The sequence below is a fragment of the Actinosynnema sp. NPDC004786 genome, from assembly GCF_053601135.1.
In genome coordinates, this window is the sequence record NZ_JBSGBG010000015.1 from 1 (window position 1) to 115,343 (window position 115,343).

Here is a 115,343-nt window from a genome sequence, read left to right on the forward strand (position 1 = left end):
CGCCGGCCAGGGCCGCGGCCAGGCGTCGTCGCGCGCCACGGGTCACCGGCCTGCCGGCGACGGTGACAGCAGTTCTGGACATCACTTCCTCCAAGAGGTCGAGCCGAGTCCGAAACTTGCGATACCTTGATTTGACGCTTTCGCAAACTAGGATGCGTGATTGTGGGCGTCAAGGGGTTGAATAACGCCTATAGAGACGCAAGACAGCAGGTAGAGCCGCCGGTAGGGCTAACCAGACCACCGATGCGACTGCCGAAAATTTCGGCCTGCGAGGCTCAACGGCGTCACGCGGAACGCTCGCCGGAGGCCGGTGACGCCGCCCGGAACGCCCGCCGGTAGGCGCCCGGTGTCGTCCCCACCAGCGCGCGGAACCGGCGGCGCAGGGCGAGGGCCGACCCGAGACCGACCCGGGCCGCGATCGCCTCCACCGGCAGGTTCGTCTCCTCCAGCAGGGTGCGCGCCTCGGCCACCCGGCGGGCCAGCAGCCACGCGCCCGGACTCGTGCCGAGCTGGTCGGCGAAGCGGCGGGCCAGGGTGCGGGGCGAGACGCGGGCGTGCGCCGCGAGGTCGCCCACGGACAGCGGCGTCCCGAGGCGGGCGGCGGCCCAGTCGAGGAGGCCGTCCAGCGCCTCCGCGGGCGGTGCGGGCGGCGGTGGGGGCGGCTGGTCGCCCTCGCGGTGCGGCGGCATCACCATGTGCCGGGCGAGCCGGGCGGCGTAGGCCGCGCCGTGGTCCCGGCGGACCAGGTGCAGGCACAGGTCCAGCCCCGCGCCCGCCCCGGCGCTCGTGGCCACGTCGCCGTGGTCCACGTAGAGCACGCCCGTCTCCACGCGCACCGCGGGGAACTCGCGGCGCAGCTGCTCGGCCCGCGCCCAGTGCGTGGTGGCCGAACGCCCGTCCAGCAGCCCCGTGCGGGCCAGTGCGAACACCCCGGAGCAGATCGTCACGAGCCGCGCGCCGCGGGCGTGCGCGGCCAGCAGCGCGTCGCGCACCGGCGCGGACAGCGGCGCCTCCACCGGGGCCCAGCCCGGGATGAGCACGGTGTCGGCGGACGCGAGCGCGGACAGGTCCCGCCGCACGACCATCGAGTACCCGGCCGTCGTGGGCACCGGACCGGGCGTCTCCGCGCACACGTCGAACTCGTAGTGCCGCGGTAACCCGGCCCGCTCGGTGCCGAAGACCTCGACGGCGCACCCCAGCTCGAACGTCGACTGCACCGGACGCACCAAGGCCACCACTCGATGCATGGCAGGAAAATACCCAAGGGCGTCCGGGCCGGCACTGTCCCGGCACGCGGCGCGGGCGGCACCGTGGTGGGCATGCACCCGGAGATCCTGGACCAGGAGGGCTACACCTCCGCCACCGTCGCCGAATCCCCCGTCCGCGAGCTGTTCCCCGGCGTCCGCGTCCGTCCCCTGTGGACCGGGCCGACCGGCGCGCACGCCAACGTGCTGGAGATGGACCCGGGCGCGTCCTGGCCGCACCGCGACGTGCACGAACCGGGGCCGGAGGAGGTCTACGTGCTCACCGGCACGTTCCACGACGGCGCGCGCGACTACCCGGCCGGGACGTTCCTGCACGCCCCGGCGGGCACGTGGCACGTCCCCGCGACCGCCACCGGCTGCACGCTGTTCCTCTTCTACCCGGAGGGTTGACCCGGCGGCACGGCGTGGTCTCCGCGCCGGGCCGCCGGCGGCGTCACCCCTTGAACGGGTTGACGTCACCGATCAGGTCGGCCAGCGGCCGCAGCAGGTCGAAGACGACCTCCCGCACCGGCGGCACCAGGATGACCACCGCCACCAGCAGCGCCACGTACGGGGCCAGACCGCCCTTGCGCTTCGACGCCATGCACACCCCCGGATGCGTTGCCCGTCACAGCATGGCACGGCGGCGACCGGCTCCGTGACCGGTGTCGAACGGCGGAACCCGGTGGCGTCCGGACGCGTCCGACGCGTCATGGCAATCGGCCGATCGGCGACCAGGTCCGCGGTGGTGCTCGCGCTCGCCCTGACCACCGTGGTGCTCGACCCCGCGACGTCCGGGGCGTGCGCGTGCGGGGCGTTCGTGGCGAACGACAAGCTGCGCGCCCAGCAGGAGACCGCGCTGGTCGAGCTGACCGGCCGCACCGAATCGATCACCCTGTCCGTGCGGGCGCGGTCGGAGGCGACGCAGGCGGCGTTCCTGATGCCGGTGCCCGCCCGCGCCCGGTTCGAGGTGGCCGACGGCGAGCTGTTCGGCGAGCTGGACCGGATCAGCCGCCCGGACGTCGAGGTGCGGCGCGTGGTGGTGGACGGCGACGGCGTGGGCGGCGCGCCGCGGTCGGACCAGGGCGCGACCGTCGTGGACCACGTCGAGGTCGGGCCGTACGAGGTCGCCCAGCTCGCCGGCACGGACGCGACCGCCGTGGCGGACTGGCTCGGCGCCCACGACTTCACCCTGCCCACCGCGCTCGGGACCGCGCTCGGGCCGTACCTGGCGGAGGGGTGGCTCGTCGTCGCGGTGCGGTTGGCCCCGGCGTCGGGCAGCCTGGCCGACGGCCTGCCGCCGATGCGGCTGGCGTTCGAGACCGACACCCCGGTCTACCCGATGCGGCTGTCCGCCACCGCCGAGGTCGTCCAGCCGCTGCGCCTGTACGTGCTGGCCGACCACCGGGTGGACGTCGGCAACCCGGCCCCGGGCGGCCGCCCGCCGGACCTGACGTTCGCGGGCCCGGTGGAACCGCACCCGGACCACCCGGCGCTGTCCGCGATGCTGCCCGGCCGCCGCTTCCTGACCCGCTACGACGGCGAGTTCAACCCGACCCGCATCACCGACGACATCCTCATCACCCGCTCCGCGACCGACGAACCACACCGCGCCGTCGTCACCGTCACCGAGTACGTCCGCTCCTCGTGGCCGCTGCCGGGCGCGCCGCTCACCCTCCTGGGCCTGGCCGTGCTCGGCGGGGGCGTGTTCGCCGTGCGGCGCCTCGTCACCCGGCGGCGGGCGGGCCGGTCCGCGTGAAGCGGGCGCGCCGTCACCTCGCCGGGGTGTAGCGCCACAGCGTGTCGGCCTCGCCGTCGGCGATCCACAGGGTGCCGTCCCGTGCCGCGGTGATGCCGATCAACTGCTCCGCTCCCTCGATCGGGTGGAGGGTCATCTCACCGGACGTGGTGAGCCGGCCGATGCTCCGCTCGTCGGTGGTGAACCACAACGCGCCGTCCGCGCCCGCGGTGAGGTCGAACGGCTCCGCGCCGGGCGGCGTGGGGAACTCGGTGATCGCGCCGTCCACGGTGATCCGGCCGAGGCCGCGAGCGGTGGTGAACCACAGCGCGCCGTCGGGACCGGCCACGATCCGGCGCGGGTTCGCCGAGGTGGCGGGCAGGACCCAGCGGCGGTACTCGCCGTCCGTGGTCATCCGGCCGATGCCGTGCGGCCCGTCGACGATCATGAAGTTCTCGGTGAACCACAGCGCGCCGTCCGGCCCCGCGGCGATGCCCGACAGGTACGGGTTCTCACCCCCGGGGTCGAAGCGGTGGTGCGTGAGCGCGCCGGCCGCGCTGATCCGGCTGATCGCGGGAGGGTTCGTCTCGTTGGTGAACCAGATCGCGCCGTCCGGTCCCGCGGTCGGCGCCGCCGGGTACCCGAGCGGACCGCCGCTCCAGCCTGAGGGTCGGAGGTCCGTGGTGATCCGGCCGACCACCTGGTGCGCGGTGTACCACATCAGGCCGTCCGGACCGCGCACCACACCGTCCGGGCCGCCGGTGCCGCCCGGGAGGCGCACGTGGGTGACCGTGCCGTCCGCGCCGACCCGCGCCATCGCCTCACCGGAGGATTCCGTGCACCACACCGCGCCGTCCGGCCCCACGGCCGGGTAGCGCGGGAACGCGCCCTCGGGCAGCCGCACCGCGCGCACCTCTCCCCCTGGCCGGGACGCCGACGCCGAACCGGTCGAACCGATCGAACCGGTCACGGGACCGGGCGGGGCGAACGGGGCGGGAGCGACCGAGCAGGCGGCCAGCAGCACACCCACCGCAACGGCCGGCACCGACCGCGCGGACCTCCGGATCATGCGCGCCTCCCGCCGCGACCGACGCCGGCCGTGTCGCACCGGCCCGGCGATGCCCAACCCGAGTATGGTATCCACGCCGTCGCCCTCGCGGCGGCAGGTCACGGGGACCGGTGCGGATGACCAGCCGAACTCGGGGTTACGACGCGTTCATCTCCTACAGCCACCAGGCCGACGACGGCACCGCGGCACGCCTGCAACGCCTGGTCCGCCGGGTCGGCCGGCCGTGGTACCAGCGCAGTGGGCTGCGGATCTTCCGCGACCAGACCAACCTGGTGATGTCGGAGAGCCTCTGGGAGTCGATCGCCCGGGAACTGCGGCGCTCCCACCACTTCGTCCTCATCGCCTCGCCGCAGGCGGCGAAGTCGACCTGGGTGCGCCGCGAGGTCCGGTTCTGGCGCGACAACCGGGATCGCGCGACGTTCTCCGTGGTGCGCGTCGCCGGCACGATCGCCTGGGACGAGGAGGCGGGCGACTTCGACTGGGCCGCCACCGACGCGCTGCCGCCCGACCTGGCCGGCTGGTTCACCTCCGAACCGCACTGGGGCGACGTCGTCGCGGCGGACGAGCGGGAGCGGAGCGCACGACTGCGCGACGTGGCCGTGGCGATCGCCGCCCGCCTGTACGGCGTCGACAAGGACGAGCTGCACGACGAGGACGAACGCGAGTGGCGCCGGACCCGGCGCGTGCGGCGCGGCGCGGTCACCGCGCTCGCCCTCCTGTCCGCCCTGGCCCTGGTCCTGGGTGTCACGGCGGTCGTGCAGGGCGGCCGGGCGGACGACGAGGCGCGCGTCGCGCTGTCGCACCGGCTCGCCTCGGTGGCCGAGAGCCAGTTCGCCACGAACCTCGACGTGGGGAACCTGCTGGCGGTGCGGGCGTTCCGGACCGACGCCAACGCGCGAACGCGGGCCACGCTGTTCCGCGCCGTCACCGAGAACGGCACGCTGGTGCGCACGCTGCCCTTCGACCAGGACGTCGTCGAAGTGGCCACGAGCGCGGACGGTGGCGCGGTCGCCGTCGTCCTGCGCGACGGCGCGGTCCTGCGGTGGCGCCTGGACCAGCGCGAACCCGAGCGCCTGTTCCGGCTCACCGGCGAGCCGCGCGGCGTGTCGATGAGCGCCGACGGCGACGTCGTGGTGGCCGCGAGCCGGGACGGCGCGAGCCTCGCCCGTCCCGGGCGGCCGGTGGAACCCCTCGCCGTCCGCGCGGGGTGGCGCGTCCACGGCGCGGCGGTGTCACCGTCGGGGCGCACCGCCCTGCTCTCGGTCGCCGAGGACGTGTGGCAGGGCCGGATGGCGGTCACCGCGTTCCCGGTCGGCGACGGCCCGCTCACCGGCACCGACCACGAGCAGGGCGCGGAGCGGGCGACGGCCGCCGACCTGGTCGAGACCTCGGACGACGAGGTGTTCCTCCTCGACAGCGGGTACGGGTTCTGGGAGCGGCGGCGGCTGTCCGACTGGGCGGTGGTGGCGGCTTCGCGGGCCTCGTTCGGCACGGTGAACGACGGCGTCGCCGTCGCGGCGGACCGCGGCGCGTTCGGCTACACCAACGGATCGCCCACGATCCCGGTGTGGCGCACCGACCGCGAGACCGACATCGAACGGCCCCACCTGACCGCCCACGCGCCGATCGGCGATCCCGACGCGCTCGCGCTCAGCCCGGACGCCTCCCGGTTGGCCGTCGCCGAGGACCACACCGTCCACGTCGTCCCGGTGGGTGAGGTCGGCGCGCCGCCGACCGAGCCCGTCCGGCTGGTCGGCACCGGTCGGATCACGCCCGACACGCTGCGGTTCCTCGGCGCGGACGGCACCGCGCTGGTGGCGGCGTCGGGCAACCGGGTGGCGGTGTGGGACACGACGCGGGCCGACCGGATCAGCCGCACGTTCCCGGTCGACGTGGGCAGCGGGTGCTCCGCGTGCGGTCCGCCGCGGGTCGCCCCGTCGCCCGACGGCTCGCACCTGATCGCGTTCGACGGCGCGGGGTTCGCGGGCGTCGCCGGACCGACCGACCGGCCGGGGGCGGTCCGGCCTCTCCCCGACCTGGGCGCGAACCTGTACGCCGAGTACGGCCCGGCCGTCTGGGACCGCGAGGGCGACCGCGCGACGGTGCTCGTCGAGCCGCCCAGCGGCGGCAGCGCCGCGGCGGTGCCGGCCGGGTTGCCGGACTTCGTGCGCGGCGTGGCGGCGGGCGAACGGGCCGGTGGTGTGCTCGCCGCGGGCCTCACGTCGGACGGCCGCCAGGTGGTCGTGGTGGGCGTGGACGGCGGCATCGACCTGGTCGACCCCGCGACCGGCGCGACCCGCACCGTGGTGCCCGACCCGGGTGCGCCGGTCGGCCCGAAGCCGCCGAGGCTCCGCGCCGGCGCGGTCAGCGCCACCGGCGACCTCGCGGCCGTGCACGACGGGGACTCGGTGGTCGTGCGGGCGGTGCGCACCGGCGACGTGGTGGGCGACATCCCGGTGCCGGACCGGCAACCGCACCTGGTGTTCGTGCGCGACCGACTCCTGGTCCAGCGCGACTCCGGGGAGCTGGAGATCTGGGACGAGCGGGGCGGGCGGCGGCTCAGCGCCATCGCGGGCGACGGCGGGTTCTTCAACCCGCCGGCCTCGAACGGCGCGCTGGTGGCACGGGTCCGCGACGACGGGTCCACCTCCTTGGCCGACCTGGACAGCGGCGCGGTGGTCGGCACGATCCCGGCGGGTCCGCCCGGACGCCGGGTCGGGGTGGGCTTCTCCGGCGACGGGACCGAGCTGGTGGCCGTGACCGAGGGCAACGACCTGGGCCGCGGCTCGGCGACCGTGCGGGACGTGTCCGACGAAGCCCTGGTGCGGACGGCGTGCGCCACGGCCGGCCGCGACCTGACCACCGCCGAGTGGGACGCCCTGCTGGACGTGCCGGCGCCGGCGGACCTCACCTGCCGTTGACCCGCGCCCCGAACCTCGGGCGCAGCCGACCGGCGGACGGCGATCGGGGCCGCGCGCCCACGTCGGCCGCCGACGGGCCGCTCAGGGCGACGGCACGACCTTGAGGACCGAGACCGGCATCGCGTGGACGTGCGTGATCGAGCGCAGGGTCAGGTCCGCGGCCCGGAAGAGGTCGCGGAACTGGGCCTCGGTCCGCTCGTGGCCGGGCAGGACGGTCATCATCAACAGGTCCAGCGCCTTGGCCTGCTGCGGCTCGTCGCCCTCGGCCAGGACCGCGTCGAACACCAGGAGGTGGCCGCCGGGGCGCAGCGCGTCGCGGCAGTTCCGCAGGATCCGCACGCACGTCGCGTCGTCCCAGTCGTGCAGGATCCGCTTGAGCAGCAGGACGTCGCCCACCGGGACGCCGGTCAGGAAGTCGCCCGCCACCGACCGCAGGCGTTCCGCCGGACCGGCCTCCGGGGCGGGGCGGCCGCCCTCCAGGACGTGGGCCAGGTCGAACAGGATGCCCCGGGCCGAGGGGTTGCGCCGCAGCACCTCCAGCAGCAGCCCGCCCTGGCCGCCGCCCACGTCGACGACGGTCGCGTCCTCCGGGATCTCGCACGCCGCCGCCACCGGCGCGTTCTCCACGCGGGAGAACGCGGCCATGCCGTCGTTGAAGCCGGCGGCCGCCTCCGGGTCCCGGGCGTAGTACTCGAACAGCGACATGCCGAAGATGCGGTCGAACGACGGCGTGGCGTCGCGCGCGCTGTCCACCACCTCGCCCGCCGAGCGCCACATCGCGGGCTCGGTCATCATCAACACGGCCTCGCGGACGGACACCGGCGAGGTCGTGCACAGCGCGGCGGCGGGCGGCGTCAGCCGGAACCGGCCCGGCTCCTGCTCGCTGAACAGGCCCCTGGTGGCCAGCAGGCGCAGCACCCGGTGGATCGCGGGCGCCGCGCACCCGGTCAGCTCGGCCAACTCCCCCACCGTCCGCGGCCCGTCCCGCAGGTGGTCGGCGAGGTTGAGCGCGGCCGCCGCCCGCAACGCGGCCGAGTGCAGGTAGCCGAAGATCTCGTCCAGGACGAAGGCCGCGGCTTCGTGCTCGCCGCCGAAGCCGCCGTCCGCACCGGTGCCGGCCATGGCGCCTCCCACTCGTGGTCGGTCCCAGGGTAGGGCGGTCGGCGGTGTCCGCCTGACGGCCGAACGCCTGGCCTGCCCGACCGGATCAGCCACGATCGGGTGAACCTGGGCCGTCCGGCGTATCACCGTCCGCGACCAGCGCACCAATGGACAGAGCCGAACCGCCGAACGGAGGTCGCCCGATGTCCGACTCCCTGGTGCTGACCGTCGACTGCGGACCCGACGGCGCGCCCGACGAAGTGGGCGAGGCCGCCGCCGGGCTGCGGCGCGACCTGCTCGAACTCGACCTCGACGTCGAACCGCTGACCGGCGGCGCCGCGCCGGCGGGCGCGAAGGGCGACCCGGTCACCGTGGGCGCGCTCGTCGTCACGCTCGCCACGTCCGGCACGCTCACCGCGCTCCTCGCGACCGTCCGTGCCTGGATCGACCGCGACGACTCGCGCTCGGTGAAGCTGCGGGTCGGCGACCGGACCCTGGACGCCCGCGGGCTGCGCCCGGACGAGCTGCGGGTGGTGCTCGATGAGTGGTCGCGGCACGAGTCCGCCGGGTGACGCGCTCCGCCGGCCGGCCGGCGGGTACCGCGGCTTGGAGGCCATCGCCGGCCCGGTGGCCGACCCGGGCGGCGCCGAGGTCGCGGTGCGGTTCCGGCCGGTCGTCACCGGGCCGCGACGGCGGTTGCTGTGCCTGCTGGTGTCGGTCGACGCGGTCGCGGTCGCGGCGTTCCTGGGCTGGCTCCTGCCCGTCACGACGTCCGGCGGGCCGTGGCCCGGCCGCGCGTGCGCGGTGCTCGTCCTCGTCGTGGAGTCGGTCCGGGCGGTGCAGGCGGCGGCGATGTGGGTGTTCTGCCTGGCCGCCCGCGATCCCGTGCCGATGAGCCCCCCGCCGGGGCTGCGGGTCGCCGTGCTCACGACGATCGTGCCCGCCAGCGAGCCGCTGGACACCGTGGTGCCGACACTGCGCGCGATGCGCCGGCTCGCCTACGCGGGCCGCGTGGACGTGTGGGTGCTGGACGAGGGCGACGACCCGGACGTGCGCGCCGCGGCCGCCCGCCTCGGCGTCCGGCACTTCTCCCGCGCCGGCAGGCCGGAGTACAACCGGCCGTCCGGCCCCTACCGCCGGCGCACCAAGGCGGGCAACCACAACGCCTGGCGGGCCGAGCACGAGTCGGACTACGACGTCGTCGCCCAGGTCGACCCCGACCACGTGCCGGTGCGGGACTTCCTGGCCCGCTCGCTCGGGTACTTCCGCGACCCCGACGTGGCCTACGTGGTGGCGCCGCAGGTCTACGGCAACACCGCGCACGGCTTCGTGCCGCACGCGGCGGCCGCCCAGTCCTACCTGTTCAACGGCGTCGTGCAGCGCGGCGGCAACGGGCTCGGCGCGCCGCTGCTCATCGGCACCAACCACCTGTACCGGGTCCGCGCGTGGCGGCAGATCGGCGGCTACCAGGACTCGCTCACCGAGGACCACCTGACCGGCATGACGGTGGTGGCGACGACGAACCCGGCCACGGGCCGACGGTGGAAGGGCGTCTACACGCCGGACGTGCTGGCCGTCGGCGAAGGGCCGGTGAGCTGGGCCGACTACTTCAACCAGCAGCGCCGCTGGGCCTACGGGGTGTGGGACATCGCGCTGCACCACAGCCCGCGGCTGATGCCCCGGCTGGCGCCGCGGCAACGCCTGGCGTACGCGCTGATGCAGTCGTTCTACCCCGGCGCGGCCGCGTGCTGGTTGTGCGGCAACGCGGCGACCTGGCTGTGCCTGCTGCCGGGGCCGCCGCGCGGGGCCGGCGGTGGCGTGTGGCCGGTGCTGTGGGGCGGCACCGTGCTCGCCTGGCTCGCGTTGTTCCGGTGGCTGCGCCGGTTCAACCTGGCCGAGCACGAGCGGCGCGAGTCCGGCCTGTCCGGGTTGGCGATCTCCGCGATGTCCGGGCCGGTGTACGTCGCGGCGGCGGCCGCCGCGGTCGCCAACCGGGCGTTGCGCTACCAGGTGACCGGCAAGGGCGACCTGGTCAGCCGGGACCGGCCGCGCACCTTCGTCCCGCACCTGGCCTGGGCCGCGTCGGCGCTGGTCGCGCTGGCCGGCGGTCTGGTGACGGCCGGCGCCGACCGCGCCGCGCCGGCGTGTTGGCTGTCGGTCACGCTCGCCGCGAGCGCCGCCCCGCCGCTGATCGCCCTGTGGTCGCGGCGCCGTCACGGGCGGAAGGCGAAGACGTGCCCGGAACCGTGCTCGCCGTCGTTGTAGCCGCCGACCACGTACACCACGCCGTCCAGCACCGCCGCGCCGACGCCGGCCCGCGCCTCGGGCAGCCGCGGCAGGTCCGGCTTCGCCGCGCCGCGCCAGCACGCCGTCCGGTCGCTGAACCCGTCGGGCGCGTACCCCGCGACGACGCACGGCCCGACCCCCGGCCACCACACGCCACCGGGCGCCTCCACCGCCGGGACCGGGTAGCCCAGCGACCGGGTGCGGCCGCCGGCAACCTCGTCCACCGCGCCGTAGAGCGATCCCGCGTCGCGATCGCGCCCGCCGACGAACCAGACCGTGCCGTTCGAGTCCGTCACGGCGGCCAGCTTCTCCCGGGCCACCTGCAACGGGGGCAGGTCGTGCCACGCGTCCTGCTGCAACGCCCACACGGTCGCGGTCGCCTGCTGGTCCGGGGCCACACCCCCGGCGAACACCACCCGGGCCCCGTCCCACGCCGCCGCGCCGGCCGTGCGCGGACCGGGCAGCGGCCGGTCGGGCGTCCACTGGCCGTCCGGCCGGTCCAGGCGCCACACCTCGGCCACCGCGCCGACCTGCGCCCAGCCGCCGAGCAGGAAGAGCCGCGACCCGTCGCTGACCAGCGCCGCGTGGCTCAGCGGCACGGGCAGGCGGGGACCGGAGGACCACGTGCCCGAGCGCGGGTCGTACACCTGCACCGCGTCGAGCTTGTGCCGGTCCTCGTCCGGGGAGATCCCGCCGGCCACCCAGATCCCGCCCAGGTGGGCGGTCACCGCGGCGGCCTCCACCGGGGCGGGCAGGTCCGCCACCCGGGTCCACTGCGGCGTGGGCGACGGCCGTGACACCACCACCCCGAGGACGAGCAGCAGCACGAGCGCCGCCGCGCCGGCCGCCCACCGCCACCTCGACCGGGCCCACCGCCGCCACCGCCCGGTCCGGCCGCCCGGCGGCTCGACCGGGACGAGCGCGGGTCCGGGCCGGGGCGTTCCGGGGTCGGGGTCCAGGCTCGTGCCGGCCCCGGCGCGGGGGTCGCGGGCGAGGTAGATGCTGCCGTGCAGGCTCGCGAACATGCCCGGCGTCTGCGTGCCGGTCGTGTGCTCCTGGACCGAGTCGTAGACGTACTCGTAGAGGTCGTGGACCGACACCCGGCCGTCGCCGTCGCGGTCGGCCGCGCCGGTGCGCAGGCCGCGCACCACCGCGGCGGTGAACACGGACGGCGCGGCGGCGTCCAGGGAGAGCTGTTCGCCCTCGAACGCGTACTCCATCGCGTTCGACGCGGTGAGCACGGCCCGGCCGTGCCCGTCGAAGCGCTCGCGGACGTGCACGTCGTAGGTGGACTTGCTGCCGAGCCGGGTGAACGCGCCGCTGTAGCAGCAGTCCAGCAGCAGGACGATCCGGCGGGACCGGCTGCGGTTCATCTGCTCGTTCACGAACTGCGCCGACACGCCCGTGGCGGCCAGCCGGTGCAGCTTCGTGTTGCGCACGGCGAAGTACAACCGCCCGTCGGGGTCCTTCACCCCGTGGCAGGACAGGTAGAGCAGCAGCAGGTCGTCCCGGCGGCGGTCGGCGAAGAAGCCCTCGACCTCCTCGGCCACCACGGCGGCCGGCTCGTCGAACAGCGTGCTCACCTGGAAGTCGCCGATCCGCTCGTCGCGCAGCACGGAGGCCAGCAGCTCCGCGTCCGCCGCCGGGGCGCGCAGCGCGCGCAACTTCGCGTCCTCGTACGCGCCGTTGGCCACCACGAGCGCGAGCCTCGCGCCCGGCACCGCCGTCACCCCGCCCCGGCACGGCCGCCGGTGACCGCGCTCGACTCGCCGGGGACGTCGTTCGGCCCACCGGGGACTTCGCTCGGCCTGCCGGGGACTTCGCTCGGCCTGCCGGGGACCGCGCTCGACCCATCGGTGACGTCGCTCGGCCCGTCGGGGACCGCGCTCGGCCCGCCGGTGGCGTCGTTCGGCGGCGGGTCGGCCGAGCGGCGCGCCCGGAGTCGCAGCAGCGCCACGGCCATCCCGGCTCCCGCTGGTTCGCGCCGCGCTACGGAGAGCGGTCCACGGGTGCGGACACCGCACACGATAGGACGAGCCGGCCACCCCAGGCGGCGGTTATCACCCGATGGTGTGACCTGCGGGACCTGCGGACGGACGCCTCCGGCCAACGCCGGTCACACGTCGCCACGCCAGGCCGTACTGCGGGCGGCCTCTCCCGAATGCCGGCGCGGGTCAAACGATGGGCTCTGGCGGCGGTCGCGACCCTGCTCGCGGTGCTCGCCCCGCTTCCGGGCGCGCCGGCGGTTTCGGCCGCGAGAGGCGTCCACGTCGGCAACGGGCGGTTGTACGACGCCAACGGCAACGTTCCACCTCGCCCCGAGCGGGTGACAGCACCGACAATGCGCTACTGAACCGCTTCAGCGGACACCGGAGCGCTTGACCGCCCGCCGGGAACCGCGTCGGAGCCGGTAATCGCGGCACGACGGCTTTTCGTCGCAATCGCGGAATCCGGTGGGAGCACTGCGGAAGAACGCGATTACCGCACCGTTCCCGACCGGTTCACGACCCCGGTTAGCCTCGCGTGGTCCGCACGAATCCCATTCCGCGTTGCCCACCGGAAGTGACGAGGGACAGCCCATGACCACACCCCCGATCGAATTGGCCGAACCGACGATGCTCGGCTGGTTGACCGATTACCACCTGGACGCCGAATACGTCCGGTCGAGCGGCAACACGCTGTTCGCGAGGCAGGCAGACGGCACGGAGCGGCCGGTGCTCGACTTCGCGGGCGGGTACGGCTCGGTGTTGCTGGGGCACAACCACCCGGAACTGGTCGCGCTCGCCCGCGAGTTGTTCGAACAGGGCACGCCGATCCACGCCCAGTTCTCCCGCCACCCCTACGCGAACGACCTGGCGCACCGGCTGAACGCGATCCTGCACCGCGAGTTCGGGGTCACGGAGCCGTACTACGCGGTATTCGCCAACAGCGGCGCGGAGGCGATCGAAGCCGCCGTGAAGCACGCCGAGTTGGACCGCGTCCTCAAGGTGAAAGCCGCCGTGGAGGCGGTCGAGTCGGCGCTGGACCGGGCCCGCACCGCGGTCGCCGGCGGCACGGCGGTCGCCGAGGACGCCTACCGCGCGCTCGGGGTGCCGCAGGGCGACGTCGAGGCCCTGTTCGCGGAGGTGAGCCGGGTCAACGGCGAGCTGGCGGCGCGGCAGCCGGTGTTCCTGAGCCTGGAGAGCGGGTTCCACGGCAAGCTGGTCGGCAGCGTGCAGCTCACGCACAACCCGGGCTACCGCACGCCGTTCGGCGCGCTGGCCCGGCCGTCCCGGTTCGTGCCGTTCAACGAGCCCGGCGCGGTGCGCAAGATCCTCGACCAGGAGCGGGTGCACCTGCACGAGCTGGTCGTCGCGGACGGCGAGGTGGGGCTGGCCGGGCGCGAGCTGCCGGTGGTGACGGCGTTCCTGCTGGAGCCCATCCAGGGCGAGGGCGGCATCCAGGAGGTGAGCGCCGAGTTCGCCGCGGAGATCGCGGCCGCGTGCGCCGAGGCGGGCGTGCCGGTGGTGGTGGACGAGGTCCAGAGCGGCATGGGCCGGACCGGGTCGTTCTTCGCCAGCGCGCAGATCGGGCTGCGCGGCGACTACTACGCGTTGTCCAAGAGCCTGGGCGGCGGCGTGGCCAAGGCGGCGGTGATGCTGGTCCGGGAGGAGTTCTACCGGGGCGAGTTCGAGCTGGTGCACAGCTCCACGTTCGCCAAGGACAGCTTCTCGACCACGATCGCGGGCAAGGTGCTCGACCTGCTGGAGGCCGACGGCGGCCGCGCGTACCGCCTGGCGGCCGAGCTGGGCGGCAAGCTGACCGCGATGCTGGAGTCGATCCGGGCGGACCACCCGGACCTCGTCAAGGAGGTCCGCGGCCGGGGCCTGATGCTGGGCCTGGAGTTCTACGACCAGAGCGCGTCGCCCTCGCCCGCGGTCGCCGGGCAGGCCGCCGCCGGGATGCTCGGCTACGCCATCGCCGGCTACCTGCTGCGGGAGCACGCGATCCGCACGTTCCCCACCGCGAGCGCCACGAACACGCTGCGGTTCGAGCCGTCGCTCCAGCTCACCGACGAGGAGATCACGCGGTTGGAGACCGGCCTGCGGGCCGCGGTGGAGGTTCTGCGCGACCCGTCCGGTCGTCTGGTCTGAGGGGGGTTCACCGATGGATGCCGAGGAAGCGCTGGGGTTGGTGCGGGAGTTCGTCCGCGACGAGCTGCTGGGCGAGCGCCCCGAGCTGGACGTGCTGGGCGACATGCCGTTGCCCCTGTACGAGAGGTTCGCCAAGACCGGGCTGATGAACTGGTGGCTGTCGCCGGAGCTGGGCGGCCACGGGATCGGCCTGGAGCACGGCGTCGACATCGTGTCCGAGCTGGCCTACGGCGACGCCGGCGTGGCGTTCACGCTGTTCATCTCCATCATGGCGACGAACATGGTGTGGCTGTACGGGTCGGACGAGCTGAAGAAGCGCTACCTGGAGCCGCTGGCGGCGGCCGGCGGGTTCGGCGCGACGCTGGGCAGCGAGGAGGCCGCGGGCAGTGAGCTGGGCCGCACGGCCACGGTCGCCGTCCGCGAGGGCGCGGAACTCGTGCTCAACGGCGAGAAGTACTTCTCCACCAACACCGCGTTCGCGGACTTCCTGGTGGTGGTGGCGAAGTCGGCGGACAACCCGTCCGGCCACGCCGCGATCGTCGTGCCGAGGGACGCCCCCGGGGTGCGGATCGTGAAGCGGTGGGACGTGCTCGGGCTGCGGGCGTCGGGCACCTACCAGGTCGCGCTGGACGGCGTGCGGGTGCCGGTGTCGCACGCGCTCACCGGGCCGGGCCTGCGGATCCTGGAGGTGGGGCTGAACGCGAGCCGCGTGCTCATCGCCACGACCGCGGTCGGCGTGGCGCGGCGGATCCGCGACCTGGCCGTCGACTACGCCCGGACCAAGGAGCTGCGCGGCTCGACGTTGCTGAACAACGCCGTGTTCGCGGCCAAGGCGGGGCAGATGGAGATGGCGATCGGCGTCATGCGCAACCAGTGCGCGGCGGCCGGGCGCGACTTCGACGCCATCGCGGCGCTGCCCTCGCCCGGCGCGGAGTTCCTGCGCCAGGGCGCGTTGAAGTCGGCCCTGACGGCGAAGATGTTCACCGGCCAGGCCGGGTGGCAGGTGGCGACGGTGGGGTCGGAGCTGTTCGGCGGGCTCGGGTACACCGGCGACTCGCCGATCGGCAAGCTGGTGCGCGACATGCGTTACGTGTCGATCGTGGAGGGCGGCGACGACGTCCTGCGCGAGCTGATGTTCAACCGGTACGTGCTGCCCGAGGGCAAGCGGATCTGACGCCGCGCCGGGGCCGTCGCGCGACGGCCCCGGCCGGGGCCGCACCTGCCGCGCGAACGGACACCCCGCACCGCCTCCACGGCGGTGCGGGGTGTTCTCCCGTCGGCGCCCGGGGGTGTGGTCGCTACCGGCGGGGGCTGTCGGCGTCCGCGCGCGGGAAGTAGCCGGCGCCGGCGAAGAACTCGACGTACTTGGCGAACAGGTCGGCGCCCATCGGCGGGCACTCGATGCCGCTGCCCCGCAGCGCCGCCTCGATGTCGGAGACGTCGAAGTCGGGGTACGCGCCCTCCCCCGCCGCCGCGATCGCCTCGAACGCGTCGAGCAGCGGTTGCAGGGCGTTGTCCCGGTCGGCCCGCACCCGGTCGCGCCACTGCGGCCAGTCCAGCTCCCGCAGGTCGTACCCGGCGTCCCGCAGGTGGGCGATCATCTCCCGGTAGCGGATCGGGTTCGGGTTGGACACGTGGAACGTGCGGCCGGCCGCCTCGGGCCGGGTGGCGAGGTGCGTGACGGCGGCGCTGGCGTAGTCGACCGGCACCAGGTGGAACCGCCCGGCCAGGCCCGCCGGCACCGCGCGGCCCTGGAGGATCCCCTTGAGGCTGAGCCACAGGAAGTCCTTGGTCTGGCAGGCGCCGTTGACCTGGTCGCCGGACACCACGTCCACGCGGTAGACCGACACCGGCAGACCGCGGTCGCGGGCCAGGTCGATCATCTTCTCGGCCACCCACTTGGTCTGCCGGTAGCCGTTGGACAGCAGCTCCGGCGGGCCGGGGACGTCGTCGACCCTCAGCGGCACGCCCGGCTCCACCGGCTGGTCGAACACGCCGGTGGAGGACAGGAAGTGCACCGGCACCGTCCGGTGGGCGGCGGCCAGGCGCAGCACCTCCTCGGTGCCCGTCACGTTGGCCGCCTTGAGCGCCGCGTACGGCTGGAGCCAGTTCACCGTCGCGCCCGCGTGGTACACCACGTCCACCGACCGGGACAGCGCGTCGAAGACCTCCTCGGCCAGGCCGAGCCGGGGCCGGGCGAGGTCGCCCGCGTGGACGACGACGCGGGACAGGTCCACCTCGCCGTCCAGCCGGTACCAGCGCAGGTTGTCGGCGATCCGCGCCAGGCCGTCGGCCGGGTCGGCGGCACGCACGACGCAGTGCACCCGGGCCGCGGTGGTGCGCAGCACGTCGCGCAGCAGGAACGCGCCGAGGAAGCCGGTCGCCCCGGTCAGCAGCACCTCGCGCGGGTCGGCGGCGTGGGTCAGCACCTCGGCGGCCGGCCGGACGTCGTCGGCGAGGCGCACCTCGGCGGCGAAGTCGACCTCGGCCCGGACCGGCGCCTCGGCCGACGGCGCCAGCAGGTCGCTCAGGTGCTCGGCCACGGCGTGCGGCGAGGGGTGGTCGAACACGAGCGTGGCGGGCAGCGGCGTGCCGATCGCGGCGATGAGCCGGTTGCGCAGCTCCACCGAGGTCAGCGAGTCGAAGCCCAGCTCGGTGAACGGCCGGGTCGGCTCGGGCGGCGACGACGTGCCGAGGACGGCGGCGACTTCGGCGCCGACGCGGTCCAGCAGCAGGTCGTACCGCTCGTCCGGGGCCAGTGCGGCGAGCTGCTCGGCGGGCGGCACGGCCGGGGTGGCGTTGTTGCCCGCCCGGCGCCGCGCCGGCGTGCGGACGAGGTCGGCGAACAGGGCGGGCACCCGGCCGGAGGCGCGGATCGCCGCGACGTCGAGCGGTGTCGCGACCACGGCGGGCAGCCCGGTGGCCAGCGCGGCGTCGAGCAGGTGCGGGCCGTCGGCCGCGGTGATGGCGCGGAAGCCGCTGCGCGCGATGCGCGCCAGGTCCACCTCGGACAGACCGCTGCCCATGCCCGTGGGCATCGACCACAGGCCCCACGCGATCGACGTGGACGGGTGGCCGTTGGCGACGCGGAAGTGCGCGACGGCGTCGAGGAACGTGTTGGCCGCGGCGTAGTTCGCCTGACCCGGCCCGCCGACGGTGGCCGCGATGGACGAGAAGTGGACGTGGTGCGCGTCGGGGACCAGGCGGTGCAGGTGCCACGCCGTGGTGACCTTCGGCCGCAGCACGGCGTCGAGCCGCTCGGGGGTCAGCGTGGGGAACGCGGTGTCGTCCAGCACGCCCGCGGTGTGCAGGACCACCGACACCGGCGCGGCGGCCCGGGCCAGGATGCCCGCCAGGACGGCCTCGTCGGTCACGTCGCCGCCGACGATGTCCACGCTCGCGCCCGCGGCGACCAGGTCCGCGCGCAGCTCCTCCGCGCCGGGCGCGGCCGCGCCGCGGCGGCTGACCAGCAGCAGCCGGCGCGCGCCGCGGTCGACCAGGTGCCGGGCGAACAACCCGCCCAGGGTGCCCGTGCCGCCGGTGACGAGCACCGTGCCGTCGAGGTCGGCGAGGTCGCCGCCCAGGGGTCCGCGCCACGTCGTCGCGCCCGGCGGCACCGGTTTGGCGACGCGCGCCAGGCGCGGCACGCGCGCGTCCAGCCCCAGGGCGACCTGCGGTTCGCCGGACGCGAGGGCGGCGGCCACCCCGGCCGGGTTCGGGTGGGCGGGGTCGAGGTCCACCAGGGTGATCCGGTCGGGGTTCTCCGACTGCGCGGAGCGCAGCAGGCCCCACACCGCCGCGGCGTGCGGCGCGGTCCGGCCGTGGGCCGGGGTGGCGCCCGAGGTCAGCACCACCAGGCGGGCGCCGGACAGGCGCTGGTCGTCCAACCACCGCTGGGTCAGCTCCAGCGCGGCCCGGGTGTCGGCGAACACGCGGTCGACCACCTCGTCGTCCGCCGCGCCGGTCAGGAACGGCACCACGACCGCGTCCGCGCCGACGGCGTCGGACAGGTCCGCCGCCCGCCGCGCGCCGGGCAGCTCGGGCGTGCCGCGCCCGACGTCGAGCACGGCGAGCGAGGTGGGCGGCGGTTCGGGCAGGTCGACCCGCTCCCACACCACGTCGAACAACGCGCCCGCCGAGCGGTCCAGCACGCCCCGCTCCGGCTCCCGCAGCACCACCTCGTCCGCGGTCGCCACGACGTTGCCGGACAGGTCGGCCAACCGCAGCGCGAGCACGTCGCCCGCCCGGGCGGCGCGCGCGACGACCGCCGTCGCGCCCACCGCGTGCAGCCGGAAGCCCTTCCAGCCCGACGCCACCAGGCCGCCCGACACCGCCCGCACGGCGGCGTCCAGCAACTGCGGGTGCAGCCCGTAGGAGGCGGCCGTCGACGGGTCGGGCAGCTCGACGGTGACCTCCGGCCCGTCGACCTCGACCGCGGCCGGCCACCGCTCGGGGCTCACCGCGCCGCGCGCCACCAGCTCCCAGGGCGCGCCGGAGCCGTGCGGCCGGGTGTGCACCTCCAGCGCCCGCGCGCCGTCGGCGCCCGCCGCGCCCAGCGCCAGCTGGACGACCACCGCGCCGTCGGCGGGCCACACCACCGGCGCGAGGGCGGTCAGGGAGTCGAGCCGGGCGCAGCCGACCTCGTCGCCGGCCCGCACGGCGAGTTCGACCAGGACCGAGCCGGGCAGCTCGGCCACCCCGTCCACCACGTGGTCGGCGAGCCACGGGTGGTCGCGCACCGCCACCCGGCCCGTGACCAGCACCCCGTCGGACCCGGCGAGCGGGACCGCCGCGCCGACCAGCGGGTGCTCCGCCGGCGTGAGCCCGGCGGCGGCCAGGTCGGGTCCGGCGGCGGCGTCGCGGGTCAGCCAGAACCGCTCGCGCTGGAACGCGTAGGTCGGCAGGTCGACCAGCGGCGCGGCGCCGCCGAGGAACGCGGCCCAGTCCACCCCGACGCCGCGGGTGTGCAGGCGGCCCACCGCGGCGACGACGGTGTGCGCCTCGTCCCGGTCGCGGCGCATCGTCGGCACGGCCGCCGACGCGTCCACCACGGTCCCGACCAGGCCGCTGAGCACGGCGTCCGGCCCGAGTTCCAGGTACGTCGTCACGTCGAGGTCGCGCAGCGCGCGCACGCCGTCGGCGAACCGCACGGTCCGCGACACGTGCGCGACCCAGTAGTCCGGGTCCCGCAGCTCGCGGCCGGCCAGCGCGCCGGTCACCGTGGACACGATCGGGATCGTCGCCTCCCGGTACTCCAGCGTGGCGGCGACGCGCGCGAACTCCTCCGCCATCGGTGCCATCAGCGGCGAGTGGAACGCGTGGCTCACCGACAGCCGCTTGGTCTTCAGCCCGCGCCCGGCCAGCACGGCCGCGATCCCGTCGACCGCCTCGGCCGCGCCGGACAGCACCACCGACGACGGCCCGTTGACCGCCGCGATGCCCACCTCGGGGACCAGCAGCGGGAGGACGTCCTCCTCCCCCGCCTCGACCGCCACCATCGCGCCGCCCCCGGGCAACGCCTGCATCAGCCGCGCCCGCGCGCCGACCAGGGCGGCGGCGTCGGCCAGCGACAGCACGCCGGCCACGTGCGCGGCGGCGATCTCGCCGATCGAGTGGCCGGCCAGGAAGTCCGGTCGGACGCCCCAGGACTCCAGCAGCCGGAACAACGCGACCTCGACCGCGAACAACGCCGGCTGCGCGTACCCGGTGCGCCGCAGCAGGTCGGCGTCGGAGCCCGACACCACGTCGCGGATCGGCACGTCCAGGTGCGGCCGCAGGTGCGCCTCCACGTCGGCCAGGGCCGAGGCGAAGACCGGGAACGCGGCGGCGGCCCGCACGCCCATGCCGAGGCGCTGCGCGCCCTGGCCGGTGAACAGGAACGCCGTCTTCCCGCCGACCGGCGACCCGTGCAGGACCGACGGGTGGGACGTGCCGTCGGCGATCGCGCGCAGGCCGTCCTCCGGGTCGCCGAGCACGACCGCGCGGTGCGACAGGGCCGCCCGGGTCAGGGCCGCGGACCGGGCCACCGACGCCGGCTCGACCGACGGGTGCTCCGCCAGCCACTCCAGCAGCCGGGTCGCCTGGGCCCGCAGCGCCTGCGGGGACCGCGCCGACAGCGGCAGGGGCAGCGGGGACGGCAGCGCCGGCGGCGGCTCGGCGGCGGGCTCCGCCGCGACCTCGGGCGCCTGCTCCAGGATGACGTGCGCGTTGGTGCCGCTGACCCCGAACGCGGACACCGCCGCGCGGCGCGGCTGGTCGCCGGTGGACGGCCACGGCCGCTGCTCGGTCAGCAGCGACACCGAACCCGCCGACCAGTCGACGGCGGGCGTCGGCCCGTCCACGTGCAGGGTCTTCGGCAGCACGCCGTGCCGGATCGCGAGCACCGCCTTCATCACCCCGGCGATGCCCGCCGCCGCCACGGTGTGCCCGATGTTGGACTTCAGCGACCCCAGCCACGCGGGCCGGTCGGCGGGCCGGTTCTGCCCGTAGGTGGCCAACAGGGCCTGCGCCTCGATCGGGTCGCCGAGCCGGGTGCCGGTGCCGTGCGCCTCGATCAGGTCGACGTCGGTGGCCGCGAGCCGGGCGTTCGCCAGGGCGGCCCGGATCACCCGCTGCTGCGACGGCCCGTTCGGCGCGGTCAGCCCGTTGGACGCGCCGTCCTGGTTCACCGCGCTGCCCCGCACGACCGCGAGCACCCGGTGGCCGTTCTTGCGCGCCTCGGACAGCAGCTCCAGCACCACCACGCCGACGCCCTCGGACCAGGTGGTCCCGTCGGCCGCCGCGGCGAACGACTTGCACCGGCCGTCCGCGGCCAGGCCGCGCTGGCGGGAGAAGTCCACGAACGCGGACGGGTTGCCGTAGACCGTGCTGCCGCCGACCAGCGCCAGCGTGGACTCGCCCTGCCGCAGCGACTGCATCGCCAGGTGCAGCGCGACCAGCGACGACGAGCACGCCGTGTCCACGCTCACCGCGGGCCCCTCCAGCCCGAGCGCGTACGCGAGCCGGCCGGAGGCGACGCTGGTCAGGCCGCCGGTGGTCAGGTAGCCCTCCAGCTCCCGCGGTCCCCACAGGTCCAGGTAGCTCTGCGCCACGACCCCGGCGAACACGCCGGTCTTGCTGCCCTTCAGGGCCGTGGGGTCGATGTGCGCGCGTTCCAGCGCCTCCCACGCGACCTCCAGCAGGACCCGCTGCTGCGGGTCCATCGCGGTCGCCTCGCGCGGGCTGATGCCGAAGAACTCGGCGTCGAAGCGGGTCGCGTCGTCGATGAACCCGCTGTGCTTGGAGTACGACTTGCCGGGCAGCCCCGGTTCCGGGTCGTAGATGCCCTCGACGTCCCAGCCGCGGTCCTCGGGGAACGGCGTGATGGCGTCGTGCCCGCCGGACACCAGCCGCCACAGGTCCTCCGGCGAGGACACCCCGCCGGGCAGCCGGCAGGCCATCGCGACGATCGCGACCGGCTCGTCGCGGCCGGACTCCAGCTCCGCGAGCCGTCGCCGCGCCTTGTGCAGGTCGGCCGTGACCCACTTCAGGTAGTCGACCAGCTTCTGTTCCTTGGACATGGGGGGTGCACCCTCCTCGGGCAGCTCGGGACGGGCCGGTCAGTCAGCGGTGCGGCCGAGCTCGTCGTCGATGAAGGCGAACAGCTCGTCCGCGGACGCCTCCGTGAGCCGGTCCTCGGCGTCCGGCGCGTCGGGTGCGGCGGACGTCTCGGTCCAGCGGGCGAGCATCGTGCGCAACCGGTTCGCGACGTCGTCGGCGTCGCCGTCGCGCGGCACGGTCGCCAGCAACGCCTCCAGGCGGTCCAGCTCGGCGTGCAGGGGCGCCTCCGCGGACGCGACCAGGAGGCCGAGCAGGTGGTCGGTGAGCGCGCCCAGCGTCGGGTGGTCGAACACCACGGTCGCCGAGAGCTGCTCGCCCACCACCGCGCCGAGCCGGTTGCGCAGGTCCACGGCGGTCAGCGAGTCGAACCCGAGCGCCTGGAACGCGCGGTCCTCCTCGATGCCCGACGCGTCGTCGCGTTGCAGCACCGCGGCCACCTCGGCGCGGACCGCGGCCAGCACCGCGGGCCGCCGCCCGGCGGCCGGGGTCGCGGCCAGCTCCGCCCGCAGCGCCGAGCGGTCGGGCTGCTCGGCGGCGGCCGGCGCGTCCTGGCGCGGCGGGGTCAGGACCGAGCCGTCGCGCACGGCGGCCAGCCGGAGCCCCGCGGCGGCCGCGGCGGCGGCCACCCCGACGTCCGCGCGTTCGGTGTCGAAGTCGACCAGCACGACCCGCTCGGGGTTCTGCCCCTGGGCGGCCTGCAGGAGGCTCCAGGCGAGCCGGGTGCCCTCGGTGGCCGAGTCGGACGGCCGCGCGGGGGCCGCCGAGGTGGTCGTGACGACCAGCTTCGCGTCGCCGTGCGCCCAGTCGCGGATCAGGTCCAGCGTCTCGCGGGTCCGGTCGTAGCGGCTGTCGACGCCCTCCTCGGCCGCGGGGGTGACGTGCACGGCCAGCGGCAGCAGGACGACGTCGAACTCCCGTCCGGCGAGCGCTTCCACCCGGTCGACCACCTCCGCGCCGGGCAGGTCGGCCACGCCGTGGCCCACGTCGAGCACGGCGACCCGCGGCTGCGCCGGCGCCTCGGGCACCTCGACCGGCTGCCAGGAGGCCCCGGTCCGGGCGGTGGCGGAGCTGTCGACCACCAGCGCGTACCGCTGCCGCTGGAACGCGTAGGTCGGCAGGTCCACCGCCCGCGCGCCGGTGCCGGCGAAGAACGCCCGCCAGTCCACCGCGACGCCCCGGGTGTGCAGGCCCGCGAGGCTCGCCACCAGGGTCTCCGGCTCCGGCCGGTCCCGGCGCACCGACGTGAACACGGCCCGGTCCCGGTTGTCGGGCAGCCCGTCCAGCACGGCGTCGGCCATCGCGGTGAGCACGCCGTCCGGGCCGACCTCCAGGAACGTGGCCACGCCCTGGGCGGCCAGCGTGGTGACGGCCTGCGCGAACCGGACCGTGCCGCGCAGCTGGCGGACCCAGTAGCCCGGCGTGGTCAGGTCCTCGGCGACCGCGCCGGTGACCGTGGAGACGATCGGGATGCGCGGCGCGCGGTAGTCGACGGTGGCCGCGACGTCCGCGAACTCGCCGAGCATGGGCTCCATCGCGGGCGAGTGGAACGCGTGGCTCACGGTGAGCCGGCGGGTGCGCCGCCCCTGGTTCTCCCACTGCTCGGCGGCCAGGAGCGTGGCCTTCTCGTCACCGGAGAGGACCACCGCGCGCGGTCCGTTGACCGCGGCGACGTCCACCACGCCGACGAACGGGTCCAGCTCGGCGCGGACCTCTTCCTCGGTGGCCTCGACCGCCACCATCACGCCCGTGCGCGGCAACGCCTGCATCAGCCGGCCGCGCGCGGCCACCAGCCGTGCCGCGTCGGAGAGCGAGAACACGCCTGCGACGTGGGCGGCGGCCAGCTCGCCGATCGAGTGCCCGGCCAGGAAGTCCGGTCGGACGCCCCAGGACTCCAGCAGCCGGAACAACGCCACCTCGACGGCGAACAGCGCCGGTTGCGTGTAGCCGGTCTCGTCCAGGTCCACCCCGTCCGCGATGACGTCGCGCAGCGGGCGGTCCAGCATCGGGTCCAGCTCGGCGCACACCGCGTCGAACGCCTCCGCGTACGCGGGGAACTCGTCCGCCAGGGCCAGGCCCATCCCGACCCGCTGCGCGCCCTGCCCGGTGAACAGGAAGCCGAGCCGGCCGCCCACCGCCGTGTGGCCGGCGCGCACCGGGTCGACCGCGGCCAGCCGGTCGGCGAAGTCCGCCGGGTCGGAGCCGACGAGCACGGTGTGCCGCTCCAGCGTGGTCCGCCGGGTGAGCAGGGTGTACGCCACGTCGACCGGCGCCACGTCCGGCCGGTCGGCCAGGAACGCGCCGATGGCGTCGGCCTGGGCCTTGAGGCCCGCCGGCGTCTTGGCCGACAGCAGCCACGGCACGACCGGCCGCGCCGCAGGCGCCTCCGGCGCGGCCTCGTCCGGCGCCTGCTCGATGATGACGTGCGCGTTGGTGCCGCTGATGCCGAACGACGACACCCCGGCCCGGCGCGGGCGACCCACCTCGGGCCACGGCGTGGCCTCGGTCAGCAGCGACACCGCACCGGCGTCCCAGTAGACGTGCAACGACGGCTCGGTGACGTGGAGCGTCTTCGGCATCACCCCGTGGCGCATGGCCTGGACGGTCTTGATGATGCCCGCCACGCCGGCCGCCGCCTGGGTGTGCCCGATGTTGGACTTCAGGCTGCCCAGCCACAGCGGGCGCTCGCGGTCCTGGCCGTAGGTGGCCAGCAACGCCTGCGCCTCGATCGGGTCGCCGAGCGCCGTGCCGGTGCCGTGCGCCTCCACCACGTCGACGTCCGCGGGCGACAGCCCGGCCTTGCCGAGGGCCTGGCGGATCACGCGTTCCTGCGACGGGCCGTTCGGCGCGGTCAGCCCGTTCGACGCGCCGTCCTGGTTCACCGCGCTGCCCCGCACGATCGCGAGCACCGGGTGACCGTTGCGCCGCGCGTCCGACAACCGCTCCAGCACCAGCAGCCCGACGCCCTCCGACCAGCCCGTGCCGTCCGCGTCCGCCGAGAACGCCTTGCACCGACCGTCCGGCGACAACCCCCGCTGCCGCGAGAACTCGATGAACGGGTTGGGCGTGGACATGACCGTCACGCCGCCGGCCAGCGCCAGGTCGGCCTCGCCGGACCGCAGCGCCTGCCCGGCCAGGTGCACCGCGACCAACGACGACGAGCACGCCGTGTCGATCGTCAGCGCGGGACCCTCCAGGCCGAACGTGTACGCCACCCGGCCCGACGCCACGCTGCCCGCGGTGCCGCTGGCCAGGTAGCCCTCCAGCTCGGCGGGCAGCTGGCCGGACTGCTCGGTGTAGTCGGTGTACATCACCCCGGCGAAGACCCCGGTGTTGCTGCCGCGCAACGACTTCGGGTCGATGCCCGCCCGCTCGAACGCCTCCCACGCCACCTCCAGCAGCAACCGCTGCTGCGGGTCGGTGGCCAGCGCCTCGCGCGGCGACATGCCGAAGAACTCGGGTTCGAAGTCGTAGGCGTCGTGCAGGAAGCCGCCGTTCTTGGTGTAGGTCTTGCCCGCCCGGTCCGGGTCCGGGTCGAACAGCGCCGCGATGTCCCAGCCGCGGTCGGTGGGGAACTCGCCGACCGCGTCCACCTCGTCGCGCACCAGCGCCCAGAGGTCTTCCGGCGACCGCACGCCGCCGGGGAACCGGCACGCCATGCCCACCACCGCGATCAGGTCCTCCTCGGTGGCGACGGCGGCGGTGGTCTGCTCGACCGCCGCCGAGCGCGGCGACACCTGGCGGGCCAGGTAGTCCGCCACGCCGGCGGGCGACGGGTAGTCGAAGACCAGCGTGCTGGGCAGGCGCAGCCCGGTCGCGCCGGTCAGGTGGTTGCGCAGCTCGACCGCCGTGAGCGAGTCGAAGCCCAGCTCCTTGAACGCGGCCGACATGTCCACGCCCGAGTCGTCGGCGTGGCCGAGGACCTGGGCGACCGCGGTGCGCACGAGGTCCTGCACGGCCGTCTCGCGCTCGACCGCGCCGAGGCCGGTCAGGCGGTCCGCCCACGGCGACCCGGTGTCGGCGGTCGCGTCGTCGGCGGCGGCGCGGCGGGTCGGCGCGGCGGTGACCAGCCCGCGCAGCACGGCGGGCAGGTGCTCGCCCTGCTCGCGCAGCGCGGCGTGGTCGAGCAGGGCGGCCGTCACCACGGGCTCGGCCGCGGCGGTCGCGGCGTCGAACAGGGCCAGGCCCTCCTCCGTCGGCAGCGGCCGGACGCCATTGCGGGCCAGGCGTTGCCGGTCGGTGTCGCTCAACGTGCCGGTGATGCCGCTGTCCTGCTCCCACAGGCCCCACGCGATGGAGGTGGCGGCCTGCCCGCGCGCCCGGCGGTGCCGCGCCAGCGCGTCGAGGAACGCGTTGCCGGCGGCGTAGTTGCCCTGGCCGGGCGTGCCGAACGTGCCCGCGACCGACGAGTACAGGACGAACGCGGACAGCTCGCCGGCCAGCTCGTGCAGGTGCCAGGCGCCGTCGACCTTGGGGCCGAGCACGGCGTCCAGCCGGCGGCGGTCCAACGAGGTGACGACGCCGTCGTCGACCACGCCCGCGGTGTGCACGACCGCGCGCACCGGGTGCTCGGCCAGCAGGTCCGCCACCGCGGTGCGGTCCTCCACGGCCAGCGCCCGGACGGCGACCTCGGCCCCGGCCGCGGTCAGCTCGGCGACCAGCTCCGCCGCGCCGGGCGCGTCCGGCCCGCGCCTGCTGACCAGCAGCAGGCTGCGCGCGCCGTGCCCGGTCACGAGGTGCCGGGCGACCGAGGCGCCCAACGCGCCCGTGCCGCCGGTGATCAACACGGTGCCCTCGGACCAGTCCACCGCGCCGTCGCCGGCCGGCGCGCGCACCAGGCGCGGCACCAGGACCGCGCCCTCGCGCAGCGCCACCTGCGGCTCGCCGCTGCCCAGCGCGCCGGGCAGCGCCGCCCACGAGTCGGCGTGGCCGTCGTGCTCGACCAGCACGAACCGGCCGGGGTGCTCGGACTGGGCGGACCGCACCAGGCCCCACACGGCCGCGTGGTGCACGGGGTCGCGGGTGACGACGACCAGCTTCGCGTCGGTCAGCCGGTCGTCGGCCAGCCACACCCGGATCAGGTCGAGCGCGGCGCCGCTCGCGTGGCGCGCCGTCGTCGCGGGCGACCCGTCCGGGACGGGCAGCAGGGCCACGACGTGGTTCGGCACGTCGTCGCCGCCCGACGCCTGCGCCAGGTCGGGCACGTCGATGTAGGTGCGGTCCGGCCGCACCTCGGCGGGCAGCGCGAACACGTCCTCGAACCCGTCCGCGCCGACCACCGCCCACGGCGCCGGCTCGCCCGCCCGGCCGGCGGTCCAGTCCAGGCGCAGGAGCTTGCCCGGCTCGCGCAACGCCTCCCGCGACACCGGGCGCAGCACCAGCGACTGCGCGGCGAGCACCGGGGTGCCGTTGCCGTCGGTGGCCTCGACCGACACCACGGTGGTGTCCGCGTCGCGCCGGGTGACGCGGTGCCGCACGCGCAGGGTCCGCGCGCCCGCCGCCCGGACGCTCACGCCCGACCAGGCGAACGGCAGGAGCGTGCCCGAGCCGTCCTCGACGACGCCGGGGAGCAGGGGGTGCAGCGCCGCGTCCAGCAGGGCGGGGTGCAGTACGTAGTCGCCGGCCGCCGCACGCTGCTCCTCCGGCAGCGCCACCTCGGCGAACAGCTCGCCGTCACCGCGCCACAACCGCGTGAGGCCCTGGAACGCGGGCCCGTAGCCGTAGCCGTGGCCGGTCAGGCGCGGGTAGACGTCGGTGAGGTCGACCTCGGTCGCGTCGGGCGGCCAGGCGCCCACGTCGGCCCCGCCCACGTCGTCCGCGGCCAGCACGCCGGCGGCGTGCTCGGTCCACTCCGCGCCGTCCTCGTCGCGCCGGGCGTAGACGCGCAGCGCCCGGTGGCCCGAACCGTCCGGCTCGTCCACCACGACCTGGACGTGCACGCCGCCGTGGTCGGGCAGCACCAGCGGCGCGGCCAGGGTCAGCTCCACCACCCGCCCGGCGCCGACCCGCTCGCCGGCGGACAGCGCCAGCTCCAGGTAGGCGGTGCCGGGCAGCACGACCGAGCCCTCGACGGCGTGGTCGGCGAGCCACCCGTGCGCGCCCAGCGCCAGCCGCCCGGTCAGCACCAGCCGGTCGCCGCCCGCGAGGTCCACCGCCGCGCCGAGCAGCGGGTGCCCGGCCGCGGCGAGCCCGGCCTCGGTGACGTCGCCGCCGGTCGGGGCGACGAGCCAGAACCGCTTGGGCTGGAAGGCGTACGTCGGCAGCTCGACCCGCCGCGCGCCCGTGCCCTCGTAGAGCCGGGTCCACCGCACGTCCACGCCCGTGACGAACGCGCGGGCCAGGGCCGAGAGCAGCGATCCGGGCTCGTCCCGGTCGGCGCGCAGCAGCGGCACGGCGACGACGTCCTCGGCCACGATGGCGGGGACCATCGCCGACAGCACGCCGGCGGGTCCCAGCTCGACCAGCGCCGTGACGCCCTCGGCGACCAGGGTGCGCACCGCGTCCGCGAACCGGACGGCCTGGCGCGCCTGCCGCACCCAGTAGCCGGGCGTGGTCAGGTCGGCGTCGGCGAGCCGGCCGGTCACCGTGGACACGATCGGCACGCGCGGCGCGCCGTACACCACGCCCTCGGCCACCGCCGCGAACTCCTCCAGCATCGGCTCGATCAGCGGCGAGTGGAACGCGTGGCTGACCTCCAGCCGCTTGGTGCGCCGGCCGCGCGCGGCCAGGGTGGCGGCGACGGCCAGCGCGGCGTCGGTCTCCCCCGCGATCACGACGGCGGTGGGCCCGTTGACCCCGGCGATGTCCACGCCGTCCACCAGTTCGGCGCGGACCTCCTCCTCGGTGGCCTCGACCGCCACCATCACGCCCGTGCGCGGCAACGCCTGCATCAGCCGGCCGCGCGCCGCGACCAGCCGTGCCGCGTCGACCAACGAGAACACGCCCGCGACGTGGGCGGCGGCCAGCTCGCCGATCGAGTGCCCGGCCAGGAAGTCGGGACGCACGCCCCAGGACTCCAGCAGCCGGAACAACGCCACCTCGACCGCGAACAACGCGGGCTGGGTGTAGCCGGTCTCGTCCAGGTCCACCCCGTCCGCGATCACCTCGCGCAACGGGCGGTCCAGCATCGGGTCCAGCTCCGCGCACACCGCGTCGAACGCCTCCGCGTACGCCGGGAAGGCGTCCGCCAGCGCCAGGCCCATCCCGACCCGCTGCGCGCCCTGCCCGGTGAACAGGAACGCCGCGCGGATGGAGCCCGCGACGCCGGTCACGGCGGTCGGGCCGCTCCGACCCTCGGCGACCGCGTCCAGCGCGGCCGCCAACGCCTCGTGGTCCTCGCCCCACACCACCGCGCGGTGCTCCAGCGCGCCGCGGGTGGACGCCAGCGACCAGCCGACGTCCAGCGGGTCCGGCGAGGTCTCCGCCAGGAACGCGCGCAGCCGGGCGGCCTGCGCGGCCACCGAGCCGGGGCCGCGACCGGAGATCACCCACGGCAGGGGCGTCGTCGGCGCGGCGGAGGGGGTGTCGTCGGCCGGAACCGGGACCTCGGGGGCCTGTTCGAGGATGACGTGCGCGTTGGTGCCGCTGATGCCGAACGACGACACCCCGGCCCGGCGCGGACGGCCGACCTCCGGCCACGGCGCGGTCTCCGTCGCCAGCGCCACCGCGCCGCTCGTCCAGTCGACGTGCGGCGTCGGCTCGTCGGCGTGCAGCGTCCGGGGCACGGCGCCGTGCCGGATCGCCTCGACGGTCTTGATGATGCCCGCCACGCCGGCCGCCGCCTGGGTGTGCCCGATGTTGGACTTCAGGCTGCCCAACCGCAGCGGCTCGGCCCGGTCCTGGCCGTAGGTGGCCAGCAACGCCTGCGCCTCGATCGGGTCGCCCAGCGTGGTGCCGGTGCCGTGCGCCTCCACCACGTCCACATCGGACGGGGCGAGCCCCGCGTTCGCGAGCGCCTGGCGGATCACGCGTTCCTGCGACGGGCCGTTCGGCGCGGTCAACCCGTTCGACGCGCCGTCCTGGTTCACCGCGCTGCCCCGGACCACCGCCAACACCGGGTGTCCGTTGCGCCGGGCGTCCGACAAGCGCTCCAGCACGAGCAGACCCACACCCTCCGACCAGCCCGTGCCGTCCGCGTCCGCCGAGAACGCCTTGCACCGACCGTCCGGCGACAACCCCCGCTGCCGCGAGAACTCCACGAAGATGCCCGGCGTGGACATGACCGTGACGCCGCCGGCCAGCGCGATCGACGTCTCGCCCCGGTTGAGCGCCTGCGCGGCCAGGTGCACCGCGACCAACGACGACGAGCACGCTGTGTCGATCGTCAGCGCGGGACCCTCCAGGCCGAACGTGTACGCCACCCGGCCCGACGCCACGCTGACCTGGTTGCCCGTCAGCAGGAAGCCGTCGTAGCCGTTGGAGCCCTGGTGCAGGCGCGGGCCGTAGTCCTGGCTCATCGCGCCCACGAACACGCCGGCGTTGCTGCCGCGCAACGACTTCGGGTCGATGCCCGCCCGCTCGAACGCCTCCCACGCCACCTCCAGCAGCAACCGCTGCTGCGGGTCCATCGCGGTCGCCTCGCGCGGGCTGATGCCGAAGAACGCGGCGTCGAACTCGTCCGCGTCGTGCAGGAACCCGCCGTAGCGGGCGTTGGTCGAGCCGGGCTTGTCCGGGTCCGGGTCGTACAGCGAGCCGGTGTCCCAGCCGCGGTTGACCGGGAAGCCGGAGATCGCGTCCACGCCGTCGCGGACCAGGTCCCACAGCTGTTCCGGCGACCGCACCCCGCCCGGGAACCGGCACGCCATGCCCACCACGGCGATCGGCTCGTCCGAGAGCGCCACCGGCCGGGTGGTCACCGGCGCGGCGGCGGTGGCGCCCGCCAGCTCGGCGTCGAGGTACTTCGCCAGCGCCTGCGGCGTCGGCTGGTCGAACGTCACCGCGGCGGGCAGCCTCAGCCCGGTGGCCACGGCCAGCCGGTTGCGGAACTCGACCGACGTGACGGAGTCCAGGCCCAGGTCCTTGAACGTGCGGGTGCCCTGCACCGCCGACGCGCCGTCGAAGCCGAGCACCGGCGCGACCTGCGTGCGGACCAGGTCCTCCAGCACCCGCAGCCGCTCCCGGTCCGGCTGACCCGCCAGCCGCGCCCGCAACGCGCTCGTCGCGTCGTCGGCGTCGGCCTCGGAGGGTTCCTCGACCGGACGCGCGCCGGGCGCGGTCTTCGGCGTGAAGTCGCCGCCCGCGAACCAGTGGTGGCGGCGCTGGAACGCGTAGGTGGGCAGGTCCACCACCCGCGCGTCCGCGCCGTCCAGCAGCGACGCCCAGTCCAGCGCGACGCCGTGCGCGTGCACCGCGCCCAGCGCCAGCAGCAGCCGACGCGGGCCGCCGTCGTCGCGCCGCAACGTGCCGAACGCCGCCGCGCCGTCGACCTGCTCGGCGTCGATGGTGTCGGAGATCGCGTGGGTGAGCACCGGGTGCGGGCTCACCTCGATGAACGTCCGGTGACCGCTCGCCAGCAGCCCGAGCACGGTCTCGTGGAACCGGACCTGGTGGCGCAGGTTGCGGAACCAGTAGTCGTGGTCCATCCCGGTGGTGTCGAGCAACCCGCCGGTCAGCGTCGAGTGGAACGGGATCTCCGACGCCTGCGGGGCGACGGCCGCCAGCACGTCCAGCAGCTCGGTCTTCAGGCTCTCCACGTCCGCGGAGTGGGACGCGTAGTCCACCGCGATGACCGAGGCGCGCACGTCCTGCGCCTGGTAGCCGGCCACGATCTCGGCCAGCGCCTGCGGGTCGCCCGCGATGATCGTGTTGGTCGGGCCGTTCACCGCGGCGACGCTGACCCGGCCGCCGTGCTCGGCGAGCCGTTCGGCCACCCGGGCGGCGGGCGCGGACACCGCGGCCATGCCGCCGGTGCCCGCCAGCGCCAGGATCGCCTTGCTGCGCAACGCGACCACGCGTGCCGCGTCGGCCAGCGTCAGCGCGCCGGCGACGTGGGCCGCGGCGATCTCGCCCTGCGAGTGGCCGATGACCGCGTCCACCCGCAGGCCGTGGTGCTGCCACAGCCGGGCCAGCGACACCATGACCGCGAACAGCGCGGGCTGCACCACGTCCACCCGGTCCAGGCCGGGCGCGCCCTCGACACCGCGCAGCACGTCCAGCAGCGACCAGTCCGTGTGCTCGGCCAGCGCCTCGGCGCACGCCTCCAGGTGGCGGGCGAAGACCGGGGACGCGTCCAGCAGCTCCACCGCCATGCCCGCCCACTGCGAGCCCTGGCCGGGGAACACCAGCACGGTGCGGCCGGGGTCGCCGGCGGTGCCCTGCACGACGTTGGCCGACGCGCCGCCGCTCGCCAGCGCCTCGACGCCCGCGTCCAGCTCCTCGCGGGTGGCGCCGACGACGACCGCGCGGTGCTCGAACGCGGCGCGGGTGGTGGCCAGCGAGAGCGCCACGTCCACCGGCCGCTCGTCGGCGAGGCGGTCGCGCAGCGCCCGCGCCTGGCCCGCGAGCGCGGCCTGGCCGCGGCCGGACAGCAGCCACGGCACCACCCGGTCCGCCGCCGGGGCGGGCGGCTCGGTCCGCGGCCGCGGTCCTTCGGCGAGCACGACGTGCGCGTTCGTGCCGCCCATGCCCCACGCGCTGACGCCCGCGATCAGCGGCTCGTCCGGGCGCGGCCACGGCGACAGGTCGGTCTGCACGCGCAGGTTCAGCTCGTCGAGCGGGATGTCGGGGTGCGGCGTGGCGAAGTTCAGGCTCGCGGGCAGCAGCCGGTGCCGGATGCTCAGCGCGGCCTTGGCGAAGCCGACGATGCCCGCCGCGCCCTCCAGGTGGCCGACGTTGGTCTTGGCCGACCCGACCGGCAGCGGCTCGTCGCGGTGCGCGCCCACCGCCGCGCCCAGCGCGCGGGCCTCGATCGGGTCGCCGACCGGCGTGCCGGTGCCGTGCAGCTCCACGTACTGCGCCCGCGCCGGGTCCACGCCCGCGTCGGCGAACGCGGCGCGGATGACCTCGGTCTGCGCGCGTTCGCTGGGCACGGTGAGGCCCTCGGTCGCGCCGTCGCTGTTGACCGCGCTGCCGAGCACCACCGCGTAGATCCGGTCGTGGTCGGCGATCGCCCGGTCGAGCCGCTTGAGCACGACCACCGCGCCGCCCTCGCCGCGCACGTAGCCGTTGGCGCGGGCGTCGAAGGTGAAGCTGCGCCCGTCCGGCGACAGCGCGCCGAACCGCTCCAGGCTGACCGTGCCCTCGCCGAGCAGGTTGAGGTTCACGCCGCCGGCCAGGGCGAGGTCGGCCGAGCCGTCCCGCAGGCTCTGCGCCGCCAGGTGCACGGCGACCAACGACGACGACTGCGCGGCGTCCACCGTGAGGCTCGGCCCGTGCAGGTCGAAGGCGTAGGAGACGCGGTTGGCGATGATGCCGCGGTGGGTGCCGGTGACCGTGTGCTGCGTGACCGCGGTGTCGCCGTGCTGGTAGAGGAGGGAGGCGTAGTCGTCGCGGATGCTGCCGACGAACACCGCCGTGCGGCTGCCGCGCAGGTCGGCCGGCACGATCCGGGCGTCCTCGACCGCCTCCCACGCCAGCTCCAGCACCAGGCGCTGCTGCGGGTCCATCGCGCCGGCCTCGCGCGGCGAGATGCCGAAGAAGCCGGCGTCGAAATCCCCTACCGCGTCGAGGAAGCCGCCCCGGTTGACGCCGCCGAGGCCCCATCGGCCCTCCGGGGCGTCGGTGATCGCGTCGCGCCCGTCGCGCAGCAGGTCCCAGAACGCGGTCGGCCCGTCCGCCTTCGGCAACCTCACCGCCATGCCGATGACGGCGACCGCGTCCTGATCACCGCCCGCCGGCGGCAGCCCCGAACCGGGGTTCTCCGACGAAGAATGGCTGACAGTGGGGTGATCCATGCGGCCGACCGCCTCTCGTGACCGACTTGCGCGAAGAAACTCCGGCACGTTCCCGGGTGCTCTTGCCCGCAAGCGTTGTCGCGCCCGGTAATCGCGCGTCCAACACAACGTCATGACGGGTGCGTTACCCGGCGATGGTGGGCGAGTAGGGGTCCGCGACTACGTTCGGAGCATCCGGCTTGCGCCGACGTCCTTTGCGGACAGTGGTGGGCGCTCCGCGGTTACCACACCGAGACGAGGGGACAGCACGAGGATGCCCGACAAGGTGCACGTCTTTCCCAAGGACACGGACCACGCGGACGCCGCGCAGGCCCCGCCGGGCCCCGTCGCCGCCGCAGACCTGCGCTCGGTCATGGGCCGCTTCGCCACCGGCGTGGTGGTCATCACCGTGGGCGACGAGCACGTCCACGGCATGACGGCCAACGCGTTCGGCTCGGTGTCGCTCGACCCGCCGCTCGTGCACTGCTGCATCGCGCACACCGCGGTCATGCACGAGGCGCTGGCCGGCTCCGGCCGGTTCGGGGTGTCCGTGATGAGCGCCGACCAGGAGTCGGTGGCCCGCTACTTCGCCGACCGGTCCCGGCCGCTGGGCGCGGCCCAGTTCGACGTCGTGGACTGGACCCCGGGCCGCCGCACCGGCGCGCCGCTGCTCACCGGAGCGCTGGCCTGGCTGGAGTGCGAGGTCGTGGACGTGCACGCGGCGGGCGACCACTCGCTGTTCCTCGGCCGCGTGCTGTCGTGCGAGCCGGGTGACGGCGACCGCGCCCTGCTGTTCTACCAAGGGTTGTTCCACCGCGTGGTGCCCGGGTGAGCGACCCCGGGTCGACCCGGGTCGACGCGTTCGCCGAGCTGCAGGGCGCGTTCATGTCGTACGTGCAGCGAATCGCCTACGCCACCATGACGACCGTCGACCGGCGCAACCGGCCCAGGGGCAGGGTGTTGCTGCCGGTCTGGCAGGTGCGCGGCGGGCGGCCGGTCGGGTGGATCGCGGCGAACCGGACGCCGGTGAAGGTGGCGCACCTGGCGCGCAACCCGCACGCCACCATTTCGTACTGGGACCGCTCGCAGGACGCGGTGTTCGCCGACTGCACGGCGCGGTGGGTCGAGGACCGGGAGACCCGCGCGGAGGTCTGGGACGTGTACCGGGCGGGCAGCCCGCCCGGTGTCGGCTACGACCCGATCCGCTTCTGGCCCGGAGGGCCGGCGGATCCGGGGTTCGCCGTGATCCGGCTCGACCCGTGGCGCGTGCAGGTGGTGGACGGGCGGGACCTCACCAGCCGGATCTGGACCGCGCCCGAGCCGGGCGACGCCGCCCCGTCGCCCTGAGCGCATCCGCCACGCCGTGCCCGGACCGCCGGATGCGCCGCCCTCTCCTGCCTTGGGGTACAGGGTGAGGGCGGCGCACGGCGCCTGCGGAGCGGCAGGCGGCCGGCGCGGGAGGCCGTCCGCGCTGGGGTGCGGAGGGCCTGCGGCGCCGGGTCTGTGGGGCGCGTCCCGTGGTCACCGGGCCACGGGCGGACGCCGGTCCGCGGTTGCCGCGACGCCACCGTCCGGCAGCGTCGTGGCGACCGCGGAAGAGGTGCGGGGCGTGGGCCCGGCTCGCTCCCGCCCGGTGTCGAAGCGCGGTGCCGCCGGACCTCCCCGCCTCACCGGGACGAGCACCGGGCGCGGTGTCACGCGGCACCGCCCCGGCCTCGCCCGCCGCTGCCGCCCGGTGAGCACGCGGTCGCCCGGCCGCCGGGCGGCCTGCCCGCCGCGATCGGCGGCAGCGGTCACGTGTCACGGACTGGTCGGCGACAGCGGTCCCGGATCCGGTCCGCAGTGGTCGCGGACCCGGTCCGTGATGGTCGCGGACCGGTCGGCGGCAGCGGTCCCCGGCCCGGTCCGCGATGGTCCCGGACCCGGTCGGCGGCAGCGGTCCCGAACCCGGTCCGCGGTGGTCGCGGACCGGTCCGGGCCCGGTGGGACGCCCGCGCGTCACGCGGGCGGACCGCCTCAGGCGGGCGGGGTGCCGCCGTACGCGTCGTCCACGGCGTACAGCCAGCTGCCGTCCGGGCCCTTGCGGACGACGTCGACGCCGACGCCCTCCAGGTGCTCGGGCTCGCCGTCGACGCCGGTCATGTCGATGGTCCAGTCGACGATGAACAGGATGGTGTCACCGGTGACGTACCGCTCCCGCTCCACCGCCACCATCGTGGGGTTGCGGGACAGGAACTCGCGGGCGGCCTCGCGGCGCGCCTCGCCGGACAGCGGCTTGCCGGGCTCCCACACCGCGACGGCGTCCTCGGTGTAGAACCGCTCGAGCACGTCGGGGTCGTTGGAGTTGAACGCCTGGACGTAGTGCTCCAGGTGCTTGTCCAGGTCTGTGGTCGGTTTGATCGTGCTGGTGGCGGTCATGACGGCTGGCTCCTTCGCGCGTGGCGGTCGCCGGGTCCGGCGAGTGGTCAGAGGAAGAACGTGTTCGGATCGAGGCCGAGCACCACCCGGCCGTGGACTTCGAGGTTCGTGACCGGCGTCATCAGGCCGTGCAGGGCCAGGCCGACGGTGTCGCGGTAGACGCGCTGCAGCGCCACCGACTTCTGGATCACCGACGCGCCGGAGAGCGTGTAGAGGATCTCCACCGCTTCCTTGGCGAGCTGGATGCCGTAGCCGACGTGGCCGCGGATGGCGGCCTTCTCCGCGGTGGTGACCTCGACCGCGCGGTCGGCGCGGTCCTGCATCAGCGTCGTGATGCGGTCCAGCAGGCCCTCGGCCGCGGCGATCTTGTTGGTCGCCGCGCCCACCTGGATCTGCACGTGCGGGTGCTCGGCCTGCTCGGTCCAGGCGGTGTAGGCGATGCCGCGGCCGGGGGCGCGCTCCACGAACAGCTCCAACGCCTGCTGGGCCAGGCCGATGTACACCGCCAACGAGGGCGCCATGACGTACGGGATCAGGCCGTAGTCGCGGCCGTGCAGGCCGGCGTTCCAGCGGTCGCCGGTGGTGCCCTCCAGGATGGCCACGCCGTCCACCACCCGGTGGGACGGCACGAAGAGGTCCTTCGCGGTGGACGTGGAGCTGCCGGTGCCGGCGGCGGACGAGGTGTGCCAGTCGTCGGCGACGCTGAAGTCCGACGCGGGGGCCACGGCGTAGAACTCCTCGGGCTGGTCGTGGCCCGGCAGCTCGACCATGGCCGCGGCGATGTTCCAGTCCGCGCCGCGGATGCCGGTGTTGAACCGCCAGCTGCCGTTGAGCAGGTACCCGCCCTCGACCGCGGTCAGCGTGCCGGTCGGGGTGAACCCGCCCGAGACGCGCGCCCAGCCGCCCTCGTACACCTCTTCCTGCGCCCGGTCCGGGAAGGCCGAGATGAGACCCGTGCTGGACATCCACGCGTTCACGGTCCAGCCGGTCGAGCCGCAGCCGCGGGCGACCTGCGACACGATCGCCACCTGGTCGGCCACGCCGAGGTCCAGCCCGCCGAACTTGCGCGGCACCGGCGCGCGGAAGACGCCCGCCTCCTCCAGCAGCTTGATGTTCTCGTCCGGCAGCCACCGCCGGTCCTCGGCCTCCTGACCGTTCGCCCGCAACCGCGGCACGAGGTCGCGGACGGCCTCGATCACCGCGCGACCGTCCTTCTCGGTCTCCTGCATCAGCGCTGAACCTCTCGTCTGGTCCGCTGTGGACTGTTCGATGTCGGACCGGACGCCTGTCGCCAACCGCCCCAGGCACCCGTTCCGAACTGTAGGGGCGGGTGGAAAACGGACTCCCATCGAGCAGTAACGACGGGTGCACGACCGGTGATTACCGGCTCGTTGACCGACCGTGAAAGCCGGCGCTTACGTTCGCCGGGTAGGGCCCGTGATGCTCGCGAGCAGGGTCCGCGGACCCGGTCCACCGACAGGAAGCAGGACGGAAAGATGTCCACCGCACTTCGGATCGACCCCGACTTCCCCGACCTCACCGACGACATCGACACCCAGAACGACATCTTCATCGACGTGTTCAACTCGGGTGACGGCGCGCTGTTCGACCGGTTGTACCGGCCGGACGCCATCTCCAACTTCTCCGGCGGCCAGCTCACCGGCGCGGCGCGCAAGGCGTGGTTCGAGAAGTTCCTCGAGCCGCGGCCGCACCTCGAAGCGACGCTCACGCACGCGTACGTGGCGGGCGACGTGTCGCTCATCGGCGTGAGGTTCCAGATCGACACGACCGACGAGGAGGGCCGGAAGGTCCGGATCAACGGCACGTGCACGGACGTGCTGCGGCGCGGCGAGGACGGCCGGTGGCTGATGGCCGTCGACCGCCCGGTGATGCAGCCCCCGCAGTACCTCGACTGACGGCCGGCGCGAGCCGCCGTGCCGACAGGACGTGGCGCCCACCCGGATCCGTCCGGGTGGGCGCTTCGTCGTCCGGGTGCCGTTCGGGGTGGGCGCTGCACCGTCCGCGGCGCGTTCGGAAGCCGGCCGGGTGTGGGCGCTCTGCGGCCCGTTCGCGTGCCGACGGGATCCGACCGGGTGGGCCCTTCACCGTCCGCGGTGGCGTTCGGGGACCGGCCGGGTGGGTGCTTCGCCCGGGCGCCGTCGGGGGCGGGCTAGCGGGCGGGCCACGAGCCGGGCGGCGTGAACCAGGCCGGGATCAGCCAGTTCGCGCCGGCCGGGTCGGTGTCCTCGGCGGTCCCGGCCTGGTCGCCGGCGAGCGCGAACAGCGCGATCACGACGGCCGCCAGCTCCACGTCGTCCGGTTCGCCGCGCAGCACGACGAGGCGCGGTCGGGACGCGGTCACGTCGGGGGGTTCCCGTGCTTGCGGACCGGCAGGTCGGCGCGCTTGGCCCGCAACGCCGCCAACGCGTCGATCAGGGTGGCGCGGGTCAGCTCCGGGTCGATCACGTCGTCCACCAGGCCGCGCTCGGCGGCGTAGTAGGGGTGCATCAGCTCCCGCTGGTACTCCTTGATCCGCTGCGCCCGCACGACCTCCGGGTCGCGCGCGGCGGCGATCTCGCGGCGGAACACGACGTTCGCCGCGCCCTCCGCGCCCATCACCGCGATCTCGTTGACCGGCCAGGCGAACGACAGGTCGCAGCCGATCGACCGGGAGTCCATCACGATGTACGCGCCGCCGTACGCCTTGCGCAGGATGAGCTGCACCCTGGGCACGGTGGCGTTGCAGTAGGCGTAGAGCAGCTTCGCGCCGTGCCGGATGATCCCGCCGTGCTCCTGGTCGCGTCCCGGCAGGAACCCGGGCACGTCCACCAGCGTCACCAGCGGGATGCCGAACGCGTCGCAGAGCTGCACGAACCGGGCGGCCTTCTCCGAGGAGTGGATGTCCAGCGCGCCCGCCCGCGAGGACGGCTGGCTCGCCACGACGCCCACCACGTGCCCGTCCAGCCTGGCCAGCCCGCAGACGATGTTGGTCGCCCAGTTGGCGTGGACCTCGAACAGGTCGCCGTCGTCCACGATCTCCTCGATGACCTTGACCACGTCGTAGGCGCGGTTCGGGTCGGCGGGCACCAGGTCGAGGATCGCCTTGTTCCGCCGGTCCCGCGCGTCCCGGGGCACGACCGACGGCGGCACCTCGCGGTTGTTGGACGGCAGCATGGACAGCAGGTGCCGGACGTCCTCCAGGCAGGTCTCCTCGTCGTCGTAGACGAACCCCGCCGCGCCGGACAGGGCGGCGTGCACGTCCGCGCCGCCGAGTTCGTCGTGGGTGATCTCCTCGCCCGTGACCGCCTGCACCACCTCGGGACCGGTGATGAACATCTGCGAGATCCCGCGCACCATGAACACGAAGTCGGTCAGGGCGGGCGAGTAGCTGGCGCCGCCCGCGCACGGGCCGAGGATGACGCTGATCTGCGGGATCACGCCGGAGGCGCGGACGTTGCGGCGGAAGATGCCGCCGTAGCCCGCCAGCGCCGAGACGCCCTCCTGGATGCGCGCGCCCGCGCCGTCGCTGAGGCTGACGATGGGCGCGCCCGCCGACTCGGCCAGGTCCATCACCTTGTGGATCTTCTCGGCGTGCGCCTCGCCGAGCGACCCGCCGAAGATCCGGAAGTCGTGCGCGTAGGCGAACACCGTGCGCCCGTGCACCTTGCCCCAGCCCGCGACGACGCCGTCGGTGTGCGGCCGGCGGGCCTCCAGCCCGAAGCCCGTGCTGCGGTGCCGGCGGAACTGCTCCACCTCGCGGAACGTCCCGGGGTCGAACAGCAGGTCGATCCGCTCCCGCACGGTGAGCTTGCCGCGGTCGCGCTGGGCCTGGTCCGCCGCGGCGGACGGCCCCTCGGCGACGGCGGCCCGGATGGCGTGCAGCTCGGCCACCCTGGCCCGCATGTCCCACGGAGCTTCCCCGGGCGGGGCGTTCTCGGTCGTGGTCATACCAGTCCTCCCTGTTGGGCCGGCGCGTCGCCCGAGGACGGGAACCGCCCGGCGGGACGAAGAAGTCCACGTGCTCGTCGACCGGGTCCGCAGCCGCCCGACGCCGCCTCGGCCGCGGCGGGCGACGGCGGCGACGCGGCGTCCCGACCGGGCGGACTCGACCTCGACCAGCGCGCCCGGCTCGACGCGGTCCGCCCCGACTCGACCGGGTCCGCGCCGGCCTGACCGGCTTCGTCCCGGAGGCCGCCCGGCGCGGCTGACCACGGACACCGTTCCCGGTGACGCCGGGCGGACCCGCGAAGCCCTGCCACCGCCGCGCGGAAGCCCGGTGAGCGGGTCAACCCTCAACGGATGCGCGCCACCGCAGGACCCTGTCAGTCCACAAAGGACGGCCTCTCGGGACCACTCCGCGAAACCCTTGACCAGCACGTGTTTCCCGGCCAAGTCTGTGCACGGCGGGGAACGCGCGAGTCACAGCGCGGTAATCCCCGCCGGGAGCCCGGACGCGCGCACGGGTCGTGGCCCCGGCGCACCGTCGCGGCGCCGGGGCTCGTCGTGGCGCTCTCCCGCGCCGGGTCACGCCAACAACTTGAGGATCACCGACTCCGTCGGGCACGTCGACATCACCGCGTCGGCCTGGGTGACGTCCTCCTCCTCGGTCAACTCCGCGCGCAGCACCTCGGCCTCGCCGTAGGGGTCCAGCCGGAACAGGCGCGGTGCGAGCGCCTGGCACAACCCCGTGCCGCGGCACGTCTCCTGGTCGACCGAGAGGGTCGCCCTCGGCTTCGCCGTCACGCCGGAGCGCCCAGGTCGACCGGCAGGCGCAGCGGCGAGCGGATGAGCCAGGTGGGCGCCCACTCGACCTCGTCGCGCGGCACCGTGAGCCGCATGTTCGGGAACCGGCGGAACAGCGTGGAGATGCCGGTGCCGACCTCCATGCGCGCCAGCGCCGCGCCCAGGCAGTTGTGCAGGCCGTGCCCCAGCCCCACGTGCCGCACGCCGGTGCGGGTGATGTCGATCCGGTCGGGGTCGGTGAACTGCGCGGGGTCCCGGTTGGCCGAGAGCAGCGAGAGCAGCACCGGCGACCCCTTGGGGATCGCGACACCGCTCACCTCCAGGTCCTCCGCGGCGAACCGGAGCAGCCCGGTGGCGAGAGCGCCCTCGTAGCGCAGGAACTCCTCCACCGCGCCGGGCAGCAGCTCGGGCCGCTCGTTCAGCAGCGCGATCTGGTCGGGGTGCTCCATCAGGCCGAGCGACGCGGAGCCGAGCACGCCGCGCGTGGTGTCCAGGCCGGCCATGATCATCACGGCCAGCATGGACAGCAGCTCCTCCTCGGAGAGCCGGTCCTCGCCGTCGCGGGCCTGGATGAACAGCGACGTCAGGTCGTCCGCCGGGTCCTTGCGCCGCGCCTCGATCAGCTCGCGGCCGTACTCGCCGATCTCCTCGAACGCGCGGGTGCGGTCGTCCTGGAGTTCCGGGGCGGTGGTGAACGCCCGGTCGATGGCGTGCAGCATGTCGTTGAACCGGTCGAGCTGGAAGCCCAGGAGGCTGCCGAGCGCGCCCGCCGGCACGGCGCTGGCGAACGTCATCAGGTCCGGCTCGTCCTGCGCGGCGAGCTGGTCGATCGCGTCGTTGACGATGCGCTCGACCGTGGCGCGCCACTGCTCGATGCGCCGGGGGGTGAACGCGCCCATGGCGAGCTTGCGGATCCTGGTGTGGTCGGGCGGGTCGAGCACGGTCACGATCTTCTCGACCACCGTGCCGGACGCGAACACCATGCCCGCGCCGCGGGCGCGGTCGTTGGCCCACTTCGCGCCGGAGGTGCTGAACCGGTTGTCGCCGAGCGCGGCGTGCACGTCGGCGAACCGGGTGATGATCCAGGTCGGCACGTCGTCCACGGGGAAGGCGAATTCGTGGACCGGGGAATTCTCCCGCAGCCACTCCAGCGCCGGGTACGGATTGCGGAAGAACTCCGCGGTGAACAACTGCGGTGACAGCACCGGAGCGGCCATCGACGGTCTCCTTGGTGGTTCGCGTGGGATGCCTCTGCGCCCGCCCGACGCTAGGTCCGGCCGGTAACCGCCGAGTCACCACCGACGACGCCCGGAACCGGAAAGCCGTTACCCCGGTGTGGGTTGCCAGTGCCTTGATATACATACCGTAACCGACATGACCCGCCAGCGTGACGATTTCGAACCCCTCGAAGATCCGACCCAGCTCACCGCGCTGTACGTGCGCGCCTTCAACGCCGGCAACGCCGACGCCGTGAACCGGCTCTACACCGAGGACGCGGTCGCGGTGTGGGAACCCGGTGTGGCGCTGTCCGGCGACGACCGCCGCAAGCACATCGAAGACGTCATCGCCCGCGGCGCCTCGGTGCAGGCCACGCTGCGGGACTCCTTCGTCGCCGGCGACACGGCGCTGCTGATCGTGGACTGGGCGCTGTCCGCGACGAACGAAGAGGGCGTCGTGGAGGAATCGACCGGTGTCGGCGCCGACGTGCTGCGGCGCGGGGACGACGGCCGGTGGCGCTACGCCGTGGACAACCCCTACGGGCAGGGGTGAGGCGAGCCACCGGCGGGACGAGTCAGCGAAGAAAGGATGCACTATGACGGACAGCGAAGCACTTCGGTCCGTGCTCGGCGCGGTGCAGGACATCATCCCCGTCCTCCGCCGCAACGGGCTGCAGGCCGAGGCCGAGCGCATGATCCCGACGGAGAACATCGATCTGCAGGACAAGGCGGGCGTGTTCCGCATGGCGGTGCCGCGCCGGTTCGGGGGGCTCGAACTGTCCCTGGCCGACAAGGTCGCGGTGCTCGCCGAGATCGCCCGCGGGTGCCCGTCCAGCGGCTGGCTGGCGGAGACGTGGGTGTCGAACGCGTGGATCGCCACCCTGTTCCCCGACCGGGCGCAGGAGGAGGTGTTCGCCAACGGCTCCGTCCGGGTCTCCAGCGGCTTCGCGCCGACCGGCCGGGTCGTCCCCGTCGAGGGCGGTTACCGGCTCAACGGGCGGTGGAACTTCAACTCCGGCTGCCTGGGCGCGCACTGGAACGTGACGGTGGCCGTGCTGGACGGCACCGACACCAGGGTCATGGGGTTGGTGCCCATGACCGAGCTGACGACCATCGACGACTGGGACGTCTCCGGCGGCGCGGGCACCGGCAGCGTCACCACCGTGGCCGAGGACGTCTTCATCCCCTCCCACCGGGTGCTCGACTTCGAGCACGCCATGGCCAACAACGCGCCCGGCCGCACCAACGGCGGCGCGGACGGGCGTTCCTACGGCCTGGTGAGCATGATCATGGCCGAGTGCGCGGCGGTGTTCACCGGCATCGCGCGCGGCGCGTACGAGCTGTTCCTCGAACGGCTGCCGGGACGCGGCATCACCTACACCTCCTGGACCGACCAGCGGCAGCACCCGCTGACCCAGATCCAGGTCGCCACCGCCAAGAACAAGATCGACGCCGCCGACGCGCTCTCCCGCGGCTGGCTCGAACTGCTCCAGCGCCGGGCCGACGCGGGCGAACTGCCCACGGTCGAGGAGCGGGCGATCGTGCGCGGGCAGACCATGTTCGCCGGGCAGCTCGCCAAGGAGGCGGTGGACATCCTCTACTCCCTCAGCGGCGGCTCGGTGATCCGCCGCACGGTGCCGTTGCAGCGCTTCCACCGCGACCTGCAGGCGTTCATGCACCACGGCCTGACCAACGCCACCACGAATTTGGAGGTCCAGGGCCGGGTCCTGCTCGGCCTGGATCCCGACACCACGTTCCTGTAACCGGCACGCCGCCCGCGCCGACCGACCGTCGCCGACCGATGGTCCGGAGCGTCGGTCGGCCCCCAACGCCGTGGGGGTCGACCGAGGTTCCGGACCTCAGCCGGTCCCGCACGACCCCGGTCCCGCGCGCAGCCCGTTACCGCCGCAGGACCAGGTTCGGGTCGCGGCCGAGGTAGGCCACCAGCCGGTCGCCGGGCGTGGCCGACGCGGTCACCGGCACCGGGTCGGCGAACTGCGGGCGCCGGTCGGTCGGTCCCACCACGACCCTGGCGAAGTCGTAGAGGTCCGCGGCCAGCGCGTCCGGGATGACGCAGTCCGCGCCGCACGTCCGCGCGATGTCCCAGCCGTGCACGACGATCTCCAGCGCGCCCGTGCCCGCCAGCACCAGGCCGTGCAGCGGCGTGCCGCCGACCTCGACGAGCCGGTCGCCGCCCCGGTGACCGGCTCCGGTCCACGACTCCAGCAGCCTGGTGCTGAGGTGGCGGAACGCCGCGAGCACGTCACCGCCGCCGGGCGCGGGCGGCGCGGGGGCCAGGGCGAGCCGCCGGTGCTCGATGCCCTCGCACAACGCGGCCAGGGAGTCGTTGACGTGCGCCAGCAGCGTCCACATGTCCCACGGCCGGCACGGCGTCGGCAGGGAGAAGTGGTCCGTCGTCACGTGGTTGACGACGAAGCGGGCGTAACCTGTCGCGCGTTCGGCCAGGTCCTTGCCGCGGACGAGATCGGCCAGCGCCTCCTGGTAGATCCTCAAGGACGGCGTGTCCGCACTCGGGCGTCGGCCTCGATGGTCGAGGGGAGGCCGTACAGGGAAAACACCGCGCGGTCCTCGGCCACGGTGATGCCCTCGATCCCCGAATCCGACATGTCCAACACCTCGATGGAGTGCGCCCGCAGGACGCCGTCCGGGGTCGGCCGGTAGACGGCGAACCCCGGCTTGCCCGAGATGGTGATGGGGACCATGTGGCAGTTGCCCAGGGTCGGGCACAGCTCCAGGTGCCGCGCGACGATGTCCCGGCCGGTGAGCACCTCCGGCTCGGCGTTGCCGACGTCCATCACCGCCCCGTCGGTCAGCAGGCTCACCAGCACCGCCATGTCGCCGCTCTCGAACGCCGCGGCGTACTGGTCGAGCATCTCCCGCCAGGCGGGGTCGATCTCGTCCGCGGCCACCGCCGAGACCTGGGCCAGCTGGGCGCGGGCGCGGCGCAGCATGCTGTGCACGGCGCTGCCGGACGTGCCGATCACCTCCGCGATCTCGTTGGCCTGCCAGTTGAGCACGTCGCGCAGGATCAGCACCGCGCGCTGGCGGGGCGACAGGTGCTTCCACACCATCTGCAGGGCCTGGGCGCGGCGTTCGCGCGAGGCGACGATCGCCGCCGGGTCGGTGCTCTCCAGCGTGGGGGAACTCGCGCCCAACAGCGCGCCGTCCTCCATGCTCCACGTGCCGTGCGCCTGCTCGTCGCCCCGCGAGTGCGGCAGCCCGGACGGCAGCGGACGGCGCTGGCGGCTCTCCAGCGCGGTGAGGCAGACGTTCGTGGCGATGCGGTACAGCCAGGTGCGGAATGACGAGCGACCCTCGAAATCGCCGTACGAGCGCCACGCGCGCAGCAGGGTCTCCTGCACCTGGTCCTCGGCGTCGTGCACCGAGCCGAGCAGCTGGTAGCAGTGCGCGAGCAGCTCCCCCCGCAGCGAGTTGGCCTGCAGCATGAACTCCGCGTCCACGTCCGAGCGGTCGTTCACCGTCATGTCCCGGTCAACACCCTGCGAGTGCAACTCCATCTCCAGCCCCCCAAGCGCACGCAGACCTCTGTCACAGGGTTAGACCGGGCTGCCGCCCGAAATTCGTCGCCCCGGCCGCGACGAATTTCACCGGCGCGGCAGGTCTACCCTTCCGTGCGCGAAACACTGAGCGAAGCCCTCGCGCGGGTCGGCGCCGTCCCCGACCCGCGCCGCCGGCAACCACCGGCGCAGCTCCGCCCCGACCGCTCCCCCGAGCCCGCCGAACCGCAGGTCGTCATCCCGACCCCCGGATGCACGACCTGCGGCTCACCGGGCGAACGGCGGGTGCCCGCGACCGCGCCGTCCCCGATCGCCTCCGCGCTCGGCGCACCGACCCGGCCTCCGGTGGCCGCCCGCACCGCGCACGGTGCGGCCGCCGCGACGGCGACGGGCTGCGACGCGTTCGGTGGCCCGGCGATCGAGGGCTGGGCGTTCAGCGGCTCGGCGTTCAGCGGCTCGGCGATCAGCGCCCGGTCGATCAGCGCTCCGGTGGTCGGCGGCTCGGCGTTCAGTGCTCCGGTGGTCGGCGGTCCCGCGGTCGGCAGCAGGCCGGGCGGTGCCTCGGCGGTCGGCGGCCAGGCGGTCGGCGACCCGGCGGCCAGAGGTGGGGCGACCGGAGGACCGGTGATCACCGGTCCCGGGTTTTCGCTCGCGCGCGTCCACCGGTGTCGGCACGACGACGTTCACCCCTCGCGATGGCGGCCTATGACGCCCTCCGCATGCTGAGCGTCCGCGCCCGGGGAATCGTCCGGCACATCGCGGTGGCGTTCGGTCTCCGCACCGCGTTGTCGACCGTTCGCCCCCTGTTCGCCGGCAGGTTCACCACCCATATCGGTCATACACCGCGCGCGCTCACCGGAACTTCACACCGGACCGACGCGTTCCGATTCGAGAGGGGTATCGGCACGATCGCCGCAACCGCAATCCTCACGCCGTCAGGCCCGGCCCGCACTGCCGCCGACCCGGCCGCGAACATCCGCGAATCGCTATTCATGATCGGTACAGCACCCGCTGCGCTCGCGCGCGCCGACCGACGCGGCCCGCGCCGACCGCTCGGCCGCGCCGGTCGGGTCCGGCGGGGACCGAGGTGTTCGCAGGGAGTTCACCGCGATGCCCGTTGCCGCGGCGAAGTGGCCCGTGACCACGGTCGATCCACCGGCCGGCCGGGCGGGAGCCCCGGACTCGACGACCGGGATCCCGTAGTGACCGGACGACCACCGGTGTGGCCGAACCGGTGGGCGAATCGGGTGGCCGCACTCGACGTCGGCGTCCTTTCGGCCGGACACGACTCCGCGAACGGAGCCGTGCCGACTGTTCCGTAAACCGTCGGAACCCGAAAGAGGACGCCACCAAGACACGAGGAAGCAGCCACCAGTGCCACCGAATGGCGGATAGGTGATCATATCGCCGATGATGCTACATTCGTTTTGGGGGTAACCTTATCCGGGGTGGGCCACCACGGTGTGCGGAGGTTACTCCAATAGTGATTTAACAGATAGCGGACGCCGAGCGCAGTCATCGGAGACCGCGCAGCGATCGAGACCGTACTCACCTGTTACGCGAACCATGGGGGCATCGTTGCGTTTCAATATATTAGGTCCTGTCGAGGTCTTATCCGGCGGTCGACCGCTCACCCTGGGCGGCGCGAAGCAGCGGGCGACGCTCGCCCTGCTGCTGATGAACCCGAATCGCGTCGTCGCCACCCGCAGGCTCCTGCAGGCGCTGTGGGTCGAGGAGGAGCCGAAGACCGCCCGGAAGATCCTCCAGAACGCCGTCTGGAGCCTGCGCAACCTGCTCGGTGAGGGAGCCGACGCGGACGAGCAGGTCGAGCTGCGCACGCAGGCGCCCGGCTACATGCTGCGCGTCGAGCAGGAGAAGGTCGACATGCACTGGTTCCTCCGCCTGGTCAGGGAGGGCCGGGCGGAGTTGGCGAGCGGGTCGCCGGAGGTCGCCGCCTCGCTGCTGGGCAAGGCGCTCGCGCTGTGGCGCGGCCCGGCCATGGCCGACCTCGTGGACACCTGTGCGACGTGGCCGGAGTTGACCGCCCTGGAGAACGCCCGCCTCGACGTCACGGAGGACTACTTCGACGCGGAGCTGGCGTGCGGCCGGCACCGGACCGCGCTCGACGAGCTGGCGCTGGTGGTCGAGCAGGAACCGCTGCGGGAGAGGCGCTGCGGTCAGCTCATGCTCGCCCTGTACCGCAGCGGCAGGCAGGCCGACGCGCTCCAGGTCTACCGGCGCACGCGCGCCGAGCTGGTCGACAACCTGGGCCTGGAGCCGAGCCAGCAGTTGCAGTCGTTGCAGCAGGCCATCCTGAACCACGACCCGGAGCTGGCCCGGGTGGCTCCGCCCGGCGTGTCGCCCGCGCCCGTGGTGGTGCGCCCGCGGCGGCCGGTCACCACGCCGCACCCGGTGCCCGCGCCGAGGCCGCGGCCGGAGCCGGAGGCGCCGGGTGTGCGCCAGGTCGGCATCCTGATGATCCGGGCCCGCTCCGACGACCACGACGACCGGGCCGCGGACCTGCTGGCGGAGATCATCCCCGAGGTCGTGGCCCGCTTCGACGGGACGATCACCACGTCGATCGGCTCGATGTCGCTGGCGCTGTTCGACATCGACGAGACCGAGGAAGACCCCCGGATGGTGTGCGCCGCGGCCGCGATCCGCCAGGTGCTCGCGGACGACCCGCGCACCGCCGGGCGGGGCGTGAGCTTCCACGCCGCGGTCGTGACCGGCAAGATCCGCGTCTCCGGCGCGGCGCGCGACCTGCACGCCGTGGCGCCCGCGTCGTTGGACGAGTGCGCGACGCTGCTGGCGCACGTGCCCGCCGGGGAGATCTGGGTGTGCGCCACGACCCGGAGCGCGTCGTCGGCCGTCACCTACGACCACGTCGTGTTCGAGCACGCCAAGGGCGACGCGTTCGCGGCGTGGCAGGTGCGGGAGCGCTCGCCGGCGGCGGTCGGGGCGTACGCGCGCAAGGGCGAGATCGGCCTGCTGCACGACCTGCTCGGCTGGGTGGGCACGTGGTCGCGGCCGCACCTGGTCACCGTGCTCGGCGCGGCGGGCACCGGGAAGTCCCGGCTGATCGAGGGGTTCGCCCGCTCGGTGAGCCGCACCGACCAGGCCCACGTGGTGACGCTGCGGTGCGGCGGCGGACCGTCCGGCGAGGCGACCAGGGCGCTGGTGGAGGCGTTCGGCGGGTTGCCCACGCACGCGCACGCGCCCCGGCACGACCTCGCCGCGGGCGCGCTCGACGTGCCGCCCGGGGGGCGGTTCGTCGACCGGATGAGCCTCAACCGACCCGCCGTGGTGCTCATCGACGACCTGCACCTGACCGACGACTCGCTGCTCGACCTGCTCGACGACATGACCGGCTCCCGCCGGGCGCTGCCGCTGCTCGTGGTGGTGGCGACCGACCTGGAGCTCCTGGGGAAGCGCCCACAATGGGGAATGGGCCGGAGCAACACCACGACGATCCCGCTGGACCTGCCGGGCGGCCCGCAGGACACCACGCGGCGACTCGCGCCCGCGGCGACGCTGAACTACACCGGCGCCCTGGCCGAGTAGCGCGTTCGGCTCGCTGACGACTGGGGACGACGAACGGGGTCCGGTCCACTGTGGACCGGACCCCTCCGTCCGTCAGGACAGCAGGTCGGCCACCTGCGAGGCGGCGCGGGAGCCGGTCTCCAGCGCGCCCTCGACGAAACCGTGGTAGCCCACCGCGATGTCACCGCCGGCGAACGTGACCCGGCCGTGCGCCTGCTGCAGGCCGCGCACGATCGTCGTGAGCTGGTTGGGCCTGCGCAGCGCCCAGCCGCCGCGGGTGAACTGCTCCCGGTGCCACGCGGTCGTCCGGAAGTCCCGGACCCGCGCGCCCGGCAGCACCGTGTTGAGCCTGGCCTCCAGGGCCGCGCGGTCGTTGAGCGGCAGCGTCGGGTCGACGCTGAACGCCACCGCCAGCTGGTCGCCGTTCGCCAGGTCGCCCTGCGGGATCACCCAGGAGAACGGCGCGCCCGCCGGGCCGATCGCCGACGTGGTCACGCCGGGGGCCAACCGGAGGTGCACCTTGATCGCGTTCGGCACGCCCACGCCCTGGGTGGTCGCGGCGCTGTGCGCGCGGGGCAGGCCCGGTGCGAAGTAGATGGTGCGCCAGACGTTGACCGGCACGGCCACGACCACCGCGCCCGCGGTGTACCTGGCCCCGGTGGTGGTCACCACCTCGACGGTGCGGCCGTTGTCGAGGACCGCCGCGACGGGGCTGTTGAGCCGCAGGTCCGCCTGGCTCTCGGCGAGCAGCGCGTCGAGCACCGCGCGCATCCCGCCCACGGGGCGGAAGGCGTTCAGCGAGTCCCAGCCCTCCTGGTTCCACCCGCACAGCGCCCACCACTGGGCCAGCGCGGTGAGGCCGCCGGTCGTGTCGGTGCCACCGGAGTAGATCGAGGTGACGGCGCTGAGCCACTGGTGGTCCTGTGCGGACAGTCGCAACCGGTTGACGCCGTCGCGCAGCGTCAGCGGGTCGACCGCGGCGAGCAGGTCCTGCCGGACGAACGGGTCCAGCGGCTGCGGGAAGTACTGCTGGGAGCCCTCGAACAGCCTGGCGATCAGGCTCACCAGGTGGTTGTTGGACGCGACGGCGTCGACCTCGCGCGGGCCGTTGGCGGTCGGGTAGAACGACGTGGGCACGGCCACGCCACCGGTGACGAGGCCGATGCCGTACCGGTCCAACTCGGCCATGGCCCGGGCCTGCCGCAGGCTGAACCACTGGCCGCCGTACTCGATGGACTGGTCGGCGAACGTGCCGGTCCAGGTGCGGCCGCCGATCCGGTTGCGGGCCTCCAGCACCACCGCGCTGTGGCCGGCCAGGCGCAGGTCGCGCGCGGCCGCGAGACCGGCGAACCCCGCGCCGATCACGATCACGTCGGCCGAGTCGCGGGTCGACGCGCGGGCCGCGCCGCCGGCCCCGGCCGCCACGGTCAACGCCGTCGCGCCGGCCGCCGTCAGGAATGTCCGCCGACCCAACGTGCCACTGCCGCGGTCGGCCTGCTCATCACGTTCCGAACTCACCTTGCGCACGCTCTATCCCCCACGTGAGGTCTCGAATTCCACCCCGCCGGATGGGCGAGTTGTTTACTCGCCAGTTCTATCGGCAGGCGGTAATCGGGCGATCACCGCGATTGCACCTTATTCGATTACCTCGCGGTGACCGGCTCGATATCCGACGTCCGCACCTGCGGAAATGACGGCCAAGCGACCGCCGGGACTGTGCCGACAATCGCGCACGAGCCGTCCGGAATTGCACACGGACCGGTTCAGGAATTCGCGTGGGAGAGCGACTTCGGAATTTCTTCGGAGCAGGTTCGGAACGGTGTGGCGCGGGGTCAGGAGACCAGGTACTGCTGGCCCGGCATGAAGTCGCCGAGCGGCACCGCCGCCGCGCCCGCCGCCAGCACCACCTCGGTGAACGGGTCGCCGGCGTGCATGGCGAGCAGCAGCGACCCCGCGCCGAACCAGCGGCGGTCCACGACGTCCTGCCTGGCCGCGGGCATGCTCTCGTTCAGCGCCCAGTTGGAGATGAACAGGTCGGCGGCCACGTCCGTCTCGGCGACCAGGCCGATCGGCACGAGGTTGACCCGGCCGCGGACCGGCCGCACCGGTCCGGTGTCGTGCAGCACGACCCGTTCCTCGCCCAGCACCGCGCACAGGTAGAGCCACTGCACCGCGCTGAAGACCGGGGTGTCGAAGATGACGCACGTCGGTTCACCGCCGTGCAGGGCGACTATCAGGCGCATCAACGCGCCGAACCCGCCGCCCCATTCCACGATCGTGGCCGCGTCGCCGATGCGCCGCCCGGTGGCCTCTTCGTAACGCAGCAGGTGGAACACCTGGTGCACGGTGTTCGAGGAGGTCCGGATGTCGCTGTCCGGCAATGGCGTGGTCGGCGGGTCGCCGACCGGCGGTTCGGCGAGCAGGTGTTCGTCGGCCAGCCGCGGGCGCACATAGGGCAGTTCGTGCGGCAGCACTCGTTCGTCGACGAACATCTGGAACGCGATCGAGGGGTGGCGCAGGAAGTCGGCGGGCGGCGCCGGCAGCAGGTCGCGTGCCAGTTCCGCGTTGCGCCGCGCCCAGTCCGGGCGCACGTAGCGGGCGTCCACCAGCGGCCGCACCGCGGCCAGCCGTTCGGCGAAGCGCGAGGCCAGGTCGCCGAACGCGCGCGGCGGGTCCGTCCGGTCGGGTGTGCCCATGCCCGGTTCGCTACCCCAGCCGGCCCGGTCGAAACCGGCGGTGGTCCGGGCGGGTGTCGCAGTGCTTCGCCGAAAGACACCCGCCCTCGTGCACCCTCGTCGTCCGCGGACCCTCCCACTGTGGTGGACACCCCGGCCGGTCGACCTTGCGATCACCTTGCGATCCCCGCGCACCGGAGCACGCCCACCTCGGCGGTGCTCCGGTGCGGTGGCGCCGGTTCCCCTCCCCCTTGGCCGGGAACCGCCCCTGCACGGGGTTGGCCTCAGGCGTGGGCGGACCGTCCGCCGGCGCGTCCACAAGGGATTCCCCCGCCCGGCGGGCCGCCTTTGACCTGCACTGATCCTCTCCCGGTCGCGTGGTCCGGACAACGCGGCAACCCGGCCGGGCCGACGCGTGGTTCCTTGCCGGGACCCGGCAAGGAGCGCTCGTCACGCTTCCCCGGCGCAGCGGGCGCAGCAGTGGGGTCCGACCGCGCGGTCCCGCCCGCACCACCCGTGGGCGACTGCGTGGGTCCAGAGCAGTCGCCACACCGTGTGCACGACCCGGTCCTCGAACACGCGACCGCAGTGGTCGCAGATGAGCACGAGCGCGGTCGAGCCCCGTGCCGCGGGGATCGCGGTCACGCCCGGTGTTCTCGTGGTGGGTGGTTCGTCATCGCGTGACCACTCTGGCCGCAAACCGCGCCGGTGCACCTTGCGGTCAGCTTGCGATCGCGCCGCGACCCGCGAACGTGTGGTTTCGTCAGATACATGTCAGGTCGTCCACCTGCGGTTTCCCGGACGATGGAACGAGGAGCCGAGAAGGGATCGAGGAGTGCGCGTGATCGACCACCACGAGCAGGACCCCTTGTGCCGGGATACCGTCAGCGCGCTCGCCGCGCAGTTCGGCGGGCGGGTGCCGCGGAGCACGGTGGCGCGCACCGTCGCCGACGCCCGGCTCGACCTGGAGGGCCGGATCCAGTCGGAGGCGCTGGCGGACATGCTGCACCGCCTCGCCCGGCACCGGCTCGACGCCATGATCACGGCGCGGACGTGAGGATGGCGTTCGCGGAGCGCACCGCGTCCGTCCCGGCGGACGCCGAGGTGGTGTTCGACGTCGTCACCGACGTGGAGCACCTGTCGACCTGGCTGCCGGCGGGCGTGGAGGTCGAGCGGTACGGCCCGCACCTGGTGCGGCTGTGGCTGGGCGAGGAGGTCGTCGAGCGCCGCGTCGCCGTCGACTGGGACAAGCTGCGGATCGACTGGGGCAGCCGGTCCGCGCCCACCTACGTGGGCGCGCTCCAGGTGCTGCGCGTCGCACCGGGCCGCAGCGCGGTCACCGTCCGCATGACGGGTCCCGCCGGGCTGCCCGCGCCCCGCCTGGACGCCTGGCTGGCCCGCGCTCTCGAAGCGCTCGTCGAGGTGGTCGGCGCGGAACGGGGCACCCCACCCCGCTCCCTGCTGGTGCCGCCGACGTAGCGGCCTCGCGCGGGCGGCCGGGGCACCACGCCCGAGCGCGGCAGCCCACAGCACCACACGCGAACGCGGCAACCCACAGCACCACACGCGAACGCGGCAACCCACAGCACCACGCTTGAGCGCGGCAACCCGCAGCACCACGCTTGAGCGCGGCAACCCGCAGCACCACGCTTGAGCGCAGCGGCCCGCCGCACCGCGCCCGAGCGGTCTGAGGCACCACGCCCGAGCGCCCGCAGCCCACGGCACCGCGCCGCCGCCCGACCCGGGAACCGCCCTGGTCCGGGCCGTTCAGCCGGACGGCACGGTGACGAAGCCCTCCCGGACCATCCAGTCGCGGGCGACCGCGGCCGGATCGCGGCCGTCGACGTCGACCTCGGCGTTGAGGGCGCGGATGGTGTCGTTGTCCAGCGCGGCGGTGACGGGGGTCAGCACGCGGGCCACCTCCGGGTGCGCCTCGTGGAACTCCTGCCGCAGCACGACGGCGGCGTTGTACCGGGGGAAGAAGTTCCGGTCGTCCTCCAGCACCACCAGGTCCAGCGCACGGATGCGCCCGTCGGTGGTGAACACCTCGCCGAAGTTGCACAGCCCGGTCGAGATCGCGGTGTAGATCGTGCCGATGCCGAACGTCTTGACCTGCGTCGCACGGGGGTCGAAGCCGTAGGCGGCGGCCACGCCGGGGAACCCGTCGTCCCGGCCGGCGAACTCGGTCTCCAGGCAGAACACGCCCTGCGCCGGGTCCTGCCGGATCAACGCCACCATGTCCGACGTGGTCCGCAGGCCGTGCTCGCGGGCGTAGGCCCCGGTGACGGCGAACGCGTAGGTGTTGTCGACCGCCGAGTGCTCCAGCCAGCGCAGGCCGTTGCGGGCCAGGTCGGCGTCGCGCACCGCCTCGAACTGGGCGCGCTCGTCCGGGATCGGCTCGGTGTTGCCCAGGTAGCTGATCCACCCGGTGCCGGTGTAGTCCCACGACAGGTCGATGTCACCGGACAGCAACGCCTGCCGCGAGCTGTTGGAGCCCTGGATGTTGGTCATGTCGCGCACCTCCGCGCCCGCAGCGGCCAGCGCGACCTCGGCGACGTAGCCGAGCACCTGGTTCTCGGTGAAGTCCTTGGAGCCCACCGCGATCTCCACGCCGGCCAGCTCCGGCACCGGGCGGATCGAACCGGGCCCCACCTGGAACGGCAGCGCGAAGGACGATTCCAACCCGCAGCCCGACGCCAGCACGGCCGCCGCCACGAGCACCGCCGCCCGCCGGTTCACCGCAGCCCCTTCGGCCCGAGGCACATCTCGGCCACCGCGCCGAGCCAGTCCACCAGCAGCGCCAGGCCGACCGCCAGCACCGCGCCCGTGACCAGCACGGGCAGGCGCGCGAGCTTGTAGCCGGTGTCGATCAGCAGACCCAGGCCGCCGCCGTTGACGAACACCGCGAGGGTGGCGACGCCGACCGCGTGCACCAGGGCGGTCCGCGCCCCGGCCAGGATCAGCGGCACGGCCAGCGGCAGCTCGATCCGGCGCAGCACCGCGCCCGCGGACATGCCGATGCCCCGCCCCGCGTCCACCAGGGCCGGGTCGACGCCCCGCAGGCCCACCACCGTGTTCCGCAGCACCGGCAGCAGCGTGTAGAACGCGATCGGCAGCACCGCCGCCCACAGCCCTTCCAGGCCGGACACCAGGAAGAACAGCACCAGGATCCCGATCGCGGGCGACGCCTGGCCGATCGTGGCGACGGCGAGGAACACCGGGGCCGCACGGCGGGCCCACCGCCGGGTGAGCACGACGCCCAGCGGCACCGCCACCACCAGCACCAGCGCGGTCACCACGAGGCTGATCACCAGGTGGTCCCAGGTCGCCGACGCGAGTGCGGGCACGGTGAGGCTCTGCCGCTCGATCGAGTCGAGGTCGCGGGTGAACGCCCAGGCGAGCACCCCGCCCACGAGCACGACGACGGCGACCGGCTGCGCCCACAGGCGGAACCGCTCGGACCGCGAGCCGGCCGCGCGGGTCACCGGGTCACCTCCGCGCGGTCGTCGCGCAGCTTCCGCACGGTGTCGATCACCGCGTCCATCTCCACCACGCCGACGTACTCGCCACGCGCGCCCGTGACGACGGCCGTGCCGCCCTCGGTGAGGATGGCCTCCAGGGCGTCCTGGAGCGTCGACTGGAGCGTCACGGAGTCGCCGACGGGCCGCCGCTGCCTCGGGTCGGCCGCGCGCACCCAGCTCACCGGCCGCTCGCGGGCGTCCAGCAGCAGCGCGTGCGCCCGGCCGGCCTCCGCCAGCCGGCGGCCGACCTCGGCCGGCTCGTCGTCCACCGACGCGGTCAACGCCCGGCCCAGCTCCACCTCGCGGACCCGGCGCAGCCGGAGCTGCTTGAGCGACGCGCCCGCGCCGACGAACCCGGCGACCGTCTCGTCCGCCGGGTTGGCCAGGATCGCCTCGGGTGTGTCGTACTGGAGCACCGCCGACCGCGGTCCCAGCACGGCGATCCGGTCGCCGACCTTCACCGCCTCGTCGAAGTCGTGCGTGACGAACACGATCGTCTTGCGCAGCTCCGCCTGCAGCCGCAGCAGCTCGTCCTGCAGGTTGCCGCGCGTGATGGGGTCCACCGCGCCGAACGGCTCGTCCATCAGCAGCACCGGAGGGTCGGCGGCCAGGGCGCGGGCGACGCCGACGCGCTGCTGCTGGCCGCCGGAGAGCTGTCGCGGGTAGCGGTCGCGGAACGCGGCCGGGTCGAGCCCGACCAGGTCGAGCATCCCGTCCACCCGCTCGGCGACCCTGGTGCGGCTCCAGCCCAGCAGGCGCGGCACCGCGCCGACGTTCTGGCCGACCGTCAGGTGCGGGAACAGCCCGGCCTGCTGGATGGCGTACCCGATGCCGCGGCGCAGCCGGTCCGGGTCGAGCGACCTGGTGTCGCGGCCGTCGATCGTGATCCGGCCGGACGTCGGCTCGATCAACCGGTTGATCATCCGCATGGTGGTGGTCTTGCCGCACCCCGACGGACCGACGAGCACCACCGTCTCCCCCGCCGGGACGGTCAGGCTGACCGACTCCACGGCGGGCGTCGCCACGCCGGGGTAGCGCTTGGTCACCTCGACGAGTTCGATCTCACTGGCCACGGATCCCCCTGGAGACGGTGTACCGGCCGATGACCGCGAAGATCCCGTCCAGGACCAGCGCGAGGACGACGATGCCGAGCGTCCCGGCGACGGCCTGGTTGGTCGCGTTCGCGCTGCCGGCCCTGGTGAGCCCGGCGAAGATCTCCACGCCGAGACCGGGGCCCCGGGCGTAGGCGGCGATCGCGGCGATGCCCATCAGCATCTGCGTGGCGACGCGGACGCCGGCGAGGATCGCCGGCCACGCGAGCCGCAGCTCGACCCGGGCCAGCACGCCCACGCGGCTCATCCCGATGCCGCGCGCCGCGTCGCGCACCGCGTGGTCGACGCCGCCGAGGCCGACGATCGTGTTGCGCACCACGGGCAGCAGCCCGTACAGCACCAGCGCGACCACGGTCGGCTGCACGCCCAGGCCCAGCACCGGGATCAGCAGGCCGAGCAGTGCGAACGACGGGATCGTGAGCACCGCGCCGGTCAACGCCGTGGCGGCGGCCGACCCGAGCGGGCTGCGGTACACCGCGACCCCGATCGCCACGCCGAGCAGCGCGGCCATCAGCGAGCACTGCACCACGGCGCTGACGTGCAACAGGGCCTCGACCGCCAGGCGGTGCCACCGGTCGGCGACGAAGTCGAAGAAGCTCACCGCACCACCCCGGACGGCTCGGGCCGGCGCCGTCCCCGCGGACGACCTCCGTCCACTTCGGACAGAACGTGGCGTCGACGGCGGACGTGCGGCGTCACCGGCCGCTCAGAGCACAACATGAGAACCCCATCGTGGCCCACCGCGACGGGATCACACCTGACGAACACCCGACGATTCACTCGAGTTGACGAACGCTCAGGACGTCCGGTCACGGTGCGCGCGTGCCACCACCGTCCCGATCACCGCGATCACCGCCGCGAGCACCACGACCGCGCCCGTGATCGTGTCATTGGCCGCCGCACGCGCCACGGCGTACTCCTCCACCTGCGGCGTGACGGCCAACCACGCGCCGACCGCGAGCAGCACCAGCGGCAGCCACGGCGTCTCCCGGGGCGCGAGGGCGTGGACCAGCGAGCACACCAGCACCGCGCTGCCGGCCAGGACGGTCGTCCACTGCCGGTCCAGGTCACCCCCGGTCATCGGGTAGCGCAGCGCGAACGGCGCCATCACGAGCCAGAGCCCGGCCACCAGACCCAGCACCGCGCCGAACGACGTCGCGGACCTCCCCGCGGCCCGCGACATCCGATCCTCCCCCGACGATGGCGGCCGCACGGCGTTGCGCGGCCCGGCCCGATTCTGCCGCGTCGTGGCGTCGGCGAACCTGACGCTTTCCTTGCGATGCCACCCGACCCCGACGACGCCCCTGCACCCAACGCCGACCGGATCCCTTGCGCCACACCGAACCGGGCGCTCGGCTCGGCGACCACCACCCGCGGGTCCACGTCGAGCGGGCGCTCGATCTCCACCTCCCGCCCGTGCCCCGCCGCCGTCTCCGTCGGCGATCCCCGCTGCCGACCAAGGCGCTCAACCACCACCGGGGTGTCTCATGTTGTCGATAACATCATGATCGACACAGCGCGCCTCCGGGAAAGTTGCGCAACTCCATAGTCCCTGATGACGCCGGTTGTTAGCGATTCAGAGTCGAACCGATTCGACCTCTCTCGCACCTGTTAGCGATAACAATCCGGGCTTGCCCACGTGGATCCGCGGCTCGTATCGTTCCGGGAGCGCTCCCGCCCGTCGGGCCGGACAGCGCACCACGCCGCCGCCACCGCTCCGCTCAACCGATCGAAGAGGACACCGTGGCTGCACTGAGAAAACTCGCCAGAGCCCTGTTGACGACGGCCGCCGTGACGGTCGCGATCACGCCGCCCGCGTCGGCCTACCCCGCGCCCGGTCGCGTGACCGGCGACATCGGCGTGCACGACCCCAGCGTGGTCAAGCGCCCGGACGGCAGCTACCTGGTCGCGCACACCGGGAACGGCATCTCGCCGAAGACCTCGACCGACCGCACCGCCTTCCCCAACGGCGCGTACGTCCACTGACGACCACCCCCGTGCAACGACGCAGGGAGAGCACCGTGACAACGACGACCACCAGGGGATCGCGGGCACCACGCCGCGTCCCGCTCGTCCTGATGGCCACCGCCGCGCTCGTCGGCGGGATCACCTCGGCCGTGCCACCGGCGGCCTCCGCGGCCGTGGTGGACACCGGCGCTTCCTACGTGCTGGTGAACCGGAACAGCGGCAAGGCGTTGGACGTCTACAACCTGGCGACCAACGACGGCGCGCCGATCGTGCAGTGGGCGCGCAACGACGGCGCGTGGCAGCAGTGGCAGTTCGTGGACTCCGGCGGCGGGTACTACCGGCTGAGGTCGCGGCACAGCGGCAAGGTGCTGGAGTTCGGCTCGACCGCCGACCGCGCCGGGCTGGTGCAGAACACCGACGCCAACCGCACCGGCCAGCAGTTCCGGCTCGCCGACTCCGACGGCGGGTTCGTGCGATTGCTCAACCGCGCGAGCGGCAAGGCGGTGGACGTGCTGGACTTCTCCACCGCGGACGGCGCGCAGGTCATCCAGTGGCCCGACACCGGCGGCGCCAACCAGCAGTGGCAGCTGGTGAAGCTGGGCGGCGCGGGATCCGGGACGTTCGCCAACCCGATCAAGCGCAACGGCCCCGACCCGTGGCTGCAGTACCACAACGGCTACTATTACCTCGCCACCACCACCTGGAACTCCACCATCACCATGCGCCGCTCCCGCACCCTCGCGGGCCTGTCCACCGCGGCCGACCAGGTGGTGTTCAACCTGGCCGGCAGGCCCAACGGGTGCTGCAACATGTGGGCCCCGGAGTTCCACCTGATCAACGGCCGCTGGTACCTGTACTACGTGGCCGGGCAGAACGTGCCGGACTACAACCCCACCCAACGCCTGCACGTGCTGGAGTCCGCCGGCGCCGATCCCCTGGGCCCCTACACCTTCAAGGCGGACCTGGGCAGCACGTGGGAGCTGGACCCCAGCATCCTCCAGCACAACGGCCGGCTCTACCTGATGGGCAGCGCCATGGACGGCACCCAGTCGCTGACCATCACCCCGCTGTCCAACCCCTGGACCATCAGCGGTGCGCGACGCACGATCTCCCAACCGACGCTGGCGTGGGAGCGGCAGACCGCGCCGGTGAACGAGGGCGCCGAGCCGCTGTACCACAACGGGCGCACGATGATCGTGTACTCGGCCAGCGCGTGCTGGGGCCCCGACTACAAGCTGGGCCTGCTCACCCTGACCGGCACCGACCCGCTCAACCGGGCGCACTGGACCAAGTCGCCGAACCCGGTGTTCCAGCGCAACGACGCCAACGGCGTCTACGCCCCCGGCCACAACGGGTTCTTCAAGTCCCCCGACGGCACCGAGGACTGGATCGTCTACCACGCCAACGACTCCGCCGGCGGCGGCTGCGACATGAACCGCTCCACCCGCGCCCAGAAGTTCACCTGGAACCCGGACGGCACGCCCAACTTCGGCACCCCCGTCCGCCTCGGGGCCACCCTCCCCGCACCCTCCGGCGAACCCGCCGACTGACGCCGACCGCGGGTGCCGGTGGTCCCCGACCACCGGCACCCGCCCCAGGTCGCGGATCGTCGTCGGCCGCGGCCCCTCCTCGTCGGGCGCCGCGCACCGGACCGTCCCCGCCCCTGCGCCGAAACCCGCCCGGCCGGCCGCGCGTCGGCGTTGGCCGCGTAGTCCAGCCCGCCCACCGCCCGCGGCACCCTCGCCCTGGTCGGCCGGGCCCCGTGCGGAGCCCGGCCCGTGGTCGTCGGTCAGGGGATGACTTCCAGGTGCGCGTTGACCCGGTAGTTGCCGCCGCCGTGCCCCTTGTACCAGGCGGACATGGTCGGCGAGCGGTAGTCCGTCCACCCCAGGTGGACCGGGTTCTCGTAGAAGAACGCGGCGTTGGAGGGCAGCTTGACGTTCACGTGCTGCGGCGCGAAGACGTCGTCCTTGATGAGCTTGAGCAGCCAGCCGATGAAGACGGTCACCAGCCACGCGACGGCCTTGCCGAGCGCGGCGGCGATGGCGGGGCCCAGGTAGGGCGAGAGCACCCCGCCGACCAGCACCGCGATCGCGGCCTGGACGTACTCCTTGACCTGCGCCCACGCCTTGGTGAGCGCGTCGGAGAACCCGCCGAACGGGTCCCGCTCGGCGAGGAACACGCTGTGCCCGTAGACCCGCGGCCACACGCCGGGCTGGGTCATGTCCAGCGTGGAGAACCGCCGGCCGCCGTTGTCGTAGACGACGATGTCGCCGGTGTCCATGTCGTCGTGCACCTTGAACGGGCCGATCTTGGTGGTCACCCCGTCCGACCCGACGGTGACGCCGCCCATCGAGATCTCGTCGTCGGCCGACCCGTCCCACGTCTCGTGGACGCACTTCACCGACGAGATGTCCAGGGCGAGCGCCTTGACCCGCTTGATGCCCGCCGGGTCCACGCCCAGGCGGCGCGCCTCCTCGGCGACCTTGCCCTCGGCCTCCCGCCCCTCGGCCGCCAACCGGTCGGCCTGCTCGGTCAGCCGGGCGGTCAGGGCCGCCCGGTCCACCGGCACGGTCTCGGCCCGGAACACGCCCGCGAACCCCAGTCGGGCGTGCGTCGTCCAGTCGTTGCGCCCGTACTGGCCGAACTCGGCCACCCTGGTCACGACGTCGGCGGTCACCAGCGCCTGCGCCGACTCGGTCGCCTCGCGCAGCGCCTCCGGCGGCAGGGTCAGCAGCCCGGCCCGCAGCGTGGCCTCGACCGTGCCCTCCGGGTACGCCCTGGTCGGGTCGGCCGCCACGACGGCGGTGGAGTACTCCAGGGCGTCCGCCGCGGCGGCGGTGACGGCCAGCACCTCCGGGTCGGTGCGGGTCGGGTCCACCGCGGTGACCGGCGCGAAGTCCTGGTCCTCCTCGACCGTCGCGGCCGCGGCCTGGCCCGGCACGAGCGTCGCGGCCACGGCGGCGGTCACCAGGACGGCGGGCAGCGCGTAGCGCCATGTCCGGTTCGGACGACTACGCAGGTGTGCACTCATCACAGCTCTCCCCTCGGTTGCCGGGCGATCCCTGTCCGCCCGTCGCCGACAGGTCTACGGAGGTGTCGTTGTCCTGCGGTTGTGGCGCGGTTGTGACGCCGGCCCGGTCCGACCTCCGGGTACTGGGTCCGGTCTGCGCGCACGGTTCCGGGGGCGCCGCGGCACTGGCCGGCGGCCGGCAGCGGGTGGTGCTGGGGGTGCTCGCCCTGCACGCCGGCGAAGTGCTGTCCGCGTCACGGCTGGTGGACGTGCTGTGGGGCGAGGACCCGCCGCGCACCGCGTTGCGCACCCTGCACAGCCACGTCGCGCGCATCCGCCAGGCGCTGGCCGCGTGCGGCGTGCCCGAGGCGCTGGCCACGCGCAACCCCGGCTACGCCCTGGAGGTGCCGCGCGAGCACGTGGACGCGCACCGGTTCGAGCGGCTGGCGTCGACCGGCCGGGCGGCGCTGGCGGGCGGCGCGGTGGACCGGGCGGTGGCGGCGCTGCGCGAGGCGGTCGGCCTGTGGCGGGGTGACGCGTTCGCGGGCACCGACCCGAACGCGTGGGGCGAGCACGAGGTCGAGCGCCTGCACGCGTTGCGGCTGTCCGCCGTGGCGGACCTGTGGGAGGCCGAGATCCGCGCGGGCGGCCACGAGGCCGCCGTGCTGGAGCTGCCACGCCTGCTCGCCCGCCACCCCACGACCGAACGCCTGGTCCGGCTGCACATGCTCGCGCTGCACCGCTGCGGGCGGCACACCGACGCGCTGGACGCGTTCGCCCGCCTGCGCCGCACCCTGGCCGACGAGTTCGGCGTCGACCCCGGGCCGGAGCTGGTCGCCCTGCACACCGCCATCCTGCGCCGCGAACCCGTGCTGGACGCGCCCCCGCCCCCACCCGTGGCCGCCGTGCCGCCGCGCCAGCTGCCCGCGCGGGTCGGCCACTTCACCGGCCGCGACGCGGAGCTGGCCGAGCTGGACCGGGTGCTCGCGCCGCCCGACGCACGCGACGGGTTCCCGGTCGCGGTCGTCTCCGGGACCGCGGGCATGGGCAAGACGTCGCTGGCCGTCGAGTGGGCGCACCGCGTCGCCGACCGGTTCCCCGACGGGCAGCTCCACCTGGACCTGCGCGGGCACGACCCGAAGCTGCGCCTGCCCGAGCGCGACGTGTTCACGCACCTGCTGCGGGCGCTGGACGTGCCCGACGACCGGATCCCCGGCGAGCCCGACGAGCAGGCCGCGCTGTACCGGTCGCTGCTGCACGGCAAGCGGTACCTGGTGCTGCTGGACGACGTGGCCGGCGTGGACGACGTGCTGCGGTTCGTGCCGCCCGGACCCGGCAGCCTGCTGCTGCTCACCAGCAGGCAGGACCTGGCCGCGCTGGCCACCCGGCACGCCGCCCGGTTCGTCGGCGTGCCGGCGTTGCGCGAGGACCACGCGGTCGGCCTGCTCGGCAGCGTGATCGGGGACGACCGGGTGGCCCGCGAGCCCGCCGCCGCGGCCGAGCTGGCCCGGTTGTGCGGCGGGATGCCGCTGGCCCTGCGCATCGCCGCCGCCCGGTTGGTCGGCCGGCCCGCCGGCGCGGTGGCCGCGTTCGCCGCCGAGCTGACCGACTCGGCACGGCTGGACGGGCTGGCGGTCGTGGGCGACTCCCGTACCGTGCGGACCGTGCTGGGCAGCGCCTACCGGCCGTTGCCCGCGGCGGTGGCGCGGGTGTTCCGCGGGCTCGGCCTGCACCCCGGGCCGACGTTCGGCGGCGACCTCGCGGCGGCCGTGTGCGGCCTGCCCGGCGCGGCCGGTCGGCGGGCCGTGGCCGAGCTGGCCGCCTCGCACCTGGTCCTGCCCGCGGCCCACGGCCGCCACCGGTTCCACGACCTGGTCCGGGAGTACGCCCGCGACCGGGTGCGCGCCGACGAACCCGGCCACGACGGCGCGGAGCGGCTGGTCGACTGGTACCTCGCGGCGGCGTTCCGGGCGAGCCGGCTGATCGACCCCGACCGCAGCCAGGTCACCCCGACGCTGCGGCACGTCCCGGCCGAGCCCGCGTTCGCGTCGGACAGGCGGGCGGCGCTGGCGTTCCTGGAGGCCGAGCGGCCCAACCTGGTCCCGGTCGTGGCGCACGCCCGCGACCGCGGCGACCTCGCCGCGGCCTGGCAGCTCACCGCGCTGCTGACCGCGTTCTACGACGCCACCGGCCACTGGCACGACCGCGTCGAGCTGTGCCGGCACGGCGCGGCGGCCGCGGGCGAACTCGGCGACCGGGCGGCCGAGGCGGAGATGCTGCGGGCGCTCGGCGTCGCCCACTTCATGACCCGCAGGCTCCCCGAGGCGCTGGCCGCCGGCGCCCGCGCGCTGGCGGTCGCCCAAGACCTCGGCGACCTGGAAGCGCAGGGGCACATCTACAACAACATCGCCAACGTGCACGCCGAGCTGCGCCGGTTCGACCAGGCCGTGGCCGCGCACCACCTGGCCGTGGAGCACACCACGGCGGCCGGGCACGACCTGGGGCGGGCGCTGGCCCAGCGCAACCTCGGCCACACCTACGTGCGGATGGGCCGGCCCGAGCTGGCGTTCACGCCGCTGCACGAGGCGTTGGGCCGGCTGCGCGAGCTGGGCCACGCCCGGCTGGAGGCCGGCACGCTCGACACCCTCGGCGAGGCGTACCTGGGGATCGGGGACCGGCAGCGGGCGTTGGCGCACTTCGAACGCGCGCTGGCGATCAGCCGCGACATCGGCGACCGCTGGCTGGAGTGGGAGACGCTGCTCGACACCGGCCTCGCGCACCTCGACGGCGGGCGCCACGCCACCGCGCCGGCCCTGTTCGAGCAGGCCCTGGCCATCAGCCGCGAGGTGGGCGACCGGCACGGCGAGTCCTCGGCGCTGCGCCACCTCGGCCGCGCGCGGCTGCTCGCGGGCGACCTCGACGCCGCCCGTGAGCACCTGCGCGCCGCGCTGGCCGTGCGGGAACGCGTGCCGGACCACCACGAGGAGGCCACCGTCCACCGCGACCTCGCCGACCTGGCGGACCGGTCGGGCGACCCGGCCGCCGCCGCGCACCACCGGCGGATCGCGGCACGGCTGGACGAACAGGCCACCGCCGTCCCGGACGCCCCGGCGCTCACCGCGTGACGACCGGGAGGCGGTGACCACCGGCGGCCCGGCGCGCAGCGGGCCACGACCCGCCGGCCGGCGCGCAGCACCCTCGAAGGTCCAGGCCCGGCGGCGGGTTCGTGCGTTCCGCCGCCGGGCCGCCGGTCGTCGGGGCCGGCGCCACCGATCAGGCCGTGACCACCGCTCAGGCCGGGGGCCGCACCGTCACCGCCGCCCGGCCGACCCCGATCGTCCCTGCCGACGGGTTCGACAGCTGCACCAGGAAGTACCGGTCCGGCTCGCGGTCCGCGCCCGGCAGCAGCGGCACCCGGATCACGCCGCCCGGCGCGCCCGCGGGGATCGTCAGCGTCCCCCGGACCGGCGCGTAGTGCACCCCGGCGACCGCCGTGCCGCCGAACACCTCGAAGTCGACCGTCACCGGCGCCTCGGGCGCGGCCGTGATGTCCACCGGGATGTCCACGGCCTCCGGCTCCCAGCAGATCTTGCCGCCGTCGAGCGACATCCCCATGGAGTCGTCGTCCAGCACGGTGCCGTAGGCGATCCCGGCCCCGGCGATGGCGACGCCCTGCGGGTCGTGCAGCTCGACCACGACCACCTCGTCGCCTTCCGCGTCCGGGTCGGACACCAGCGGCACCGCCACGGCGAGCGGCCCCTGCCCCACCTGGAGCACGCCTTGCACGGCCGTGTAGTCGCCCGGCGGAGCGGCCCAGCCCTTCCCCTCGGCGACGACCTTGGTCCGGTACGCCACCGTGCCCGGATCGCCGCACCCCGGCGCCACGTCCACGGTGAACACCAGCGCGTTGGCCGCGTTCAGGCTGCCCTCGTACTGCCCCGTGTCGTGGATGGCCACCTCCGGCGTGCACGCGGCCCGCGCGGTCGCGGTGGTCACCGCCACCGGCATCAGCGCCGTCGCGGCGGCGACCACCCCTGGTAGAACCCTGCGCATCTTCCCGTTCCCCCTCGTGCCGTCCTCCTGGGAACAGGGATACGCGAGCCCTGTTGCGGCACTGTTGTGGTCCGGCTGCGCGGGGTCACGCCGTGGGGCGGCCCATCCACCAGTTGCCCGGCGCGTCCGGGTCGGTGCTGGACCAGAACTCCACGCAGGCGTTGACGAACTCCTCGGGGGTGAGGTGGCCGTCGCCGTCCGTGTCCAGGTGCTCGAACGCCTCGGCGGCCTCCTCCTCGGTCAGGTCGGGGAAGTGGCCGCGCTGGAACGCCAGGAACTCGGCGGGGCTCACGCGGCCGTCCACGTCGGTGTCGGCGATGGCGAGGAACGCCTCGGCGAGCGCGCCGACGCTGTCGCGGGCGGCCTCGGGGTCGTCGGCGAGCGCGCCGGTGGAGGCCAGGAACTGCTCGCGCGAGATGGACGTGCCGCCGCCGGGGATGCGGGGCAGGTGCAGCTCGTGCCAGATCCGCAGGTAGGCGTCGCGGATGCGCCGCTCCTCGGGCGAGTCGGGCGCGTGCCCGAGCGCCTTGGCGGCCCGCGCGCCCATCAGCACGTGGTCCTGCTCGGTGAGCAGTCCGTCGCCGTCGACGTCCAGGTGGTCGAACCCGTGGTTGATCTTCGCCTTGAGCAGGTCGTTGGCCGGCACGAAACCTCCGCGCGTCGTCGGGTCAGCAGGTCGGGCAGCACACAGGATGGGGGCGTTCGGCGGAGCGGGACAACGCCCGAACAGGTGGGTGAACTGCTCGATCGGGTGGCATGTCACGGCTGCGGCGGCGTGACGGCGACCACGCCGCTCCACGACGCCGGAAAGCGCCTTCCACGTGCCGCCGCACCACGGGAGGAACCGCCACCCGGATCCCGCCACCGCCCCGATCCCGCCACCGCCCCCATTCCACCGCCCGCCCGAACTCCGCCGCCCGCCCGGACTCCGCCACGCGGCGCGTTCCCGCAGGTCGGTGTTCACAACACGTTGTTCAGCCCGCCCGGTCCGAACCTGAACACCCGCTGCGCCGCTTGACTCGCCACCGAACGACGAACCCGGGCCGCGTCCACCGCCGGCGGCCCGGGTTCTCCCCCACCACCAGGAGGTCCAGTGGCGCGAAGAGCAGTGGCGCTGGCGCTGACCGCCGTGCTGGCGACCGCGACGGCACCCGCCCACGCCGCACCGGGCGGAACACCAGACCCGACGACGACACCGGCCACGACGACACCGCGCACGACAGCAGCAGGCACGACAGCAGCAGGCACGACAGCAGCAGGCACGACAGCAGCAGGCACGACAGCAGCAGGCACGACAGCAGCAGGCACGACGACAACGCACGAGCGGAAAACCGTCACGCTCGTGACCGGGGACCGCGTCGTCCTCGACCGCGACCGCGTCGCCTCGATCACCCCGGGCCCGCACCGCGAGCACATCTCGTTCCAGGTCACCAGGCACGCCGGACGGGTCCGGGTCGTCCCCGCGGACGTGACCGCCGCGCTGGCCGAGGGCCGCGTGGACCGGCGGCTGTTCGACGTCACCGGGCTGGTCGAGGCCGGGTACGACGACGCGCGGCGCGACACCGTGCCGGTGATCGTCTCCGGACGCCGCCCGCCGTCGGGCGCGCGGGTGGCCGACGCGCTGCCCGCCGTGGACGCGGTGGCCGCCGAGGTGCCGAAGGCGACCGGGTGGCCGGACCTGCCCGGGGGCGACGGCAAGGTCTGGCTGGACGGGGTGGCGCGCCCGCTGCTGGACCGCAGCACGGCCCAGGTCGGCGCACCGACGGCGTGGGCGGCGGGGCTGACCGGCGCGGGCGTGACGGTCGCCGTGGTCGACACGGGCGTGGACGGCGACCACCCCGACCTGGCCGGGCGGGAGGTCGCGGGCCGCGACTTCACCCACGAGCAGGACGGGATCGACCACTACGGCCACGGCACGCACGTCGCCGCCACGATCGCGAGCCACCGCGCGCCCTACCGGGGAGTCGCGCCGGACGCCCGGCTGCTCGACGCGAAGGTGTGCGACAGCCTCGGCTCCTGCCCGGAATCCGCGATCATCGAGGGGATGCGCTGGGCCGCGGAGCAGGGCGCGAAGGTGGTGAACATCAGCCTCGGCCTCCCGGCCGGCGACGAGGTGGACCCGGTGGAGGCGGCCGTGGACGCGCTGTCCGCGAGCCACGGCACGCTGTTCGTCGTCTCCGCGGGCAACACCGGCGAAGAGCCGGCCGGCACCGTCCTCTCCCCCGGCACGGCCGACGCCGCGCTGACCGTCGGCGCGGTGGACCGCGACGACTCGCTCGCGGTGTTCTCCGCCCGCGGCCCGCGGGTCGCCGACGGCGCGATCAAGCCCGACCTCACCGCCCCGGGCGTGGACATCGTCGCGGCCAGGGCCGCCGGCGGCGCGCCCCTCGGCATGCCGGTCGGTGAGCAGCACATGGCGCTGTCCGGCACGTCGATGGCCTCGCCGCACGTCGCGGGCGCGGCGGCCCTGCTGGCGCAGCGGCACCCCGACTGGAGCGGCACGCGGCTCAAGGCGGCGCTGACCGCCTCGGCCCGGCCGAACCCGGCGCTGGGCGTCCACGAGCAGGGCTCGGGCCGCCTGGACATCGCCGCCGCGCTGTCCGCCACCCTCACCAGCGAGCCGACGTCCGTGGTCCTCGGCCGGCACGAGTGGCCGCACGACGACGACGTGCCCGCCACGAAACCCCTGCGCTACCGCAACGACGGCGCGGAGCCGGTCACGCTCGACGTGCGGGTCACGGGGCCGGTGTTCTCGGTCTCCCCGGCGAGGGTCACCGTCCCGGCGGGCGGCGTCGCCGAGGTCGCGGTCACCGGCGACCCCCGGCAGGCGACCGCGGACGGACCGCAGTCGGCCACCGTCGTGGCCACCGCGGCCGGCACGGAGGTGCTGCGGACGCCGGTCGGGCTGAACCGCGAGGTCGAGAGTCACCCGGTCACCCTCGACCACCCCGGCGCGAACGGGGACCGGCGGTTCACCACCCTGGTGAACCTGGCCACCGGCGCGCACACCTACGTGCGGGGCGGGTCCGTGCGGCTGCCCAAGGGCGACTACCTGGCGCAGGCCCTGCTGGGGCCGGAGGGCGGGCCGCACACCATCGTCACGCGGCCCGACCTGCGGGTCGAGGGCCCGACGCACGTCGTCTTCGACGCCCGCTCGGCCGGGCCGCTGGAGGTCGCCGCGCCCGACCCGGCGGCGGTGCCCGGCCCGCACCGGCTGGTGGTCGAGCGCCGGCTCGGCGACGACACCGTGAGCGTGGACGTGTACCACCCCGGGCGCTTCCCGGCGGGGACGCGGGTCGGCCACGCGGGACCGGCGCTGCCCGACGGGCTGGACGTGTTCGTGACCGCCGAGTACGCGAGCCCGTCCGGGCCCTACTGGCTCGGCTGGACCGAGCAGGGCCGGGTGCCCGACGGGTTCGTCCGGAAGCCGCGCCCGGCCGACCTCGCGGTGGTGCGGACCACGATCGGACCCGCGCTGAAGCAGCAGGGCGGACCCCGGTTGCTGTTCGGCGACGTCGTCGCGCCGTCGGGCGCGCTGAGCCCCGGGTTCCTGACCGAGGTCACCTCGTCGCCCACGACCAGGTTCACGACACCGGACACCACCTGGGAGACGGCCTACATCGACGACGGAGGTCTGATGAGCGGCAACGAGGAGCGGTACGGCGCGGGCCGGACCTACGACCGGTCCTTCGGCGCTCCCGTGATCGGCCCGGTCATGTACACCCGCGGCTACCCGAACCTGACCCGCGCCGGGAACGAGGTGGCGCTGTCGCTGTCGCTGTTCGGCGACCGGGAGGGCAACGAGGGGTACTCGCTGACCACGTCCGCGCGGACCGCGCTGTACCGCGACGGGCAGCTGGTGGGCGAGAACGACAACAACGGGCACGGGGTGTTCGCGGTGCCGCCGGGGCCGGGGGTGTTCCGGGTGCGCACCGAGGTGACGCGGGCCCCGGAGGTCTCGGACTTCAGCACGCGCATCGAGGTGGACTGGACGTTCCGCTCGACCACGACCACCCGGGAACGGCGGCTGCCGATGTCGGTCGTGCGGTTCACCCCGGAGCTGGACGCCACGGGCAGCGCGCCCGCGAACCGGCCCCTGCTCGTGCCGCTCGTGGTGGACCGGCAGCGCGGGGTGGACAACCCGCCGTTGCGCCACTTCCGGGTGGAGGTCTCCTACGACGACGGGGCGAGCTGGGCCGACCTCCCGGTGCTGGGTCGCACGGCGCTGGTGGGCAACCGGGCGTTGCCGGGCGCCTTCGCGTCGCTGCGCGTGCACGCCGGCGACGACCGGGGCGGCTCGCTGCGCCAGACCGTGATCCGGGCGTACCGGATCGGCTGACGGCCCGCGGACGGCGTCGGGCGTCCACCCCGCCCGACGCCGTCACGGGTTGAGCAGCCCGCGGAAGCCACGGGCACGGCGGACAGCCCGGAAACCGCAGGGTCACGGGCACAGCGGCTGTCGCGGCACGTCGGGGAAGTGCGCCGCCCAGTCGACGTCGGCCGGGTCGGCGCACACGTCGCCGATCACCCGGTCGACGTCCGGCGAGAGCCGCCACAAGGCGCCGTCGCGCGAGGTCAGCAGCAGCAGTTCGGCACTGGCCGGGTCGTAGCGCGTCCCGGAGAACTCCACCCCCGGCACGCGCAGCGACAACGGCTCGCGGCCGCCGGTCAGGTCCCACAGCCACAGCGCGTCGTCGTGCGCCGCGCTGACGGCCCGGCCGTCGCCGGAGAACTCCACCAGCGCGTCCCGCGACACGCCGTCCGCCTCCAGCAGCGCCCGGGACCCGTCCGCCACGTCGACCACCGTCAGGTGGTCCCGGTCGACGTCGGTGACGGCGAGCAGGCCGCCCGGCCCCGGCACGAGCAGCACCCGGCCGGGCCGGTCCAGGACCGGGGTGGTGCGCCCGTCCAACGACCGCACCTCCACCACGCGCCGGTCGCCGTCGCGGCGCGCCACCACCACGCCGGCGCCGTCCGCCAGCGGCACGGCCTCCTCGACGCCCTCGCCGGGCAGGCGGGTGCGGGTGGGGTCGCCGGGCCGCCAGTGGACCGCGACGCCGTCCTCCACCGCGGTGAGGAGGGTGCCCGCCGCGTCGATGCCGCGCGGGAACGGCCACTGCGCCATGCTCGCGGTCCGCCGCGGGGCGTGCACGTCGCCCAGGTCCCAGACCTCGAACGCGTCGCGGCCGACGACCGCGAGCGCGGTGCGCTCGTCCGCGCTGAACGCGGCGAGGAAGCCCTCGCGTCCCAGCCCGATCTGCGCCGCCGGCCGGCCGTCGTCCCAGAGGCGGTAGACCGTCTGCTCGGAATCGGCGTCGAACACCTGGGTCACGGTGCGGGCTCCGGGCACCTTCGCGTATCGCTCGCCCGGCGTGGTGGCGGTGCGCGCCGCACGGGCCAGCAGCAGCGCGTCACGTGCCTGGGCGGTCGGGGCGACGCGGTAGGCGGCCAACGCGAGCGCCGCCGCGTCACGCGGTCGGGCCAGCAGGTCCAGGGCGGCGTCGGCGGCCCGCAGCGACAGCGCCTGGTTGCGCTCGCGGGTGGCGGCGCGCTGGGCCGTGACCGCGTAGGCGGCGGTGGCGGCCAGCAGCACGGCGAGCGCGGCGAGGCAGGCGACGAGCCGCCGCAGCCGGCGCACGCCCCGTCTGCGCAACGCCTCGCGTTCGCGTTCGGCGGCCAGTCCCGCCTCGACGAACTCCCGTTCGGCCTCGTTGAGGCGCGGCGCCAGGCGGCGGGCCTGGTCGAGGTGGACGCCCCGCAGCAGGGCGTCGGGGTCGCGGTCGTGGGCGCGCCAGGCGTCGGCCGCCGGGGTGAGCCTGCGGTGGGCGCGCAGCGCGTCGCGGTCCTCGGCGAGCCAGTCCACCAGCCTCGGCCACGCGCGCAGCAGCGCCTCGTGGGTCAGCTCGACGGTGTCTCGGTCGACGGTGACCAGCCTGGCCGCGGCGAGCCGGTCGAGCAGCGCGTCGCCGGCGTCGAGTTCCGCGCGGGCGACGCGGCGGCGGGTGTCCTCGGTGCCGTCGCCGGGGGCGACCAGGCGCAGGAACACGTGCCGCGCCGCCGCCCGGTCCGGCTCGGCGAGCGCGTCGTAGACCTGTTCGGCGGTGCGGGCCAGGGCGTGCTCGACGCCGCCCGCGTCCTCGTACCCCGCCAGCGTGAGCACCGCGCCACGCCGTCGCCGCCACGTCTCGACCAGCACGTGCGACACCAGCGGCAACACGCCCGGCTGGGCGGCGACGTCCGCGATCAGCCGCGCGACCAGGGCGTGCTCCAGCGAGGCCCCGCGCCGGGACGCGGGTTCGACGACCGCGCGGCGGAGCTGTTCGGCGCTCATCGGCCCGACGAGCGCCTGCGAGCGGTGCAGCGCGTCCAGCAGCTCGGGGTGGCGGGCGCAGTGCCCGTAGAAGTCGGCCCGCACGCCGATGACGACGCGGGCCGCGCCGGCGGCGCGGGTGAGCGCGCGGACGAGCCACCGGCGGTCGGTCTCCTCGCAGAGCGTGAAGACCTCCTCGAACTGGTCGACCACGAGCAGCAGGTCGTCGCCCGCCTGGCGCAGCAGCACCCGCAGGTGCTCGGGGTCGGCGGCCAGCTCGGCCCGCACGTCGACCGCGGACCGCCCGCCGGCCAGCGCCGCGGCCAGCTCGGTGATCGGGTCCGGGCCGGGCGTGACGACGATGTGCTCACCCCACCGGGCGGCCAACCCCGCCCGCAGCAACGACGACTTGCCCGCGCCGGACGGGCCGAACACCCCGACGAACGGCCGTTCCCGCACCAGCGCCAGCAGCCGGCCCACCTCGGCCTCGCGGCCGAAGAACCGGTCGGCGTCGGCCACCTGGTACGCGGCCAGCCCGACGTAGGGCGCGTCGCCGGCGTGCGGCTCCTCGGCCGACAGCTCGCGCCAGCGGGCGGTCCACTCCTCCACGTCCCCGCCGCACGCGCGGACGAACGCCCTGGTCACGGCCAGGCTCGGCAGCCTGCGCCCGGCCGCCGCCTCGGACAGCGCGGCGGGCGAGTAGTTCGCCAGGCGGCCCAGCTCCCGGTAGGACGGCGACCCGGCCTCGCGCCGCAGCCGCCGCAGGTCGCCGGCGAACCTCAGCACCGGCGTGTCCTCCACGACCAGCGGCCGTTCCGTGCGCGGCACCCCGTCCCCCTTCCCACACCCCGATTCTCCCGGTGGCGATCACCGGCCGACGGCCGCCGTCCGGACCAGGCCGATGCGGCACGTGGCCGCCACCCGCCGGACGCCGGCGTCGTCATGTCGGTCCCCGAGCCTTTTTCCGTGAATTGAGTCGGTCTCCGACAGAAATTGTTCGGTCCGCAAACGACATGTCGCCTCGAACGGCGCATTCGACGTGGCCGCGGGACCGCAGGAGGTGTTCAAGAGTCCGGTCGGTTCCGCGGATTCCTTTCCTTCGTCCCGATATTTGGACGCTGTTGGAGAAGACGTGTCCGACCCGGATGATTCGGGAATCCCCCACCCCGGAGATCGGACAGCGAGATGCGACAACTGGTGTTGCTTGCCCTTGTGGGCCTGGGCGCCCAACTGGTGGATGGCAGCCTGGGCATGGCCTACGGCGTCACCTCGACGACACTCCTGCTGGCGATCGGCACCAGCCCGGCTGCCGCGTCCGCGACCGTGCACCTCGCCGAGATCGGCACCACCCTGGTCTCCGGCCTGGCCCACTGGCGCTTCGGCAACGTCGACTGGAAGGTCGTCGCCAAGATCGGCGTGCCGGGCGCGGTCGGCGCCTTCGCGGGCGCCACGTTCCTGTCGAGCCTGTCGACCGAGGTCGCCGCGCCGATCATGTCGCTGGTCCTGCTGGCGCTCGGCGTCTACATCCTGGTCCGCTTCACCACGTTCGGCCTGCCCAAGCAGAACCTCGGCAAGCCGCTGCGCAAGCGGTTCCTCGGCCCGCTCGGCCTGGTCGCGGGCTTCGTGGACTCGACCGGCGGCGGTGGCTGGGGTCCGGTCGGCACCCCGGCGATCCTCGCCAGCGGCCGCCTGGAGCCCCGCAAGACCATCGGCTCGATCGACACCAGCGAGTTCCTGGTCGCCGTCGCCGCGAGCCTCGGCTTCCTGTTCGGCCTCGGTTCCCAGGGCGTGGACTTCGCCTGGGTGCTCGCCCTGCTGCTGGGCGGCGTGATCGCCGCGCCGATCGCCGCCTGGCTCGTCCGCCACATCCCGCCGCGCGTCCTCGGCTCGGCCGTGGGTGGTCTGATCATCCTCACCAACACCCGGACCCTGCTCAAGAGCGACTGGATCGACGCCCCCGACAGCGTCCGCACGCCGATCTACATCGCCATCTACGCCCTGTGGGCGGCGGCGCTCGCCTACTCCATCCGCCAGTACCTCGCCAACCGCGAAGCGGAACGCGAACTGGCCGCGGCCGCCGACAAGAAGCAGGACGAGAGCGAACCCGCCGGCACGTGACGGGACGGCCCGCCGCCCATTCGCGGAAATGTCCGGACAAAAGGTCCGGACATTCCGCCCACGAAATGCCGGAACCGCCGCGACCCCGGAAGGGGCGTTCCCCGGGAACGCCCCGCCGAGTCGTCCCGGCCCCTATCGCGCGCCACACCCGCCCGACTCCCCCGCTGCGGCTCCGATCGCGCGACACCCACCCGGTCCGAGCCGCCGCACCCCGGCACGAACCACGCCACGCCGCCACGATCCGGCACGAGCCACCGGGTCACCTCGAATCCCGGCACGCGTCGCGGTGGTGGTTCCCGCCGCGGCCCCGATCGCGCTCCACGCCCCGGCCCCTGCCACGCCGGCCGCACCCCCGAGTCGTCCTCACCCCCGGCCCCGGTCGGGAGCGGCGGCGCGGTGGCGGTGGGTCCGGGCCGTGTCGGCCCCGTGGGAGAAGGACGCCGACTCCTCGCCGCGCTGCGGCCCGTCCTGGCGGCGCAGCCGCGGCAGCGCCCGGCCCAGGGCGTCCACCAGGAGGTCGGCGAGGTCGTGGCTGAAGCCGTTGCGCACGACCACCCGGAGCACCGCCAGGTCCTCCCGGTCGGCGGGGAAGGTGTAGGCGGGCACGAGCCAGCCCTGTTCGCGCAGGGCGGCGGAGACGTCGAACACCGAGTAGCCGCGTTCACCCGCGGCGAGGGTGAACGCGAACACCGGCAACTGCCTGCCGTCCGTGACCAGCCGGAACGGCCCCAGCGCGGCGACGCGGTCGGCGAGGCCGGACGCGACGTCGCGGCAGTAGAGCTGGATGCGGCGGTACCCCTCCCGGCCGAGCCGCAGGAAGTTGTAGTACTGGGCCACGACCTGCGCCCCGGGCCGGGAGAAGTTCAGCGCGAACGTCGGCATCTCGCCGCCCAGGTAGTTGACCTTGAACACCAGGTCCTCGGGCAGGGCCTCGACGTCGCGCCACACCACCCAGCCCACACCGGGGTAGACCAGGCCGTACTTGTGCCCGGAGGTGTTGATCGAGGCCACCCGCGGCAGCCGGAAGTCCCACTCCAGGTCCGGGTCGCAGAACGGGGCGACCATCGCGCCGGAGGCGCCGTCGACGTGCACGGGGACGTCCCACCCGCGTTCCTCCAGCAGCCGGTCGAGCGCGGCGCAGATGTCGGCGACGGGTTCGTAGCTGCCGTCGAACGTGGACCCGAGCACGGCCACGACCCCGATCGTGTTCTCGTCGCAGTGCTCGACGGCCCGCTCGGCGGTCAGGTGGAACCGGTCGCCCTCCATCGGCACGAGCCGGGCCTCGACGTCCCAGTAGTTGGCGAACTTCTCCCAGCAGACCTGCACGTTGACGCCCATCACGAGGTTGGGCCGGTCCGCCGGCAGGCCCGCGGCGCGGCGGCGGTGCTGCCAGCGCCGCTTGAGGGCCAGCCCGGCGAGCATGCACGCCTCGCTGGAGCCGGTGGTGGAGCACCCGGTGGCCCGGTCGGGGTCGGCGGCGTGCCACAGGTCGGCCAGCATCCGCACGCACCGCTGCTCCAGCTCGGCGGTGCGCGGGTACTCGTCCTTGTCGATCATGTTCTTGTCGGCGCACTCCGCCATCAGGTCCCGGGCCTTCGGCTCTATCCACGTGGTGACGAAGGTGGCCAGGTTGAGCCGGGCGTTGCCGTCGAGCATCAGCTCGTCGTGCACGACCTGGTAGGCGGTCTCGGCGTCCAACTGCCCGTCGGGCATCCGGTCGCGCGGTATCGACACCGGTTCGCGGGTGAACACAGGGTTGACGGCGACGTCGCGCCGCGGCCGGTCCGCCGGGTTCGCCAGGGACATGGCGGGGCCTTTCGGTAGCGGTTCAGCCGCCGGACTGCGAGGCGGCGGCGTGCGCGCCGAGGTCGTCCAGGGTGAGCCGGTGGCGGGGCGGGTGGTCGAGCACGACGCGCCGGGTGGACCGCTGCCGCGCGTCCACGTGCAGCAGCTCGCCGGGGCGCAGCTCGTGCCAGCCGGGGTCCTCGTCCATGCGCTCGCTGGCCACGACCACCGCCGGGTGCTCGGCCAGCGCACCGGACCGGGCCCGGATGCGGCCGGCGGTGCTCGCGTGCTCCAGGTGCCTGCCGCCGTGCGGGCCGCCCGCGCCGCGGCGCAGCACGAACAGGTCGTGCGTGTCCGGGTAGCGCAGCGCGTACAGCTCGGACGGCGTGGTGAGCACGAGGTTGATCGCGTAGACCGGCAGGTGCTCGGCGGCCCACCGGACGGCGGTCGTGATCGCGCCGGCGAGGTCGCCGCCGTTGGCGTCGGCGTGCTTGGTGATCAGCGCGAACAGCCGCTCCGAGTCGGTGTCCCCCGCCACCAGGTCGCGGTGCTCGCCCAGCTCGGCCTCCAGTGCCGGGAGGTCGCCGAGGATGCCGTTGTGGGCGAACAGCCGGCCGCGCTGCTCGAACGGGTGCGTGTTGCGCGGGTCGAGGCCGCCGGTGGAGGCGTAGCGGATGTGCGCGAGGAACGTGGTCGACTCGCGCTCCTTGGCCTCCCGGGCGAACTCGCCGTCCCGGTAGGCCGCCAGCGGCCGCTTGTCCACCCTCGGCGCGCCGTCGGCGTCGAACACGCCCAGGCCCGTGCCGTCCGGCTCGCGCCTGCTCTGCGCCGCCAGGCTGTCCGGGGCCTCCAGCAGCCAGAACGTCGCCCGCACCCGCCGGGGTGCGGCGGAAAGCCCGAACAACCGGCACACCGTGCGCTCCCTCGGCCACGTCCACGTCCCGCCGATCCTCCCCCCGTCGCCCCGCGCCCGCAGGGCCGCCACGCGATCCGGTGACGCGGCCGCCGGGGACCCTCGGGGTGGCCGAACACACACTCACCCTTCCGGGTGGCGGCCCGTCGCCCCCTGATTCCCGTGGAGAACCCCTGGAAGACGAGCGGTGACCACGCAGTGACACGGATCGATGCGCCCCCCAAGGGAAACCCACGCGTTTCGGTGAAAGCGGGTCGGGCACTCGCGTGGGGTTGTTGTGGTTCCCCGCTCGACGCCGTACCGTCGGTGTGGTCTGCCCGCCACATACGCAGTGCGGATCGACGAATCGGGTTGAGCAGAAGCTCGGTTGTTGGTTTCGTGCCAGACCGAGGAGTGTGCCCCATGGGCGACACCTGCACCGAAAGCACGACACTGACCGTCACGACCACCTCCGACCACGACGGCACGGCCGTGGTCCGGGTGACCGGCGAGATCGACCTGGCCTGCGAGGAGTCGGTGCGCGCGGCCATCGTCGCGCAGCTCGGCCGGCGGCCGGCCGCGCTCGTGCTCGATTTCACCGAAGTCGAGTTCTTCGGCTCCACCGGCCTCCAACTCGTGGTCGACGCGTACGGGAGCGCGACGCGACTCGGCCTCGGGTTCGCCGTGGCGACCGACCGCCGCGCCGTCCTGCGCCCCCTGGAGATCACGCTCGTGCGCGAGACCGTGGACGTCCACCCGACCGTGCGGGACGCGCTCAGCGCGGTGCGAACGGCCGGCGGCATGTCCGCCGCGCACCGGTGACCGCACCCAAAACACCGATATCCGACGCTCCGGACCGCCTCGCCGAAATGCGAACCGCGCTGATTCCCGGTTAGCTACGTGACGGGGCAGTACCCGTGACCGGTTCGAGCGGATTCGCGGGCGGTCGAGCGCTGCCCGCGGTGCGTTCACGGTGACGACGGGGACGGTGTTGGACGGGCGGCGTCGAGAATCGCTGGCGCGGATGATCGCGGAGTGCGCGGTGGAACCGGCACGCGCGGACTGGGCGCGTGCCGTGTGCGGGGTGTGCGTCGACGCCGTGACCGGCGTGGACGGCGCGGCGTTGACGTTGCGCAGCGGCGCGCGCACCCAGGAGGTGCTCGGCGCGAGCGGGCCGTGGGCGGCCGTGTTGGAGGAGCTCCAGTACACGCTCGGCGAAGGACCGGGGGTCGAGGCGTTCGCCACCGGCGACCCGGTGCTCGTCGCGGACGTGCGGACGAGCCAGGCGCGGTGGCCGGGGTTCGCGGGGTCGGGGACGACGGCGGGCGTGGGCGCGGTGTTCGCGTTCCCGCTGCGGGCCGGCGGCATCGGGGTGGGCACCCTGGACCTCTACCGGCGGCGGCCGGGCGGCCTGTCCGCCGACGCGCTCGCCGACGCCGCGGTGCTGGCGGACCTGACCACGATCGCCCTGCTCCAGCACACCGAGCGCTCGGGCGAGGACGGCCTGCGCGGCGTCATCTCGTACGAGGACGTCAACATGGCGACCGGGATGCTGGCGGCGCAGCTGCGGATCGACCTGGAGGACGCGTCCGCGAGGCTGCGGGCGCACGCGTTCGCCACCGACCGCTCCGTGCTCGACGTCGCCGGTGACGTGCTGGCGCGCCGCATCCCGCTGGACCGGCTCACGGGGTGACCGCGACGCCCGTCACGCCCCGCCGCCCAGGACCTCCTCGATGAAGCGCTCGGCGTAGTCGCGGAGCTTGACGTTCTCCCGCTGCGACCGGTCGACCAGCATCGAGAACGCCTCGTCGGCCGACACCCGGTGCACGGCCATGACGATGCCCTTGGCCTGGTCGATCACCGCCCGCGAGGTCAGCGCCAGCCCGAGCTGCGCCGCCTGGTCGCGGGCGTGCAGGTGGCGGCGGGCGTTGCGCATCGCCGCGCCCGCCGCGGTGCTGAACAGCTCGACCAGGGCCGCGTCCAGCGGGCGGAAGTCACCCGGTCCGGCGCGGTAGAGGTTGAGCGAGCCCGGTTGCTCGTCGTCCACGTGCAGCGGGGCCGACAGGTACGACGTCACGCCGCGGTGTGCGACCGCCGCGCCGAAGGCCGGCCACCGGTCCGGCACCTCGGCGGCCGCCGCGCGCACGAGCCGCCGCGTCCGGGCGGCCTGGAGGCACGGCCCCTCGCCGGTGCGGTACTGGGCGAGGTCCATCTCCACCGCGTCCCGACCGGACGCCGCGCCGGTCGTCGGACCCTCCTCCGACAGCAGCGTCACGCTCACCGAGCCCACGTCCGGGATCGCGCGGACCACCTGCTCGCACACCCGGTCGAGCACGACCGCCAGGTCCTCTTCCCGGTCCAGGTCCTCGCACAGTTCCGACAACGCGCCCGTCACGCCACCCAGCCGACGAACCAGCACCTCGGTGACGTGATCTTCCACCGGACCGCGCCGCCCGCCCATCGCCACCCTCCTCCTCGGTCGGTACCGCCGCGCCGCCGCACGCGACCCCAGTACCGTGCCCATTTCGCCACGCCGTCACACTTCCGCGGCCCGATCGGAGCGGTCCCGGCGTGTCGTGGGTGCTCGTGACGGGTTCGCCCGCCGGAACCGTCCAGGCCGCCATGGCGCCGCGCCGACCTGCGGTTCACCGGCGTCGGGCGCGCAGCACGCCGGTCGCCATCGGGAGGGTGAACCCACCCGACGCGGTCTCCGGGCGGTGTGCCAGGTACGCCCGGATGCGGTCGAGCACCGCCTCCCGTTCCGGTTCCGGCAGGACCAGCACCCCCGCGCGCGTCGCCAGGGTGGCGACGAGGGACTCGGCGGTGCGGCGCTGCCCGTGCGGGAACTCCGCCCGTTCCGGCTCGCCGAACGGGGAGCCCGGACCGGTCGGGAACAGGCCCGCCGTCGCGGCGCGCCACTCGCCGACGGTGTCACGTGGACCGATGGCGGCGCTCCCGGCGACGCGTGCGAGCCCGGCGACCCAGTCCACCCGGTCGTCCACGACGTTCCACAGGCCGCTCAGCACACCTCCGGGCACGAGCACCCGGGCTATCTCGGGGCCCGCGAGCGCCATGTCGAACCAGTGCAGGGCGTTCCCCGCCGGCACGGCGTCGACGGACGCGTCGGGCAGGGGGATCGCCTCGGCGCCGCCGGACAGGGCGCGGGCGGTCGGCAGGGCACGGCGCAGTTCCGCCAACATCGCCGGGTCGGGCTCGACCGCGACGACGTCGACGCCCAGCGCGACCAGCGTGCCGGTGAGCTTGCCGGTGCCGGCCCCCAGGTCGAGCACGCGTGCGCCGGGAGCGCGCTCCAACGCCCAACGCACCGCGGCCTCGGCGTAGTCCGGGCGGTGCTCGGCATAGGCCGCCGCCGCCGTGCCGAACGACGAAGCAAGACCCGGCCGTTCCACGTCGCAGTCCTCCGGGAGGCGTCCGGCCGCGCCGTCCTCATCGGACCGGGGAGCCGGGTTGGACGGTGAATCCCCGTGGCTATGCTACCGCGATGATCACGGGGGGCCGATGACTTCCGCGTTACCCGGGGGTCGGGCGGCGCGGGCGGTCGCGGCGGTGGCCCGGGTGTGCGTCCGCCACCGGTTCACCGTCATCGGGGCGTGGGTGGTGCTGGCGCTGGCCCTCGTGGCCGCCGCACGGGTGTTCGGCACGCCGACCGACAACGACGTGAGCCTGCCGGGCACCGACGCGCAGCTCGTGCGGGACCTGACCGCGTCGCCGGAGGCCCCGCCCACCTCGGGGACCGTGATCCTGGTGGCCCCGGACGGGCGGCTGGACGACCAGGCCCGCGCCGGCGTGCTGGCGGCGACGGCGGAGTCCCTGCGCCGGGCCGGGCACGTGACGACGGTGGACCCGCCCTCGACGCGGGACGGGTCGCTGTCCGCGGACGGGCGCACCGGCTGGTTCGCGGTGGGGCTCGACGTGCGCCGGGCCGAGCTGACCGAGCCCGTGGCGCGGGCCGTCGTCGAGGCCGCCCGGCCCGCCGCCGACGCCGGGCTGCGGGTGCTGCCCGGTGGCGCGTTCGCCCAGGTGGTCGACGGGGCGGGCAGTACCGGCGACGAGTCGTTCGGCCTGGTCCTGGCCGCACTCGTGCTCTTCCTCGCCCTCGGGGGCCTGGTCGGCGCGGTGCTGCCGCTGCTGGCGTCCGGCCTGGCGGTGCTCGCGACGCTGGAGACCGTGGGCCTCGCCGGGAACCTGACCCCGATGCCGGCGCAGGCGGCCACCCTGGCGCTCATGGTCGGGCTCGGCGTCGGCATCGACTACTCGCTGTTCCTGCTGAGCCGGTTCCGCACGCTGGCGCGGTCCGGGCTGGGGGTGCCGGACGCGGTCGAACGCGCGGCCGCCGACTCCGGCACGGCGGTGGTCTTCGCGGGTGTGACGGTCGCGGTCTCCCTCGCGGGGCTGGGGCTGACCGGGGTGCCGCTGCTGCGGACGCTCGCCTGGACGTGCGGGGTCGCGGTGCTGTTCGCCGTGCTCGCGGCGCTCACCCTGCTGCCCGCGCTGACCTCCCTGGCCGGGCGGCGACTCGCCCGCGGCGGCGCGCTGCACGCCCGACTGACCCGCCGCGCCCGTTCCGCCGGCCGCCCGGCCGTCCACCACTCCGCCGATCCCAGCCGCCACCCCGCCGACCGCTCGGCCGGCCGCCACCCCGCCGGTCACCCGGCCGATCCCGTCGGCCGGCCCGCCGGCCACCCGGCCATCGACCGCCCCACCGATCAGCCGGCAGACCTCCTCGACCGCCCTGCCGAGGACCGGCGGGCGCGCACCGCCGAGCACGCCGATCGCTCGGCCCATCCCGTCAGCCCCGGTCGGTGGGCGCGCTTCGCCGATCGGGTGACCGGCCGACCCGGACCGGCGGGCGCGGTCGCGGTCGCGGTGCTGGCCCTGCTCGCGGCCCCGGCGGTGGACCTGAGCCTCGGCCAGTTGGACGCCGGGTCCTCGCCGCCGGCCACCGCGGTCCGCCGGGCGGACGACGCCATCGCCGCGGCGTTCGGGCCGGGCGCGGGCACGCCGCTCGTCGTGCTCGGCCGGCCTGCCACACCGGTCACCGATCCGCGGGACCCCCGCCTGCCCGCGCTCGTGGCGGCGGTCCGGGCCCAGCCGGGGGTGGCCGTCGCCGGGCCGCCCACGCCGTCCCCGGACGGGCGCTTCGTCACGGTCCGGGTGATCCCCTCGACGTCGGGCGGCGACCCGGCGACGGCGGACCTCGTCCACCGCCTGCGCGACCGGTCCGTGCCCGGCATGACCGTGCACGTCGGTGGCTCCGCCGCCGCCCGGGTGGACCTCGCCGACCGCGTCACCGACAAGCTCCCCCTCGTCATCGGGGCCGTGCTGCTGCTGTCGGTCGCGGTCCTGCTGGTGGCCTTCCGCGCGCCGCTGCTCGCCATCAAGGCGGCCGTCATGGACCTGATCTCCATCGGCGCGGCCTACGGCGTCCTGACGGCGGTGTTCACGTGGGGCTGGGGCGTGACGTGGATCGGGCTGTCCGGTCCGGTGCCGATCCCCAGCTTCGTGCCGCTCATGCTGTTCGCCCTGCTGTTCGGCCTGTCGATGGACTACGAGGTGTTCCTGCTCGGCGACGTCCGCCGGCGTCGGCACGAGACGGGTGACAACCTGCGCGCGGTCCGGGACGGCCTGGTCGGCACCGGCGGCGTGATCACCGCGGCGGCGGCGATCATGGTCGGGGTCTTCCTCGCGTTCGTGCCCCACCACGACCCGACGATCAAGATGTTCGGCGTCGGCATGGCGGTCGCGATCGCCGTGGACGCGACCGTCGTCCGCTGCCTGCTCGTCCCGGCCACGATGGCGCTGCTCGGCGAGCTGACGTGGTGGGCACCGCGCCGTCGCCGGACCGGGTCGGCGCACCCGGGTTCCGGTACCGCTCCCAGGCGCTGAGCACGCCGCGGTCGACCCGTTCGGGCGTCAACCCGCCGACCCCGGGGCTCGATGCCCGCCGACCCTTCGCGCCGGCGAAACTTTTTCGATCCGGCTTGTTGACACCGGGACACGGGCGTTCGTACGGTCTACTCCACTGCCGTTGGCCCCGGAAGAGCCGTGGGTGCCAACAACATCGGCAGTGGCACGAACACGCGATCAACCTCTGTCCACGACGTGGCCCACAACCTGGATAGCGCTTTCCATGGTGGCGAGCGACCAGCTTGAATCGTTTCACCGATGACAGCGACGTCATCATCCGCCACCATGACCGGATCGGACACGTCAGGCCGTTTCTGGGAGCGCTCCCAGAGGTGCCAGAGCGAATGGAGCAACGGTGCTCAGGAACTCGCGGGTGCGAGTGGTCGTCGCCGGCGCGGCGATCAGCGCGCTGACCGCCGGCCTCGCGGTGGCGGGAGTGGCCTCGGCCGCCCCCGGCTGCGAGGTCGACTTCACGGTGCAGAACAAGTGGCAGGGCGGGTTCTCCGCCAACGTGACGATCACCAACCTCGGTGATCCGGTGGACGGGTGGCGGTTGGCCTGGTCGTTCCCCGGTTCGGAGCGGTTCGACCAGGGGTGGAACGCGGTGTTCGCCGCGTCGGGGGCGTCCGTGACGGCGTCCAATGTGGACTGGAACCGGTCCATCCCGACGGGCGGCACGGCGTCGTTCGGGTTCAACGGGACGATGAGCGGCAGCGAGGTGGGCACGCCGTCGTCGTTCGCGCTGAACGGCACGATCTGCACGGGCGATGTCGGCCCGACCTCCACCTCGACCAGCACGACCACCACCACGACAACGACGACCACGACCACGACCACGACCACGGTTCCCGGTTCGGGTGATCCGACGGGTCGTCGGCAGGTGGAGCGCTTGGACCGCGGTGTGGTGAGCGTGCGGTCCGGGAGCGGGAACCTGGTGAGTTGGCGGTTGTTGGCGGGTGATCCGCGCTCCGTGGGGTTCAACGTGTACCGGGGTGGGACGAAGGTGAACTCGTCGCCGGTGACGTCGTCGACCAACTTCCTGGACGCCGGCGGGGCGGCGGACGCGTCGTACACGGTGCGGGCGGTGGTGGACGGGGTGGAGCAGCCGGCCTCGCCGGCCTCGCTGTCGTTCGCCTCCGGGTACCGGGACGTGCCAATCCAGTCGCCGGGCAGCGGCTATGTCGCCAACGACGCGAGCGTCGGCGACCTGGACGGCGACGGTGACTACGAGTTCGTGCTCAAGTGGGACCCGGACAACGCCAAGGACAACTCGCAGTCGGGCGTGACCGGCAACGTGTTCATCGACGCCTACCGGTTGGACGGGACCCGGTTGTGGCGGATCGACCTGGGCCGCAACATCCGGGCGGGCGCGCACTACACGCAGTTCCAGGTGTACGACTTCGACGGCGACGGTCGGGCCGAGGTGGCGATGAAGACCGCGGACGGGACGCGGGACGGTCGCGGCACGGTGATCGGCAACGCCTCCGCGGACTACCGCAACTCCTCGGGGTACGTCCTGTCCGGACCGGAGTTCCTGACGATGTTCGACGGCCTGACCGGCGCGGCGGTGTCCACCGTCGACTACGACCCGCCGCGCGGGAACGTGGGCTCGTGGGGTGACACCTACGGCAACCGGGTGGACCGGTTCCTGGCCGGCACGGCGTACCTGGACGGGGCCCGTCCGTCGTTGATCATGGCGCGGGGGTACTACACGCGTGCGGTGATCGCGGCGTGGGACTTCCGCGATCGCCGGTTGGTGAAGCGGTGGACGTTCGACTCCAACGCCTCGGGCAACTCGGGGTACGCGGGTCAGGGCAACCACTCGTTGAGCATCGCGGACGTGGACCAGGACGGTCGGGACGAGATCGTGTACGGCGCGGCCACCATCGACGACAACGGCCGCGGCCTGTGGACCACGGGGCTGGGCCACGGCGACGCCGGGCACGTGGGCGACCTGGACCCGTCACGTCCGGGCCTGGAGTACTTCAAGGTGTCGGAGGACTCCTCGAAGCCGGGTTCGTGGTTCGCCGACGCCCGCACCGGTCAGCGGTTGTGGACCACGGCGTCGGGCAGCGACAACGGTCGCGGCGTGTCCGACGACATCTACGCGGGCAGCCCCGGCGCGGAGTCGTGGTCCAACGCCGACAGCCAGCTGCGCGACACCCGCGGCACCGCCATCGGGCGCAAGCCGTCCTCGGCGAACTTCGTGATCTGGTGGGACGGCGACCCGACCCGCGAACTGCTGGACCAGACCCGCATCGACAAGTACGGCACCGGCGGCGACACCCGCCTGCTCACCGGTTCCGGCGTCGCCTCCAACAACGGCACCAAGGCCACCCCCGCCCTCAGCGCCGACCTCTTCGGCGACTGGCGCGAGGAAGTCGTCTGGCGCACCACCGACAACCGCGCGCTCCGCATCTACACCACCCCGCACCAGACCGACCGGCGCATCCCCACCCTCATGCACGACACCATGTACCGCGTCGCCGTCGCCTGGCAGAACACCGCCTACAACCAACCACCACACCCGAGCTTCCACATCGGCAACGGCATGACCACCCCGCCCTGGCCCGACGTCCACTACGCCGACTGACCGCACCACCCGCGTGCGCCCGACCGACTCGGGCGCACGCGGGTGCGTGGCGGGGTGCCGCTCAGGCGTCGCCGCGCAACGAGCGGCGGATCTCCTCCAACCTGTCGAGGCCGGCCTGCCGCCGCGCCTCGAACCGGTCCTCGACCGCCTTGGCCTCCGGGGTGGCGGTGGCGAGTTCCTCCGCGCCGGCGCTCGTGCCGATGCGGCTCTCGATGCGGTCGCGCACGTGCTCGAAGGTCGGCACGCCGTCCTCGGTGTAGTCACCGGGCGGTACGACCGGCGCGGCCGACTCGACCTCGACGATCTCGGCGTCGAGCACAGGTTCCTGGTCCGGGTTCATCGCCCTGCTCCGTTCGTGGTGCCGACCACGAGCCTACCTCCGCCGCGGCGCGCGGTGGGCCGCCGCCGACCGGGTCAGCCCGCGCGGACGACGGAGTAACCGACCCCTTCGACCGCCGCCGTGATCGCCGCTTCGTCGGCGTCGCCGGTGACGCTCAACCGGCCGCCGTCGAGGTCCACCGCGACGTCGGCCACCCCCGACACCCCCCGGACGGCGCTGGTGACCTTGGACGCGCAGCCACCGCACGTCATGCCCTGGACGACGAAGTCCAGCCCTCCGGCCGGTGCGGCTCCCACGGGCGTCTCACAGCTGTTGCACATTCGCGCACATCCTCTCGGTGAATACCCTGAGGGGGTATGCGACGGACGTTAGCACACGTGCGGTGGAGGGGTGTGCCGGTGGCCGGGGCCGCCCGTGTGGCGGCCCCGGCGGACGGCGCGTTCGCCGAGGTGGCCGAGGTCAGGACACCTTCGGGTGAATCTGGGTCTCCCGACCCGTGACGGCGTCGATCGCGAACACCCGCTCGACCCTCGGGTTGGCCTGGAGCGTCGGGAAGTCCGCCAGCTCGACGGGGTCGCCCTCGGCGTGGTTGGGCCCGACGAGGACGTACACGTCGCCACTCGCGCTGCGCGCCGGACTGGCCGTGACGGTGTCCGAGACCTCGGGGGTGGGCCGGTCGGCTTCGGTGCCGGTGCCGGTGGTCGTGTCGGTGCCGGCAATTGTGTCGGCTCGGTCGCGGCCGTCCAGGTTGGTCATGAACTCGGCGAGGTCCATGAGGGAGTGCCGTTGGCCGTCGACGTCGATGGTGTCGCCGGCCCAGAAGAACGACCCTTCGCCCTTGGTGGCGAGGATGTCCCGGATGTTCTCCAACCAGCGCTCCCCCTCCTCCGCGGGGAGGTCGCGCAGGTCGAGGTGGGGCCGGTCGTCCACCGTCGTGACCGGGAACCCGTGCCGCTCGCGCCCGGCCTCCCCGGCCTCCCCGGTCTCGCCGTTCCCACCACCGCCCGCGCCGCCTTCGTGCTCGCGGCCTTCGTGCTCAAGGTCCCGGTGGTGCTCACGGCCTTCGTGCTCACGGCCTTCGTGCTCACGGTCGCCCCGGCCGCCCTTGTCGCCGTCCGACCGGTCGCCGGGGAGCACCGTCTCCGGCGTCAGCCCACCGGCGGGCGTCGTCGAACCACCGCCCGCGGAACCGCTCGGCACCGGCGGCGGGTCCGGGATCTCCGGGAACTCCGGCACCGGCGCGGGAGACGGCGTCGAACCACCGGCACCGCCACTCGAACCGCCGCCCGAACCGGCACCGGCACTGGCACCGAGGTCCGGCACCGGCGGCTGCTTGAAGAGGTCCTTCGGCACCTCCGGGATCGGCGGCGTCGCCGGCGGCGTCACCGCACCGCCCGCGGAACCGCTCGGCACCGGCGGCGGGTCCGGGATCTCGGGGAAGTCGGGGATCGGCGCGGGAGACGGAGCCGACGCGCCGCCCGCCGAACCACCCGCCGAACCGCCACCCGTCGAACCGCCCGCCGAGCCGCTGCCCGCCGAACTGCCGCCCGTCGAACCGCCCGCCGAGCCGCTGCCCGCCGAACTGCCGCCCGTCGAACCGCTCTGCGTGAGGGTCGGGTCGAGGGTCCCGAGGGACGTCCCGGCCGAGCCTGCGGAACCGCTCGGGACCGGCGGCGGGTCGGGGATCTCCGGGAACTCCGGGACCGGCGCTGGTGTGGGTGGCGGCGTGGCGGTCTGGGCGGCGACGGTCTGGTCCGCGGTTGGGGTGGCTGCGGTGTGGGCGGCGGCGGTCCGGTCGGCCGTGGTGTGGGCGGCCGAGGTTTCGGCGGCTCCGGTTTCGGGGGCACCGGTTTCGGGGGCACCGTCGGAGGAGGTGGGTCCTGCCGAAGGGCCGGAGGTCGGGGGTGTCTGGCCCGAGGGCCCGCCGGCCTGGTTGACCGAGGTGTCCGGGGTGGGCACGTCGGTCGTCGGCGCTCCCCCGGTCTGACCGGTGGCACCGGGGTTCGGGGTCGGCTGCGGGCCGCTCTGGGACGTCGGTGCGCCAACGCCGCCACCACCACCGCCGCCGCTACTGCCGTCACCGCTGCCGCCGTCGCCGCCGGACGCGCCCGGCAGGGTGCCGGAGGTCTCGGTCGGGTTGAGGCCGGTGAACTGCTCGCCGTTCGCCCGGTCGGCCTCCAGGTGGGTCTGCGCGGTCGCCTTCACGCCCTCGCCGACGAGCCCCAGCGTGGAGGCGGCCTTGGTGACGACCTCGACCGACCTGCGGGCGGAGGCGTTGAACGCCTCGGCGGCGAACGTGCCGGCGCTGCCGAACGCGGTGCCGGCCAGCGTCAGCCCGGACAGCTTCGACGACACCTCCTGGTAGCCGGCGCGCAGTTCGTCGGCCTGCTGCTGGAGGGTGTCCATCGCGGCCGGGTCCATCGTGAAGCCGGAGCCGGCACCCGGCGGGGGTGTGCCGAGCGTGGTGGGTGTCGGGTTGGTGACCATGGGGGTTGCCTCCGCGGAACGCAGGGGGAAGGGGTGTCGGCCGGGCGGTCGGGGCCGCCGTGCGCCTACTCGGTCTCCTCGACCCTGTGGGCCGCCATCCGCTGAACGGTTCGGTCGGCCGCCTCCACCGGTTCGGCGGAGCGGTAGTAGGTGACGGGCTCGGCGGGCCGCGTCATCGGCTGGACCGGGTGGTCGGCGGTCGTGTGCGGCAGCGGCTCCGCCGGCACGCGCGTGGCCTGTAGGAACGGCTCCGCCTGGACGGTGCGCGTCGCCTGGAGCAGCGGCTCCGCCTCGACGTGGTGCGCCTGCACCACCGACTCGCGCACGGCGTGGCGCGGCTGGAGCGGCTCACCCGCCGTCATCGGGCGCAGGGGTTGCGCCTCGTCGGCGACCACGGCCCGGCTGACCTCCATCGGCCGCAGCGCCACGGCTTCGTCCGCCTGCCGCACCGCCATCGGCCGGTGGGCCACCGCTTCGTCGGCCGCCACCAGACGCCCGGTCTCCATCGGCCGGAGGGCCACCGCCTCGTCCGCCTGCCGCACCGCCATCGGCCGGAGGGCCACCGCCTCGTCCGCCTGCCGCACCGCCATCGGCCGCAGCGCCACGGCTTCATCCGCCCGCATCCCCGGTTGCCGCACCGGCTCGTCGGCGACCAAAGCCCGCCGTGCCTCCATCGGCCGCAGGGCCTCGGTCGGCCGCTGCACGGCCATCGCCCGCGTCGCGGTCGCCTCCCCGCCACCGGCGACGGCCTCGAACCGCTCCCAGCGCTGACCGATCTCGTCGGACAGGTCGTCGAGCTGCTTCATCCGGTCGACCTGGCGGGTCAGCGCCGCGTTCAGGTCGTCCATCTTCGCCGCGACGCTCGCGCCGAGCTGGGACGCGCTGTCCACCACCGAGCCCAGAAAGATCGCGATCGACGCGCCGAACGTGGCCGGGGCGAAGACGTACGCGGTGATCGCGCCCGGCACCAGCGAGTCGGAGAACTGGCCGACGGTGTAGAGCACGGCCTCGCGCAGCGCGCGCACCATCGCGCCGGTGTGCTCGACCACCACGCCCTTCGTCGCCACCGCGTCGGCCAGCGAACCCAGTTCGTCGCCGAGCGCGTCCATGCTGACCTGGTACGCCTCCTGCGCCTTGCCGGTCCACCCCTGCGGCCGGGCGAGCGTCTCCCGCTGGACCCGCGCCAGCTCGCGCAGGCCCTCGGCGGCGGAACGGATCGCGTCCACGGCCGCCTGCACGTTCTGCGGGTCGCCCTGGAGCCGGTCGATCGGCTCGCGCAGGAACGCCACGTAGTCGACGGCCCAGCCGGCGACGCCCCGCAGCGACGCGAACGGGTCGTCGGGCACCTGGCCGCCGGTCGGCATGCCGACCACGGACTGCGGCTCGGCCTGCGCCTCGCGGCCGATCGCCTCGATCCGCGGGCCGAAGTCGTCCCGGACCGCGGCCTTCCTGAGCGTGGTGCGCGTGGGTGCCACCGCGGCGGTGCCTGTTGCCATTGAGCCGGACCTTCCTCGCAGCGCTGGGGACGGGGCTTCCGGGGCGGACGCCCGGCCCGACCAGCCAAGTGATCGCCGCCAACGTCGGACCAACGTCGGGCTAACGATCAACCCGGGCGGCGCTCGGCTCAGGCCGCTCCCCCGCGGCGGGGCACACCCGGACCCCGGGCGCTGTCACGCGGTCCCGTCGTGCTCGGCCACCTCCACGCCCACCACGCCGGGCACCGCGCCGGCCACCACGGTGGCCACGTGCCGTTCCGCGTCGTCCGCGCCCTCGCCCGCCAGCGTGACCACACCGTGGGCGACCGAAATCCGCCACGGCACACGCCCCGTGGCGACGGACAGCTGACGTCGCACGTCCGTCGCGATGACGTCATCCTCCCGAGCGATCATCCGCAACAGGTCGCGCCGCGAGATCACGCCGACCAGCACGTCGTCCCGCACCACCGGGAGGGTCCGCAGGTGCCGCTCCAGCATGAGCTTGCTCAACTCCGCCACGTGCACGCGCGGGTCGACCGCCACGACGTCGGTCACCATGATCTCGGCGACGGTCGGCGACGCGGGCTCGCGCGGCTCGGGAGGTCGGTCGTGCCCGGAGGTCCGGGGGTCGGGCAGGATGCGGTTGCGCAGCAGGTCCGCCTCGCCGACCACGCCGACCAGGCGGTCCAGGTCGTCGACCACGGGCAGGGTGGTGAACCCGCCCTCCACCAGCAACCGCGCGGCGTCCTTGGCGGCCGTCCCCGGCCGTGCGGTCACCACGGCGCGGGTCATCAGGTCCTGAACCTTCATCGTGATCGTCCCCTGATCCGGTGCTGTCGGTCGACCCGGCGAGGTCCCCACCGGTGCCGTACCCGGCCCGGGCGGGCGGAAACCGCGCCCGGCCGACACCCCCACCGGTCGGGGGTTCACCCCACCGAGGACGGCCGGACCACCGCCGGCGGGCAGGACGAGGGCGGGCAGGACGAGGGCCTGGCCGGTGGAGCCGGGCAGCATGCCGGTGACCCGCCCGGGCCGCGGGAGCCGAGGACCACCTGGCCGACCCGTCCGGACCCGGTGATCAGCGCGGGTCGACCACCACCCACGTCCCGACCTGCACCCCGGCGCGGTGTCCGCCGGTGCGTCACGTCCAGGGCGTGGTGGCCTGAAGCACCGCTTCGCTGAGGGCGGCCGTCCGCAGGCGGGTGACCTCCTGGTACTCCGGGTCGGCGACCATGCGGGCGAACGCGGCCCGGTCCGGGTAGCGCACGACGACCACCGCGTCCCAGCTCTGCCCGTCCTCGGCGACCAGCGCGGTGGACCCGGTGCCCGCGTAGAGCACCTCTCCCCCGTGCCGGGGCAGGAACGTCTCGCGCAGCCGGCGCGCGTACTCCCGGTACGACTCGACCCCGCCCTCGGCGAAGCGCAGCAGGTTCAGCATCACCACCGGACCACCCGGGTCCTCGGCGAGCAGTCGTTTGAGGTCGGCGCCCCGCGGATCAACGGCCATGCGCCCATCCTGGCCACGGCCGCCGTGCCGCGCATCGGTCGGTTCACCGGTTCCGGGCCGGCGCCGGGAACCCCACGGCGGAGCGGACGGGGTGGAGACCCACCCGGGAGTCGAACCCGGAATCGACGGCTTTGCAGGCCGCCTCACGACCGTCGTGACGTGGGTCGGGGGCGACGGCCGGCCGGTCGTCGCCGCGGTCGCGCGTCCTGGTGTCGATCCAGGGACGCCGGGGATATGAGCCCCGGGTGGCCGCCGGGCCACGCGCGTGGGGTGACCGACCGGACTCGCACCGGCTTCGACCAGGGTCACGACCTGGCGCCTCGTCTTCTTCGGCCTCGGTCACAGCCGTCCCGCCGGGAGTCGAACCCGGACCTCCCGCCGGTCGGCGGGCGCTCGGCCGATGAGCTTCGGGACGTCGCCACCCGACGCGGGTGGCCGCTCCCCGGCCGGGACTCGACCCCGGTCATCCCGCTCACGCCGCGGGAGGGTCGTCCTGTCGAGCCGGAGAGGCGTGGTCGGGTGCCCGCGAGTCGAACGCGGTGCGTCCTGATCCCAAATCAGGTGGGGTCGCCGTGCCCCTCGCACCCGGAGAGCACCCCTGCCGGGACTCGAACCCGGGACCTCGGCGTTCGTAGCGCCGCGCTCTGTTCCACCTGAGCTACAGGGGCAAGTGCCTGCTCCGCTGTGGAGTTGTCGACGTGCACGCCGGAACCACCGAAAAAATGGTCGGCAATGAACCGCGGAAATGATTCGCGGCACCGGGAAAACAAGAGCCGCCCGGATCGGTTCCCCGATGGGCGGCTCCCTGTCCACGTGACCTGCTTCGAGGTCAGGGCGGGGAGTCCGCGCAGGTGGGGCGCATGCCGCGGCACGGCTTGCGCCGATCCGGGCACGCCGGGACGAGCGCAGCGCGATGGCACGGGCGCTTCGGACCTCGCTCCCACGTGCTCGTCATGGCTCCGGCTCCTCGTCTCGCGGTGTGCACCGATCATGCACCGCCGACGCCAATTCCCGCAATGCCTTTTTATTGCGCCGCCGCAGAACGCCCGTCCTTTTCGCGCGAGGGTCGGCTGCCCGCCCTCTCCCCCGCGCCCCCGGTGAGGTGGTCCAGCGTGTTGGTCCGGCGCAGCAGGCGGTCCAGGGAGGCCGGTCGGTCCTCCAGCCGCAGCCCGACACCCGCGCCGGTCGCCTGCCGGTGCACGGCGAGCAGCGTGGACAGGCCGTAGGAGTCGCAGAACCCGATGCCGGCGCAGCCCAGCCGCAGCTCGCCGACCCCGCCCCGGGCGAGCAGGTCGTCCACCAGGCGCAGCAGCTCGTCGGCGGTGGCGTGGACCAGGTCGCCGGTCAGGACGACGCGCGTCGTGCGCTCGTCCAGGACGACGACGGTGCAGGTGAGGGAGCGCGGGCTCATGCGGTCGCTCCGGGGTCGGCGGATCGGGACAGCTCGGCGCGCGCGGCGTCGAGGATGCGCGTCGCGCGGGGGAAGTCGCGCAGCTCGGCGGCGAGCAGGACCAGCGCGGGCGACAGGTGCCGGGGCGGCACGCCGCGGGCGTCGAGGACGTCGGCGGTCCAGGTCAGGAACGCCGTGAACAACCCGTCGTCGTCGACGTAGAGCGCTGCGGCGAGGAAGTCGACGATGTGCGCGAGGTCCTCGGCGGTGTGCCGGCGCTGCGCGTCGGTGTAGGCCCGCATGGCCGGCACCCGCTCCCCCAGCGCCGCGTAGACGGCCTTCACGAGCTGCGCGCCGGTGCGCGACACCATCGTGAACTCCTGGTCGCCGAGGTGCGGCAGGTCGTCGATGGGCTGGTTGCCGCCGCGCGGCCGGGGCGGCGGGTCGGACGCCAGCCGGTCGGCGGCGGTCCGCGCGTCGGGCGCCCAGACGTCCGCGCCGAGCAGCCGGGCGTAGCGCCCGTCGGGGCCGAACGCCGCGCCGCCCGCCAGCACCGGCACCCCGGTGGACCGGCACGCGCTGATGGTGGCGTGGGCGGTCGGCAGGCGGGTGGCCAGCGAGCCGGACAGCGCCACGGCGTCCGGTCCGGTGCTGTGCAGGTGGGTGATCAGGTGCGGCGCGGGCACCTGCGCGCCGAGGTAGTCGACCCGGAACCCGCGCAGCTTCAGCACCTCGGCGAGCAGCCGGGCGGGCAGGGCGTGCCACTCGCCGTCCAGGCACGCCACGACGACCCGGCCGAGGTGCGGCGGCCGCCGGTCGACCGCGGCGACGAGCGCGGCGACCACCCGCTCGTTGATCGCGGTGGCCGCGTGCTCCTGGGCGACGGTCAGGCGGTTGGCCGCCCACTCCGCGCCGACCCGGCGCTGCACCGCCCCGACCACGTCCAGCAGCACGGTCTCGGCGTCGAGCCCGTCGGCGAGCGCCCGCAGCGCCACCTCGGCGGCCCGGTCCTCGTCGCGGTCCACGACCGCGTCCCACAGCCGCCGCGCGCCGGTGCGCGCGTCCACGCCGGTCGCGCTCATGGGGTGTGCGCCTCCCGCGCCCCGCCGGCCTGCCTGCGGCCGCGCGGCGCGGTGATCGCGAGCACGGCGACGTCGTCGTGACCGCCCGCGCCGACCCACTGCGAGGCGACCATGTGCACGTGCTCGGCGACCGCGTCGGCGGGCATCCCGGCGCACGCCGCGAGCACCCGGTGCAGCCGTTCCTCGCCGAACACCTCACCGCCGAGCGGTCCGCCGACCGCCTCGGTGATCCCGTCGGTGTAGAGCAGGCACGTCTCGCCGGGCGCGAGGACGACCTCGGCGGTCACGGCGTCGATGTCGGGGAGCACCCCGATGAGCGTGCCACGCGTGGGCGCCTCGTGCACCTCCCCGGTCGTCCGCACGACCAGGGGCGGCGGGTGCCCGCCGCTGGTCACGCGCACCCGCACGTCGTCGCCGACGCGGGTCACCGACGCCAGCACGAGGGTGACGAAGCGGGTGTGGTGCGGCTTGCGCAGCGCGTCGTTGAGCAGGCCCAGCACGCGCAGGTGGTCGTCCGCCAGGGGCAGCAGCGCGCGCAGGGTCGTGCGGACCTTGCCGGTCATCACCGCCGCTTCGAGCCCTTTGCCGCAGACGTCGCCGAGCACGGCCAGCGTCTCGCCGCCCGGGACCGGGTGCACGTCGTAGAAGTCGCCGCCGACGCGTTCGGTGTCCAGCGCGGGCCGGTACCGGCCGGCGAACTCCACCCCGTCGACGTGGTGCAGCGTCGGGGGCAGCAGCTCGCCCACCAGCGTGTCGGTGATCGACACCTGCTGGGCGAACATCCGGGCCGCCGAGATGGCCGAGCCCGCGCGGGCCGCGAACAGCCGCGCGAGGACCTCCTCGTCCTCGCCGAACTCCGCCTGCCCGTGCCGCCTGAGCAGCACCAACGCGCCCGCCGGGACGCCCTGGCCGGGCAGCGGGGTCACCAGGATCGACCCGACCTCGCCGAACCCCTCGGGCACGAGCCAGGACGGCGCGGACGACGGCTCGATCCACCGCGACGGCACCGGCGGGAAGCCCCGCAGCGCCTCGGCGAGCCCGGAGACCCCCTCGGGGTCGATCGACACCCGCTCGTACGCCACGTCGCCGCCCCGCACGCACCGGGTGACGGGGTGGTCGCCCCGGCTGCCCGGCGCGACGACCCAGGCGGCGTCGGCCAGGTGGCTCGCGGCCAGCTCGGCCGCGATCCGCATGCACCGCTCGGGGTTGAGCGAGGTCAGCAGGGCCGACGACACCTCGCCGAGCACCGCCGTGCGCTCCCGCTCGACGCGCAGCGCCTCCCGCGCCGACCCGGCGTCGTCGGCGTCCTCGACCAGCCACCACGTCACCGCGCCGTCGTCGTGGACCACCGGGCGCGCCTCGAAGCCGCGGTCGCCGAGCAGCCCGCGCACGGGCCCGGTCCCCCGCTCCTCGTGCGCCCGGCCCAGCCAGCCGGCCCAGTCGGTCAGCGCCGCGCCCAGCTCCGCGTCGGGGAACAGCGGTCCGGCGGCGTCGTTGGCGGCGCGCACCGCGCCCGCCGCGTCGGCGAGCAGCGCCGGGAAGGGCGCGCTCGACCACGCGTTGTCGGCACCTCGGACGGCCGGACCGGTCTCCACCACGACTCGTCGGCGCCGCTCGGGCGCCTGCACCCCACCCTCGCTCCACCGATTTCGTCGCGCCCGACCTCGGCCGGACGGCGACCCGCACGAACGCGAACCCGTCTCCCAGCCTGCCAGACGGACCGCCGTGACCGCGAATATCGGGTTTCGCGCCCCTCCGCACGCACCCGGCACTTCCCGGCGGGGGTGGGCGGCGCTCGCCGGAGCACCGCCCACCCGGGCACGAACTAGCAGGTGAGCGCGCTGTACGGCACGGTCGCCTCCGCCGTGGTGGTCCGGCCGTCGACGGTCCCGGTGACCTTCACCACCGCCGTCCCGGCGGGCACGGACCGCAGGCGGGCGTTGAACGCCTGGTAGGCGGACTTGCCGGGGGCCACGTCCGCCACCGTCCGCGACCCGTACGGGGTGACCAGCTCCGCGGTGAGCGGCCGGTCGTCGTTGTTGCGGGCGGTGACCGCCACGTAGGCGGTGGCGCCGATGCACCGGGCGCCCGCCTCGACCGCGACGTCCCACGCCGGCCCGCCGTCGCCGACGGTCAGCGCGAGGGTGGTCCGCGTGGTGCCGGCGCCGCCGACGTAGTCGGGCAGGACGAGGTCGCCGACGACCGTGTAACGGCCGGGCCGGTCGACGACGGACTCGTCGAAGTGCCAGCGCACGCCCACGGCCTGGTTGTCGCGCGACCCGTCGTTGTAGGACACCTCGACCTTGTCCGGCAGGTGCGGCCGCTGCCCCACCGCGACGGTCTGCTCGAACGTCTCGGCGTCCTGGATCGAGATGCCGCCCGCCCCGGCGTCGGCCCGCACGTACACGCGGGCCTCGGCGATCAGGCCGTAGGTGTCGTTGGTGCCGTGGACGACGAACGGGTCCACGTTCGGCTGGGCGACCATCTCCGGGGTGATCGGCTGCCACGTGAACGCCACCTTGCCGCGGACGCCGCTCGCGTACACGCCGTCCAGCTCCCCGGGCAGGGTCGGCACTTCCCCGGTCGTGGTGCGCACCAGGACCGGCGACCGCACCGAGTCGACGGTTTCGCCGTTGGCCCGCCACCGCAGCACGCCCGTGGCCGCGCCGCCGTCCTGGACGCCCCAGATGCGCACGCGCAGCCGGCTCGTGGTCAGCGGTTCGAAGTCGAAGTGGTTGTAGGTGTCGACGGCGAGCCCGCCCGCGTAGCTGGACCCGTTGGCGAGGGTGACCGGCGTCCACGTCGTGCCGTCGTTCGACGCCTCGATCGCGTACGTGGTGGCCGTCGGCCGGCGCGTGCCGCCGCCGTCGTCGTACCAGTACAGGTCGGTGGACGACAGCCGCACGGGCTCGGTCCACTGGTACTGGATCCACGCCTCGCGCTCGGGGCTGGTGCCGTTGCGGGTCTGGCCCCAGTTGCCCCAGCCGTTGCCCGCGCCGGGGCTCGACCCGGTCGGCGTGGTGGCCTGGTTGACCTTCCGGTGGTCCTCCCACGAGGCGGTGCCGCTGGTGGTGACGGTCGCCGCCGCGCCGAACTCGGCCACGACGTCCCGCGTGGCGAGGGTGACCGCGACGGTGGCCTCGGACCGCTTCTCGCCGTCCGTGGCGAAGAACCGGAACACGTAGTCGCCCGCCGCGGTGCCGGTGACGCGGGTGGCGAGCGCGTCGGGGTCGGCGAAGATCACGGCCGCGCCCGCGGGCCGGGACACGGTCTCCCAGCCGAAGGTCAGCTCCCCGTCGTACGGGATGCCGTCGTCGGCGGCGGTGGCGACCAGGCGGGTGGACAGGTTGCCGTCCGCCGAGCCGTCCCGCGCGGCGGTGACGGCGGGCGCCTGGTTGGTGACGTCCGGCGCGTCCCGGCCCGAGGCGAACACCTGGATCTCGGCGATCGCGGTGAAGTGGTCGGGGCTGTTGGTGAACGCGACGCGCAGCTTGTCCGACGTCACCGCGTCGAAGAGGGCCTCGTTGAACTTCGCCGCGGGCACCGCCGGGTTCTTGAACTGGTTGGGCACCTCGCGCCAGCCGCCCCGGCCGTCGGGCAGCTGGACCCACCACCGGGCGGGTTCGCGGTAGCCGCCCGCCTGGCGGTCGCCGACGAACGTCACCTTCACGTTGTCGAACGACTTGGCCCCGCCGAGGTCCAGTTCGACGTAGCCGTTCTTGTCGGTGGTGCCGTAGTTGCCCCAGTAGGGCTCGTTCGCGGTGACGCCGTCGGTCACGGCGTCGAGCGTCACGGGCTGTTCGAGCTGCCTGGTCGCGCCCGGGGTGTGGTTGGGCGTGCTCGCGCTCCAGCCCGGCGTGTGGAACTGCCGCCACGGCGCGGGCCGCACGCCCTGCTGGGTGTAGGAGGAGGTGAGCGCGGCGCCGGTGGCCAGGTTGGGCGCGTCCTCGGTGAGGTCGATGCCCGCCGTCTTGAGGTAGGAGACCACGCGGTCGTCCTGGATCGCGGTGTCCACCGCGCTCGGGAAGTCCGCGCCGGTCCCGGCCCGGAAGGTGACCGTCAGCCCGTCCTCGACCTGGACCTCGTTGGTGTTGGGGTCGTAGGTGAGCTTGCCGATCCGGTCGGTGGCGACCTTGCGCTGCCCGTCGAGGAACAGGCTGTAGCCCGCGCCGAGCCCGTACTCGGTGCCGTCCGGGTCCCAGACGACGGTGACGTCGTGCCCGTGGTAGCGCAGGTTGTCGACCATGAAGTGCTCGTAGCCGAACTCGATCGGCCACAGCTCGACCTTGTCGTCGGAGCGCGGCTGCAATCCCGCCATGTCCTCGACGAACACGTAGTTCATGTTGCCGAGCATCACGTGGTACGGGTTGTTGCGGTTGTACGTCTTCGTGGTCGGGTTCCAGCCGGAGTAGTACTCGGCCTGGTTGGCCACCCGCGCGTCACCGCCGGGGTAGGTGCTCCACGCCATCCAGTCCAGCAGGCGCTTGGCGTAGGCCGCGTCGAGGTACTTGCCCTCGGGGTCGTAGTGGCGCAGCGCCGACCGGACGGCCCGGTACTGCACCGTGAAGTTGATGTTGGAGAAGTTGTTGGAGCCGCCGATGCCGTAGGCGGTGCGGTCGTGCTGGTTGGCGGTGTAGAACGGGAAGATCGGGAAGTTGTCGCCGTAGGTCAGGAAGCGGAACCCGTCCACGTAGGTCCGCCACTGGTCGAACGGGATGAGGTTCTGGGCGTAGACGTCGTAGAGGTTGGACTCCTTGGCCGGGATCAGGTGGCGTTCGGACTCCGGCAGGGGGTTGGGCGTGCCGTTGGAGCTCGCCGCGGAGGTGGCGCCGTGCGACGTGCCGGCCAGGAACATCCGCGTGGACGGGCTCCACAGCTTCTCCAGGATCGCGTCCCGGACGGCGTCGGCCTCGGCCGCGAGCCCGTCGAGCTTGGCCCGGTCCGCGCCCGCGACCTCGTAGAGCTGCCGGGCGGCGTCGAACGCGCCCCACACGTACGCCGACTCCGGGCGTTCGATGGTCTGCGCGCCGGGCGCGCCCGCAGTGGCCTTGGGGAAGCCGAACGTGATGGCGTCGGCGTCGTTGCCCGGCATGTAGTTGGCGTTGTAGGCGATGAGCCGGTCGTCGTTGCCGTCGTAGTGCTCGAGCTGGCCCACGCCGTCGCGCTCGAAGTAGTGGGCGAACTTCTCGGCGATCTCCCGGCCGCCGCCGTGGACGTTGTACGCCTCCAACCCGGCGGTGCCCAGGTACTGCGAGTAGTGGTTGTTCCAGCTGGTGTGGCCGGGGCTGTCCAGGAACGCCGACGAGCCCGACAGCTCGCCGATGTTGAGGATCTGCCCGTACGGCAGGTACGGGGTGCGCAGCCACTTGGTGTCCTGCAGGTGCATCGGCTGGGTCAGCGCGATGGAGTTCTGGTAGAGGTGCGACCCCTCCACCGTGGTCGGGTACTGGTAGACGTAACCGGGGGTGTTGGCGTCGAGCGCGTTGTGCCGCTCGCCCCACCAGCGGTACACGATGGCCTTCTCCAGCGCCGGGTCGGGCACGTCGATGTACGGCACGTCCTGGGCCCAGCGGCGGTTGAAGTCGGTGACGCCCTCGCGCACCGCGTCGTGCGGCGCGAGCGCGGCGTAGTGCCGGTAGCTCGGCAGGGTCTCGGGCAGGCCGGCCGAGGAGACCGCCGCGACCACGGACAGCGCGACCGTGCCGCCCGCGGGCACCGTGACCTCGCGGTCGAGGTTCGCGCCCGACCGGGTGAACCCGGCGGCGGTGAGGTTGACCTGGACCTGGTCCCACGCCGTGTCGACGAGCCCGTTGTTGGAGCCGCTGGTGATCGTGCGGGCGCCGACCAGCTCGGCCGGTCCCTCGCCCGCCCCGGTCGTGAGCGGCGAGGCGGCGCGGACGGTGAACGTGGCGGGCGTGCCGCCGGGGTTGCTGAACGAGATCGCGGTGACCGCGACGTTGTCGTAGGTGATGAACTTGGTCAGGTCGGCCGTGACGCCCGTGCCGCCGACGGTGTAGCGGCCCTTGGCGTGGCTGGGGGCGTTGAACCGGTTGGCGGTGACCTCGGTGACGGTCTGGCCCGGCACCGTGACGGTGTAGAGGTTGCCGAGGTTGTTGGGGCCGCCGACGAAGGTGTTGCCGGCGAAGCCCATGACCGCGAAGTTGTTGTTGTTCACGCCGCGCAGGTACAGCGTGCGGCCGCGGGTCATCAGGATCGGGGTGCCGAGGGTGCCGCCGACGCCGAGCACGCGGTCGAGGTAGTAGTCGGCGCCACCGGCGGCGAGGTCCTTCTCGAAGATCGACCGGTGCACGCCGCCCGCGGTGAACGGCACGCCCGGGTCGAGCTTCGCGGCGACCTCGGCCAGGTTGGTGTAGGTCGGGTCGCCGATCTCCATGGCGTGGGCCCGGCCGTCGGTGTGGACGCCGACGTCGCCCTCGTTGCCGGGCAGGACGTGGTCGTCGGCGTGCGCGGTGGACGGCACGCCGACGGCTCCTCCCACGACCAGCGCGGTCAGGGCGGCCCACAGGGGCGACTTCCGCACGCGTCTCATGCCGTTTCCTCCTTCGGATCAGCGGTGGGCAGCCAGACGCGCATCGTGGAAGGGCCGCGGTTGGCCCACGCGTGGTACGCCACGAGCGGCACGTCGGCGGGTTCGTCGTCGACTTCGGGCGCGGCCTGGGCCGGGTCCGGCAGGTAGGGCCAGTCGTGGTCGCGCGGTCGCACGCGCACGCAGCGCACGGTGACGCGGCCGTCGACCAGCTTCGGCGGGGTGGAGGTGTCGACGCGCAGCTCGTCCACGGACCCGACGCCCGGGACGTCCACGGACTCCAGGGCGTGCACGACCGGCCCGCGTTCCACGGCGACGCAGCCGCGGACCGCGTCGATGCGCGGGTCGGGGTGGGTGAACCGGGGCTCCACCGGCAGGCGCAGCACGACCTCGTCGCCGCGCCGCCACGTGCGCCGCTCCGTGACGCTGCCCGGCGCCACCGCGCGGGTCCGCCCGTCGACGGTCAGCGTCGCGCCTCGCGCGGCCCAGCCTGGCACGCGCAGCGTCAACGCCCACGGGTGGTCGTCGTCGCCGTCCACGACCACCCGGATCTCGCCGTCGTGCGGGTAGCCGGTCTCGACCGACACGCGCAGGCGGCGGCCGTCGGCACGGCGGTGCTCCACCGTGCCCGGCACGTACTGGTGCAGTTGCAGCCCTTCGTCGTCGGCCGTGGCGACGTACGCCGACAGGCTGGCCAGGGTGCGGGCGACGTTGGTCGGGCAGCACGAGACCTCGAACCAGGGCGCGCGCAGCGAGGCCGCGGCGCGCAGGCTCGGCCGGTCGGCGTCGGGCCGCGTGCCGACCTCGCGGCGGTGCAGGGTGTTGGCGTAGAAGAAGCTGCGCCCGTCCTCCGCCGGCGACGTGGACACGACGTTGAACAACGTCCGCTCGATCAGGTCGGCGTACCGGGGGTCGCCGTCGGCCAGCAGCAGCCGCCAGGCGAGCATCACCGAGCCGACGCCCGCGCACGTCTCGGAGTACGCGCGGTCGGGCGGCAGCACCCAGTCGCCGCCGAACGCCTCGTCCTGGTGGCGCGAGCCCTGCCCGCCGGTGACGTACGTGCGCCGCGTGACCGCGTTGGCCCACTGGCCGCGCACCGCGTCGAGCAGCACCGCGTCCTTCAGCTCGACCGCGACGTCGACCGCGCCCGCGGCGAGGTAGTTGGCCCGCACCGCGTGCCCGCGCAGCGAGGTGGCCTCCCGGACCGGCGTCTCGTCCTGGAAGTACTCCCGGCCGAACTCCACGTCCCGCAACCGGCCGTGGCCGCGCCGGTCCACGAACAGCGCGGCCTGCACGAGGTAGCGGTCGTCCCCGGTGACCCGGGCGAACTCCACCAGCGCGGTCTCGATGCCGGGGTGGCCGCAGACGCCGTCGAGGCCGTCCGCGCCGAAGGTGTCGCAGAGGTTGTCGGCGGCGCGGCGGGCGACCTCCACCAGCCCGTCGTCCGCGCCCGGCCTGGTGCGGGCGCGGGCGACCGCGGCGTGCAGCAGGTGCCCGACGCAGTAGACCTCGTGGCCCCATTCGAGGTCCGACCAGCGCGGCTGCTGCCCGGGTCGGCCGAACCTGGTGTTGAGGTAGCCGTCCGGCTCCTGGGCCGCGGCGACCCTGGCCGCGACGGCGCGGAAGCGCGCTTCGAGCCCGTCGTCGTCGCGGCGGCCGATCTCCCAGGCCAGGGCTTCGAGGTACTTGTAGACCTCGGAGTCGGAGAACTCGCGTCCCCGCCGCCGCCCGGCGAGGTCGCCGCCGGACGCGGCGAGGTCGAAGTTGCGGATCCAGCCCTCGCGCTCCAGCCAGTGCTCGATGTGCGCGAGGGTCGCGTCGGCGTTGACCTCCTGCCGCCGCGCCCAGAACCCGCCGGTGATCCGGACGTCGCCCACCCCGAGCGGCCAGAGCCGCCCGCGGGCCGGCAGGACAGGTGCCGCGGGTGCGGTGCGTGCCATGCTCAGCCTTTCAGCGCGCCGGACATGAAGCCGCGCACGTAGTGTCGTTGGAGCAGGAGGAACAGGACGATGCACGGGAGGGCGAGGATGACGACGCCCGCTTCGGTCGCCCCGTAGTCGACGACGCCCTGCACCTGGCCGCGCAGGTTGGACACGGCGAGCGGGAGCGTCATGCGCTCGGAGTCGTTGATGAGGATCAGCGGCGCCATGAAGTCGTTCCACGCGGCCAGGAAGGAGAACAGCCCCACGGTGATCAGGCCCGGTTTCACCGCGGGCAGCAGCACCCGCCACAGCGTGCCCCACGGCGAGCAGCCGTCCACGGTCGCGGCCTCGTCCAGCTCGCGCGGCACGGCCTCGAACGAGATGCGCATCAGGAACGTGGAGAACGGGAGCTGGAACATGGTGAGCACGAGGGCGACGCCCACCAGCGAGTTCTCCAGCCCCACCTCGTTGAGCAGCACGTACAGCGGGATGAGCAGGGTGGCGTACGGGACCATAAGGATGGCCAGGGTCAGCAGGAACAGGAAGTCGCGGCCCGGGAAGCGGAACCGCGCGAACGCGTACCCGCCCAGCAGCGAGGTCACCAGCGTCAGGGCCACCGTGAGCAGCGAGACGAACGCCGAGTTGGCCAGGTAGCGCCAGATCCCCGCCTGGTAGCCGGCCAGCGTCTCGTAGTTGCCGAAGCCCCAGCCGTCGGTCTGGTTCGTGCCCGGCTGCGGCGAGACGGAGGCGACCGCGGTCCAGATCAGCGGCCCCACGAAGATCAGCGCCAACGCCCCGGTGAACACCCGGTACGGCATGCGCAGCGCGATGCCGGCGACGGTCGTGCCCTTCGCCGCGCGCGAGGTCGGCGGTGCGAGTGCGGTCATCGCGTCACTTCTCCTCGGACCGGAACGCGCGCAGTTGCACCGCGTTGAGGACGATCAGCGCCAGCAGCGCGATCACCGAGATCGCGCCCGCCACGCCCAGGTCGTTCTGCCCCTGGAACGCCACCATGTAGATGAGCTGGACGACGGTGATGGTGCTGTTGTCCGGTCCGCCCTTGGTCAGGATGTAGAACTGCTCGAACGCCAGCAGGGAGCCGGTCACGCACAGCACCGTCGTCAGCGCGAGCGTGGGCCGCAGCAGCGGCAGGGTGACCAGCCGGAAGGTCTGCCACCGGGTCGCGCCGTCCGAGCGGGCGGCCTCGAACACGTCCGCCGGGATGCCCTGCAACCCGACCAGCATGAGCACCATGTAGAACCCGGCGAACCGCCACACGATCAGGAACGTGGTCGACAGCAGCGCGCCGGTCGGCGTGCCCAGGAACGTGAAGCCCCAACTGTCCATGAGGGACTTCAACGGGCTCGCGAACGGCGAGTAGAACACGTAGAACAGCAGCGACGCCGAGGCGAGCCCGAGCGCGCTGGGGATGAGGAACGATGCGCGGAGCAGGTTGTTCCACCGGCTCGACTCCTGCACCAGCAGGGCCAGGCCGAGGCCGATCACCAGCAGCAGCACGGTCGCCAGCGCGGTGTACTTCAGCGTGAAGACGACCGAGTCGGTGAAGAACCGGTGGTCGACGGCCTTGACGAAGTTGGCGGGCGCGTTGAAGCCCTGGTCGCCGGTGAGCAGCGGCCACCGCGACAGCGACATCTCGACCACCAGCCCCAGCGGCACCAGGAACAGCGCCACCACGAAGACCGCGGTCGGGGTCGCGTACAGCCAGCCGAGCAGGAAGCGCCGGTCGTGGGGCCGGGCTCGGCCGCGCGCGGGCGGGTCGGGAGGGCTGTCCGTTCGCGTGTCCGGCGGCCGCGAGGGCGCGTCCACGCTCGTCTCGCTCATGGGAACCTCTCGTCGTCGGGGGTGGCGGGTCGCCGACGCGCCCGCGTGTCCTACGTTCGCGTCAACCGTGTCCTACGTTCGGAACACCCGAGTTCAACGCTCACTCCCCCGGCTCGGGGGGTGATGGGCGGCGTGGACCGCCCGGTGGGCTCGCCGAAGCCCGGCACGGTTGGGGGAAGTGCCGTTCGCGTGCCGGCCGGCGGACCACCGGCTGCCGCCCGCGCGATCGACCCTGACGTGTGCCGTCCGCAGTGGTGGCCGGCGGACGGTTGGCCGCCCGCTCGACCCGGGGGGCGTGCCGTCCGCCCGGTGGCGGGCGGGCGCGGTCCGCGCACCCGCCCGCCGGGGACTACTGGCCGAGCACCGCGGTGATCTCGTCGTTGTCCTTGCCGAGGTCGCCGCCGCCGTTGAGGACCTGGTTGCGCACCAACGTGAGCCACGGGCTGTTGGGCGCGTTGAACGCCTGCTGGAAGTTCGGCGCGACGGGGGTGTCGCCCTTGCCCGCCACCTCGTTGATGGTGACCAGGCGCGGGTCCTCGGTGGCGTACTTGTTCTGGGCGAGGTCGGCGCGGGACACCACGTCCTTGTTCTTGGCCAGCACCTCGACCTGGGCCTCCTCGGACATCATCCAGCTCAGGAAGTTCCACGCCTGGGCGGCCTTCTTCGAGTCCTTGGAGACGCCGATGCCGTCACCGCCGACGAACGTGGACGCGCCGCCGCCCGGTCCGGGGATGCCCGCCACCCCGACGTCGAACGGCGTCGAGGACAGCAGCGTGGCCGGGTAGAACATCAGGCCGACCTTGCCCTCGGTGAAGGCGGCCGTCCAGGTGGGACCGGTCTCGCCCGAGGAGGACGGCAGGACCGCGCCGGACTGCCACAGGTCGCGCCAGGTGTCGTAGACCTCCTTGGCCGTGCCGTCGGCGAGCTTGGACTCCTTGCCGTCCTCGCTCAGCACCTCGCCGCCGCCGGCCCAGACGGACGGGAACCAGGTGAAGACCAGGCAGCCGCCGCAGTTGAGCCCGGCCGCGGTGCCGTAGACGCCGGGCTTGCCCAGCGCCTGGACCTTCTTGGCCGCGTCGGCGTACTCGGCCAGCGTCGCGGGGGCCTTCTCCGGGTCCAGCCCGGCGTCGGCGAAGAGCTGCTTGTTCCAGAACAGCATCGACAGGTCCAGCACGAACGGCAGCACGTGCGCCTTGCCGTCGAGCGTGCCCGCCGACAGGTGGCCCTTGTTGATGCTGTCCTTGAACTCCAGGCCGTCGATGTTGGCGCTCAGGTCCTTGAACAGCCCCTGGCCGACCCAGTTCGGCACGTACACGATGTCCGCGGCGAACAGGTCGGGCAGGCCGTCGGAGCCGGCCGCCGCGCCCACCTTGGCGACGTAGTCGTCGTTGGGCACGACGGTGAGGTCGACCTTGTTGCGGTGGCTCGCGTTGTACGCCTCGACCAGCAGCTTCGCCTGCTTCTCCAGCGGCGCGCGGGTCCACAGAGTCAGCTCGCTGCCGTCGTCCACCCCGGTCGGGCCGGCGTCGACGGCCCCGGCGCCGCCCGTGTCACCGCCGCCCCCGCACGCCGCCACGGCGAACAGCAGCGTCGCCGCGAAGGCCCCGGCCAGTGACCGCAGCGCGGTCCGTCGGCCCAAGGTTCGCCTCATGTGGTGCTCCTCCTCGATTTCGCGGTGGTTCGTCCCTGCCGATCGGGGGCGGCGTCAGAGCCGCTGCGCGAGCCGGTGGTAGGCGTTGTTCCAGCGGAGCCGGTCGGCGAACGACCGGTGCTCGGTCGCCGCGTCGACCAGGACCAGCTCGACGCCCGCCATCTCGGCGAAGTCGGCCAGCGCCTCCCGGTCCACGGCGGTGCTGAGCACGGTGTGGTGCGGACCGCCGGCGATCAGCCAGCACTCGGCCGACGTGGCCAGGTCGGGTCGCGGCCGCCAGACCGCGCGGGCGACCGGCAGGCGCGGCAGCGGCTCGTCCGGCTCCACCAGGTCGATCTCGTTGGCGGTCAGCCGCAGCCGACCGCCGAGGTCGGCGAGGCCCACGACGATCCCCGGGCCGGGCGCGGCGGTGAAGACCAGGCGCACCGGGTCCTCGCGGCCGCCGATCGAAAGCGGGTGGACCTCCAGGCTGGGCCGGTCCGCCGCGATGCTCGGGCAGACCTCCAGCATGTGCGCGCCGAGGACCTTCGGCTCGCCCGGCCCGAAGTGGTAGGTGTAGTCCTCCATGAACGAGGTGCCGCCGGGCCGGTCGCCGGCGACGACCTTGAGGATGCGCAGCAGCGCCGCGGTCTTCCAGTCGCCCTCGCCGCCGAACCCGTAGCCGTCGGCCATCAGGTTCTGCACGGCCAGCCCCGGCAGCTGCCGCAGGCCGCCCAGGTCCTCGAAGTTCGTGGTGAACGCGCCGAACCCGCCGTCGGTGAGGAAGTGGCGCAGGCCCAGCTCGATGCGTGCCCCGTAGCGCAGGGACTCGTGCCGCTCGCCGCCGCGCCGCAGCTCCGCCGCCACGGCGAAGCGCTCCTCGTAGTCGCCGACCAGCGCGTCCACGTCCGCGTCCGCGACCCCGTCCACGACCTCGACCAGGTCGTTGACGCCGTGGGCGTTGACCGAGACGCCGAGCGTCGCCTGCGCGCCGACCTTGTCGCCCTCGGTCACCGCGACGTCGCGCATGTTGTCGCCGAAGCGGGCCAGCCGCAGCGACCGCGCCGCGCGCCACCCGGTCGCGGCGCGGACCCAGGCGCCGATCCGGTCGAGCACCGCCCGGTCGGCGGTGAAGCCGACGACCGTCTTGCGGGCCACGCCCAGCCGCGACTGCACGTAGCCGAACTCGCGGTCGCCGTGCGCGGCCTGGTTGAGGTTCATGAAGTCCATGTCCAGCTCGGCCCAGGGCAGGGACCGGTTGGCCTGGGTGTGCAGGTGCAGCAGCGGCTTGCCCAGCGCGGACAGGCCGGCGATCCACGCCTTGGCGGGCGAGAAGGTGTGCATCCAGGCGATGACGCCGACCACCGCGTCGTCCGCGGTGGCGTCGAGCAGGGTGCGGCGGATCGCGTCGGCCGTGGTGAGCACCGGCTTCCACACCACGCGCGGGCCGGCGCCCAGGCCGTCGGCGACGGTCCGGCACACCTCGCGGGACTGCTCCGCGACCTGGTCGAGCACCCGCTCCCCGTACAGCGACTGGCTCCCGGTGAGGAACCAGACCTCCGCCGGCGCGTCCGCGATCGCCACGACGGCCCACCCACCTCTCCGCGTCCCGAAAACCTTTTCGGAGATTCTGGCTGGCTGTTTCCGGCATGTCAACGGTTCATTTCGGCCAGTTTCGCCAGGTCGGCGCGAGGTGTGCCGGGCACGCGAAAAAGTGCAACGGCCCTGGTCGAAGGGCCGTTGCGCAGCGGGTGAGGATCAGGCGCGGCCGGGCAGGGTCACCCCGCCGCGCGGCCGGTCAGCTCGACGGCGCGGTCGAATCGCGGACCACGACGCGGCCCGGGTACTGCTCCGACGTGGGGCCGTCGCCGCCGTCGATGGCCGCGAACAGCCGCCGGCCCGCGACCGCGCCGAGGCGTTCGAGGTTCATGTCGACGCTGGTCAGCCGGGGCCGGGAGTGCGCGACGATCGCGTCCCAGTTGTCGAACCCGATCACCGAGATGTCGCGCGGCACGTCGCGGCCGAGGTCGCGCAGGCTCTCCAGCACGCCCCGCGCTATCTGGTCGCTGCCGCAGAAGATCGCGTCGACCTCCGGGTGCTGCTCGACCACCAGGTGCGCGGCGGCCCTCCCCCACGTCTCGTCCCACGACCCGTAGTACGGCTTGCCGCCGAGCATGGTCAGGCCGGCGTCGGCGAGCGCGACCGCGGCCCCCTGCGCCCGGTCCCGGGCGGCGGCGAACCCGTGCTCGCCGGTGATGTGGGCGATGCGGCGCCGGCCACAGGCGAGCAGGTGCTCGACGGCCAGCCGACCGCCGCCCACGTTGTCCACGGTGAGCGAGATGTCGGCCGGGTCGGCCGACGGCGCGTAGACGTAGACGACCGGCACCGGGATGGAGCCCGCCAGCGGAGGGCGCGGGTCGGTGTCGGAGCCGACCACGATCAGTCCGTCCACCCGCCGCGACAGCAGCGCGCGCACGTGGTGCGCCTCGCGGATCGCGTCACCGCGCGCGTCGCACAGGAAGACCGAGACCTGGCCCGCGCCGAACGCGTCCTCCGCGCCCATCAGGATCGGGATCGAGAACCGGCCCTCCAGGTCGCTGGTCAGGAGCCCGACCGTGCCGGTCCGGCCGCCGAGCAGGCCGCGGGCGAGCGCGTTGGGCGCGAAGGAGAGCAGTTCCGCCGCCTTGAGCACGCGTTCCCGCGTCTCGTCCTTGACCTCGTCCCGGCCGTTGATCGCCTTGGACGCGGTGGCGACCGACACCCCGGCCAGCTTCGCCACGTCGGTCAACGTGGGCGCCCGCTTGCCGGGGACCTTCGACCCAGTGCTCATGCCACGCTCCCTCTCCGCGTCCGACGCCCGCTGCCGACGGCGTCGTGACGGTCCCTCCGCGCACGACGATACCGCGCCGAAACCCTTTTCGACGCGCCAGGCGCCCGTTCGGGGGCGGTGTCACACAGTCAAACCGAAGGATCCTCATATGTGAGCGTGCACCTCGGCGGCCGATCACCCGGCTGCCGCGAGCCCGCCGACCCGGTGACCGAAAGGGGTTTCAGCCGGCCGGGCGAACCGACGGCACGTGCCGGACCGGGAAGGCGACCGACCGCGCGATGAAGCAGTCCTCGTGCGCCCGCCCGTGCAACTGTTCGGCCCGGCCGACCATCGACGCGTCGGCGACGGTCACCTCGGGCCGCAGCACGACCTCCGCGAACCGACCGGTGTTGCCCGGCTCCTCGCGCATGACCCCGCTCGCCTCGTCGGCGTAGTCGAGCACGACGACGCCGGCGCGGGCGCACAGCGACAGGTAGGTGAGCATGTGGCACTGCGACAGCGAGGCGACCAGCAGCTCCTCCGGGTTCCAGCGGTCCGGCGTGCCGCGGAAGGCGGGGTCGGCACTGGCGCGCAGCGTCGGCTTGCCCTCGGCGGTCACGTCGTGGTCGCGGCCGTAGCCCCGGTAGCTCGCCGTGCCGACGCCGGTGTTGCCGGTCCAGCGCACCGCGACCCGGTACCCGTGCTCGGTGGTCATGCCGGTGTTCCTCCGTCCTGTCCGGACAACGCGGACATCGTCGCCAGGACGTGCCCGCGGGCGTGGACGGCCGCCTCGTCCGGCCGCCCCCCGGTGATGGCCGCGATCAGCAGGCGGTGTTCCTCGTCCACCCGCGCCGGGCGGGCGGGCGCGGCGAGCGAGGCGCGGGTGGAGACGGTGATCTGGTCCCAGACGCGGTCCAACGCCTCCAGCGCCACGGGGTTGTCGGCGAGCACCGCGACGTGCCGGTGGAACGCGCGGTTGTGCCGGACGCCGTCGAGCAGGTCGCCCCGCCGGGTGGCGACGTCGGCCAGGTCGGCGTGCTCGGCGAGCCGGGCCAGCGCCGCCGGCGCCACCTCGCCCGCCCGCCTGCGGTGCGCGGCCGTCTCGGCGGTCAACGCCTCCAGCGCCGCGCGCACGAGGTAGGCGTCCCGCAACGCCTTCCCGCCCAGCTCGACCACCGTCACGCCGCGCCGCGCGGCGCGGACCAGCCCGTCGCTCTCCAACCGGCGCAACGCCTCGCGGACGGGCGTGCGGCTGACCCCCAGCCGTGCGCACAGCTCCTGCTCGGCGATCGGCCGACCGGCCGGGTACGCGCCGAGCACGATCAGGTCGCGCACCTCCCGGTACACCGACCTCGTCACTCGCGGCACCCCCTTGTACGCAATGTATACAAAGTATACGTCGTACGGCAAGCCGCTCCCCGCCGGGAAGCGGGGTCCCCTCAGCTCTTGGGCGTGAGGTAGCCGCGGGAGAACGCGGTGGCCACGGCCGCCGCCCGGTCGTTGACGCCGAGCTTCGCGTACGCGTGCAGCAGGTGGGTCTTGACCGTCGCCTCGCTGATGAACAGCTGCTTCGCCGCCTCGCGGTTGGTCGAGCCCCGCGCGATCAGCTCCAGCACCTCCAGCTCGCGCTGCGACAGCGGCTCGGACGCGGGTTGGCGCATCTGCCCCATCAGCCGGGTCGCGACGGCGGGCGAGAGCACCGCCTGGCCGCGGGCCGCCGCCTCCACGGCGCGGAACAGCTCCTCGCGCGGCGCGTCCTTGAGCAGGTACCCGGTCGCGCCCGCCTCGATCGCGGGCAGCACGTCCGAGTCCGTGTCGTACGTGGTCAGCACCAGCACGCGGGCGGGCACCCCGCGCTTCGCCAGCTCCTTGATCGCGGTGACGCCGTCCGTGCCGGGCATCCGCAGGTCCATGAGGACGACGTCGGGCCGCAGCCGGTCGGCGGCGGCGATGGCCTCCGCGCCGTCGCCCGCCTCGCCCAGCACCTCGAAGCGCGGGTCGGCGCTGAACATGCCGCGCAGCCCGTCCCGCACCACCGGGTGGTCGTCCACGATCAGCAGCTTGATCATTCCGCGCCCCCGGCCGGGATCGCGGGGACCGTCGCCGAGATCGCGGTGCCGCCGCCCGGCTCCGACTCGATCTCCAGCCGACCGGCGAGGCGCTGCACCCGCTGCCGCATGCCGGCGAGCCCGAACCCGCCGCTCGCCGAGCCGTTCGCGCGCCTGGCGGCCGGGTCGAAGCCCACGCCGTCGTCCCGCACGTCCAACGTCACCAGGTCCTCCATGTAGGACAGCGTGAGCCCCACCCGGCCCGCGCGGGCGTGCTTGGCCACGTTCGCGAGCGCCTCCTGCGCGGTCCGCAGCAACGCCACCTCGACGTCGGCGTGCATGGGCCGGGGGTCGCCGGTGGTGGTGAGCACCGCGTCCACGGCGTTGGCCTCCGCCCAGCGCCTGGTGACGTCGTTGATCGCGTCCGGGAGCCTGGCCTCGGCCAACACCGACGGCTCGACGGCGTGGACGGTCCGGCGCGCCTCGGTGAGGCTCTCCCGCGCCAGGTTCATCGCGTTCGTCACGTGCCGGCGCGCGGTCGTGGGCTCGGCCATCGTCTGCTCGGCGGCCTGGAGCTGGGTGAGGATGCCGGCGAGCCCCTGGGCCAGCGTGTCGTGGATCTCCCGCGCCATCCGCTGCCGCTCGTCCAGCACCCCGGCCTCGCGGGCCTGCACCAGGAGCTGGGCGTGCAGGCCCGCGTTCTCCTCCAGCGCGGCCTCCAGCTTGACGTTGGCCTCGTGCAGCTCGGCCAGCGCCTGCTTCTGCTTGTCGTTGCGCCGGTCGGCCCGCTCCGCGAAGTGGGAGAACGCGCCGGCCAGCAGCGTGACGATCGCCCCGAGGATCGGCCAGCCGAGCCACAGGTCGTCGTCCCGGACGTTGGCCAGGCCGCCCAGGTACGACAGCGACGCGACCATCGCCGTGGCCGCGATCCCGACGTACCGCCACCCGCCCTTGAGGTACTGGAACGCCTGCGGGTAGCCGACGAAGGCGAAGAAGCCGTACCAGGGCGCGAGCGCCACCAGGCCGAAGGCCAGCCCGATCAGCCCGACGAAGTACACCGCCATGACCGGGCCGTTGCCGTGCCACTCGGGGTGGAGCGTGTGGAACCACAGCAGCCAGAGCAGGGTCGCGCCCGAGAGGCCCAGCACCTCCGGGTACGCCACCGGCTCGTGCCAGATCGGCTGCAGCAGCGTGATGGAGGTGCCGATCGACAGCAGGAAGTAGGGCAGGATCCGGAAGACCTTCGCCTCGCCGCGCTCCCAGCGGTCGAACTCCTCCCGCAGCTCGGCCTCGATGCTCACGACCTACTCCCAGCGGAAGTACCGCGCGGCCAGCCCGCCGGCCACGATCGTCCACCCCAGCATGACCGCCACGTGCGGCCACTGCGGCCAGTGACCGCCGGCGGCGTCGGACAATGATTGCACGCCCGCGCCCAGCGGCGTGAAGTCGCTGATGGTCCGCAGCAGGTCGTTCATCGTCTCGCGGGGAGCCCACAGGCCGCCGAAGAACAGGAACGGGAAGAACAGCAGCGACCCGATCGCGCCCGCGCTCTTGCCGCTGCGGGCCAGCGAGGCGACGAGCAGGCCGATCGCGAACATCGCCACCGCGCACAGCACGTACGCGAGGACGTAGGCGGGCACCTGCCGGGGCAGGTGGACGCCGAACGCGAGCCGGGCGACGGCCAGCACGACCACCATCACCACGACGGACAGGGCGGTGGACATCAGCAGTTGCGCGCCGAGCATCACCACCGGCTTCACGGGCGTGGTGCGCATGCGCCGCAGCACGCCCTTCTCGCGGTAGGTGGCGAACCCCTGCGGCAGGCCGCTGATCGCGAACATGGTGATCGCCATCGCGACGATGATCGGCGCGTACAGGTCGATCACCCGCGCGCCGCCCAGTTCCGGGTCGGGTTCCCGGAAGTCCGGGATCAGGCCGAGGATGACGAGCAGGAGCGGCGGGAACGCGAGCGCGAAGAACACGCTCGTCGGCTCGCGGAAGAACAGCTTGGTCTCGGTGGCGGTGAGCCTGGTCAGGGCGGGCACGGGGTCTCCTCAGGAGTCGATGGGGCGGCCGGTGAGCGCGACGAACGCGTCGTCCAGCGAGGTCTGCTCGACCCGCAGGTCGCCGGCGACGACCTGGTTGCGGGCGAGCGCGGTGGTCACGGCGAGCAGCAGGTTGCCGGTGCCGGTGACGACGAGCTGGCCGCCCGCCCGCTCGACCGACGTGACCTCGGGCAACGCGGTCAGCACCGCGTGGTCGAGGGGCGCGGAGGGCCGGAACCGGATTCGCTGCCGGTCGTCCACCCTGGCCACCAGCCCGGCCGGGGTGTCGAGGGCGACGACCCGACCGGCGTCCACCAGGGCGAGGCGGTCGCAGAGCCGCTCGGCCTCCTCCATGAAGTGGGTGACCAGCAGGATCGTCACGCCCCGGTCGCGGACGCGCTCGATCAGGTCCCACGTGTCGCGGCGGGCCTGCGGGTCGAGGCCGGTGGTCAGCTCGTCGAGCACCGCCACGCGCGGGTTGCCGACCAGGGCCAGCGCGATCGACAGCCGCTGCTTCTGCCCGCCGGACAGGTTCCGGAACTGCGTGCCGAGCTTGTCGGTCAGGCGCAGCGTCTCGATCAGCTCGCGCCAGTCGGCCGGCCGGGCGTAGAAGGAGCTGAACAGCTCCATGGCCTCGCCGACCTTCAGCTTGTCCGGCAGCTCGCTCTCCTGGAGCTGCGCGCCGAGCAGGTGCCGCAGCCGCGCCTCGTCCCGTCGCGGGTCGATCCCGCCCACGCGGATCTCGCCCCCGTCCGGGGTGCGCAACCCCTCGACGCACTCGACGGTCGTGGTCTTGCCGGCCCCGTTCGGGCCCAGGATGCCGAAGATCTCGCCCTGCTCGACGGCGAAGCTCACCCCGTCCACCGCGGTGTGGTCGCCGTACCGCTTGACGAGGTTGGTCACCTCGATGATCGCCATGGGACGAGCGTGCAGGTCGGGAGGGGTGCGCCGGATCGACTGCCCGGCCAGACCCGCGCTCGGCCGCGGTGGAGGAGGGGATCAGCCGATCGGTTGACCGCGGCCTCCGCCCCGGCCGTGACGGTGTTGCCATTCCGGCAACGGACTTTGCCGATCTGCCGTCCTCGTGGTCAGAATCGGCGTGGTCGGCAGGAGAGCGGGAGGACGACGATGGCGCACGAGTTCGACAAGGCGTACTGGGAACGGCACTGGCGACCGGGCGACGGCGGGTCCATGGGGGCGAGCCCGCCCAACCCCTACCTCGACCGGGAGACGGAAGGGCTCGTGCCGGGCACCGCGCTGGACGCCGGGTGCGGTGCCGGGGCCGAGGCGATCCGGCTCGCCTCGCGCGGCTGGCGGGTGACCGGGGCGGACATCTCGGCCGCGGCGCTGGCCCGCGCGGCCGAGCGCGCGGCGGCGGGCGGGGTGGACGTGCGGTGGGTCGAAGCGGACCTGGCCGTGTGGCGTCCCGACGCGCCGTTCGACCTGGTCATGACCCACTACGCCCACCCCGCGATGCCGCAGTTGGACTTCTACGACCGGATCGCCGGCTGGGTCGCGCCCGGCGGCACCCTGCTGATCGTCGGCCACCTCCACCACGACCACGGGTCCGGTGACGACCACCCGCCCGCCGAGGCGTCCGCCACCGCCACGGCCATCACCGCGCGCCTGGACCCGGCGGAGTGGGAGGTCGTCACCGCCGAGGAGGGCCGGCGGACCCTCGGCGGCCACGGGCAGACCCACGACCACGACCAGGAGCAGGGGCACGGCGACGCACACGGCCACGGCCACGACCACGGGCACGGGCGGGAGTTGCACGACGTCGTCGTGCGCGCCGTCAGGCGGGCGCGGCCGGCGTCCAGGTGACCGGCAGCTCGTGCACGCCGTAGAGGTTCATGTCGCTCTTGAGCCTGACCCGGTCGGCGGGCACGGCGAGCCGGAGGGTCGGGAAGCGGCGCAGGAGCCCGGCGAACCCGGCACGCAGCTCGATCCGGGCCAGTTGCTGGCCGAGGCACTGGTGGACGCCGTGGCCGAAGCCCAGGTGACCGCGGGCCGCCCGGCGCACGTCCAGGGCGTCGGGGTCCTCGAAGCGCCGGGGGTCGCGGTTGGCGGCCAGCAACGACACCACGACGGTGCACCCCCGGCCGATCGTCTCGCCGCCCAGCTCGATGTCCTCCGTGGCGTAGCGGTAGAAGATGTCGGCGACGGACAGGTAGCGCATCAGCTCCTCGACCGCGCCGGGCAGCAGGTCCGCGTCGGCGCGCAGGGCGGCGAGCTGCCCGGGGTGCTCCAGCAGCGCGAACGTGCCCAGCGCGAGCACGTTCGCGGTCGTCTCGTGGCCCGCGAGCAGGAGCAGGAAGGCGACGCCGGTCAGCTCCTCGACCGTGAGGTCGTCGTGGCGGGCGAGGTCCGACAGGAGGTCCTCGTCGGGGTCGGCGCGCTTGCGGGTGACCAGTTCGGCCAGGTAGGTGGTCATCGCGTGGTACGCGGCCATCTTCTCGTCGATCGCCACGTCCCGCTCCAGGAACCGGGCGGAGTTGACCTGGAAGGTCTCCCGGTCCGCGTAGGGGACGCCGAGCAGTTCGCAGATCACCAGCGACGGCACGGGGAGCGCGAACCGCTCGACCAGGTCGACCGGCGGCGTGAGGGTGGCGAGTTCGTCCAGCTGCCGCGCCACGATCTCCGCGACGCGCTCTTCGAGCTGCTTCATCCGCTTGACGGTGAACGCGCCGGTGAGCTTGCGCCGCAGCCGGGTGTGGTCCGGCGGGTCCATGGCGATGAACAGGCCCGGCACCTGCGGTGACGGCTCGGTCGCGGCCACGTCCCCGTAGGGCACGTGCAGGACGCCGATGTCCTGGCGGGAGCTGAAGCGGGT

The 115,343-nt window shown here is 74.3% G+C and carries 81 protein-coding genes, 2 tRNA genes and 1 pseudogene (1 of these 84 running past the window's edge); 26 read left to right on the forward strand and 58 right to left on the reverse strand.

The window, feature by feature from the left end; translation table 11 throughout:
- Window positions 1-284: 284 nt before the first annotated feature.
- Window positions 285-1,247, reverse strand: a complete 963-nt coding sequence (locus tag ACWEFJ_RS15715) for a GlxA family transcriptional regulator (RefSeq protein ID WP_449714115.1) — start codon at window positions 1,245-1,247, stop codon at window positions 285-287.
- A gap of 72 nt (window positions 1,248-1,319) precedes the next feature.
- Here ACWEFJ_RS15715 and ACWEFJ_RS15720 point away from each other — a divergent pair, with 72 nt between their 5' ends.
- On the forward strand, window positions 1,320-1,655 hold the full coding sequence (locus ACWEFJ_RS15720; protein ID WP_378089193.1) for a cupin domain-containing protein: 336 nt from the start codon (window positions 1,320-1,322) through the stop codon (window positions 1,653-1,655).
- Window positions 1,656-1,698: 43 nt separating this feature from the next.
- Here the strand turns inward: ACWEFJ_RS15720 and ACWEFJ_RS15725 are convergent, their stop codons facing one another.
- The gene (locus ACWEFJ_RS15725) at window positions 1,699-1,848 is read right to left on the reverse strand and encodes a hypothetical protein (protein ID WP_378089195.1); all 150 of its coding nucleotides are present in this window, start codon (window positions 1,846-1,848) and stop codon (window positions 1,699-1,701) included.
- 108 nt (window positions 1,849-1,956) lie between these two features.
- Between ACWEFJ_RS15725 and ACWEFJ_RS15730 the strand changes: the two genes are divergently transcribed.
- Window positions 1,957-3,003, forward strand: a complete 1,047-nt coding sequence (locus ACWEFJ_RS15730; RefSeq protein WP_449714116.1) for a DUF2330 domain-containing protein — start codon at window positions 1,957-1,959, stop codon at window positions 3,001-3,003.
- A 13-nt stretch (window positions 3,004-3,016) separates the two neighbouring features.
- On the opposite strand, the gene ACWEFJ_RS15735 is transcribed toward ACWEFJ_RS15730, so the two are convergent.
- The gene (locus tag ACWEFJ_RS15735) at window positions 3,017-4,051 is read right to left on the reverse strand and encodes a Vgb family protein (RefSeq protein WP_449714117.1); all 1,035 of its coding nucleotides are present in this window, start codon (window positions 4,049-4,051) and stop codon (window positions 3,017-3,019) included.
- Between the two features lie 116 nt (window positions 4,052-4,167).
- On the opposite strand from ACWEFJ_RS15735, the gene ACWEFJ_RS15740 reads away from it, so the two are divergent.
- The gene (locus tag ACWEFJ_RS15740; RefSeq protein ID WP_449714118.1) at window positions 4,168-6,972 is read left to right on the forward strand and encodes a TIR domain-containing protein; all 2,805 of its coding nucleotides are present in this window, start codon (window positions 4,168-4,170) and stop codon (window positions 6,970-6,972) included.
- Window positions 6,973-7,053: 81 nt separating this feature from the next.
- On the opposite strand, the gene ACWEFJ_RS15745 is transcribed toward ACWEFJ_RS15740, so the two are convergent.
- Entirely contained in the window at window positions 7,054-8,094 is a 1,041-nt protein-coding gene (locus ACWEFJ_RS15745) for a methyltransferase (RefSeq protein ID WP_449714119.1), read from the reverse strand.
- 182 nt (window positions 8,095-8,276) lie between these two features.
- Here ACWEFJ_RS15745 and ACWEFJ_RS15750 point away from each other — a divergent pair, with 182 nt between their 5' ends.
- Together ACWEFJ_RS15750 and ACWEFJ_RS15755 are read left to right on the forward strand one after the other, a co-directional pair.
- A complete protein-coding gene (locus tag ACWEFJ_RS15750; protein WP_449714120.1) occupies window positions 8,277-8,645 on the forward strand; it encodes a hypothetical protein in 369 nt (122 codons plus the stop codon).
- A 34-nt stretch (window positions 8,646-8,679) separates the two neighbouring features.
- A complete protein-coding gene (locus tag ACWEFJ_RS15755; protein ID WP_449714121.1) occupies window positions 8,680-10,338 on the forward strand; it encodes a glycosyltransferase in 1,659 nt (552 codons plus the stop codon).
- On the opposite strand, the gene ACWEFJ_RS15760 is transcribed toward ACWEFJ_RS15755, so the two are convergent.
- Both ACWEFJ_RS15760 and ACWEFJ_RS15765 read right to left on the reverse strand, forming a co-directional pair.
- On the reverse strand, window positions 10,287-12,080 hold the full coding sequence (locus ACWEFJ_RS15760; protein WP_378089211.1) for a caspase, EACC1-associated type: 1,794 nt from the start codon (window positions 12,078-12,080) through the stop codon (window positions 10,287-10,289). The genes ACWEFJ_RS15755 and ACWEFJ_RS15760 overlap by 52 nt on opposite strands.
- A gap of 5 nt (window positions 12,081-12,085) precedes the next feature.
- The gene (locus ACWEFJ_RS15765) at window positions 12,086-12,322 is read right to left on the reverse strand and encodes a hypothetical protein (RefSeq protein ID WP_449714122.1); all 237 of its coding nucleotides are present in this window, start codon (window positions 12,320-12,322) and stop codon (window positions 12,086-12,088) included.
- A 616-nt stretch (window positions 12,323-12,938) separates the two neighbouring features.
- Between ACWEFJ_RS15765 and ACWEFJ_RS15770 the strand changes: the two genes are divergently transcribed.
- Both ACWEFJ_RS15770 and ACWEFJ_RS15775 read left to right on the forward strand, forming a co-directional pair.
- Window positions 12,939-14,492: an aspartate aminotransferase family protein gene (locus ACWEFJ_RS15770; protein WP_449714123.1), complete on the forward strand. Its 1,554-nt coding sequence runs from the start codon at window positions 12,939-12,941 to the stop codon at window positions 14,490-14,492.
- 13 nt (window positions 14,493-14,505) lie between these two features.
- On the forward strand, window positions 14,506-15,666 hold the full coding sequence (locus ACWEFJ_RS15775; protein ID WP_378089217.1) for an acyl-CoA dehydrogenase family protein: 1,161 nt from the start codon (window positions 14,506-14,508) through the stop codon (window positions 15,664-15,666).
- A 124-nt stretch (window positions 15,667-15,790) separates the two neighbouring features.
- On the opposite strand, the pseudogene ACWEFJ_RS15780 reads toward ACWEFJ_RS15775, so the two are convergent.
- Together ACWEFJ_RS15780 and ACWEFJ_RS15785 are read right to left on the reverse strand one after the other, a co-directional pair.
- Window positions 15,791-22,039: pseudogene (locus ACWEFJ_RS15780) on the reverse strand (thioester reductase domain-containing protein); the annotation flags it as partial.
- Window positions 22,040-22,090: 51 nt separating this feature from the next.
- The gene (locus tag ACWEFJ_RS15785; protein ID WP_449714124.1) at window positions 22,091-33,979 is read right to left on the reverse strand and encodes a type I polyketide synthase; all 11,889 of its coding nucleotides are present in this window, start codon (window positions 33,977-33,979) and stop codon (window positions 22,091-22,093) included.
- A gap of 253 nt (window positions 33,980-34,232) precedes the next feature.
- On the opposite strand from ACWEFJ_RS15785, the gene ACWEFJ_RS15790 reads away from it, so the two are divergent.
- Both ACWEFJ_RS15790 and ACWEFJ_RS15795 read left to right on the forward strand, forming a co-directional pair.
- Window positions 34,233-34,790, forward strand: a complete 558-nt coding sequence (locus tag ACWEFJ_RS15790) for a flavin reductase family protein (RefSeq protein ID WP_449714125.1) — start codon at window positions 34,233-34,235, stop codon at window positions 34,788-34,790.
- The gene (locus ACWEFJ_RS15795) at window positions 34,787-35,305 is read left to right on the forward strand and encodes a pyridoxamine 5'-phosphate oxidase family protein (protein ID WP_378089225.1); all 519 of its coding nucleotides are present in this window, start codon (window positions 34,787-34,789) and stop codon (window positions 35,303-35,305) included. The genes ACWEFJ_RS15790 and ACWEFJ_RS15795 overlap by 4 nt, the downstream gene beginning before the upstream one ends.
- A 669-nt stretch (window positions 35,306-35,974) precedes the next feature.
- Here ACWEFJ_RS15795 and ACWEFJ_RS15800 read toward each other — a convergent pair.
- Both ACWEFJ_RS15800 and ACWEFJ_RS15805 read right to left on the reverse strand, forming a co-directional pair.
- Entirely contained in the window at window positions 35,975-36,376 is a 402-nt protein-coding gene (locus tag ACWEFJ_RS15800; protein WP_378098431.1) for a YybH family protein, read from the reverse strand.
- Window positions 36,377-36,423: 47 nt separating this feature from the next.
- Window positions 36,424-37,605, reverse strand: a complete 1,182-nt coding sequence (locus ACWEFJ_RS15805; RefSeq protein ID WP_449714126.1) for an acyl-CoA dehydrogenase family protein — start codon at window positions 37,603-37,605, stop codon at window positions 36,424-36,426.
- A gap of 267 nt (window positions 37,606-37,872) precedes the next feature.
- On the opposite strand from ACWEFJ_RS15805, the gene ACWEFJ_RS15810 reads away from it, so the two are divergent.
- Entirely contained in the window at window positions 37,873-38,292 is a 420-nt protein-coding gene (locus tag ACWEFJ_RS15810) for a YybH family protein (RefSeq protein WP_378098437.1), read from the forward strand.
- A 254-nt stretch (window positions 38,293-38,546) separates the two neighbouring features.
- On the opposite strand, the gene ACWEFJ_RS15815 is transcribed toward ACWEFJ_RS15810, so the two are convergent.
- From ACWEFJ_RS15815 to ACWEFJ_RS15830, 4 genes are all read right to left on the reverse strand, one after another.
- On the reverse strand, window positions 38,547-38,738 hold the full coding sequence (locus ACWEFJ_RS15815) for an acyl-CoA carboxylase subunit epsilon (protein ID WP_449714127.1): 192 nt from the start codon (window positions 38,736-38,738) through the stop codon (window positions 38,547-38,549).
- Window positions 38,735-40,324: an acyl-CoA carboxylase subunit beta gene (locus tag ACWEFJ_RS15820; protein ID WP_378086613.1), complete on the reverse strand. Its 1,590-nt coding sequence runs from the start codon at window positions 40,322-40,324 to the stop codon at window positions 38,735-38,737. Before ACWEFJ_RS15820 ends, ACWEFJ_RS15815 begins: the two co-directional genes overlap by 4 nt.
- A gap of 576 nt (window positions 40,325-40,900) precedes the next feature.
- Entirely contained in the window at window positions 40,901-41,119 is a 219-nt protein-coding gene (locus ACWEFJ_RS15825) for a ferredoxin (RefSeq protein WP_378086611.1), read from the reverse strand.
- On the reverse strand, window positions 41,116-42,336 hold the full coding sequence (locus ACWEFJ_RS15830) for a cytochrome P450 family protein (protein ID WP_378086609.1): 1,221 nt from the start codon (window positions 42,334-42,336) through the stop codon (window positions 41,116-41,118). Before ACWEFJ_RS15830 ends, ACWEFJ_RS15825 begins: the two co-directional genes overlap by 4 nt.
- Before the next feature lie 157 nt (window positions 42,337-42,493).
- Here ACWEFJ_RS15830 and ACWEFJ_RS15835 point away from each other — a divergent pair, with 157 nt between their 5' ends.
- Window positions 42,494-42,889: a YybH family protein gene (locus ACWEFJ_RS15835; RefSeq protein WP_378086607.1), complete on the forward strand. Its 396-nt coding sequence runs from the start codon at window positions 42,494-42,496 to the stop codon at window positions 42,887-42,889.
- Window positions 42,890-42,932: 43 nt separating this feature from the next.
- Window positions 42,933-44,099 (forward strand): acyl-CoA dehydrogenase family protein, encoded by a 1,167-nt coding sequence (locus ACWEFJ_RS15840; protein WP_378086605.1) that lies wholly within the window; start codon window positions 42,933-42,935, stop codon window positions 44,097-44,099.
- 136 nt (window positions 44,100-44,235) lie between these two features.
- On the opposite strand, the gene ACWEFJ_RS15845 is transcribed toward ACWEFJ_RS15840, so the two are convergent.
- Together ACWEFJ_RS15845 and ACWEFJ_RS15850 are read right to left on the reverse strand one after the other, a co-directional pair.
- Window positions 44,236-44,850 carry a TIGR03086 family metal-binding protein gene (locus tag ACWEFJ_RS15845; RefSeq protein ID WP_449714128.1) on the reverse strand — a complete coding sequence of 205 codons (615 nt, stop codon included), beginning with the start codon at window positions 44,848-44,850 and terminating at the stop codon, window positions 44,236-44,238.
- Window positions 44,847-45,842, reverse strand: a complete 996-nt coding sequence (locus tag ACWEFJ_RS15850) for an RNA polymerase subunit sigma-70 (protein ID WP_449714129.1) — start codon at window positions 45,840-45,842, stop codon at window positions 44,847-44,849. The genes ACWEFJ_RS15845 and ACWEFJ_RS15850 overlap by 4 nt, the downstream gene beginning before the upstream one ends.
- Before the next feature lie 147 nt (window positions 45,843-45,989).
- Here ACWEFJ_RS15850 and ACWEFJ_RS15855 point away from each other — a divergent pair, with 147 nt between their 5' ends.
- Together ACWEFJ_RS15855 and ACWEFJ_RS15860 are read left to right on the forward strand one after the other, a co-directional pair.
- Window positions 45,990-46,601: a hypothetical protein gene (locus ACWEFJ_RS15855; RefSeq protein ID WP_449714130.1), complete on the forward strand. Its 612-nt coding sequence runs from the start codon at window positions 45,990-45,992 to the stop codon at window positions 46,599-46,601.
- Between the two features lie 840 nt (window positions 46,602-47,441).
- Complete coding sequence (locus tag ACWEFJ_RS15860) at window positions 47,442-49,439, forward strand: AfsR/SARP family transcriptional regulator (RefSeq protein ID WP_378086597.1); 1,998 nt, start codon at window positions 47,442-47,444, stop codon at window positions 49,437-49,439.
- Window positions 49,440-49,511: 72 nt separating this feature from the next.
- Here the strand turns inward: ACWEFJ_RS15860 and ACWEFJ_RS15865 are convergent, their stop codons facing one another.
- The 3 genes from ACWEFJ_RS15865 to ACWEFJ_RS15875 form a co-directional block, all read right to left on the reverse strand.
- Window positions 49,512-50,936, reverse strand: a complete 1,425-nt coding sequence (locus ACWEFJ_RS15865; protein ID WP_449714131.1) for a flavin monoamine oxidase family protein — start codon at window positions 50,934-50,936, stop codon at window positions 49,512-49,514.
- A 314-nt stretch (window positions 50,937-51,250) separates the two neighbouring features.
- The gene (locus ACWEFJ_RS15870) at window positions 51,251-52,114 is read right to left on the reverse strand and encodes a class I SAM-dependent methyltransferase (RefSeq protein WP_378086594.1); all 864 of its coding nucleotides are present in this window, start codon (window positions 52,112-52,114) and stop codon (window positions 51,251-51,253) included.
- Window positions 52,115-52,543: 429 nt separating this feature from the next.
- Window positions 52,544-52,738, reverse strand: coding sequence for a hypothetical protein (locus tag ACWEFJ_RS15875; protein ID WP_378086592.1), 195 nt, complete (start codon window positions 52,736-52,738; stop codon window positions 52,544-52,546).
- A gap of 196 nt (window positions 52,739-52,934) precedes the next feature.
- Here ACWEFJ_RS15875 and ACWEFJ_RS15880 point away from each other — a divergent pair, with 196 nt between their 5' ends.
- Together ACWEFJ_RS15880 and ACWEFJ_RS15885 are read left to right on the forward strand one after the other, a co-directional pair.
- Window positions 52,935-53,150 (forward strand): hypothetical protein, encoded by a 216-nt coding sequence (locus ACWEFJ_RS15880; protein ID WP_378086590.1) that lies wholly within the window; start codon window positions 52,935-52,937, stop codon window positions 53,148-53,150.
- A 2-nt stretch (window positions 53,151-53,152) separates the two neighbouring features.
- Entirely contained in the window at window positions 53,153-53,572 is a 420-nt protein-coding gene (locus ACWEFJ_RS15885) for an SRPBCC family protein (RefSeq protein WP_449714132.1), read from the forward strand.
- Window positions 53,573-53,860: 288 nt separating this feature from the next.
- On the opposite strand, the gene ACWEFJ_RS15890 is transcribed toward ACWEFJ_RS15885, so the two are convergent.
- From ACWEFJ_RS15890 to ACWEFJ_RS15910, 5 genes are all read right to left on the reverse strand, one after another.
- Window positions 53,861-54,832, reverse strand: coding sequence for a glycine betaine ABC transporter substrate-binding protein (locus ACWEFJ_RS15890; protein ID WP_449714133.1), 972 nt, complete (start codon window positions 54,830-54,832; stop codon window positions 53,861-53,863).
- Complete coding sequence (locus ACWEFJ_RS15895) at window positions 54,829-55,578, reverse strand: ABC transporter permease (protein ID WP_449714134.1); 750 nt, start codon at window positions 55,576-55,578, stop codon at window positions 54,829-54,831. The genes ACWEFJ_RS15890 and ACWEFJ_RS15895 overlap by 4 nt, the downstream gene beginning before the upstream one ends.
- A complete protein-coding gene (locus ACWEFJ_RS15900) occupies window positions 55,575-56,687 on the reverse strand; it encodes an ABC transporter ATP-binding protein (protein ID WP_449714135.1) in 1,113 nt (370 codons plus the stop codon). The genes ACWEFJ_RS15895 and ACWEFJ_RS15900 overlap by 4 nt, the downstream gene beginning before the upstream one ends.
- On the reverse strand, window positions 56,677-57,327 hold the full coding sequence (locus ACWEFJ_RS15905; RefSeq protein ID WP_449714136.1) for an ABC transporter permease: 651 nt from the start codon (window positions 57,325-57,327) through the stop codon (window positions 56,677-56,679). The genes ACWEFJ_RS15900 and ACWEFJ_RS15905 overlap by 11 nt, the downstream gene beginning before the upstream one ends.
- A gap of 195 nt (window positions 57,328-57,522) precedes the next feature.
- Window positions 57,523-57,909, reverse strand: a complete 387-nt coding sequence (locus ACWEFJ_RS15910; protein ID WP_449714137.1) for an SPW repeat domain-containing protein — start codon at window positions 57,907-57,909, stop codon at window positions 57,523-57,525.
- Window positions 57,910-58,469: 560 nt separating this feature from the next.
- Between ACWEFJ_RS15910 and ACWEFJ_RS15915 the strand changes: the two genes are divergently transcribed.
- Complete coding sequence (locus ACWEFJ_RS15915) at window positions 58,470-58,712, forward strand: hypothetical protein (protein ID WP_449714138.1); 243 nt, start codon at window positions 58,470-58,472, stop codon at window positions 58,710-58,712.
- A 35-nt stretch (window positions 58,713-58,747) separates the two neighbouring features.
- Entirely contained in the window at window positions 58,748-60,244 is a 1,497-nt protein-coding gene (locus tag ACWEFJ_RS15920; RefSeq protein WP_378086574.1) for a family 43 glycosylhydrolase, read from the forward strand.
- A 239-nt stretch (window positions 60,245-60,483) separates the two neighbouring features.
- Here ACWEFJ_RS15920 and ACWEFJ_RS15925 read toward each other — a convergent pair whose 3' ends face one another.
- The gene (locus ACWEFJ_RS15925; RefSeq protein WP_449714139.1) at window positions 60,484-61,728 is read right to left on the reverse strand and encodes a hypothetical protein; all 1,245 of its coding nucleotides are present in this window, start codon (window positions 61,726-61,728) and stop codon (window positions 60,484-60,486) included.
- A gap of 92 nt (window positions 61,729-61,820) precedes the next feature.
- Here ACWEFJ_RS15925 and ACWEFJ_RS15930 point away from each other — a divergent pair, with 92 nt between their 5' ends.
- Window positions 61,821-64,832, forward strand: a complete 3,012-nt coding sequence (locus ACWEFJ_RS15930; RefSeq protein WP_449714140.1) for a BTAD domain-containing putative transcriptional regulator — start codon at window positions 61,821-61,823, stop codon at window positions 64,830-64,832.
- Window positions 64,833-64,998: 166 nt separating this feature from the next.
- Here the strand turns inward: ACWEFJ_RS15930 and ACWEFJ_RS15935 are convergent, their stop codons facing one another.
- From ACWEFJ_RS15935 to ACWEFJ_RS15945, 3 genes are all read right to left on the reverse strand, one after another.
- Window positions 64,999-65,760 (reverse strand): Calx-beta domain-containing protein, encoded by a 762-nt coding sequence (locus ACWEFJ_RS15935; protein ID WP_378086568.1) that lies wholly within the window; start codon window positions 65,758-65,760, stop codon window positions 64,999-65,001.
- A gap of 85 nt (window positions 65,761-65,845) precedes the next feature.
- Window positions 65,846-66,406, reverse strand: coding sequence for an EF-hand domain-containing protein (locus ACWEFJ_RS15940; protein ID WP_378086566.1), 561 nt, complete (start codon window positions 66,404-66,406; stop codon window positions 65,846-65,848).
- A 328-nt stretch (window positions 66,407-66,734) separates the two neighbouring features.
- Window positions 66,735-67,076, reverse strand: a complete 342-nt coding sequence (locus ACWEFJ_RS15945; protein WP_449714141.1) for a hypothetical protein — start codon at window positions 67,074-67,076, stop codon at window positions 66,735-66,737.
- A gap of 26 nt (window positions 67,077-67,102) precedes the next feature.
- Here ACWEFJ_RS15945 and ACWEFJ_RS15950 point away from each other — a divergent pair, with 26 nt between their 5' ends.
- Window positions 67,103-70,099 carry a S8 family serine peptidase gene (locus ACWEFJ_RS15950; RefSeq protein ID WP_449714142.1) on the forward strand — a complete coding sequence of 999 codons (2,997 nt, stop codon included), beginning with the start codon at window positions 67,103-67,105 and terminating at the stop codon, window positions 70,097-70,099.
- Window positions 70,100-70,201: 102 nt separating this feature from the next.
- Here the strand turns inward: ACWEFJ_RS15950 and ACWEFJ_RS15955 are convergent, their stop codons facing one another.
- Window positions 70,202-72,898: an nSTAND1 domain-containing NTPase gene (locus tag ACWEFJ_RS15955; RefSeq protein WP_449714143.1), complete on the reverse strand. Its 2,697-nt coding sequence runs from the start codon at window positions 72,896-72,898 to the stop codon at window positions 70,202-70,204.
- 369 nt (window positions 72,899-73,267) lie between these two features.
- Between ACWEFJ_RS15955 and ACWEFJ_RS15960 the strand changes: the two genes are divergently transcribed.
- On the forward strand, window positions 73,268-74,188 hold the full coding sequence (locus tag ACWEFJ_RS15960) for a sulfite exporter TauE/SafE family protein (RefSeq protein ID WP_378086560.1): 921 nt from the start codon (window positions 73,268-73,270) through the stop codon (window positions 74,186-74,188).
- Between the two features lie 363 nt (window positions 74,189-74,551).
- Here the strand turns inward: ACWEFJ_RS15960 and ACWEFJ_RS15965 are convergent, their stop codons facing one another.
- Both ACWEFJ_RS15965 and ACWEFJ_RS15970 read right to left on the reverse strand, forming a co-directional pair.
- Entirely contained in the window at window positions 74,552-75,994 is a 1,443-nt protein-coding gene (locus ACWEFJ_RS15965) for a glutamate decarboxylase (RefSeq protein ID WP_449714144.1), read from the reverse strand.
- A gap of 22 nt (window positions 75,995-76,016) precedes the next feature.
- The gene (locus ACWEFJ_RS15970) at window positions 76,017-76,886 is read right to left on the reverse strand and encodes a class II glutamine amidotransferase (RefSeq protein ID WP_449714145.1); all 870 of its coding nucleotides are present in this window, start codon (window positions 76,884-76,886) and stop codon (window positions 76,017-76,019) included.
- A gap of 402 nt (window positions 76,887-77,288) precedes the next feature.
- Here ACWEFJ_RS15970 and ACWEFJ_RS15975 point away from each other — a divergent pair, with 402 nt between their 5' ends.
- Together ACWEFJ_RS15975 and ACWEFJ_RS15980 are read left to right on the forward strand one after the other, a co-directional pair.
- Complete coding sequence (locus tag ACWEFJ_RS15975) at window positions 77,289-77,687, forward strand: STAS domain-containing protein (RefSeq protein WP_378086553.1); 399 nt, start codon at window positions 77,289-77,291, stop codon at window positions 77,685-77,687.
- A gap of 151 nt (window positions 77,688-77,838) precedes the next feature.
- Window positions 77,839-78,558, forward strand: a complete 720-nt coding sequence (locus tag ACWEFJ_RS15980; RefSeq protein ID WP_449714146.1) for a GAF and ANTAR domain-containing protein — start codon at window positions 77,839-77,841, stop codon at window positions 78,556-78,558.
- A 12-nt stretch (window positions 78,559-78,570) separates the two neighbouring features.
- On the opposite strand, the gene ACWEFJ_RS15985 is transcribed toward ACWEFJ_RS15980, so the two are convergent.
- A complete protein-coding gene (locus ACWEFJ_RS15985) occupies window positions 78,571-79,326 on the reverse strand; it encodes an ANTAR domain-containing protein (RefSeq protein ID WP_449714147.1) in 756 nt (251 codons plus the stop codon).
- A gap of 184 nt (window positions 79,327-79,510) precedes the next feature.
- Window positions 79,511-80,275, reverse strand: a complete 765-nt coding sequence (locus ACWEFJ_RS15990) for a class I SAM-dependent methyltransferase (RefSeq protein WP_449714148.1) — start codon at window positions 80,273-80,275, stop codon at window positions 79,511-79,513.
- 109 nt (window positions 80,276-80,384) lie between these two features.
- Between ACWEFJ_RS15990 and ACWEFJ_RS15995 the strand changes: the two genes are divergently transcribed.
- Window positions 80,385-82,772 (forward strand): MMPL family transporter, encoded by a 2,388-nt coding sequence (locus ACWEFJ_RS15995; protein ID WP_449714149.1) that lies wholly within the window; start codon window positions 80,385-80,387, stop codon window positions 82,770-82,772.
- A gap of 376 nt (window positions 82,773-83,148) precedes the next feature.
- On the forward strand, window positions 83,149-85,386 hold the full coding sequence (locus tag ACWEFJ_RS16000) for a rhamnogalacturonan lyase family protein (protein WP_449714150.1): 2,238 nt from the start codon (window positions 83,149-83,151) through the stop codon (window positions 85,384-85,386).
- 61 nt (window positions 85,387-85,447) lie between these two features.
- Here ACWEFJ_RS16000 and ACWEFJ_RS16005 read toward each other — a convergent pair whose 3' ends face one another.
- From ACWEFJ_RS16005 to ACWEFJ_RS16120, 24 genes are all read right to left on the reverse strand, one after another.
- A complete protein-coding gene (locus ACWEFJ_RS16005; RefSeq protein WP_378086540.1) occupies window positions 85,448-85,726 on the reverse strand; it encodes a hypothetical protein in 279 nt (92 codons plus the stop codon).
- Between the two features lie 74 nt (window positions 85,727-85,800).
- Entirely contained in the window at window positions 85,801-86,022 is a 222-nt protein-coding gene (locus ACWEFJ_RS16010; protein ID WP_449714151.1) for a heavy-metal-associated domain-containing protein, read from the reverse strand.
- 163 nt (window positions 86,023-86,185) lie between these two features.
- On the reverse strand, window positions 86,186-88,213 hold the full coding sequence (locus tag ACWEFJ_RS16015; RefSeq protein ID WP_449714152.1) for a WXG100 family type VII secretion target: 2,028 nt from the start codon (window positions 88,211-88,213) through the stop codon (window positions 86,186-86,188).
- Window positions 88,214-88,278: 65 nt separating this feature from the next.
- Window positions 88,279-89,709 carry a hypothetical protein gene (locus ACWEFJ_RS16020; protein ID WP_449714153.1) on the reverse strand — a complete coding sequence of 477 codons (1,431 nt, stop codon included), beginning with the start codon at window positions 89,707-89,709 and terminating at the stop codon, window positions 88,279-88,281.
- Between the two features lie 174 nt (window positions 89,710-89,883).
- On the reverse strand, window positions 89,884-90,498 hold the full coding sequence (locus ACWEFJ_RS16025) for a CBS domain-containing protein (protein ID WP_449714154.1): 615 nt from the start codon (window positions 90,496-90,498) through the stop codon (window positions 89,884-89,886).
- 331 nt (window positions 90,499-90,829) lie between these two features.
- Entirely contained in the window at window positions 90,830-91,195 is a 366-nt protein-coding gene (locus ACWEFJ_RS16030; protein ID WP_449714155.1) for a DUF1330 domain-containing protein, read from the reverse strand.
- A gap of 92 nt (window positions 91,196-91,287) precedes the next feature.
- Window positions 91,288-91,361, reverse strand: a tRNA-Cys gene (locus ACWEFJ_RS16035).
- A 427-nt stretch (window positions 91,362-91,788) separates the two neighbouring features.
- Window positions 91,789-91,863: transfer RNA gene (locus ACWEFJ_RS16040), tRNA-Arg, on the reverse strand.
- A gap of 356 nt (window positions 91,864-92,219) precedes the next feature.
- Window positions 92,220-92,606: an STAS domain-containing protein gene (locus tag ACWEFJ_RS16045; RefSeq protein ID WP_449714156.1), complete on the reverse strand. Its 387-nt coding sequence runs from the start codon at window positions 92,604-92,606 to the stop codon at window positions 92,220-92,222.
- On the reverse strand, window positions 92,603-93,667 hold the full coding sequence (locus ACWEFJ_RS16050) for a cobalamin B12-binding domain-containing protein (protein ID WP_449714157.1): 1,065 nt from the start codon (window positions 93,665-93,667) through the stop codon (window positions 92,603-92,605). The genes ACWEFJ_RS16045 and ACWEFJ_RS16050 overlap by 4 nt, the downstream gene beginning before the upstream one ends.
- Window positions 93,664-95,262 (reverse strand): PP2C family protein-serine/threonine phosphatase, encoded by a 1,599-nt coding sequence (locus ACWEFJ_RS16055; RefSeq protein ID WP_449714158.1) that lies wholly within the window; start codon window positions 95,260-95,262, stop codon window positions 93,664-93,666. The genes ACWEFJ_RS16050 and ACWEFJ_RS16055 overlap by 4 nt, the downstream gene beginning before the upstream one ends.
- A 230-nt stretch (window positions 95,263-95,492) precedes the next feature.
- Window positions 95,493-100,217, reverse strand: coding sequence for a galactose-binding domain-containing protein (locus tag ACWEFJ_RS16060; RefSeq protein WP_449714159.1), 4,725 nt, complete (start codon window positions 100,215-100,217; stop codon window positions 95,493-95,495).
- Window positions 100,214-102,154: a glycoside hydrolase family 127 protein gene (locus ACWEFJ_RS16065; protein WP_449714160.1), complete on the reverse strand. Its 1,941-nt coding sequence runs from the start codon at window positions 102,152-102,154 to the stop codon at window positions 100,214-100,216. The genes ACWEFJ_RS16060 and ACWEFJ_RS16065 overlap by 4 nt, the downstream gene beginning before the upstream one ends.
- A 2-nt stretch (window positions 102,155-102,156) precedes the next feature.
- Complete coding sequence (locus ACWEFJ_RS16070; protein WP_449714161.1) at window positions 102,157-103,023, reverse strand: carbohydrate ABC transporter permease; 867 nt, start codon at window positions 103,021-103,023, stop codon at window positions 102,157-102,159.
- Window positions 103,024-103,027: 4 nt separating this feature from the next.
- On the reverse strand, window positions 103,028-103,978 hold the full coding sequence (locus ACWEFJ_RS16075) for a carbohydrate ABC transporter permease (RefSeq protein ID WP_449714162.1): 951 nt from the start codon (window positions 103,976-103,978) through the stop codon (window positions 103,028-103,030).
- A gap of 349 nt (window positions 103,979-104,327) precedes the next feature.
- The gene (locus tag ACWEFJ_RS16080; RefSeq protein WP_378093025.1) at window positions 104,328-105,629 is read right to left on the reverse strand and encodes an ABC transporter substrate-binding protein; all 1,302 of its coding nucleotides are present in this window, start codon (window positions 105,627-105,629) and stop codon (window positions 104,328-104,330) included.
- 54 nt (window positions 105,630-105,683) lie between these two features.
- Window positions 105,684-107,192, reverse strand: coding sequence for an L-arabinose isomerase (araA, locus tag ACWEFJ_RS16085; protein ID WP_449714163.1), 1,509 nt, complete (start codon window positions 107,190-107,192; stop codon window positions 105,684-105,686).
- Window positions 107,193-107,406: 214 nt separating this feature from the next.
- Window positions 107,407-108,438 carry a LacI family DNA-binding transcriptional regulator gene (locus tag ACWEFJ_RS16090; protein ID WP_378093029.1) on the reverse strand — a complete coding sequence of 344 codons (1,032 nt, stop codon included), beginning with the start codon at window positions 108,436-108,438 and terminating at the stop codon, window positions 107,407-107,409.
- Window positions 108,439-108,658: 220 nt separating this feature from the next.
- Complete coding sequence (locus ACWEFJ_RS16095) at window positions 108,659-109,132, reverse strand: OsmC family protein (RefSeq protein ID WP_449714164.1); 474 nt, start codon at window positions 109,130-109,132, stop codon at window positions 108,659-108,661.
- Window positions 109,129-109,776, reverse strand: coding sequence for a GntR family transcriptional regulator (locus ACWEFJ_RS16100; RefSeq protein WP_449714165.1), 648 nt, complete (start codon window positions 109,774-109,776; stop codon window positions 109,129-109,131). The genes ACWEFJ_RS16095 and ACWEFJ_RS16100 overlap by 4 nt, the downstream gene beginning before the upstream one ends.
- A gap of 80 nt (window positions 109,777-109,856) precedes the next feature.
- On the reverse strand, window positions 109,857-110,486 hold the full coding sequence (locus ACWEFJ_RS16105) for a response regulator (protein WP_378093035.1): 630 nt from the start codon (window positions 110,484-110,486) through the stop codon (window positions 109,857-109,859).
- Window positions 110,483-111,766, reverse strand: a complete 1,284-nt coding sequence (locus ACWEFJ_RS16110) for a sensor histidine kinase (RefSeq protein ID WP_378093037.1) — start codon at window positions 111,764-111,766, stop codon at window positions 110,483-110,485. The genes ACWEFJ_RS16105 and ACWEFJ_RS16110 overlap by 4 nt, the downstream gene beginning before the upstream one ends.
- A gap of 3 nt (window positions 111,767-111,769) precedes the next feature.
- Complete coding sequence (locus tag ACWEFJ_RS16115; RefSeq protein WP_378093039.1) at window positions 111,770-112,510, reverse strand: ABC transporter permease; 741 nt, start codon at window positions 112,508-112,510, stop codon at window positions 111,770-111,772.
- A 9-nt stretch (window positions 112,511-112,519) separates the two neighbouring features.
- On the reverse strand, window positions 112,520-113,428 hold the full coding sequence (locus tag ACWEFJ_RS16120; RefSeq protein ID WP_449714166.1) for an ABC transporter ATP-binding protein: 909 nt from the start codon (window positions 113,426-113,428) through the stop codon (window positions 112,520-112,522).
- 210 nt (window positions 113,429-113,638) lie between these two features.
- On the opposite strand from ACWEFJ_RS16120, the gene ACWEFJ_RS16125 reads away from it, so the two are divergent.
- Window positions 113,639-114,334 carry a class I SAM-dependent methyltransferase gene (locus ACWEFJ_RS16125; RefSeq protein WP_449714167.1) on the forward strand — a complete coding sequence of 232 codons (696 nt, stop codon included), beginning with the start codon at window positions 113,639-113,641 and terminating at the stop codon, window positions 114,332-114,334.
- Here ACWEFJ_RS16125 and ACWEFJ_RS16130 read toward each other — a convergent pair.
- On the reverse strand, window positions 114,306-115,343 hold the 3' portion of the coding sequence (locus tag ACWEFJ_RS16130) for a cytochrome P450 (protein WP_449714168.1). 183 nt of this gene lie beyond the right edge of the window; 1,038 of the gene's 1,221 nt are visible here — the last part of the coding sequence; its start codon lies beyond the right edge, outside the window; it ends in the stop codon at window positions 114,306-114,308. The genes ACWEFJ_RS16125 and ACWEFJ_RS16130 overlap by 29 nt on opposite strands.

What these genes read in the sequence shown, in the direction of transcription:
- ACWEFJ_RS15810 (WP_378098437.1), top strand. Translation starts at nt 37,873, where the DNA reads ATGTCCACCGCACTTCGGATCGACCCCGACTTCCCCGACCTCACCGAC.
- ACWEFJ_RS16105 (WP_378093035.1), bottom strand. Translation starts at nt 110,486, where the DNA reads ATGATCAAGCTGCTGATCGTGGACGACCACCCGGTGGTGCGGGACGGG.
- ACWEFJ_RS16005 (WP_378086540.1), bottom strand. Translation starts at nt 85,726, where the DNA reads ATGAACCCGGACCAGGAACCTGTGCTCGACGCCGAGATCGTCGAGGTC.
- ACWEFJ_RS15725 (WP_378089195.1), bottom strand. Translation starts at nt 1,848, where the DNA reads ATGGCGTCGAAGCGCAAGGGCGGTCTGGCCCCGTACGTGGCGCTGCTG.
- ACWEFJ_RS15790 (WP_449714125.1), top strand. Translation starts at nt 34,233, where the DNA reads ATGCCCGACAAGGTGCACGTCTTTCCCAAGGACACGGACCACGCGGAC.
- ACWEFJ_RS16050 (WP_449714157.1), bottom strand. Translation starts at nt 93,667, where the DNA reads ATGAGCGCGACCGGCGTGGACGCGCGCACCGGCGCGCGGCGGCTGTGG.
- ACWEFJ_RS15805 (WP_449714126.1), bottom strand. Translation starts at nt 37,605, where the DNA reads ATGCAGGAGACCGAGAAGGACGGTCGCGCGGTGATCGAGGCCGTCCGC.
- ACWEFJ_RS16020 (WP_449714153.1), bottom strand. Translation starts at nt 89,709, where the DNA reads ATGGCAACAGGCACCGCCGCGGTGGCACCCACGCGCACCACGCTCAGG.
- ACWEFJ_RS15720 (WP_378089193.1), top strand. Translation starts at nt 1,320, where the DNA reads ATGCACCCGGAGATCCTGGACCAGGAGGGCTACACCTCCGCCACCGTC.
- ACWEFJ_RS15910 (WP_449714137.1), bottom strand. Translation starts at nt 57,909, where the DNA reads ATGTCGCGGGCCGCGGGGAGGTCCGCGACGTCGTTCGGCGCGGTGCTG.
- ACWEFJ_RS16095 (WP_449714164.1), bottom strand. Translation starts at nt 109,132, where the DNA reads ATGACCACCGAGCACGGGTACCGGGTCGCGGTGCGCTGGACCGGCAAC.
- ACWEFJ_RS15765 (WP_449714122.1), bottom strand. Translation starts at nt 12,322, where the DNA reads ATGGCCGTGGCGCTGCTGCGACTCCGGGCGCGCCGCTCGGCCGACCCG.
- ACWEFJ_RS16025 (WP_449714154.1), bottom strand. Translation starts at nt 90,498, where the DNA reads ATGAAGGTTCAGGACCTGATGACCCGCGCCGTGGTGACCGCACGGCCG.
- ACWEFJ_RS15975 (WP_378086553.1), top strand. Translation starts at nt 77,289, where the DNA reads ATGGGCGACACCTGCACCGAAAGCACGACACTGACCGTCACGACCACC.
- ACWEFJ_RS15750 (WP_449714120.1), top strand. Translation starts at nt 8,277, where the DNA reads ATGTCCGACTCCCTGGTGCTGACCGTCGACTGCGGACCCGACGGCGCG.
- ACWEFJ_RS15860 (WP_378086597.1), top strand. Translation starts at nt 47,442, where the DNA reads ATGGGGGCATCGTTGCGTTTCAATATATTAGGTCCTGTCGAGGTCTTA.
- ACWEFJ_RS15995 (WP_449714149.1), top strand. Translation starts at nt 80,385, where the DNA reads ATGACTTCCGCGTTACCCGGGGGTCGGGCGGCGCGGGCGGTCGCGGCG.
- ACWEFJ_RS15770 (WP_449714123.1), top strand. Translation starts at nt 12,939, where the DNA reads ATGACCACACCCCCGATCGAATTGGCCGAACCGACGATGCTCGGCTGG.
- ACWEFJ_RS15715 (WP_449714115.1), bottom strand. Translation starts at nt 1,247, where the DNA reads ATGCATCGAGTGGTGGCCTTGGTGCGTCCGGTGCAGTCGACGTTCGAG.
- ACWEFJ_RS16060 (WP_449714159.1), bottom strand. Translation starts at nt 100,217, where the DNA reads ATGAGACGCGTGCGGAAGTCGCCCCTGTGGGCCGCCCTGACCGCGCTG.
- ACWEFJ_RS15830 (WP_378086609.1), bottom strand. Translation starts at nt 42,336, where the DNA reads ATGGCCGCTCCGGTGCTGTCACCGCAGTTGTTCACCGCGGAGTTCTTC.
- ACWEFJ_RS15740 (WP_449714118.1), top strand. Translation starts at nt 4,168, where the DNA reads ATGACCAGCCGAACTCGGGGTTACGACGCGTTCATCTCCTACAGCCAC.
- ACWEFJ_RS16045 (WP_449714156.1), bottom strand. Translation starts at nt 92,606, where the DNA reads ATGAGCCCGCGCTCCCTCACCTGCACCGTCGTCGTCCTGGACGAGCGC.
- ACWEFJ_RS16015 (WP_449714152.1), bottom strand. Translation starts at nt 88,213, where the DNA reads ATGGTCACCAACCCGACACCCACCACGCTCGGCACACCCCCGCCGGGT.
- ACWEFJ_RS15985 (WP_449714147.1), bottom strand. Translation starts at nt 79,326, where the DNA reads ATGGGCGGGCGGCGCGGTCCGGTGGAAGATCACGTCACCGAGGTGCTG.
- ACWEFJ_RS15785 (WP_449714124.1), bottom strand. Translation starts at nt 33,979, where the DNA reads ATGGATCACCCCACTGTCAGCCATTCTTCGTCGGAGAACCCCGGTTCG.
- ACWEFJ_RS16120 (WP_449714166.1), bottom strand. Translation starts at nt 113,428, where the DNA reads ATGGCGATCATCGAGGTGACCAACCTCGTCAAGCGGTACGGCGACCAC.
- ACWEFJ_RS15965 (WP_449714144.1), bottom strand. Translation starts at nt 75,994, where the DNA reads ATGTCCCTGGCGAACCCGGCGGACCGGCCGCGGCGCGACGTCGCCGTC.
- ACWEFJ_RS16070 (WP_449714161.1), bottom strand. Translation starts at nt 103,023, where the DNA reads ATGACCGCACTCGCACCGCCGACCTCGCGCGCGGCGAAGGGCACGACC.
- ACWEFJ_RS16090 (WP_378093029.1), bottom strand. Translation starts at nt 108,438, where the DNA reads ATGAGCACTGGGTCGAAGGTCCCCGGCAAGCGGGCGCCCACGTTGACC.
- ACWEFJ_RS15935 (WP_378086568.1), bottom strand. Translation starts at nt 65,760, where the DNA reads ATGCGCAGGGTTCTACCAGGGGTGGTCGCCGCCGCGACGGCGCTGATG.
- ACWEFJ_RS15840 (WP_378086605.1), top strand. Translation starts at nt 42,933, where the DNA reads ATGACGGACAGCGAAGCACTTCGGTCCGTGCTCGGCGCGGTGCAGGAC.
- ACWEFJ_RS15925 (WP_449714139.1), bottom strand. Translation starts at nt 61,728, where the DNA reads ATGAGTGCACACCTGCGTAGTCGTCCGAACCGGACATGGCGCTACGCG.
- ACWEFJ_RS15735 (WP_449714117.1), bottom strand. Translation starts at nt 4,051, where the DNA reads ATGATCCGGAGGTCCGCGCGGTCGGTGCCGGCCGTTGCGGTGGGTGTG.
- ACWEFJ_RS15800 (WP_378098431.1), bottom strand. Translation starts at nt 36,376, where the DNA reads ATGACCGCCACCAGCACGATCAAACCGACCACAGACCTGGACAAGCAC.
- ACWEFJ_RS15820 (WP_378086613.1), bottom strand. Translation starts at nt 40,324, where the DNA reads ATGACCACGACCGAGAACGCCCCGCCCGGGGAAGCTCCGTGGGACATG.
- ACWEFJ_RS15745 (WP_449714119.1), bottom strand. Translation starts at nt 8,094, where the DNA reads ATGGCCGGCACCGGTGCGGACGGCGGCTTCGGCGGCGAGCACGAAGCC.
- ACWEFJ_RS15885 (WP_449714132.1), top strand. Translation starts at nt 53,153, where the DNA reads ATGGCGTTCGCGGAGCGCACCGCGTCCGTCCCGGCGGACGCCGAGGTG.
- ACWEFJ_RS16075 (WP_449714162.1), bottom strand. Translation starts at nt 103,978, where the DNA reads ATGAGCGAGACGAGCGTGGACGCGCCCTCGCGGCCGCCGGACACGCGA.
- ACWEFJ_RS15835 (WP_378086607.1), top strand. Translation starts at nt 42,494, where the DNA reads ATGACCCGCCAGCGTGACGATTTCGAACCCCTCGAAGATCCGACCCAG.
- ACWEFJ_RS16125 (WP_449714167.1), top strand. Translation starts at nt 113,639, where the DNA reads ATGGCGCACGAGTTCGACAAGGCGTACTGGGAACGGCACTGGCGACCG.
- ACWEFJ_RS15870 (WP_378086594.1), bottom strand. Translation starts at nt 52,114, where the DNA reads ATGGGCACACCCGACCGGACGGACCCGCCGCGCGCGTTCGGCGACCTG.
- ACWEFJ_RS16080 (WP_378093025.1), bottom strand. Translation starts at nt 105,629, where the DNA reads ATGAGGCGAACCTTGGGCCGACGGACCGCGCTGCGGTCACTGGCCGGG.
- ACWEFJ_RS15850 (WP_449714129.1), bottom strand. Translation starts at nt 45,842, where the DNA reads ATGACGGTGAACGACCGCTCGGACGTGGACGCGGAGTTCATGCTGCAG.
- ACWEFJ_RS16030 (WP_449714155.1), bottom strand. Translation starts at nt 91,195, where the DNA reads ATGGCCGTTGATCCGCGGGGCGCCGACCTCAAACGACTGCTCGCCGAG.
- ACWEFJ_RS15730 (WP_449714116.1), top strand. Translation starts at nt 1,957, where the DNA reads ATGGCAATCGGCCGATCGGCGACCAGGTCCGCGGTGGTGCTCGCGCTC.
- ACWEFJ_RS16065 (WP_449714160.1), bottom strand. Translation starts at nt 102,154, where the DNA reads ATGGCACGCACCGCACCCGCGGCACCTGTCCTGCCGGCCCGCGGGCGG.
- ACWEFJ_RS15775 (WP_378089217.1), top strand. Translation starts at nt 14,506, where the DNA reads ATGGATGCCGAGGAAGCGCTGGGGTTGGTGCGGGAGTTCGTCCGCGAC.